The organism is Allobosea sp. 10L422, from assembly GCF_056395345.1.
Genome location: NZ_JBFTJI010000013.1, coordinates 1 through 115343, shown reverse-complemented (window position 1 = coordinate 115343; position 115343 = coordinate 1). Strand labels below are relative to the sequence as shown.

Here is a 115343-nt window from a genome sequence, read left to right as displayed (position 1 = left end):
CACCGGCGTCACGCTGCTCGCCTTCACCGGCGGCCTTCTCGGCCTCGCCGGCGTCGCGCTGATGGCGCTGGCCCAGTTCGCGCCCACCGCGCTGTTCTAAGGCTGCCGCGCCTCAGTAGTGGATCGCGCCGCGGATGCCCCCGCCGCAGGCGAGGGCATCGCCATTGATCGCGACGCTGCGCGGCGAGGCCAGGAAGGCGACGATGTCGGCGATCTCCGACGCGTCGACCAGCCGCCCGATGGTGCTGTTCGCCGCCATATCGGCTTCGACCTGCGCCTCGCTCTTGCCGCGGGCGGCAGCCCGCGCCGCGACGACGGAAGCGGTCCGCTCCGTACGGGTCGTGCCGGGATGGACGACGGTGACGTTGATGCCGCGAGGGCCGAGTTCGTCGGCGAGGTTCTTGGTCAGCGCCGCCACCGCGACATTGCGCATCGAGCCGATGGTCGAGCCGGTCAGACGGACGGCGAGCCCGCTGATGTTGATGATGCGGCCCCAGCCATTGGCCGCCATATGCGGTGCGGCCTCCCGCGCCATGCGCAGATAGCCCATCACCTTAACGTTCACATCGTCCCAGAACAGCGCGTCGGTGATCTCGGCGAGCTTCGGCGGCGGCGCCTGCCCGCCGGGCTTGGCCGCCGCATTGACGAGAATGTCGAGGCCGCCCAGCACCGCCACGGTCTCGGCAACCAGCGCCTTCACGGACGCATCATCGCTGGTGTCGACCGTACGGCCGACCACCTTGCGCCCGGTCTCCGCCGCGAGCGCTGCCGCTGCCTCGTCCAGCTCCGCCTGATTGCGTGCAGCGATGACGACGTCGACGCCCTCCAGCGCGAGCTGCCGCGCGATGGCACGGCCGATGCCCTTGCTGCCGCCGGTCACCAGCGCGCGCTTGCCTTCTAGCTTCAGGTCCATGACGTTTCTCCCTCTCCGCTCTAGTCTCAGGCGGACGGCCAGCGGATCGCCCCGCCGCGCATTTTTTCCCAGGCGCGCGCCATCCTGAGCACGCCGAGATCGTCGAAGCGCCTGCCGGTGATCTGCAGGCCGATCGGCAGGCCACCCGTCGTCAGCCCGGCATGAACCGAGATCGCGGGCTGGTCCGACATGTTCGCCGATACCGTGAAGCAGATATGCTCGAAGGGCTGCGCGGGATCGTTGACGGGCGAGGCCCATTCGGCCGGGAAGCTCGGCACGGGCGAGACCGGCGAGAGGATGAAGTCGTAAGGCGCTATCGCCTTCAGCGCGGCGTCGCGCATCGCCATCATCTGGCTCATGCCGCGATAGACTCGGGCGCCCGGCAGCGCCTTGCCGCCCTCGGCCCACTGGAAAATATAGGGCAGCACCTTGGCCTGCTTCTCCTGCGGCAGCGCGCCGATATCGACCCAGGCGCGCTGGCGCCAGAAGTCGTCGAGCCCGTCGAGCATCTCGCGGGTCAGATAGGGCTCGACCGGCTCGACGATGGCGCCCGCATTGGCGAAGGCCCTCGCTGCCGCATCGATGGCCGCTCTCGTCTCCGGCTCGACGGCGAGCCCGATCCCGGCATCGAGCTGCAGGCCAATGCGCAGCCCCTTCAGATCGATGTCGAGCGCCAGCCAGTCGATCTCCTGCGGTGGCAGGCTCATGCCGTCACGGGCATCGGGCCTCGACAATTCCCGCATCATCAGCGCGGCGTCCTCGACCGTGCGCGTCATCGGCCCGGCGACGCGGCCATAATAGGTCGGGTCGATCGGCACGCGCCCGAAGCTTGGCTTCAGGCCGACGAGCCCGCACCAGCCGGCGGGCAGGCGGATCGAGCCGCCGATATCGGTGCCGACATGCAGCGGCCCATAGCCCGCCGCTCCCGCCGAACCGGCACCGGCCGAGGAGCCGCCGGGGTTCTTGCTGACGTCCCACGGATTGCGCGCGGGCCTGTGGAAGCTCGACAGACCGGAGGAGAGCATGCCGTAATCCGGCATCGTCGTCTTGCCGAGGATGACGAGACCGGCTTCGCGCAGCCGCGCGGCCGGCGGGGCATCATCGGCAGCGGGAGAGAGATCGTTCGCGGCCGTGCCGAGGGGCACCGGAACGCCCTTCGTCCTGATGTTTTCCTTGATCGTGCCGGGCACGCCGTCGAGCGGCAGCGCCTGCCCGTTCCGCCAGCGCGCCTCGGAGGCTTTCGCCTGCGCCCGCGCGCCCTCCGGATCATAGGCGTAGAGCGCATCGAGCTTAGGCTCCCAGGCAGCGATCCGCGCGATCACCGCCTCCGTCACCTCGACAGGCGAAAGCGCGCGGTCGCGATAGGCGGAAAGCAGTTCGGCCGCGCTCAGATCGGCAAGGTCGGTCATCGAAACATCCTCATTCCCCTCAGCCCTCATCCTGAGGAGCAAGCCGACGGCTTGCGTCTCGAAGGATGCTCCATGAGGCTCCAGAACCAACTGGAACATCCTTCGAGACGCCGCTTACGCGGCTCCTCAGGATGAGGGCTGCGAATTGCATCCGTTCTCACCGGCTGCGGCGCAGACGCGGATCGACGGCATCGCGCAAGCCGTCGCCGAGCAGGTTGAACCCCAGCACGGTCAGCGCGATCGCGGCACCTGGAAAGATCGCAAGCCAGGGCTGCGTCGCCATGAAGGTCTGGGCTTCGTTGAGCATACGCCCCCAGGACGGGTTCGGCGGCTGCGTGCCCAGCCCGAGATAGGACAGCCCCGCTTCGGCCAGCACCGCGAGCGCGAACTGGATCGTCGCCTGCACCACCAGGATGCCGGCGATGTTCGGCAGGACATGATGCAGCGTGATCTGCCGGTTGTTGAGCCCGGCCGCCCGCGCCGCCTGGATGAAGTCCTGCGCCCAGACCTGCAGCGCCGCCCCCCGTGCCAGCCGCGCGAAATAGGGCAGATTCAGCACGCCGATGGCGACGACGGCGTTGAGCATGCCGGGCCCGGCGATAGCGGTCATCATGATCGCGGTCAGCACGGCCGGGAAGGCGTGGGTGAAATCGGCCGTGCGCATGATGACGTTGTCGAGAATGCCGTCACGCCGGACCGAGGCGATGAGCCCCAGCGTCGTCCCGAGCACCATGCCGATGCCGACCGCGCCCAGCCCCACCGCAAGTGAATTGCGTGCGCCGACCATGATCATCGAGAAGACGTCGCGGCCGAACTGGTCGGTGCCGAACCAGTTGGCGGCCGAGGGACCCTTGAGCCGATTCAGGATCGCCATCTGGGTCGGCGGATAGGGCGTCCAGACGTAGGAAGTCAGCGCCGCTGCGACGACGAGCACGGCCAGTACCGCCCCGATTGCGAAGGAGGGCGCGAGCCACCAGTGCCGACGGCCGCCCGGCGCCTTGTCCTGAACCGCGCTCATGCCTGCCTCAGGCGCGGATCGATCAGCCCGTAGAGCAGCTCGACCGCGAAATTGATCAGGATCGCCAGCCCGGCGAAGAGCATGACGAGGTCCTTGACCACGATCAGATCGTGCTGGGCGATGGCCTGAAAAACCAGCCGCCCCAGCCCCGGCAGCGCGAAGACATTCTCGATGATGATCGCACCGGCGATCAGCACCGAGAACTGAAGGCCGAGGATCGTCACCACCGGGATCAGCGCGTTGCGCAGCGCGTGCCGGCGCATCGTCACGGCTTCACTGAGGCCCTTGGCGCGGGCGGTGCGGACGAAATCCTCCTGCAATGTGTCGAGCATCGCGGAGCGCGTCACCCGCGCGATGATCGCCGCCTGCGGCAAGGCGAGCGCCAGCGCGGGCATTAGGAGCGCCTTCAGCGCCGTACCAAAGCCCGCCTGCCAGCCCGGAAAGCCGCCGGCCGGCAACCAACCGAGCCCGACCGCGAAGACGAGCACGAGCAGGAGGCCGAACCAGAAATTCGGAATGGCCAGCCCAGCCTGAGCGAAGGCCATCACGCCGGCATCGGCCAGCTGACCGCGGCGCGAGGCGGCGAGCATGCCGAGCGGGATGCCGATTGCCATCGCGAGCCCGATCGCCATCAGCGCGAGCGGCAGCGTCACCGCCATGCGTTCGGCGATGAGTTGCGCCACCGGTACGCGATAGGTGTAGCTCAGGCCGAGATCGCCGGTGACGAGCCCGCCAAGCCAGAGGAGGAAGCGCAGCACCGCCGGCTTGTCGAGCCCCATCTCCGCATGCAGCGCCGCCAGTGCTTCGGGCGAGGCGTTGAGACCAAGCGTCACCGCCGCCGGATCGCCCGGGAGCACCTCCAGCACGATGAAGATGACCAGCGCCGCCGCGAGCAGGGTCAGGGCCAGCGCGACGAACCGGCGCAGGATGTAGCCGATCATGGCGTTCTGCCGCCTGTCGCCGGCCTCACCGCCAGCGCAGCTCCGCCAGCGGCGTCACGGGCAATGGCCAGTCGGTCCACACGCCGTCGAGCGCGGCGTTCGCGACCGTGATCTTCGGCAGGATGAAGAGGAAGCCGTTGACCGCGTCCTGAGCCAGCATCCGCTGCGCCTGCTTGTAGAGCTCGTTGCGGGCCCCCTCGTCCAGCGTCCCGGATATCTTGGCGATCAGCGCCTTGAACTCGGGATTCCGGTACTGGAAGTAATAATCGTCCCGCGCGTAGATATCGATGTCGAGCGGCTCGGTATGGGCGATGATGCTGAGGTCGTAGTCCTTGTTGCGGAAGACGCGCTCCAGCCATTGCGGGAATTCGAGCGGCTCGATCGACGCGTTGATGCCGATCTGCGCCAGCAGCGCCGCGACGATCTCGCCAGAGCGGCGGGCATAGGAGGGCGGCGGCAGTTTCAGCGTGCAGTTGAAGCCGTTCGGGAAGCCAGCCTCCGCCAGCAGCGCCTTGGCCTTGGCGGGGTCATAGGGGTAGGTGCCGGTGAGATCGACATAGGCCGGATGCAGCGGCGAGAAATGGCTGCCGATCAGGCTGACGTCGAAGCCGTAGACGCCGAGCGCGATGGTCTTGCGGTCGAGCGCATGGGCAATGGCCTGTCGCACCCTAGGCTTGTCGAAGGGAGGCTTGGCGTTGTTGGTGGCGAGGATGGTCTCGCCCTCGGTGCGGCCGATCGTGACCTTGAGCTTGGGGTCGGCCCTGAGCTGCGGCACCGCCTCGGGCGCGGAGAGATTGGTGTGGGCGTCGACATCGCCGGCCCTGAGCGCCGCGACCTGCGCCTGCGGATCGGACATGAAACGGAAGATCGCCTTGGCCAGCGCCGGCTTCTCGCCCCAATAGCCGTCGAAGCGGGCGAGTTCGAGCCGGTCGCCACGGTTCCAGCGCACGAACTTGAACGGGCCCGTGCCGACCGGACTGGTCTTGTTGCTGGAAGCCGTCGCCGGCGCGACGATCACGGCATCGCCCCAGCTGAGACCGTAGAGGAAATTCGCGGTGGGCTGCTTGAGCTTGATCACCACCGTCGCCGGATCGGGCGTCGCGATCTCGGCGATCGGCGTGAAGAGCTGGCGCTGGGCGTTGGTGGAATCCGGCGCGACAGCGCGCTCGAAGGAGAACTTCACCTGCTCGGCGGTGAAGGGCGTGCCGTCATGGAAGGTCGCGCCCTGCCGAAGCTTGAAGCGATAGGTGACGTTGTCGTCCGCGATCTCCCAGCTCTCGGCGAGGCAAGGTTGGAGCTTGCCGGTCCGGTCCATCTTCACCAGACCCTCGAAGATGTTCTGCAGGGTCACCTCGCGGATCGCCTGGGCAGCACCAGAGGTCGGATCGAGTGTCGGCGGCTCCAGCGTCTGGGCGATGGTGACGCTGTCCTTCGCCTGCGCCAGCGCGACGACGGGAAGCTGCGCCGCCAGCGCCGCCAGCCCCGCGCCAGCCAGGAGTTCACGCCGCGTCGTCATATCCATCGCTCCGATGCCGTTGCGGCGCGAGGATGGCGCGGGAGGCGCGGCGAGCGCAAGCCTGCTTCCGGCACAATCCCCGCTGGGCAGAAACAAGATCTGGCGCACTAGTATACCAGACGATTGACCCCCGTCGCAGCCGGCTCTAGAGCGGGATATGAAAAAGTGGGAAGCGGTCTTTCACATCGATCCCGCTCCGACATTGCGAAATCGATCACGCGACCGATGGAGACACCCATGTTGCTGCACGACGATCGCCTCTTCCCCGCCGATCCGGTGACGCGCGGCATTGCGCGCCGGCTCTTCGCCACCGTCCGCGACCTGCCGATCATCTCGCCGCACGGCCACACCGATCCGCGCTGGTATGCCGAGGACAACGCCTTCCCCGATCCGGCCACGCTCTTCGTCAAGCCGGACCATTACATCTTCCGCATGCTCTATTCCCAAGGCATCCGGCTGGAGCAGCTCGGCATCGCCCGCAAGGATGGCGGCGAAGTCGAGACCGACCCGCGCAAGATCTGGCGCCTCTTCGCCGATAATTGGCATCTCTTCCGGGGCACGCCGACCCGGCTCTGGTTCGAGCACGCGACCTCGACCGTCTTCGGCATCAACGAGCGCCTGACGCCTGAGAGCGCCGACCGGATCTACGACAAGATCGCCGCCAAGCTGGACGAGCCCGAGCTTCGGCCCCGCGCCCTGTTCGAGCGCTTCAAGATCGAGGCGATCAGCACCACCGAAGGCGCGCTCGACGATCTGAAATGGCACGACATGATCCGCTCGTCCGGTTGGGGCGGCAAGGTCGTCACCGCCTATCGGCCCGACAGCGTGGTCGATCCGGAATTCGAGGGCTTCGCCGACAACCTCGAGAAGTTCGGTGAGCTGACCGGCGAGGATATCGGCAGCTGGACCGGCTATCTCGCCGCCCATCGCAAACGGCGCGCCTATTTCAAGGAACGCGGCGCCACCTCCTCCGACCATGGCCATGCCACGGCCCGTACCGCCAATCTCTCGGATGCCGATGCCGAGAAGCTCTACGCCAAGATCCTGAAGGGCAAGGTTTCGGCCAAGGACGCCGACCTCTTCCGCGGCCAGATGCTGACCGAAATGGCGAAGATGAGCCTGGACGACAGGCTCGTCCTCCAGATCCATCCGGGCTCCCATCGCAACCACAACGCGGCACTGTTCGCGCATTTCGGCCGCGACATGGGCTGCGATATCCCGACCGAGACCAATTACGTTGAAGCGCTGAAGCCCCTGCTCGACGCCGTCGGCAACGAGCGCAATCTCACCGTCATCGCCTTCACGCTGGACGAGACCGCATATTCGCGCGAGCTCGCGCCGCTCGCCGGGCATTACCCGGCGCTGAAGCTCGGACCGGGCTGGTGGTTCCTCGATGCGCCCGAAGCCATGCTGCGCTTCCGCGAGCTGACGACCGAGACGGCCGGTTTCTACAACACCGTCGGCTTCAACGACGACACCCGCGCCTATCTCTCGATCCCGGCCCGGCACGATGTCGCGCGCCGCATCGACTGCGCCTATCTCGCCAAGCTCGTCGCCGAGCACCGGCTGGAAGAGGACGAGGCGGCTGAAGTCGCCCATGATCTCGCCTATCGCCTCGCCAAGGAGGCCTACAAGCTGTGACCCGTCTCTCCGCTTCGACCCTTGCCGGCCTGCCGGCTTCCATCCGCCGCCCCGCCTATGACCGCACGGCCCTCAAGCCCGGCATCGTCCATCTCGGGCTCGGCGCCTTCGCCCGCGGCCATCTTGCCGAGTATACCGAGGATGCGCTCGAGAAGCGCTTCGGCGCGTGGGGCATCATCGGCGCCAGCCTCCAGCGCCCCGACCAGCGCGACCGGCTGAAGCCGCAGGACGGGCTCTATACCCTCCTCAAGCTCGCCCCGACCGGACCGGAGCTGCGCATCATCGGCTCGGTACTCGATGTGCTGGTCGCGCCGGAGAGCCCTTCCGCCCTGATCGCGCGGCTGGCCGCGCCCGAAACCCGCATCGTCTCGCTGACGGTGACGGAGAAGGGCTATTGCCACGACCCGGCGACCGGCCGCCTCAAGGCGGATCATCCCGACATTCTGCACGATCTCGAAAACCCCGACGCGCCGCGCTCCGCCGTCGGCATCCTCGTGGCCGGCCTGCGGGTCCGCCGGGCCGAAGGCCGCGGACCGTTCACCGCGCTCTGCTGCGACAATCTTCCCTCCAACGGCCATGTGCTGCGCGGCCTCGTCCGCGACTTCGCCGCGCTGCAGGATGACGAGCTCGCCGCCTGGATCGAGGCCAACGGCGCCTTCCCGGCAACGATGGTCGACCGTATCGTGCCGGCGACGACGGATGCTGACATCGCCGAGGTCGCCAAGCTGATCGGGCTGGACGATGCCGCCCCGGTCATCGGCGAGCCCTTCCGGCAATGGGCGATCGAGGATGTCTTTGCAGATGGCCGGCCAGATTGGCACGAGGTCGGCGCGCAGATGGTCTCGGAAGTCGCGCCCTTCGAGTTCATGAAGCTCAGGATGCTGAACGGCGCGCATTCCTCGCTCGCCTATCTCGGCTATCTCGCCGGCCACGAGACCGTTGCCGAGGCCAGCGGCGACCCGGTCCTCGCCCGCTTCCTCGAAGGCCTCTGGGCCGAGATCATGCCGACCGTGCCGGCGCCGCAGGGCGTCGTGCTCGCGGATTATGCCAAGGCCCTGCTCGCCCGCTTCCAGAACCCGGCGATCCGCCACCGCACCTGGCAGATCGCCATGGACGGCTCGCAGAAGCTGCCGCAACGCCTGCTCGGCACCATCCGCGAACGCCTGAAGGCCGGCGGCGGAATCGACCATCTCGCGCTCGGGGTGGCCGCCTGGATGCGCTACGTCACCGGCACCGACGAGAAGGGCGGCGCCATCGACGTCCGCGATCCGCTGGCGGCCGAGCTGAAGCGCCGCGCCGAGGCAGCCGGGCGGGATGCCAAGGCGCTGGTCGCGGCGCTCAGCGGCATCGAGGCCATCTTCGGAACCGACCTGCCGAGTGACACGCGGTTTACGAAGCCGGTGACTGCTCACCTCGCCTCGCTCCTCGACAAGGGCGCGAAGGCGACGGCGGCAAGCGTCGGCTAAGGTCGCTCCGTCATTCCCGGGCGAAGCAAAGCTTCGACACGGGGATCGCAGGACGGGAAGGCGCTGGCTTAGGAGCTGCTCGGGTCAAGCCCGAGCATGACGCGGCCTCTCCCCTTGATCCGCCGCCCCATCCGGCGCCAGATGCGCGTGATGCTTCGTGCGCTGACCGCCCTCGCCGTCTCGATCCTGCTGGCCGCGACCGCCATGGCTCAGGAGCCGCCGCGCATCGCGATCCCCAATCTCTGGGACCCGCGCATCCGGCTCGACCGGCCGGAACCCGGCCCGCCGCGCGTGGTGCGCTTCCTCACCGACGACGACTACCCGCCCTTCCATTTCGCCGGGCCGGACGGGGCGCTGACCGGTTTCTCGGTCGAGCTCGCCCGCGCCGTCTGCGACAGGCTCGCCTGGACCTGCACGATCCAGCCGCGCCGTTTCGACACCTTGCCGGATTCGCTGGCCGAGGGACGTGGCGACGTGCTGGCAGCCGCGATGAACCTGACGCCGGCGCTGCGGCAGCGCTTCGCCGCGAGCCATCTCTATTTTCGCGCCCCCGCCCGGTTCGCCACCACGCGCGGCAATGCGCGTTCGACACTCGACAGTGCCGGCCTGCAGGGCCGCCGCGTCGCCGTGGTCGCCAACTCCGCGCACCAGGCCTTCCTCGAAAGGCTGATGCCGTTCGTGCAACGGCGCGAGAGTGCCGATCTCGGCGCGGCCATCGCCGCCTTGCGCAGCGGCGAGGCGGAATATGTCTTCGCCGATGGCGTGGCACTGTCGCTGTCTCTCGCCGGCAGCAGCGGGGAGTTCGCCTTCTCGGGCGGGCCTTATCTGGAGAGCCGCTATTTTGGCGAAGGCGTCGCCTTCCTGCTGCGCAAGGACGATCCCGCCCTGAAGCGCGCGATCGACTACGCGCTGCAGGGCCTGTGGGATGACGGGACCTATGCCCGCCTCTATCTGCGCTTCTTCCCGGTCAGCCCGTACTGAACTCCGATCCCCCAAGCCCTCATCCTGAGGAGCCATTCCCCAGGGAATGGCGTCTCGAAGGATGCTTCTGGAGGTTCCGGAACCATCTGGATCACCCTTCAAGACGCGCGCCTCGGGCGCGCTCCTCAGCATAAGGGCTCAGATGGACGAAACGGCTGTTACGGCGCGTTGCTGGCCAGCGCCTGCTTCGCCACCGCGGCGAGCCAGCCCGAGGTCGCGGGCAGGATCGCGTCGTTGAAGTCGTAACGGTCATTGTGCAGCTCGCCGCCGTCCACGGCAGGGCCGTTGCCGATCCAGACATAGGCGCCGGGCCGATCCTGCAGGAAGTAGCAGAAATCCTCGGAGGTGGTGCTGGCGGAGATGTCGCGGCGGACCTCCAGCCCGGCGGCCTTGCCGGCATTTGCCGCCATGTCCTCCTCATCAGGCGTATTGATCGTCGCCAGCCCGCCGAGCGAGAAATCGACATCGGCCTTCATCTCGAAGGTCGCGGCGATGTTGTTGGCGATGTCGCGGATGCGCTGCACGACGCGCTCGCGCACCGGAACCGTGAAGACGCGATAGGTGCCCTCGATCCAGACATGGGTCGGGATCTGGTTCGAGGCGAGCCCGCCATGGATCTGGCCGATCGTGACGACGGCGTTGTCCATCGGGCTGACATTGCGCGAAACGATGGTCTGCAGCGCCACGATCAGATGGCCCATCGCCGTGATCGGATCATGCGTCAGCTCGGGCTTGGCGGCATGACCGGCGGTGCCAGACAAGGTGATCTTGAACTTGCCGGGCTCGGCCATCACCGGGCCGCGATGCACGGCGACGGTGCCGGCTTCCAGCCCCGGCCAGTTGTGCAGGCCGAAGACGCGCTCCATCGGGAAGCGTTCGAACACGCCGTCCTGGATCATCGCCTTGGCGCCGCCATAGCCTTCCTCGGCCGGCTGGAACAGGAACTGCACCGTGCCGCTCCAGCTCTCGTCGTTCTTGAGCAGCGCCGCCGCGCCGAGCAGCGAGACCGTGTGGCCGTCATGGCCGCAGGCATGCATGACGTTGGTCTTGCCGGATTTGTAGGGGAGGTCGTTCACCTCCTGGATCGGCAGCGCATCCATGTCGGCGCGCAGGCCGACAGAGCGCTCCGAGGAGCCGCGCGACAGCGTCGCGACGACGCCGTGGCCGCCGACATTGGCGGCGAAGGGAATGCCGAGCTCCTTCAGCTTCTCCTGCACGAAGGCGCTGGTCTGCGCCTCCTGCAACGACAACTCCGGATTGGCGTGGAGATGTCGTCGCCACGCGGTCAGCTTTTCGAGCAGGTCGCGGTCCAAGGCGGCATCCTTTCAAGGCATGGTCTAAAGCGAATAAGGCAGGGGCGACCCTATACCGCCGTGGCAAGCCGGCAAGCCGCTTCGGCGAGGGGCCGCACCCTCGTTTGCCGCATTTCAACCGTGTTCGCGCATTGACGGCGCCCTTGGCAATCTGCGAAAGCCCCTCTTTCGCTTTTGCGATATGGCTTTCCCGTTCAGGAGAGGACACCGCCGCTCATGCCCGCCTTCGACGCAGCCCTCGTTGACGCCGCCCAGCGTTCGGCCTCCTGGCCGTTCGAGGAGGCGCGCAAGCTCGTGGCCCGCATCGAGAAATCCGGCAAGAAATCGGTGATCTTCGAGACCGGTTACGGCCCCTCGGGCCTGCCGCATATCGGCACCTTCGGCGAGGTCGCGCGCACCTCGATGGTGCGCCACGCCTTCCGCGTGCTCACCGGCAACACCATCCCGACGCGGCTGATCGCCTTCTCGGACGACATGGACGGCCTGCGCAAGGTGCCGGACAACGTGCCGAACAAGGAGCTGCTCGCCGCCAATCTCGGCAAGCCGCTGACCGAGGTGCCGGACCCGTTCGGCACGCACGACTCGTTCGGCCGCCACAACAATGCGCGGCTGCGCGCCTTCCTCGACAGCTTCGGCTTCGACTACGAGTTCAAGTCCTCGACCGACGCGTACCGTGCCGGCGAGTTCGACGCGACGCTGCTCATGATGCTGGCCCGCTATGATGCGGTGATGAAGATCATGCTGCCGACGCTGCGCGAGGAGCGGGCCGCGACCTATTCGCCCTTCCTGCCGATCCACCCGAAGACGCGCGTCGTCATGCAGGTGCCGATCGACGAGATCGATGTCGAGGCCGGCACCATCGTCTGGGCCGATCCCGAGACGAAGGAGCGCTTCGTCACCCCCGTCACCGGCGGCCATGTGAAGCTGCAGTGGAAGCCGGACTGGGCGATGCGCTGGGTCGCGCTCGGCGTCGACTACGAGATGGCCGGCAAGGACCTGATCGACTCGGTCAAGGTCTCCTCCCAGATCGCCCGCGCGCTCGACGGCACGCCGCCGGAGGGCTTCAACTACGAGCTCTTCCTCGACGATCTCGGCCAGAAGATCTCGAAGTCGAAGGGCAACGGCCTGACCATCGAGGAATGGCTGACCTACGGGCCACCGGAGAGCCTGGCGCTCTACATGTTCCAGCGCCCGCGCGAGGCCAAGAAGCTCCATTTCGACGTCATCCCACGCGCCGTCGACGAATATCTCCAGTTCCTCAACGGCTATGAGCGGCAGGACTGGAAGAACCGTCTCGGCAACCCGGTCTGGCACATCCATGCCGGCGATCCGCCTGCACCGGAGGTGATTGCTGCCGGCGAGGGCGAGAACGCGGTGAGGACGCAGGTCACCTTCGGCCTGCTGATGAACCTCGTCGCCGTCGCGAATTCCGAGGACAAGGCCGTGCTCTGGGGCTTCCTCCAGCGCTATGCGCCGGGCATGTCGCCGCAGACCCATCCGCGCCTCGACGCGCTGGTCGGCTATGCGATCGCCTATTTCCGCGATTTCGTGAAGCCGGCGAAGAGCTACCGCCCGGCCGACGAGGTCGAGCGCGATGCCTTCACGAAGCTCGACGCGGCGATCGCCGCCCTGCCCGCGGACGCTACGCCCGAAATGGTGCAGGACACGGCGCTCGACATCGCCCGCGCCATCCCGCGCTACCAGAACCTCACCGCCAAGAACGCGACGCCGGAGCGTCCCGGTGTTTCCGGCGATTGGTGGAAGGCGATCTACCAGGTGATGTTCGGCGAGGATCAGGGCCCGCGCTTCGGCTCCTTCGCGGCGATCTACGGCCTGTCCAACACCCGCGCCCTGATCGCCAAGGCGCTGGCGGGCGATCTGGTCAAGGAACACGCCGCCTTCCTCGCGGCGCGCAAAGCCGACTGACGAGCCTACGGAGCCTGCCATGACCTTTCCCGACGACGCGCTCGCGGCGCTGGCGGAGGTGGTCGGCCCCAGTGGCCTGCGCAGCAGCGAGGCGATCCCCGCTCGCAATCGCAAGGACGCCTCCGATACGCCGGAGGGCCTGCCGGCCGTGCTCGTCACGCCGCGGACGACAGAGGAGGTCGCCGCGGTGCTGGCGATCTGCTCGCGCTTCTCGCTGCCCGTCGTCGTCCAGGGCGGCATGACCGGGCTCGCCGGCGGCGCCACGCCGCAGGCAGGCGAGGTCGCCCTCTCGCTCGAACGCATGAACGGCGTCGAAGAAGTCGACCCGGTGACGCGGACGATGACCGTGCTCGCCGGCACGCCGCTCGCGGTCGTGCAGGAGAAGGCTGCGGCGGCCGGCTTCCTCTACGGCGTCGATCTCGGCGCGCGCGGGACCTGCACGATCGGCGGCAATGTCGCGACCAATGCTGGCGGCGTGCAGGTGCTGCGCTACGGCATGACCCGGCGCAGCGTGCTCGGCCTCGAAGCGGTGATGGCCGACGGCCGCATCGTGGGCCATCTCAAGAAGGTGGTGAAGAACAATGCCGGCTACGACTGGACGCAGCTTTTCATCGGCAGCGAAGGCACGCTCGGCGTCGTCACCCGTGTGCTGCTGGCGCTCCAGCCAGCGGTGACCGGCACGCAGACGGCGCTTTGCGCCGCCGGCAGCGTCGCCCAAGCTCTCGCGGCGCTCAACCGTCTCGAAGCGCGGCTCGGCGGCGGCCTGCTCGCCTTCGAGGCGATGTGGTCCGAATACATGAAGGCCGCGATCGAAAAGGGCGGCCTGCCCGCTCCCTTCGCCGGGGAGACCGAGGTCACGCTCGTCGTCGAGGCGGCGATGGGCTCGGATAGCACGGGCGAGGAGAGCTTTGCGGAAGCGCTCGCCGAACTGGCGGAAGAAGGCCTGCTGGACGATGTGCTGATCGCCCAGTCGGGCCGGGACCGGCAGCGCTTCTGGGCCTATCGCGAGGCGAATTACGAGTTCTACCGCGACCTGCCGCCCGGCATCCATTTCGACGTCAGCATTCCCCTGGGCGCCATGGCGGATGCGGTCGCCTTGCTGCGCCAGCGAGTCAAGGCGCGTAGCGGCACGGCCTTCCCGATCGTCTTCGGCCATCTCGCCGACAGCAACCTGCATCTCTCGATCCACGACGAGACTGGGGATCTCTCCGGCTTTGCCGACATCGTCTACACACTGGTCCGGGAGAAGCAGGGCAGCATCTCGGCCGAGCATGGCGTCGGCGTGCTGAAGCGGCCCTATCTCGGCATGAGCCGCTCGGATGCCGAACTCGCCCTGATGACATCGCTGAAGCGGACGCTGGACCCCGGCAACATCCTCAACCGCGGGCGCATCCTGCCGGCCTGAGCGACGACTAGCGGTCTCTGGCGCACGGCCGGCGGCTCTGTCACAACGCGGTGGAGCAAGCAGCCCGGAGACGCGGAGCATGATCGCGGCGATGACACCTATCGAAGCCGTCGAGCACGCCATCCGCTCGCGCCGGGCCGTTCGCGCCTTCCTGCCCGATCCGGTCGAGCCCGATCTCGTCCGCCGCCTGATCGATCTGGCGGCACAGGCCCCTTCCGGCACCAACATGCAGCCCTGGAAGCTCAGGGTGATCGGCCCGCAGTCCCGGGCAAGCCTCGAAGCAGCGCTGCTCGCAGCGCTCGAAACCGGCGAGCGCCCCGGCGTCGAGGAGTACCGCTACTATCCCGAACGCTTCCGCGAGCCCTATCTCTCGCGACGCCGCAAGGTCGGCTGGGATCTCTACGGCCTGCTCGGCGTGGCGAAGGGCGATAGCGAAGGCATGAAGCGGCAGACCGCGGCAAACCTGCGCTTCTTCGATGCGCCGGTCGCGCTGATGCTGACGATCGACCGCGATCTCGAAATCGGCTCCTGGCTCGATCTCGGCATGTTCATCCAGAACCTGCTGATCGCCGCGCAGGGCCACGGCCTCGATTCCTGCCCCCAGGCGATCTTCGCGCAGTTCCATCCGATCGTGCGGCGCGAGCTGGCCATCCCCGAGGACGAAGTCGTGGTCTGCGGCATCGCCATCGGCAAGGCCGATGCGGATGCGCCGGCCAACCGCCTCGTGCCGGAGCGCGAGCCGGTCGAGAGTTTCACCAGCTGGCTGGATTGAGGCTGGGTCAACCGCCCGTCATGGTCGGGCTTGTCCCCACCATCCACGCCTTCCTCCGGCGAGGGCGGTGTTCAAGACGTGGATGCTCGCGGCGAGCGCGAGCATGACGGCGAAATCCCGCTACGATTCGCGCCTGGCATCGGGTGCAGGCCTGCCCGCACCCTTTCTGAACAGTTTCAGCACCGGCTCGACGAGCCAATGCATCGCGACGATCGCGATGCCGCCGACGATGAGCCCGAAGACCGCCGACAGCACCACCCCGGCCAGCCACTCCCCGGCACCGGCGACCGCGGTCGGCAAGGCGCGGCCGGCCGCCACGGCAAGGTCATGGACGCCGCGGCCGAGGCCCGAGAGGCCGTAGCCCTCCAGCCCGTGGATGATGATGCCGCCGCCGACCCAGAGCATCGCCGCCGTACCGACTGCGCCGAGCAGGTTGAGGAAAGTGGGCATGCCGCGCACGAGGCCGCGCCCGAGCGGCCGCGTCAGCCAGCGCAGCGCACGGTCGAGCCTGCTCGCTTCACCCGGCTTCGGCCGCCTGAGGCCCAGCAGACTCGTGGCGGGGCGCTGGTTGGCGGCAAGCGCAACACCGACATCATCCGCCTTCACGATCAGCGCGACGACGCCATAGACCGCAACGGTGATGCCGATGCCGACGATGGCGAGCACCGCCGCCTTCATCCAGAACGACTGGTCGGAGACGCCGGCGAGCGTGATCGCCATGATCTCCGCCGAGAGGATGAAGTCGGTCTTGATCGCACCGGCGACCTTCTGCTGTTCGAGGGCCGCGGGGTCTCCCGCCGTCTCGCCCGCCTTCGCGGCGCCATGCGCGCCATGCGGCAGCACCAGCTCCAGCACCTTCTCGGCGCCCTCGAAGCAAAGAAAGGCGCCGCCTGCCATCAAGAGCGGCGTGATCGCCCAGGGCGCGATCAGCGCGAGCAGGAGCGCGCCCGGCAGCAGGAAGATGAGCTTGTTGCGCAGCGAGCCCAGCGCGATCCGCCAGATGATCGGCAATTCGCGCGAGGCGGCGAAGCCCACGGCATAGCGGGGCGTCACCGCCGCATCGTCGATGACGACGCCCGCCGCCTTGACCCCCGCCTTGCCGGCCTGGGCCACGACATCGTCGACCGACGCCGCCGCAACCTTGGCTATGCCGGCGACGTCGTCGAGCAGCGCAAACAATCCCGAAGCCAATCGCCTCTCCTGAGATGACGCAAACGGCCGCGACCCTAGCCCGCTTTCCGCGAGCCGTCATTCTCGGGCGGAGCGCAAGCACAGACCCGAGAATCTCAGGCCGAGGAGGCTCCGGAGCCTCTCGTGAGAGAGATGCTCGGGTCAAGCCCGAGCATGACGAGCCTCAATCCGACTCAGCCCTTCAGGCTCGCGAAACCCTTGCCCTCGGCGGCTAGGCGCTTCAGCAGCGGCGCCGGCTCCAGCGCCTTGTCGCCGGTCTCGGCGGCCTGTGCTTCCAGCCGCTTCGCGATGACGTCGAGCCCCACCGTATCGGCCCAGTACATCGGACCGCCCCGCCAGGCCGGCCAGTTGTAGCCGTTGATCCAGACCACATCGATGTCGCCCGGCCGCGCCGCGATGCCCGCTTCCAGAATGCGCGCCCCCTCGTTCACCATCGGGTCGAGCAGACGCGCCAGGATCTCCTCCTGGGTGAAACTGCGCCGTGTCACGCCCTGCTCGGCCGAGATGCGGGCGATCAGCGCCTCGACCTCGGGGCAGCGCTGGCCGCTGCGCGCCCCCTGCGGATAGAGGTAATACCCGCGCCCGGTCTTCTGGCCGAACCAGCCGGCCTCGCAGATCGCATCCGCGACGGGCGCCTTCAGACCGCGCGCCTTGCGCGAGCGCCAGCCGATGTCATTGCCGGCAAGATCGGCCATGGCGAAGGGCCCCATCTTGAAGCCGAAACCGACCAGTGCGGCATCGACCTCATGCGGCAGGGCGCCCGCGATCAGCAGCCGCTCGGCGGCGCGCGTGCGCTGCTCCAGCATGCGGTTGCCGACGAAGCCGAAACCGTTGCCGACCACGACCGGCACCTTGCCGAGCTTTCGGCCGAGCGCGACGGCGGTGGCGATCGCATCGTCGGCCGCGCCCTTCGGCCGGACGACTTCGAGCAGCTTCATGACGTTGGCCGGGCTGAAGAAATGCATGCCGATCACGTCCTGTGGCCGCTTCGTCGCCGCCGCGATGGTGGGCACGTCGAGATAGGAGGTGTTGCTGGCCAGGATCGCGCCGGGCTTGGCGACCTTGTCGAGCTCGCCGAAGATCTGCTGCTTGACGCCCATCTCTTCGAAAGCGGCCTCGATGACGATATCGGCGCCGGCAGCCGCAGCGAGCCCGACGGCCGGCCTGATCAGTGCCATGCGCCGGGCCTTCGCCTCCGGCGTCAGCGACCCCCGCGAAACCGAGATGTCGTAGATCGCGCCGATACGGTTGATGCCGTTGTCGAGCGCCGCCTGCGCCGTCTCGATCAGCGTCACCGGGATGCCGGCATTGGCGAAGCACATGGCGATGCCGCCGCCCATCGTTCCCGCCCCGATCACGGCGGCGCTGGCGATCTCCCGAGGCTTCACCTCCGGCCCGATGCCCGGCACCTTCGCGACCTCGCGTTCGGCGAAGAAGACATGGCGCAGCGCCTTGGAGCGCTCGTCGGCGATCAGCGACAGGAACAGCTTGCGCTCGACGGCCAGGCCTTCCGCGAAGGGCATGGTGAAGGCGCTGCGGACCGCCTCGACCAGCGCCGGCACGTTCGGCATGCCGTCGGCCTTCTTCAGCGCGTCCTTGGCAAGCGCCTCGAAAGCTTCGCGATCCGCCTCGGTCAGCCTGTCGTCATCCGCGCTCGTGACTGGACGGCGCCCTTCGGCGGCGAGCCCCTCGGCCAGCCTGATCGCCGCCTTGACGACATCGCTGGAGACGACCTCGTCGAGCAGTCCGTATTCGAGCCCCTGCCCTGCCGAGATCGGCTCCCCGGAGAGCATGATCGGGAAGGCCTTCGACGCGCCGATCAGCCGCGGCAGGCGTTGCGTGCCGCCGGCGCCGGGGATGAGGCCGAGCTTGATCTCGGGCATGCCGAGCTTGGCAGCGGGCAGCGCGACGCGGCCATGGCAGGCGAGCGCGACCTCGAGCCCGCCGCCGAGCGCGATGCCCTGGATCGCCGCGACGACCGGCTTGGCCGAGGCCTCGATCGCGTCGAGCAGGTCCGGCAGCAGGGGCGGCGCGGGCGGCTTGCCGAACTCGCTGATGTCGGCACCGGCGATGAAGGCCTTGCCGGCGGAGGCGATCACGATCGCGACCACCGAAGCGTCGGCGTTCGCCTGCTGGATTGCGCTCGCGAGCCCTTCGCGCACCGCGGCGCCAAGCGCATTGACCGGTGGATTGTCGATGGTGGCGAGCGCGACCGGGCCGCACATCTCAAGCTGAACCTTCGTCATCGACGCTCTCCGCAATTCCTGTCCCGCGCCCGACTCGCAAACCAAGGCAGCGAAGGCGTCTGGCGGGCAAGGGAGAATCGGGACCGCGCGATGTCAAGCACAGGGCGACGACGAAAGACGCATCCGGCCTCGCTTGACCCTGTCCGAAGGGCCATGTCATCCGGGCTGGGCAATCAGGAGCGGACCGATGAGCGAAGTGCTGAGCGAAACCGTCGCGGCCGGCGTGGTGCAGGTCACCATGAACCGGCCCGACCGCAAGAATGCGCTGGATCGGGCGAGCTATGCCGGGCTGATCGCGGCGATCGGCGCCGCCGAGGCCGACGCCTCTATCCGCGCCATCCTGCTGACGGGCGCCGGCGGCTGCTTCACCAGCGGCAACGACATCAAGGATTTCGCCATCGCCGCCGCCTCAGGCGAAGGCCCGCGCATCGCCATCGACTTCCTCGAGGTGATCTCGACAGCCCGGAAGCCGATCGTCGCGGCCGTGGAAGGTTTCGCCGTCGGCATCGGCACGACGATGCTGCTGCATTGCGAYCTCGCCTTCGCCGSMCGCWSCGCSASCTTCCGCCTGCCCTTCGTCACGCTCGGSCTCTCCCCCGAGGGCGGATCGAGCTACCTGCTGCCGCTCGTCGCCGGCTCCAAGAAGGCGGCCGAATTGCTGATGCTGGGCGAGGCCTTCAATGCGGAGGCGGCCGCCGAAGCTGGTCTCGTGAATGCCTTGGTCGAGGACGGCACGGCGCTGGAAGCCGGTCTTGCCAAAGCCAAGGCACTGGCGGCTCTGCCGCCGGAATCGCTCGCGCTCACCAAGATGCTGCTGAAGCGCGGCTCGGCGCAGGCCGTGGCCGAGACCATCGCGACGGAGGCCCGCCATTTCGGCGAACGCCTGCGCTCGCCGGAGGCGATGGCGGCCTTCGCCGCGTTCTTGAAGAAGTGAGGGGTCGGCGCCGCTTCAGGGCGCCGCCGTGTCCCCAGCCAGCGCCCCCGCGGGACGGCGCCCGAAGGGCAGTAGCCGCCAGACCATCAAGCCCCAGATGACGAGCGTGCTGACGCCCAGAACGCCGGCGATCGGCCGTTCGAAGAACACCAGGAACGAACCGTCCGACTTGATCATCGAGGTCATGAAGTTCTGCTCGAGCATCTCGCCGAGCACGAGGCCGAGGATCAGCGGCGCGACCGGCACGCCGTGCTCTTCCAGAAGCCAGCCGAAGACCCCCATCACCACCATCAGGACGACGCCGTAGAGCGAATTGGTCATGGCGAAGGAGCCGACCATGCAGAAGATCAGGATGATAGGCAGCAGGATGTTGCGCGGCACCCGGAGGATCTGCTTTGCCGACTTGATCGCCGCCCAGCCAAGCGGGAACATCAGGATGTTGGCGAGGATGAAGATGATGAAGACGGCATAGATCAGTTCCGGCGTCTGCAGAAAGACGCTGGGACCGGGATTCATGCCCTTCATGTAGAGCACGCCGATGACGATAGCGGTGATCGAATCGCCCGGGATGCCGAAGACGAGTGCCGGTATCCAGGCACCGCCGAGCGCGGAATTGTTGGCCGAGGTCGAATCGACGATGCCCTCGATATGGCCGGTGCCGAATTTCTCCGGCTCCTTCGAGAGCTTCTTCGAGACGGCGTAGGAAACCCAGGCCGCGATGTCCGCGCCGGCGCCAGGCAGCGCGCCGATGACGGTACCGAGGATCGAGCCGCGGAAGAAGTTCCTCCAGTATTTCCGCCAGACGGCCCCGACGCCGGCCAGCATGTTGCCGACCTGCTGCTTGACCATCGTCGCGCCGGCCTCCATCGAGACCGCACCGCGCAGGAGCTCGGACACGGCGAACATACCGATCAGCGTCGGAATGAAGTTGATGCCGGAGAGCAGATCGACATTGCCGAAGGTGAAACGCGGCTGGCCGGCCGCAGGGTCGATGCCGATGCAGCCGATGGCGAGGCCGACGAACAGCGACAGAAGCCCCTTCACCGGATCGCCCGTGCCGATGAAGACGGCGCAGGTCAATCCGAGACAGGCCAGCCAGAAATACTCGAAGGACGAGAAGTTGATCGCCACCTCGGCCAGAACCGGCGCCAGCAGGATCAACACGATAACGCCGAAGATGCCGCCAAGGACCGAAAAGACGAGGTTGACGCCCATGCAGAGGTCGAGCTGACCCTTCTTGGTCATCTCGTAGCTTTCATCCGCATAGGCGGCCGAGGCCGGCGTCCCCGGCATGCGCAGCATGGCGGCTGGAATGTCGCCGGCGAAGATCGCCATGGCCGTCGCGGTGACGATGGCGCCGAGCGCCGGCACCGGAGCCATGAAGAATGTGACGGGCACGAGCAGCGCGGTCGCCATCGTCGCCGTCAGGCCCGGCATGGCGCCGACGAACATGCCGAACATCGCGGAAGCGAGGATGACGCCCAGGACCTGGATGTCGAAGACGAGCCCGAAGGCAGTCGTGATCGCTTGCATCGCCAACTCCTCAGAGCACGCTGTCGAGGATGCCGCGCGGCAGGGGCACGAGCATCATGCTGCCGAAGAACCACTGGACGAGCGCCGTCATCGCCGCGGCCACGATCAGCGCCGTCAGCGGGCGGACGCCGAACCACAGGAACAGCACGAGCTGGATCAGGAAGGCGCAGGGAATGAAGCCGAGCGCCTCTGACGCGAGGAGATAGAACAGCATCGCAGCCAGCATCAGCGCGAAGGAAGCGATGTGGCGCGGCTGCCTGACCCAATCGGCGAGGACGAGCCATGGCACCGCCGCAGGCAGACGCCGTTCGCGCAGGATCAGCAGCAGTGAGCACAGGATGATGCCGGTGCCGAGGATGCGCGGGAACAGGCTCGGGCCGTAATTCTGGCCCGGAAATGCCGGGAAGGAAAATGTCAGCGCGATCATGATCGCGGCCAGCACGATGAACGTGGCGCCGACGATGGTGTCGTTGAAACGCATCGGTTCGACCTTGTCCGAGCGGCCTGCCCGCAACGCGGAACGCAGGCCTGAAAGGCATTGCGACGGACGGCCGGGCCGCCCGTCGCGCTTTGGCTGCGTCGGTTCAGCTCGCCTTCTTGGCGAGGCCCGCGGCGGCCATGGCGGTACCCATCGCCTTGTCGCCATCGGCCATGAACTTGGTGAAGCCAGCCTGGTCGGCAAAGGTCATGCCGAAGCCGCGCGCATTCATGAAGTCCTGGAATTCCTTCGATTCATAGGCCTTCTGGAGCTCGGCGATGAGGGTTTTCTGAACGTTCTCGGGCAAGCCCTTCGGCCCGGCGATGCCGCGCCAGGCGCCAACGGAATAGTTGACGCCCAGTGTCTCGTTCAGCGTCGGCACATCCTTGAACTGCGGGTTGCGCTCCTTAGCCATGATCGCCAGCGACTTGGCCTTGCCGGCGTCGAGCATGGCGCGGGCTTCCGGCACGGAGCAGGTGACGATGTCGATGCCGCCGGCAGCGAGATCCTGCATCGCCGGCGCGGCACCGTTCGATGGCGCCCAGGCGACATGGTCAGGCTTCAGTCCCATCGACACCAGCCAGCCGATCAGCGCGAGGTGCCAGATGCCGCCCTGGCCCGTGCCGGAAGCCTTGAGCTTGCCGGGAGGAGCGGCCTTGATCGCCTCAGCCAGCGCCTTGATGTCCTTGTGTGGGCTCGACGCGCTGACCTGCACGCCTGGCGGATCCTCGTTCATCAGGGCGAGCGGCGTATAGCTCGCAGGGGTCAGATCGGTCAGTCCCTGATGGTGCATCATGCTGATCTCGACCGTCAGCATGCCGATGGTGTAGCCGTCGGGGGCGGCGGTCGCGATGGCGGAATGGCCGACCACGCCCGAGCCGCCGGTCCGGTTCACCACGTTGACGGGCTGGCCCAGCCCCCTCTCCAGCATAGCGGCGACGATACGCGCGGTTGCGTCCGTGCCGCCGCCGGCGCCCCAGGGGCAGATCAACGTAATCGGACGGGCCGGCCACTTCGCCTGCGCGATGGCTGGCGCCGCAATCAGGCTGGCAGCGCCCGCCGCGGCCGCGCCCTTGAGCACAGTTCGCCTGTCGATGAAATCACTCATTCCCCATCTCCTCCGCTAAATCGATTTAGTATACGGGCGCTCCTCGTCCGCGACGGGGCTCCCTTGGTACGACGGCTTATCTGAGCCGATCGCGCGGCGGGTGACAACCAGCGATTTAGTCGGATGCTACAGGCCGCAGATGACGGGCAGAACGCTGCCCGAGACGCGTTCGACCACCGCGCCGGTGCTGAGCTCGGTGCCCGCCGCAGCCGGCGATAGCGAAGCGCCGGCTTTGCCGAGCATCGCCTGGATGGCAGCGGCATCGGCCAGCGCGTAGCTGCGCTGCGGCGCGATGCCGGCGATCAGGACCTTGTCGGAGGGGTTGTCGGTGACGATCCCGACCAGACGCCCCTGCCGGTCGAAGGCGGGGGCGCCGGCCTGTCCAGGCTGCAGGGGCGCCCGCAGCGCAGGCTTGCCGCCGGCCGCCAGCACGCTTTGCCCCGGCAGTGCCAGAGCAACCCTTTTGCCGGCATCATTGCCATAGGCGACGAGCACCAGCGCCTCATCGGCACGCGGCGCCTCTGCGCGCAGGCCGGGTGGCTTCGTAGCACCCGTGCCGTCGAGATCGAGCAGGACGAGCCCGCTCGCATCGTCCTTCAGGCGCAGCTTGCCGGCGCGATTACCGACGCGCAGGCTGCGGCAGCCATCGACCGCTGGCGCGACACTCAGGGCCATCCGCTCATTGAGCGCGATCGCGACGCCATAACGTTCGTTGCTGCGCGCGGCCGGCACCGCCTGCGAGGGCAGCCCGGCCTGCGGGCTGGCCGCACCGGCGACCGACGGAGGCGCGGCGGGGACCGCCCCGGTCGGGAAGGGCTCGAAGCTCGCCGCAATCGCGATGACGAGCCTGTCGACCATCGGCGCGACCGCCTTGTCGTAGCCGATCGAGAAGCCGCGCAGCCCCTGCGGCCCGGCCGCGAGCCGGCGATAGAACCGCCCGGTCGGCGTCTCGCCCGTCACAACGAAGAACTCCGGCCGGAGCAGCTTGTAGGTGATCTTGCGGGGACTGTTCGGGTTGACGGCTGTCGCCTTCTCGAAGAGCGCGGCGAGGTCCTCGCCCGGCGGCGAGGCTGAAGTGTCGAGCGTGACCTTCTCGTCGGCGCTCTGCCAGCGGCTGCCGCCGGAAGGCGTCGCGTCACGCCTCGGCAGGAGCTTCGTCGGGATGCCGATCTGAACGCCGGTTTTCTCGTCGACCAGTGTGCGGAAGCCGGCCAGGTCGCGCGCGACCTGCGCGGTCCTCGCCAGGGCGACCCGCTCGGTGGGAAGGAGCATACCGTCGGCCAACCCACGCGCGCCCTTGAAGGTGTTGATCGCGCGGAAGGTCAGGGGACCAAAGGCGCCGCTGACCGCGCCGTTGAACTGACCAGCCCAGATCAAATCGCTCTGGATCGCCTTGCGCTCGGCCTCGGGCAGGGCCTCGAAGCTCGCCTGCGCCGCCGCCATCTGCGGATTCGCAGCCTGGGCCTGCGCGCCGGGCGCCTGCGCCCAAGCGCCTGCATGCGGCGCGGCCACCAGCGCGAGCGCCAGCGCCGCGGCGCGGGCTCGTCCGATTCGCAGGCGGGTCTGGCAGGCGCGCGGCATCATCTCGTCCTCAAGGCGGGGGCAGAGCGGCGGCATTGAGCGTCAGAACGCGCCGCGCCGCAACCATGGCAAAGCAGCTCCGTCGGAAGTTTTGGCGGTTTGCGCCCCGCCGGCGCGACCTGCATTCGCATGACTTGAACGCGCGCCGGGCGGTGATAGCCTGCCGGCCCCGTCTCACGCCGTCATCGGCCTGAAGCCTTTGCCGCTGATCCTGGCGGACCGGCCGACGAAGAGGAACGACGATGACCCTGCTTTCCCGTCTCGCGCTCGCCCTCTGCCTGACCTTCTCGGCCGCACCCGCCTTCGCCCAGAAGGCCTATGTCCGCAACGACCTGCTCTCCGACGGCCAGCGGCTGGAGGAGCGGCTGAAGCGCGAGGTCTCGGCCGGGAACCGCTCCGCCACTGACGCCGTCCGCGCCGGCGAGATCGCGCTCGCCCGCGGCGATGCCCGCTCCGCCCTGCCCCAGGCCAATGCCGCGATCGTCGCGGATTCCGGCAGTTCCGCCGGCTGGCGCCTGATGGCGCGCGCCGCCAACGCCATCGAACCGCGCGACTATCGCGAGCGCTGGGAGCTGCGCGAGCGCGCCATCGCCGCTGCCTATCTCGCCTACAGCCGAGCGACCACCCGCAGCGACGAGGCGGCGTCGCTCGGCGTGCTCGCACAGACCTTCGAGAAGAACGAGCTCTGGCGCCCGGCGCTGACCACCTATCGCCTCAGCCTCGACCTTGCCGCCAACCCTGCGCTGCAGAGTTCCTATGAGAGCCTGCGCGAGAAGCGCGGTTTCCGCCTGATCTCAAACAAGACCGATTCCGACGCCGCCTCCCCGCGCGCCTGCTTCGAGTTCTCGGAAGCGCTGGCACGCGGACGCGTCGACTTCGCGCCCTATGTCGCCATCTCCGGCGGAAAAGGCGATTTCGCCGTCAGCGCCGAGGATCGCCAGATCTGCGTCGACGGCCTCAAGCATGGCGAGCGCTATGGCGTCGTCATCCGCCAGGGCGTGCCCTCGGCCATTCCCGACGAGACCCTTTTGAAATCGGCCGATTACGAGATCTATGTCCGTGACCGTACCCCCTCGGTGCGCTTCACCGGCAAGAACTACGTGCTGCCGCGCACCGGCCAGCAGGGCATCCCGGTCGTCTCGGTCAATTCAGGCAAGCTCGACCTCGAGGTCATGCGGATCGGCGACCGCAACCTGATCAACTCCGTCCATTCCGACGACTTCCTCGGTCAGCTCGGCTCATGGTCGGGAAAGCAGATCTCGGGCGATAAGGGCCAGAGCGTCTGGACCGGCACGATGGACGTGAAGTCCGAATTGAACCAGGACGTGATCACCGCCTTCCCTGTCACGGAAGCTGTCGGCAGTCTCAAGCCCGGCGTCTATGTGATGTTCGCCAAGCCTTCGGGCGGGCCGGCCTCCGCGCCCGTCAGTGACGATAGCGATTCCTATGACGACGGCTCGACCCGCGCGACGCAATGGTTCGTCGTCTCCGATCTCGGCCTGACCTCCTTCACCGGCCCGGACGGCGTGCATGTGCTGGCACGCTCGCTCGCCGATGCGAAGCCCGTGGCCAATGCGGAACTTCGCCTCATCGCGCGCAACAACGAGGTGCTCGGCACGGCGAAGACCGACGCGAACGGCTATGCCCGCTTCGATGCAGGGCTTGCCAAGGGCCAGGGCGGCAATGCGCCCGGCCTCGTCACCGCCTCGCTCGCCGAGGATTACGGCTTCCTCGACCTGAAGCAGACCGCCTTCGACCTCTCCGATCGCGGGGTGAAGGGGCGCGTCGCGCCTGCCGGCCTCGACGCCTATCTCTACACGGAGCGCGGCGTCTACCGTTCGGGCGAGACGGTCTATCTCACCTCCCTGCTGCGCGACGCCAAGGGCGCCGCCGTCACGGGTCTGCCGCTGACCATCGTCGTCAAGCGTCCTGATGGCGTCGAGTATCGCCGCCGTCAGGTGGAGGATCAGGGTGCCGGCGGCCGTGCCCATTCGATCCAGCTCGTCTCCGGCGCCGCGACCGGCACCTGGCGGGTCCTCGCCTATTCCGATCCGAAGGGGCAGGCGATCGGCGAGACCTCCTTCCTCGTCGAGGACTATGTGCCCGAGCGGCTGGAACTGACGCTAACGCCAAAGGCGCCACTGCTTCAGGCCGGCCAGCCGGCCGAGCTCGACGTCGCCGCCCGCTATCTCTACGGCGCGCCTGGCTCCGAGCTCGAGGTCACCGGCTCGATGACCATCCGTGCCGCGGGCGCCAGCGCCATCCCCGGCTTCAAGGACTATCAGGTCGGCCTCACCGACGAGGCCTTCGAGCCCGTCCAGAGCGAGTTCGAGGAGAGCACCACGACCGACGCCGCCGGCAAGGCGGTGATCACCAACCCGGTCCAGCAGCCCGACACCAACCGCCCGCTCGAGGTCGAGATGACCGTGCGCGTCGGCGAACCCGGCGGGCGCGCCATCGCTCGCTCCGTCACCTTGCCGATCGTGCCGAAGGGCGCCGCCATCGGCGTCAAGAAGCTTTTCAGGGACGGCGACCTCGGCAACGGCCAGACCGCCAATTTCGAAGTGATCATGGCGACCGGCGACGGCAAGCGCATCGCCCGGCCCGGCGTCAAATGGGTGCTGTCGAAGGTGCGCCGCAACTATCAGTGGTTCTTCCAGGACGGCCGCTGGAACTATGAGGGCGTGAAGACCACCCGCCGCGTCGCCGATGGCGAGATCGCGGTGGCGGAAGCCGCGGGCGCAAAGATCGCCGCGCCGGTCGAATGGGGCAATTACCGGCTCGACGTGACCTCTGACGGCGTTGAAGCGGCCGAAAGCTCGGTCTCCTTCAGCGTCGGCTATGAGAGCGACAAGACGGCGGATACGCCGGATGTGCTTGACGTCGCGCTGGACAAGGCCGCTTACGCCGATGGCGAGAGCCTGCAGGTTCGCCTCTCGCCGCGCTTCGCCGGCAAGGCGACGCTCGCGGTGATTACCGACAAGGTCGCGGATATCCGCACCATCGACATCGCCGAGGGCGGCACCAGCGCCTCGATCCCGGTGAAGGCGGAATGGGGCGCCAGCGCCTATCTCGTCGTGCTCGCGCACAGGCCCATGGACGCCGCCGCCAAGCGCCTGCCCGGCCGCGCCATCGGCCTTTCCTGGTTCCAGATCGGCAAGGAGCAGCGCACGCTGGCTGTTGATCTCGGCGCGCCGCAGCTGGTGCGCCCGCTCTCGACGCTGTCGCTGCCGGTCAAGGTCACCGGTATGAAACCGGGCGAGGACGCCTACGTCACACTCGCAGCCGTCGATATCGGTATCCTCAACCTGACCCGCTATGAGAGCCCCGATCCCAGCAAATTCTTCTTCGGCCAGCGCCAGCTCGGCCATGAGCTGCGCGATCTCTACGGCTATCTGATCGACGGCATGCAGGGCACGCGCGGCGCGATCCGCACCGGCGGCGACGGGGCTCCCCAGCTTGAAGGCGAGAAGCCGACGCAGGAGCCGCTCGCGCGTTACTCCGGCGTGGTCAAGGTCGGGCCGGACGGCACGGCGAAGATCGATTTCGACATGCCGGCCTTCAACGGCTCGGTGCGCGTCATGGGCGTCGCCTGGTCGGCCGGGCGCACCGGCCAGGCCAGCGCCGATGTGATCGTGCGCGACCAGATCGTCGCGCAGGCGACGCTGCCGCGTTTCCTCGCCATCGGCGACCAGTCGCGCTTCCATCTCCAGGTCGACAATGTCGAGGGGCCGGCCGGCGCCTATACCGTCGATCTCGACGTGAAGGGCCCGGTGCTCGTCGCGGCCGACGCCACCCGCCGCACCATGCAGCTTGGCGCCGGCGCCAAGACTCAGATGACGATCCCCGTCACCGCCGCCGGACTCGGCCGCGCCGAGTTCGACGTGCGCGTTTCCGGACCGAACGGTATCGGCACGGTGCAGAACCTCGCGGTCCGGGTGCAGCCCTCGACTGCTACGATCGCACGCCGGATCGTCCGGGCCATCCCCGGCAATGGCGGAGCGATCACCGTCTCCGCCGATCTGCTGGCCGATCTCGTGCCGAATTCGGGACAGGTCTCGGTGAGCGTCTCGCCCTTCGGCTCGCTCGACGTGCCCGCTCTGCTCAAGGCGCTCGACCGCTACCCCTATGGCTGTACCGAGCAGACCGTCTCGCGCGCGCTGCCGCTGCTCGCCGTCAACCAGCTCGCCTCGCTGGAGCAGCTCGCGCTCGACGACAAGGCCGACGAGCGCGTCGTCAACGCGATCGAGCGCGTACTCGCCCGCCAGGGCGGCAACGGCTCCTTCGGTCTCTGGGGCGTCGGCGGCGACGATCTCTGGCTCGATGCCTTCGTCACCGACTTCCTGACGCGGGCCCGCGAGAAGCAGTTCGCCGTGCCGCAGATCGCCTTCAACCTCGCGCTCGACCGCCTGCGCAACCAGGTCGTCAACACCAGCGAGATCAACAAGGAAGAGGCTGCCGGTATCGCCTATGCGCTCTATGTGCTCGCCCGCAACGGCCGGCCGGTGATGGGCGATCTGCGCTACCTCGCAGACAACAAGCTCGGCGATTTCGCGACGCCACTCGCCCGCGCCCAGATCGGCGCTGCGCTCTCCGCACTGGGTGATCGTGGCCGCGGCCGCGCCGCGTTCGGCAGCGCGCTCGGGCTGCTGCAGCAGGCTGGTGATGACGGCCTGTCGCGGCCCGATTACGGCTCCCGCCTGCGCGACGGCGCCGGCGTGCTCGCCCTGATCGCCGAATCCAACGGCGAGCGCGCCGATATCAGCCGCGCCGTCTCGATCCTCGACGCCACCCGCAACAGCGCCCGCTACAGCTACACGTCGACACAGGAGCAGATGTGGATGGTGCTGGCGGCGCAGGCCATGGCCAAGGACGCCGAGGGCATGACGCTGACGGTCGACGGCACCGCTCGGAAGGGCGCCCTCTACCGCACGATTCCCGCCGAAGCACTGGAGGGGAAGCCCCTGACCATCGCCAATCCCGGCGCGGCCAGTGCGCAGGCGGTCATCACCGTGGCGGGCATCCCGACCGCGCCGGAGCCGGCCCTGAACCAGGGCTTCGGGCTGGAGCGCGTGATCTACACGATGAAGGGCGAGCGCGCCGATCCCGCCCGCCTGCGCCAGAACGAGCGCTATGTGGTGGCGCTGACCGTCTCGGAAGGCGCGCCGCGCTATGGCCGTTTGCTGCTGGTCGATCCGGTCCCAGCGGGCCTTGAGATCGAGAACGCCAACCTGACGGAGGGCGCCTCGGTCGCTGGGCTGGATTGGCTGAAGCAGGAGGTCTCGCCGGTGCATACCGAATCGCGCGACGACCGCTTCGTCGCCGCCTTCGAGCGCTCGGGCGCGAAGAGCGACAAGCTCGCCTACACCGTCGCCTATATCGCGCGGGCGGTCTCGCCCGGCCGCTACGTCTCCCCCGCCGCCGTGATCGAGGACATGTACCGGCCGGATCGCTTCGGCCGTACCGGCTTCGGGACGGTGGAGATCACGGCGGTGCGGTGATGATCGGCCCCGGACCAGAACACCCGTCATTCTCGGGCGCAGCGCAGCGCAGACCCGAGAATCTCGATCAGGAGATGCTCGGGTCAAGCCCGAGCATGACGCCGTGCCCTGGCCGCTTCCGCAAACTGAGGATCGCTGCCGGTGTTCTTGCCGTCGCGATAATCGCGGCAGCCACCGCCCTCACCCTCTACGCCCGCTCGCTCCCCCCGCTCGACCTCTCCGCCGCGGCCGACCGCTCGACTGTGGTACTCGACCGCGAGGGCAAGCTGCTGCGCCCCTTCCTCACCGCGGACGGGCGCTGGAAGCTGCCGGTCACCAACGGCGATGTCGACCCCCGCTACCTCGCCATGCTCAAGGCCTTCGAGGACAGGCGCTTCGACAACCACCACGGCATCGACCCGCTGGGCATGCTGCGCGCCGCCAGCCAGATGCTGGTGAATGGCCGCGTCGTCTCCGGCGGCTCGACTCTCACCATGCAGGTCGCCCGCCTGCTGGAGCCGCGCGAGGAGCGCACGCTCGCCGCCAAGCTCCGGCAGGCAGTACGCGCTGTCGAACTGGAGCGGCGCTTCGACAAGGCCGGCATTCTCGACCTCTATCTCACGCTCGCCCCCTTCGGCGGCAATCTCGAAGGCGTGCGCGCCGCGAGCTTTGCCTATTTCGGCAAGGAGCCGAAGCGGCTCTCGGCCGCCGAAGCCGCCCTGCTCGTCGCGCTCCCGCAATCGCCCGAGACGCGCCGGCCGGACCGCTTCGTCGAGGCCGCCCGCAAGGCGCGCGAGCGCGTGCTGGAGCGGGTCGAGCAGGCCGGGCTCGCGACACAGGACGAGGTCGCAGCCGCCCGCAACGAACCGATCCCGACCACGCGCCGCCCGTTTCCCAATTTGAGCCCGCATGTTGCCGAGCAGGTCGTTGCGGAAGCACCGACATTGCGGGTCCACAAGCTTGCGCTCGACGCAAGGCTGCAAGCCTCGCTCGAAGGCCTCGCCCGCGAGCGCAGCCTGGGGCTAGCCCCGCAAGTCTCGATCGCGATCCTCGCAGTCGACAACGAGACGGGCGAGGTCCGCGCCTCGGTTGGCGGCGTCGACTACTTCGCGGCCGAACGCGCCGGCTCGCTCGACCTGACACGGGCGCTGCGCTCGCCGGGATCGGCGCTGAAGCCATTCATCTACGCGCTCGCCTTCGACAACGGCATCGCCCATCCCGAGACGATGCTGGAGGACCGGCCGGCGCGCTACGGCATCTATATCCCCGAAAATTTCGATATGACCTTCCAGGGCATGGTCAGCGCCCGCAAGGCGTTGCAGCTCTCGCTCAACGTGCCGGCCGTCGAACTGCTCTCGGCGCTGGGCCCGCAGCGCTTCCTCTCGCGGCTGCGCGATGCCGGCGTCGCCATCGCCATGCCCAGGGACAGCGGCGCACCCGGCCTTGCGGTAGGCCTCGGCGGTCTCGGTATCACCCTGCAGGACCTGACCCGCGCCTATGTCGGCCTCGCCCGCGGCGGGGAGATGCTGCCGCTACGCTTCCGCCAGCAGGCGGCCACGTCAGGCCCCGCCCCGCGCCTCGTCGACCCCGTCGCGGCCTGGTATGTCGCCGATACCTTGCTCGGCGCGCCTCCGCCGCTCAATGCGGTGCCCGGGCGCATCGCCTACAAGACCGGCACCTCCTATGGCTATCGCGACGCCTGGGCCGTCGGCTTCGACCGCAAGCACACGATCGGCGTGTGGGTCGGCCGCGCCGATAATGGCGCTGTGCCCGGATTGGTCGGGCGCACGGTTGCGGCGCCGATCCTGTTCGACGCCTTCGCGCGGCTCGGCATCGATCCACGGCCCTTCCCGCAGCCGGCGGACGCGATCGTCGCCAGCACCGGCCATCTGCCGCCGCCGCTCAGGCATCTCCGGCAGGACGTGCCCAAGACCGTGACGGCAATGACGACGCCGACGCTCAAGCTCGCCTTCCCGCCAGACGGCGCGCGCATCGACCTCTCCGCCGCCGCCCTCGACGGCAAGGGCCAGCTCAACCTCAAGGCCGCAGGCGGGTCGCCGCCCTATACCTGGCTGGTCGACGGATCGCCGGTGACCGAGCCGCAGCGCCGGCGCGAGACGCAGTGGCAGCCGCCCGGCAAAGGCTTCATGCGGATTTCGGTGATCGACGGCACCGGCGCGAGCGAGAGCGTCTCGGTGCGGCTGCAGTAGCGAGCCGGCATCACTGCGGCCCCCGCACCGAAAGCCCCGTACAGGACTAGCCTGCGGGGTTTTCGGGCGAGCGTATCCGAGGGATGCGCGGAGCCTTGCGGCGTTCGCAGTCGACGGCTGCGTGCCGATGTCGAGTCGATGTCGATGGGTGTCGAACAGCGACGACCTCGCGCTGCCCGGCTCCGCGCACGGGTATCTGGGGGTCCGCCTCGCTTCGACGCCGGGCGAGGGCGCGGGCCTGCCTGTTTCGGCCCGTGCGAAGTCGGCACCTCCACGCCTGACAGGCCCGCAACGGCCCGGGGCGTGAAGCCCGCAATCCCCTCCGGCCCACGATGCCTCGCGAAGCCCCTCGGTCGGATGGAACGCGCGCAGCATAGGCATGGGTTGGAGGGGCGGGGATAAGTCAGGCGGCAGACGCCGTCATGCTCGGGCTCAACCCGAGCATCTCATGCCGAAAGAGACTCCTGCGCCGTCCCGTCGGAGATTCTCGGGTCTCCGCTACGCTTCGCCCGAGAATGACGCCGGAGCGTTCTACTCCGCCGGATGCAGCTGCGCCCCGTGCGCCTCTTCATCCGCGCCGTGGCGCGAGCCATGGACCTTGCGGGCGAGATAGCTATAGGCGACCGGCACCACATAGAGCGTCAGCAGCGTGCCGAAGGTCATGCCGCCGACGATGACCCAGCCGATCTGCGAGCGGCTTTCCGCTCCGGCGCCATGGGCGATGGCGAGCGGCACGGCGCCGAGCACCATCGCGCCCGTGGTCATCAGGATCGGGCGCAGGCGCAGCTCCGCCGCCTCGACGAGGGCGTCGATCATCTCCTTGCCCTCCTCGCGCAGCTGGTTGGTGAACTCCAGGATCAGGATGCCGTGCTTGGTGATCAGGCCGACGAGCGTGATCAGGCCGATCTGGCTGTACACATTCATCGTCCCGCCCGTGTAGTAGAGCGCTGCGAGCGCGCCGGTGAGCGAGAGCGGCACCGAGACCATGATCACCACGGGATCGACGAAGCTCTCGAACTGCGCCGCCAGCACCAGATAGATGAAGCCGAGCGCCAGCAGGAAGACGAGGAAGATGCTCGCGCCCGACTGCTTGAACTCGCGGCTCTGGCCGGAATAGTCGACCTGGACGGAGGATGGCAGCACGCGTGCGGTCGCGTCCTCCAGCACCTTGAGCGCATCGCCGAGCGAATAGCCGGGCGCAGGCAGCGCCGTGATCGTGGCCGAGCGCAGCTGATTGAAGCGGACCAGCTCCTTGGGCGCGACGGTCTCCTCGATCCTGACCAGGCTCGACAACTGCACGACTGCGCCGCTGCGGCCCATCAGATAGATCGATTGCAGCGCCTGCGGCGTGTTGCGCTCGGAGCCCGCGACCTGCAGCATCACGTCGTACTGCTTGCTGTTCATGTTGAAACGCGTGACCTGTCGCCCGCCGAGCAGCGTCTCCATGGTGCGGCCGATGACATCGACGCCGACGCCGAGGTCGGCGGCGCGCTGCCGGTCGATCGTGACCCGGATCTGCGGCTTGTCGAGAATGAGGTTCGTCTCGACGTTCGAGAGCGCCGGAGAGTCTGCGACCTCCCGCATCAGCTGGTCGACATAGCTCTTGAGCTGGGCGTAGCTCTCCGAGGAGCGCAGCACGAACTCAACAGGCTTGCTGTTGGCGTTGCCCTGGCCGAGCGAGGGCGGGTTGTTGGCGAAGAGGCGGATGCCGGGGATCTGCCCGAGCTCGCGGGTGATGTCGGCGACCAGATCCTGCTGCTTGCGCTCGCGCTCCTCCCAGGGCTTGAGCCGGGCAATGGCGATGGCGCGGGTCACGTCGGGAAAGCCGACGATGACGAGATAGGTATCCACCTCCTGGAGCTTGCTGAAATATTCCTCGACCCGGCGGGCATAGCTCGCCGTGAAGGACATGGTCGCCCCTTCCGGCGCAACGCCGATCACGTTGATCGTGCCACGATCTTCGACCGGCGCCAGCTCCGAGCGCAGATGGGTGAAGAAGTAATAGCCGCCGCCGGCGACGCCAACCGCCAGCAGGACGATGAGCGGACGCACGGTGAGCGCAGCGCGCAGCGAGGCCCTGTAGCCCCGCGACAGCCCCTCGAAGCCACGCTCCAGCACATTGTACAGCCAGCTATGCTTGTCGTGGTGACGCAGGAGCTTGGCGCACATCATCGGCGTCAGCGTCAGCGCGACGAAGCCGGAGACCAGCACCGCGCCGGCGAGCGTGAGCGCGAACTCGATGAAGAGCTTGCCGGTGCGGCCGGTCGAGAACGCCATCGGCGCATAGACCGCCACCAGCGTCAGCGTCATCGCTACCACGGCGAAGGCGATCTCGTTGATGCCGCGGATCGCCGCCTTGTTCGGCTCCATGCCGTCCTCGATATGGCGGTGGACGTTCTCCAGCACCACGATGGCGTCGTCGACGACGAGGCCGATGGCGAGCACCATCGAGAGCAGCGTCAGCGTGTTGACGGTGAAGCCGAACGCATACATCAGCGCGAAGGAGCCGATCAGCGAGACCGGGATCGTCACCAGCGGAATCAGCGTCGCCCTGAGCGAGCGCAGGAAGACGAAGATGATGAGAACGACGAGGACGATCGCCTCGATGATCGTCTGGAACACCGCCTTGATCGAGCGGTCGATGAAGATCGAGCTGTCGTAGGAGACCGCGATAGACATGCCGTCGGGCAGATCCTCGATGATGCCGGGCAGCGCCGCGCGCACGCCGGACGAGACGTCGAGCGGGTTCGCGGTCGCCTGCTTGACGATGCCGACGGTCACCGAGGGCGAGCCCTTGAACCAGGCCGCGTTGCGCTCTTCGAGCGCGCCGAGCTCGACGCGCGCCAGATCCTTCAGCTTGATCGGGAAGCCGGCGGCATCCTTCACCACGATCTCGCGGAACTGCTCCGGCGTGACCAGGCCGGTCTGCGACAGCACGGTGAACTCGCGGTCGCTGCTCTCGATCCGGCCCGATGGAATCTCGATGTTCTGGGCGCGAACCGCCGCCTCGATCTGCTGGACGGTAACGTCATAGGCGGAGAGGCGCGAGCGATCGAGCCAGATGCGCATCGCATATTGGCGCTGGCCGAGAATGCGGACCTCGGCGACGCCGGTGATGTTCTGGACGCGCTCTGCGATGAAGCGATCGGCAAAGTCGGTCAGCTCGAGCGGGCTGTGCCGCGTGCTGGTCAGCGACAGGTAGAGGACCGGCTGCGAATCCGCCTCGACCTTGGCGATGATCGGTTCGTCGATCTCTTCCGGCATGCGCCCGCGCACGCGGCTGACGCGGTCGCGCACGTCGGAGGCCGCAACGTCGGGATCGATGTCGGGGCGGAAGCGCACCGAAATCTGGCTGCGCTCCTGGCGGCTGGCCGAGGAGATGATCTCGATGCCCTCGATGCCGGCGATCGAGTTCTCCAGGATCTGCGTGACCTGGGTCTCGATGATCTCGGCCGAGGCGCCGCGATAGATCGTCTGCACCGAGACGATCGGCTCGTCGATGTTCGGGTATTCGCGGACGGTGAGGCGGCCATAGCAGACGATGCCGATCAGCATCACCAGCAGGCTCAGAACCGTCGAAAGGACGGGCCTGCGGACGAAGAGCTCGAACAGGCTCATCAGAGCTGGCTCGTCTGGACGGGCTTTTCCTTGACGGAGATGGTGCTGCCGTCACGCAGCCGCATCTGACCGGCGGTGATGATCTGCATGCCGGGCTTCAGCCCGCCGACCACCTCGACCTTGCCGGGCAGGCGCTTGCCGAGCTCGACCGCGACGCGGCGCGCCTTGCCGTTCTCGGCGACGTAGATCATCTTGCCGACGCCATCAGGCACCACCGCCATCTCGGGGATGACCATGGCGTTCTCGCGCTGGTCGACCGTGATCGACAGCCGGGCGAACAGGCCGGGCTTCAGGGCGAGATCGCCGTTCGGAACGTTGGCGCGCAGACGGATCGCGCGGCCGTTGACGTCGACGACCGGGTCGATCGCGAAGATCTGGCCCGTGAAAGTCCGGTCCGGAACGGCATCGACGCGCACCTGGACGGGCTGGCCGACCTTGACGCGGCTCAGATAAATCTCCGGCACCCGGAAATCGACCTTGATCGGGTCGATGCTGGTCAGCACGATCAGCGGCTTGCCGACGGAGACATAATCGCCGATGCCGACCGAGCGCAGACCGACGACGCCGCTGAACGGCGCGACGATGGTCGATTGCGCGAGCTTGGCCTTGGCAAGCTGGACGCGCGCCTCGCTGGACGCGAGCCGCGCCGTCGACTCGTCGAGCGCGACCTGCGTGCCCGAGCCGCGCTGCACCAGCGCCCTCAGCCGCTCGTTGGTGTCGCGCGCCAGCCCGAGATCGGCCAGCGCCTGCTTCAGCTCGGCATCGAGGATGGCGGTATCGAGCTTGACCAGATCCTGACCGGCCTTGACCCGCTCGCCCTCCTTGAAGCCGAGAGCGACGACGCGGCCGGCGATTTCGGAAGCGATGATCACGGATTCATCCGCGGCGAGCGTGCCGAGCGCCTCGACCTCCTCGTTGACGGTCATCGTCTCGACGGAAGCCACCTCCACCGGCACGGCTCGCGGCCCGGAAACGGCGCTGGCCTGGGCCTGCTGCGTGCCGGCGCGCTGGTTGCGGTAGGCGTAATAGCCGCCGCCCGCGAGCGCCGCGACCACGACGAGGAGAACAAACCGCTTCATAAGACTGGACGCTCCAATACCGCGCGACTATCTTAGACTGGACAGTCTAGTTTGATAAGAGGCCAAGTGTGCGGGAGCATGGCTGACACCCCCCTCCGTCGACACCGGGCAACCCCTCTCACCGAACCGGCAGGCGGCGAGGCAAGACCCGTGCCGAAACCCCTCCGGCGAAACGGCGCCAAGACACGCCTGCTCGATTCCGACCAGACCGAAACGAACCCGGCCAAATCCCTTTCCGCCGAACGCGCGCGCCCCGACAAGCACGACGCCATCACCCGCGCAGCCGCCGAAACCTTCCTTGCGGAGGGGTTCGAGCGCGCGAGCCTCGACCAGATCGCCCATCGGGCCGGTGTTTCGAAACAGACGATCTACAGCCATTTCGCCGATAAGGAGGCGCTGTTCAAGGCGATTTGTGCCGGCCTCACGGAAACGTTGACTCTGCCGCTCGAGCAGGCGTCGCCCGCCGCCGATCTGCGCAGCGCCCTGACGCAGCTGGGCGAGGACATGCTCAAGCTCATGCTGCGTCCGGCCTCCCTCGATCTGCACCGGCTGGTGGTCAGCGCCTCGCCACGCTTTCCCGAGCTCGGCCGCGCTGCCTATGAGGCCGGCGCCAAGAGAATGAGCGCCGCCATCGTGACGCTGCTCATCGAACGGTCACGCGTCGGCCACGGCGTTGCCCGCCCGCTCGGCCTTGCCGAAGCCGATCTCCTCGCCGAACAGTTCGTCGGCATGCTGCGCGGCCTGCACCAACTGCGCGGCCTTCTCGGGGTGAAGCCGATGCCGGCCACCCAGCGGAAAGCCTATGTTCGCGCCTGCGTCGACGCGCTGCTGAACGCGCTCTGACGAGGCCATCCAAGGTCACCGGATCGCGCTTTCGGCCACTGTCACGCCGCTGTCATCAGCCGCCGCTAGCTCTCGTCGCCATGGAGATGAGTTGCCCCACGGTCAGGGCCGGACGGGGCTGCGCTCATGCCCGCATCGTGCGCGAGAACCCATCACATGCTGCGTATCGAAGGTCTGACCAAGCGCTTTGGCGACAAGAATGCTGTCGACAATGTCTCGCTGTCGATCCCCAAGGGTGAGATGGTCGGCGTGATCGGCAGGTCCGGAGCCGGCAAATCAACTCTGCTGCGCATGCTCAACCGGCTGGCGGAGCCGACATCCGGCCGGATCGCCTGCGAGGAGCAGGAGGTCACCGCGCTGAAGGGGGCTTCGCTGCGGCGCTGGCGCCGCGACACGGCGATGATCTTCCAGCAGTTCAACCTCGTCGGCCGCCTGGACGTGCTGACCAACGTGCTGCTCGGGCGCCTGAACCACCGCTCCGCCGCCCTGACGCTGGTCAAGAGCTTCTCCCAAGACGACAAGATCCGCGCCATTGCGGCGCTCGAACGTCTCGATATGGGGCATCTGCTGGCACAACGCGCCGAGACCCTGTCCGGGGGCCAGCAGCAGCGCGTCGCCATCGCCCGCGCCCTGGTCCAGGAGCCGCGCATCATCCTCGCCGACGAGCCGATCGCCTCGCTCGATCCCCGTAACACGCAAGTCGTCATGGACGCGCTGTTCCGCATCAACCGCGAGGACGGCATCACCGTGATGTGCAACCTGCACGACCTCGATATCGCGGCAAAGTATTGCGACCGGCTGATCGGCATGGCGGCCGGCAAGGTCGTGTTCGACGACGTGCCGCAGGCGCTGACGCGCGAGGTCGCAGCCGAACTCTACGGCATCGAAGCCAAGGATGCCGGCGCCGAGGCGCTGGACGCGCTCGATGCCATCGCCGCCTCCGAGGCGAAGCGCGCCCGCCAGAAGATCGCCTGACAAGCGAAGGATCGCCGGCGCGGCCAAAGGCCGTCGCCGCGAAAAGAGCATCCCGACAGCAACCAGGAGCAGACCCAATGCTGACCCGTCGTCATACCCTCAAGCTCGCCGTCGCCGGCCTCGCCGCCACCGCTGCCCCGGCCTTTGCCCAGGACTGGAAGGCGAAGTATCCGGAGCTCGTCTTCGCGATCATCCCGGCCGAGAACGCCTCGGGCGTGGTCGAGCGCTACACCCCCTTCGTGAACTATCTCGCCAAGGAACTCGGCACCAAGGTGACGCTGCGCATCGCCAATGACTACGCCGCGATCATCGAGGGCCAGCGCGCCGGCAACATCCATATCGGCATGTACGGCCCGGCCTCCTTCGCCCGCGCCCGCATGACCGGCGCCAAGGTCGACGCCTTCGCGATCGAGACCAACCTCGACGGCACGAAGGGCTACCACTCCGTCTTCTACGTGAAGAAGGACTCGCCCTATCAGAAGGTCGAAGACCTCAAGGGCAAGAATCTCGGCCTCGTCGATCCGAACTCCACCTCGGGCAACAACGTGCCGCGCTTCGTCCTCAACCAGATGAAGATCGAGCCGGAAACCTTCTTCTCCAAGGTCGTCTACACCGGCAGCCACGAGAACGCGGTCATCGCCCTGCAGCAGGGCACCGTCGACATCGCCGCCAACTGGTGGAACGACGAGCAGGAGTCGAACCTGCAGCGCATGGCCCGCAAGAACATGGTCAAGGCCGACGACTTCCGGATCATCTACAAGTCCGAGCAGATCGTGAACTCGCCGATGGCCTATCTCACCGACCTGCCTGATGACCTCAAGGCCAAGATCCGCGACGCGGTGCTGAACCTCGCCACCAAGGACAAGGCCGCCTTCGACAAGATCTATGAAGGCAAGCAGGGCCCGCTCGTCGCCGTCGACAACAAGGCTTACGACCCGATCATCGAGCTCAACAAGTTCGTCGACGACCTCCGCAAGAAGAAGTCGTCGTAATCATCAGCACGTCATGCCCGGGCTTGACCCGGGCATCTCCCGACAGAGATTCCCGGGTCTGCGCTTCGCTTCGCCCGGGAATGACGCCCTTGTCCGGGATCGGCACCAGCCGGTCCCGAGACGGAGTGGAAGCGCCCCCGCCATGACCCTCGCGATCGACCGCAACGACCCGGCCATCCTGGCCCATGCCGAGACATATCGGCAGGCGGCCGTGGCCAAGCGCCGCCAGGCGCTCATCGGCGCCGCCGTCTTCATCGTCTGCGTCCTGCTGGCCGCGCGCGGCTCGGAGGTCGATCTCGCCAAGTTCTTCGCGAACATCCACCGCTTCCCGAAATACATCTACGAGACACTGCCGACGCTGCGCCTCGCCAGCCTCGGCTCAGACCTTGCGGAATGGTATTGGGGCCTCAAGAACTGGCTGAAGCTGCTCTGGCAGACCATTCTGATCGCCTATGTCGGCACCGTGCTCGGCGCCGTCGGCGCGTTCCTGTTCTGCTTCGCCGCCGCCGCCAATCTCGGCCGGTCCGCATGGCTGCGCTTCACTGTCCGCCGCTTTCTCGAATTCTGCCGCACCGTTCCGGAAATCGTCTTCGCGCTGATCTTCGTCATCGCCTTTGGTCTCGGCCCGTTGCCGGGCGTGCTTGCCATCGCCATCCATACCATGGGCGCTCTCGGCAAGCTGTTCTCAGAGGTGGTCGAGAACATCGACCTGAAGCCGGTCGACGGCGTCACCGCCTCCGGCGGCAGCTGGTGGCAGATCGTGCGCTTCGCCGTCGTGCCGCAGGTGCTCTCCAATTTCGCCAGCTATGCGCTGCTCCGCTTCGAGATCAATGTCCGCGGCGCCTCGATCATGGGCTTCGTCGGCGCCGGCGGCATCGGCCAGGACCTGATCGAGGCCATCCGCAAATTCTACTTCACCGATGTCAGCGCCATCCTGCTGCTGATCATCGTCACGGTGATGCTGATCGACTACGGCACCGAGCGCCTGCGCCACGCCCTCCTCAGCCTGGAGCACGGTCGATGAGCCTCGCCTTCACCCCGGCCGAGCGTGCCGACATCGTCAACCGCCACCAGGCCGCGATCCGCGGCTCGCTCAAGACGAAGCTCGCCACCATCGGCACCATCACCGTGCTGCTCGGCCTCTTCCTTTACGGGCTGACGACCCTTGAGACCTCGCTCTGGAAGATCCTCGCCGGGCTCGGCAATCTCGGCTCCTTCGTCGGCCTGATGCTGCCTCCCAACCCCGGCTCCTGGGCCCGCGCCCTGATCTTCGTGCAGGCGCTGTTCGAGACGATCGCCATCGCCTTTCTCGGCACCGTTCTGGCGGCGACACTCGCCCTGCCGCTCGGCTTCATCGCGGCGCGCAACGTCGTCGCCAACCGCGTCGTGCATTTCCTGGCCCGCCGCTCGCTCGACACGGTGCGCGGCGTGGACGCGCTGATCTGGGCGCTGATCTGGGTGAACGTCGTGGGCCTCGGCCCCTTCGCCGGCATGCTCGCGATCATGACCAGCGATCTCGGCGCCTTCGGCAAGCTCTATTCGGAAGCGATCGAGGCCGCCGACCGCAAGGCGGTCGAGGGCGTCGCCTCCGTCGGCGGCGGCAAGGCGCATGAGATCCGCTTCGGCCTGCTGCCGCAGGTGCTGCCGGTCATCGCGAGCCAGGTGCTCTATTTCATCGAATCCAACACCCGCTCCTCGACGATCATCGGCATCGTCGGCGCCGGCGGCATCGGCCTCTATCTCGCAGAGACGATCCGCACGCTGGAATGGCAGCAGGTCTCCTTCCTGATCCTGCTCATCCTCGCCGCCGTCTCCGCCATCGACTTCCTCTCCGGCAAGCTGCGCTTCGCCATCATCGGCAAGCGGGCGAACTGACCTCCTGGGCCGTCGTTCTCGGGCGTAGCGAAGCGAAGACCCGGGAAGCTCCCGCGGCAAGAGGCGGCTCTTCGTCCTGAGATGCTCGGGTCACGCCCGAGCATGACACTCCTCAACGATCCCCGAACGGCTCGATCACCATTTCCATGCGTTCGGCAGCGAAGACGCTCGAGACCAGATGCACCGGCGTCAGGTCCGGCAGCGCATCCACCGCCGTCGAAATCATCACGGCAGCCTCGGGCGCGATCTCCAGCAGTTCTGCCTCCCGCTCATCGGCAAGCCGCGCCGTCAACCGTGTCGAGAGGCGCACATAATCCGTGATGCCGTAGACCTTGAAGGCTGCCGTGATAGAACCGGCCGCCTCACGATAGGCCTTGTCGAAATCCGGGAAGCGCTCGACCGAGAGCCAATGCGTGCCCGTGCCCATCGGCACGCCATCGGCGAGGCTTACGCCCCGCACGCACCAGAGCGGCGTCCCGAGCTTCAGGCCCAGCGCCGTGCAGGCCGCCGCCTCGCCGACGACCGTCTCGGCCGACAACATGCGGCTCGTGCCGGTGATGCCGAGCTTGCCCATATTGGTGCGCATGCTGACGCGCCGTCCGATCGGATAAGGCAGGCGCGGCGCTGTCACCTGCGTGCCGCGTCCGCGCGAGACAGTGACCAGCCCCTGCTCGGCCAGATGCCGGAAGGCCTGCCGCACGGTGTGGCGATGCACACCGTAGCGTTCCGCCAGCGCGACCGAGGCCGGCAGCGTGTCGCCGAGCTTGTATTCGCCGCGCCCGATCGCATCAGCCAGTTCATCGGCGATGCGCCGCCAGGCTGTTCCGCCATCCCGTTCCGCGATTGCCGCATCCGTCATCAAAATTTCATCCGAAAAGTATAGACCTTTGCCATCAACTCTTCTAGCATAGTCTAGACATTCGGAACTGACCAGCGAGCCCGCGCCGATGAGCCAGAAAACCGCGAGACAAGGCTGGATGGCGACGCTGGCGCGCGCCTCCCGCATCGAGATCGAGACCCTGTTGGGCGATCCACCCGACCATGAAGTGCTCAAGGCCCCCGAAACCGGAACCGTGATGGTCGAGGGCCGCGCCGGCGGTGCCGGCCGCCGCTTCAATCTGGGCGAGGCCACGGTGACGCGCTGCGTCGTGCGCCTTTCGACCGGACGGATGGGCTTCTCCTATGCGCTCGGCCGCGACGGCCGCAAGGCGCGGCTGGCCGCGTTGCTCGACGCCCGGCTTCAGGACGAGGCCGAAGGCGGCCTGCATGAAGGCGTCGCAGCTCTCGCGGCGCAGCAGGCGGCCGCCCGAGAGCTCGCCTCCCGCAAGGCCGCGGCCACGAAGGTCGATTTCTTCACGCTGGTCAGGGGCTCGTGATGTCATCGCAATCGATGATCGCTCCCGGCTTCTCCGATCCGGTCTTCCAGTCCCAGGCGGCCTTCCGCGCGCTGCTCGCCGCCCTCTCCGAGCCCGGCACGCTGCAGCGTGTCGCAGCCGAGATCGCACCGCCGGAGGGTCTTGCCGCTGCTACGGCGACCGCGCTGCTGTCGCTCGCCGATTACGAGACGCCGGTGTGGCTGCCCGCAGCCCTGCGCGACGGCGCGGCCGGCGCCTGGCTGCGCTTCCACTGCGGTGTCGCGCTGGTCGACGATCCCGCCGAGGCCGCGTTCGCGGTGCTCGACGGCGCGGCAAATGAACCGAAGCTTTCCGCCTTCAATCTCGGCAACGACCAGTTCCCGGATCGCTCGACCACCGTGATCGTGCAGGTCGCAGCGCTGGAGGGCGGCACCGCCTTCACCCTCTCGGGCCCAGGCATTCCCGGCACGCGCACGGTCGCGCCGCAGGGCCTGCGCCCCGGCTTCGTCGAAGAGCTGCGCGAAAACAACGCGCTCTACCCGCTCGGTGTCGATGTCGTGCTCACTCATGGCGACGGCATGACCGGCCTGCCGCGCTCGACGCAAATCGAGGAGGCCCGCTGATGTATGTTGCCGTCAAGGGCGGCGAGGCAGCCATCCTCGCCACGCACGACCTCGTCGCCGAGGCGCGCCGCGGCGACCCCGCCGTTCCGGAAATCAGCGTCGCCCAGATCCGCGAGCAGCAGGCCCTGGCCTGCGCCCGCGTGATGAACGAGGGCTCGCTTTACGATCAGGATCTCGCCGCGCTCGCATTGAAGCAGTCGCAGGGCGACGTCATCGAGGCCGCCTTCCTGATGCGGGCCTATCGCACGACGCTGCCGCGCTTCGGCTCTTCCCAGCCGCTCGATACGGCCGCGATGGCGATCCGCCGCCGCGTGTCGGCGACCTACAAGGATCTGCCGGGCGGGCAGGTGCTCGGCCCGACCTATGACTACACGCATCGGCTGTTCGACTTCGCGCTGATGGATTCTCCCGCAGTCATGGCCGGGCTTGACCCGGCCATCTCGGGACAAGAAAGCACCGGAGCCTCCGTGTCCGGAGATGCTCGGGTCAAGCCCGAGCATGACGGCCTGAAAGCCCCTCTCGACGCGACCATGCCGCGCGTGCCCGACATCCTCGGCGCCGAGGGTTTGATGGAGGCGGAGGAGCCGCCGGAGGGCGATCCGCGCCCCTTCGACCTCACCCGCGATCCCGTCTCCTTCCCGGCCGACCGCGACGTGCGCCTGCAATCCATGGCGCGCGGCGACGAGGGCTTCCTGCTCGGCCTCGGCTATTCCGTGCAGCGCGGCTTTGGCGGCACGCATCCCTTCGTCGGCGAGGTCCGCGTCGGCGAGGTTGCGGTCGAATTCGTGCCGGAGGAACTCGGCTTCGCGGTCGATCTCGGCGACGTCACCCTGACCGAATGCCAGATGGTCAACCAGTTCCAGGGCTCGAAGGAAGTCCCGCCGCAATTCACCCGCGGCTACGGCCTCGTCTTCGGTCATAGCGAGCGGAAGGCGATGTCGATGTCGCTGGTCGACCGGGCCTTGAAGTCCCGCGATTTCGGCGAGGCGACCAACTACCCGGCGCAGCAGGACGAGTTCGTCCTCTACCACGCCGACAATGTCGAAGCGGCCGGCTTCGTCGAGCATCTCAAGCTGCCGCACTATGTCGATTTCCAGGGCGAGCTCGAACTGATCCGCCGCATCCGCCGGGAGCGCGAGGAGCGAATCGCACGCGAGCGGGAAAGCATGCCGGAGGCTGCGGAATGACCCTTCACCAGATTCCGGCGGATGATACGAAGCCGGCTTATAACTACGCTTATCTCGACGAGCAGACCAAGCGGATGATCCGCCGCGCCTTGCTCAAGGCGGTCGCGGTGCCCGGCTATCAGGTGCCGTTCGGCTCGCGCGAGATGCCGCTCGCCCGCGGTTGGGGCACCGGCGGCATCCAGATCACCGCCGCGATCATCGGCCCGGACGATACGCTGAAGGTGATCGATCAGGGCGCCGACGACACCACCAACGCCGTCTCGATCCGCAAGTTCTTCGAACGCACCGCCGATGCCCGCACCTGCGAGGCGACGGAGGAGGCGACGATCATCCAGACCCGCCACCGCATCCCGGAGGCGCCGCTCAAGCCCGGCCAGGTCATGGTCTATCAGGTGCCGATGCCCGAGCCGCTGCGCCGGCTGGAGCCTCGCGAGGCCGAGACCCGCAAGATGCATGCCTGGGCCGAATACGGGCTGATGCAGGTCAAACTCTACGAGGACATCGCCCGCTATGGCGAGATCACCAAGACCTATGACTATCCGGTCATGGTCAACGATCGCTACGTGATGGCGCCCTCGCCGATCCCGAAATTCGACAATCCGAAGATGCACATGTCGCCCGCGCTCCAGCTCTTCGGCGCCGGCCGCGAGAAGCGCATCTACGCGCTGCCGCCCTATACCAGCGTGCGCAGCCTCGATTTCGAGGATCACCCCTTCCGCATCCAGAGCTGGACCCAACCCTGCGGGCTCTGCGGTGCTGCCGACAGCTATCTCGACGAGGTCGTGATCGACGATCGCGGCGGGCGCATGTTCGTCTGTTCCGACAGCCATTACTGCGAGACCCGCCGGGCCGAAGGCCATCGCGGCACCATGCTGGGCGATGCCGCCGCGAGCGGGCTGGTCGAGGAGACGACCCCATGACCCTTCACGTCGCTCCCGCCGAGCTCGATCTCGAACCCGCTCCCCTGCTCTCGGTCGCCAATGTCAGCCGCTTCTATGGCGAGCGCATCGGCTGCGCCGATGTCTCCTTCGATCTCTGGCCGGGCGAGGTGCTCGGCATCGTCGGCGAATCCGGCTCGGGCAAGTCGACGCTGCTGCGCTGCCTTGCCGGCATCGACAAGCCCGACGAGGGCGAGGTGCTGTTTCGCGGCGGGTCTGAACCGCTCGATATCTACTCTGTCTCCGAGCAGGAGCGCCGCCGCCTGATGCGTACGGCCTGGGGCATCGTCCACCAGAACCCGCGCGACGGCCTGCGCATGGACGTCACCGCCGGCGGCAATGTCGGCGAGCGCCTGATGGATCGCGGCGACCGGCATTACGGCCAGATCCGCGAGCGCGCGCTCGACTGGCTGAGCCGCGTCGAGATCGCCGACGCCCGCATCGACGACCGGCCGCGCCAGTTCTCCGGCGGCATGCAGCAGCGCCTGCAGATCGCCCGCGTGCTGGTCTCGGAACCCCGCCTCGTCTTCATGGACGAGCCGACCGGCGGCCTCGACGTCTCCGTGCAGGCCCGCCTGCTCGATCTGCTGCGCGTGCTGGTGCGCGATCTCGGCCTCGCCGCGATCATCGTCACCCATGACCTCGCCGTCGCCCGGCTCCTGACCGACCGGTTGATGGTGATGAAGGACGGCTATGTCGTCGAGCAGGGCCTGACCGATCAGGTGCTGGACGATCCGCATCACGCCTATACGCAGCTTCTCACTTCGGCGGTGCTGAGTGTGTGAGCTGTACCTCTGTCATTCCGGGGCTTCGCGAAGCGAAGAACCCGGAACCCACGACCGGGTGAGACTTGTGCCAATGGCGATCACGGTCGCTCGCCCAGTCGTGGTTTCCGGGTTCGGGCCTGACGGCCCGCCCCGGAATGACAGAAGCCCCCCGTCACATCCTCGTCACCGCGAAGCGGCAAGGCACTGACACCATGACCACGATGATTCAGGTCGAGAACGTCGCCAAGACCTTCACCCTGCACAACCAGGGCGGAGCGCGTTTGCCCGTCTTCGACAACGTCAATTTCCATGTCGAGGCCGGCGAGGCGCTGGTGCTTGCCGGCGCGTCGGGTGCCGGCAAATCGAGCCTGCTGCGCATACTCTATGGCAATTACAAGCCGACGGCGGGCGCGATCCGCATCACCCATGCCGGCCGCCCCGTCGACATCGTCGCCGCCGTGCCGCGCACCGTGCTCGATGTCCGCCGCCGCACGCTCGGCTTCGTCTCGCAATTCCTGCGCGTCATCCCGCGCGTCTCGACGCTCGACATCGTGCGCGACCCGCTGCTGGCGCGCGGCGCTTCGGCGGAGACCGCAACCGCAAAGGCGAAGGCCATGCTCGCCCGCCTCAACCTGCCGGAGCGGCTGTGGAACCTCGCGCCCGCCACCTTCTCGGGCGGCGAGCAGCAGCGCGTCAACATCGCCCGCTCCTTCGTCGATCCCTCCGCGATCATGCTGATCGACGAGCCGACCGCCTCGCTCGACGCCAATAATCGCGACGTCGTAGTAGACCTCATCTCGGAGGCGCGCACCGCCGGCTCCGCCATCGTCGGTATTTTCCACGACGAGGCGGTTCGCGAACGCGTCGCGACGCGCTATCTCGACATCACCGCTTTCCGGAAGGCCTGACGATGCAAACCGTTCTCACCAACGCCAAACTCATTCTCGAGAACGAGGTCATCACCGGCACCATCGCTTTCGACGCGAACGGCATCGTATCGGTCGATCAGGGCGGGTCATCCCTGCCTGGCGCCATCGACGTCGGCGGCGACTATGTCGCGCCCGGCCTCGTCGAGATGCACACCGACAACATGGAAAAACACTTCATGCCGCGCCCCAAGGTCTTCTGGCCGAACGGGCTCGCGGCGGCGCTCGTCCATGACGCGCAGATGGCCGCGGCCGGCGTCACCACCGTCTACGACGCCGTCTGCGCCGGCACGCCCTTCTCGGCCAAGGACTACCGCAAAGACATCTTCGCCGACGTGATGAAGGCGCTCGCCGAAGGCAAGCGCGAGAACGTCTTCCGCATCGACCACCGCATCCACATGCGCTGCGAGCTGACGAGCCCGGACCTGATCAAGGACATCGAGCCCTATCAGGACGACGAACTCGTCCAGCTGGTCTCGCTGATGGACCACACGCCGGGCCAGCGCCAATGGCGCAACATCGAGCATCTGCGGACCTATGCGATGGGCAACGGCAAGACGCAGGAAGAGTTCGAAGAGGACGTGGTGATGCGCCAGCAGGAAGGCGCCACCAACGTCTCGAAGAACTGGTCGGCGGTCGTCGACGTCTTCCGTTCGCGCGGCATCCCGCTCGCGACCCATGACGACACCACGCCCGAGCATGTCGCAGATGGCATCGCGTCGGGCGCCGTGATCTCCGAATTCCCGACCACGATCGAAGCGGCCGGAGCCGCCAAGAAGCATGGCCTCGCGACTGTCGCGGGGGCGCCCAACGTCGTGCGCGGCGGCTCGCATTCCGGCGGCGTCTCGGTCTCCGAACTGGCCGAGAAGGGCCTGCTCGACGGGCTCTCCTCGGACTACGTTCCGGCGAGCCTGCTGCAGGCCGTCGTCAAGCTCAATGCCGGCCACGGCATCGCGCTGCCCGAGGCGATGGGCATGGTGACCTGGAAGGTCGCCGACATCCTCGGCCTCAAGGATCGCGGCCATCTCAAATCCGGCCTGCGCGCCGACCTGCTGCGCTTCAAAGTGCTCGGCGCCACGCCGGTCATCGGCGCCGTCTGGTCGAAAGGCGAGCGCGCGTTTTGAGCAAGCCGCGCTACGCCGTCTATTACGCTCCCGCCGCCGAAAGCCCCCTCTGGCGCTTCGGCAGCGCGACGCTCGGCTATGATGCGCTCACCGGCGAGGATCTGTCCTTCGCCGTTCCACCCGGCTGCGATCCGGCTCAATGGCCGGCCCTCACCGAGGAGCCGCGCCGCTACGGCTTCCACGCCACGCTGAAGGCGCCCTTCGAACTCGCTCATGGGCGCAGCGAAGAGCAGTTGCGCGCCTTCGCCCGGAACTACGCCGCCGGCCGGGAGGGCGTGACGCTGGCGGGCCTGAGCGTCACGGCGCTCGGCTCCTTCGTGGCGCTGACGCCGTCGGAGCCCAGCGAGGAGCTGCAACGCTTCGCCTTCACGCTCGTGCAGGCCTTCGAGCCGTTCCGCGCGCCGCTGGAGGAAGCGGACCGGGCGCGACGCCTCAAGAGCCCGCTCACCCCCGCGCAGCACGCCTATCTCGAAGCCTATGGCTATCCTTATGTGGGCGACGCCTTCCGCTTCCACATGACGCTGACCGGCTCCTTGCCGGGCGAGCACGCGGCACCGGTCAAGCAGGGGCTGGAAGCGGCCTATGCGGAGGCCCTCCCGACCGGATCGGTCAAACTCGACCGTTTCGCCCTGTTCAAGCAGGACGGCCGCGCCGGCCGCTTCCGCCTGCTCGATTCATATCCCTTCGGCTAAAATGCCCCGCGTTGCCGGCGTTCCACCGTCATTCCGGGGCAGGCCGCAGGCCTGAGCCCGGAACCCATGAACACCGGACAGAGATCAGGAAGCGGCTGCACCGACAGCATTCGGATGGTCGAAAGACGCGTTCATGCGTTCCGGGCGCATCGCTGCGCGATGCCCCGGAATGACGGCCAGCCTCGATCGCCGGATCGCCTACCGACCGAGCCCGCGCAAAACGGCGAGCAGCTCTCCGGCGGCCTCGGCAATGCTGCGATCGTTCATGATCGTGACGATCTCGGCGCTTTCAGCCGTCAGCGGAGCCTCGCGCTTCAGGCGCGCCGCGATATCCGCCTCGCTCTCGCGCCCGCGCGCCGCGAGCCGCTGCGCCAGCACCGGCACCGGGGCGGTGATGTTGAGCACCACCACACGCTCGGCCAGCCGCTCGGCCGCCGCGATGACGGCGCGGGAAATATTGACGATCACCACCGCGCCCTCGGCGATGCCGGCGAGCTCGGCCGCGGGGATACCGTAGCTCAGACCATGCGCCCGCCAGCTCAAGGCAAGATCGCCCTTCACTTCGGCCTCGCGGAAGGCGGCCTCGTCGCAGGAATCGTGATCCTCGGCGCCGGCCATGGCAGGGCGGGTGATCAGCCGGCGGGCGAAGCGGAAGCGCGGATCGCCGGCGAGCCCGGCCCGGCCCGCATCCATCAACGTGTCCTTCCCCGCACCGGAAGGCCCGACCACGAGGACAAGCGCGCCCGCTGCTGAAACGGGGGCCGCAAGATCAGGAGACTGTAAGGACATGGCTGCGAAGAAGCTGGGACTCGAAGCGGTGATCGACCCGACCGCTCAGGTGAGGCAGGCGACGCTCGGGCGCTACACCGAGATCGGCGCCCGCACGAGTTTCGTCGAGTCGACGATGGGTGATTACTCCTATGTCGTGAACGACGCGAATGTCATTTACACGACGATCGGAAAATTCTGCTCGATCGCGGCGATGACCCGGATCAATCCCGGCAATCATCCGATGCACCGGGCGAGCCAGTCGCATTTCACCTATCGCGCCTCCGCCTATTTCGACGATGCTGAGGACGATGCCGCCTTCTTCGACTGGCGCCGGGCGCATGCGGTGACGATCGGCCACGACGTCTGGATCGGCCATGGTGCGATCGTGCTCGCCGGACGCAACATCGGCACCGGCGCGGTGATCGCGGGCGGCGCCGTCGTCACCAAGGACGTCGCCCCCTACACCATCGTCGCCGGCAATCCGGCCCGGCCGGTCAGGCGGCGCTTTTCCGAGGAGGTCGCCGAGCGGCTGCAGACGCTTGGCTGGTGGGACTGGGACCATGCGCAACTGCGCACAGGGCTGGACGATTTCCGTCATCTGCCGGTGGAGGCGTTCCTCGACAAATACGAAGCGCTGAAGGGCGAGGCCTGAGGCGGTCGGCCGCAGCAGATCGATCCAGATCGGCCCCCCTCCTCACCGGCCGTTAACCCGTGATCGGCGAGAGAGGGCCGCGGGCTCGAACAGTCACGGGCCCAAAAGGAATTGCCGTCTCATGTCCGCACCGGATCATCTCGCCAAACGCCTAGCCTTCCTCGGCCTCGACACCGCAGCGAACAGCCATATCCGTGACGTCCACGAGACCCTCAGCGCCGCCATTCCGGGCGCGCTCGACGCTTTCTACGATCAGGTGCGCGCCTTTCCGGAAACCCGCGGCTTCTTCGGCAGCGACGAGCATATCGAGGCCGCCAAGCAGCGGCAGGTTCAGCACTGGGGCGGGATCGCGACCGGGAAGTTCGACGAGAACTACGTCAATGCCGTGACCCGCATCGGCAAGGTCCATGCCCGCATCGGACTTGAGCCCCGCTGGTATATCGGCGGCTATGCGCTGATCCTCGAGAAGCTGCTCGGCGCCGTCCTGCAGGCGCGCTGGCCGAAGAACGCGCTCGGCAGGCGCATGTCCGGCGCCGASGAGCGCGCGGCCGAGATCGGCGCCGTCGTCAAGGCCGCCATGCTCGACATGGACTATGCCATCACCGTCTATCTCGAGGCCTCTGAAGCGGCTCGCCTCAAGGTGGAGGCCGAGGCGCACGCCGCCGAGCAGGCCAAGGCCGCCGAGCGCGATCAGGCGATCGCCTGCGTCAGCAAGAGCATGGCCGCACTGGCCGAGGGCGACCTGACCCATCGCATGAGCAACGAGATCCCGGCCGAATACGCTGAAATCCGCGAGCATTTCAACGCGGCGATGGCGCGGCTTCAGGAGATGGCTGCAACGATCAAGACGACTTCGACCGCGATCGCCGCCTCCTCGCAGGAAATAAATAGCGGCGCGCAGGACCTGTCCATGCGCACCGAGCAGCAGGCTTCGGCACTGGAAGAGAGCGCCGCGACGACCGAGCAGCTCGCGGCCTCGGTCAAGACATCCTCGCAGGCCTCGCGCGAATCCGTCGCGCTGGCGGACGAGGCAGCCAATGTCGCCCGCACCGGCGGCAACATCGTCAGGGACGCTGTCGACGCGATGGCCCGGATCGAGGGGGCTTCGAAGCGAATCTCCGAGATCACCGACGTCATCGACGGCATTGCCTTCCAGACCAATCTGCTGGCGCTCAACGCCGCCGTCGAGGCSGCGCGCGCCGGCGAGGCCGGCCGCGGCTTCGCCGTGGTTGCGGCCGAGGTGCGGGCGCTGGCCCAGCGCTCGGCCGACGCCGCCAAGGACATCACCGGCCTGATCGCCTCCTCCGACGTCGAAGTCGCCGAGGGCGTCAAGCTCGTCAGGCAGGCCGGCGAGACGCTCAGCCGGATCGTGGCCGCCTCCGCCAAGGTGTCGAGCACGGTCGAGGAGATCGCGTCGGCCGCCGGCGAGCAGGCCAACGGCATCGACGAGATGAGCCAGACCGTCAGCCACATGGACGAGATCACGCAGCAGAACGCGGCGCTGGCCGAACAGAGCGCGGCTTCGGCGCGTACGCTGCTCGACCAGATCGACCACCTCAACCGGCTCGTCGCCGCCTTCCGGACAGAGCCGACCGCTGAAACCTCGGCCCGCCGCCGCACGGCGTGAACGAGCGGCTTCGGATCAGACTGGCCAGCGACAAAATCCCGCCGTCATCCCGGGCTTGACCCGGGATCCATGCCGGAGCGCTGTCGATTCAGGTCCGGGCGTGGATCGCAGCTCTGCGCTTCGCTGCGGCCGGCCACCGATATGCGTCAACCGGCCAAGCGCCAGACCGAGCTGCGCTTGATCTCGGCGTCCTCCAATGCGCGCGTCACCGGCACCTGGTAGGTCGCGACCGTCTCCAGCCGTCCCTTCGGCAGATAGCTGCGGCCGGGATCGCCGATCAGCACGGTCGCGCCGCGGGCAGATAGGGCGGAGAGCCAGGCGATGACGCGCTCGGCCATGTCGCGCTCGTAGCAGACATCCCCGGCGCAGACGACCTGCCAGCCCTCGTCGCGGCCGATGAGATCGTCGGCCCGCGCCGTCACCGTGACGTCGTTGGCGGCAGCGTTGATGCCGATCGCAGCAACCGCGAAGGCATCGATATCGCAGGCCTCGACCCGCGCGGCGCCCGACTTTGCGGCAGCGATCGCCACCAGCCCGGAGCCGGAGGCGAAATCGAGGACATGCCGGCCCGCCACGATCTGTGGATTGTCCAGCAGATAGCGCGCCAGCGCCTGCCCGCCGGCCCAGGCGAAAGCCCAGAAGGGGGGCGGCAGACCGATGACGGCAAGCTCCTCCTCGGTCTTCTGCCAGAGTTCGGTCGCCTCCTCGGCGACATGCAGGGAAATCTCCGCGGCGTGCGGAACAGGCAGCAACCGCGTATGCGCGCGGATGAAGCCCTCGCGGTCGAGAGCCGACGCCGCCTCGCTCACGCGACCTTCTCCGTCGCAGGCGCGGCCAGCAGCCCCTGATACAGCGCCTTCACAGCGTTCATCACATCGCGCTCGGTATGGCCGTCGAGCAGGCGGGCGCGGGCATTCGCGCCCATCCGCTCCGCGAGACCGGGCGCGCGGGCGAATACGGTGAGCGCTTTGGCCAATGCCGCCGCATCGTCGGCCGGCACGACCATGCCATCCTGTCCCTCGCGGACGAAGCTGCGGCAGCCCGGCACATCGGTCGTCAGGATCGGCCGGCCGCAAGCGGCCGCCTCCAGGATCGTGCGCGGCAGGCCTTCGCCGCCACGCGAGGGCAGGATGCAGAGATGATGCGCCTTCCAGACCGCCTCGACATCCCGGGTCGGGCCGGCCCAGTTGATGCCGGGCCGTGCCGCCCACTCCTTCAATGTCGCCTCGGGGATCGCCTTCGGATTGGACGGGTCGGGCGCACCGTGGATGGTGAGTTCAACCCTGGCCCCCTCGGCACGGGCGAGCCTGACCGCCTCGACCGCAAGGTCGACGCCCTTGGACCAGAGCATGCGCGCGACGAGCGCGGCCTTGAGCGGCGGCGCCGGCGGCATCGGCGACGGCATCAGCATCAGCGGATCGACCCCGGCCCCGCCGACGATCGCGACCTTGGCGGCGTCCTGCGGGTCCAAGCCCAGCGTGACCGGATCATCCGGGTTCTCGAAGAGGAAGCGCACCTGCGGGCCGTCGATCGCCCCGCGCAGCCAGGCGATCGCAGCGAAGCGGGCTGCGGCGGCCAGAGCCCCCTGCCTGGCGCCGAGGAAGCCGAGGCCGGTCAGCGCATAGACCCGCCGGTCGATACCGGCGAGCTTGCCGGCAAGGCCGGCGAGCGCGATCGGCTTCAGCGCAATGCAATGCAGGATATCGGGTTTTTCAGCCGCGATCAGCCGTCTCAGCGCGGCGACCTGCTTGACCAGCGCGCGCGGATCGAGGCTGCGCCGCTCTGCCTCCAACGCGATCAGCCGCGCACCCGTCGCCTCGATGGCGCGCCGATGGTTGCGCTCGCGCGCGATGACGGCAACGTCGAGGCCAAGTTCGCGCGCCGCCCGCGCCATCGGCAGGAAATGCGAGGCGAAGAACCAGTCCTCGGTGGCGACGAAGAGAAGTTTCGGGCGTGGCATCGCGCCATCAGGCCGATGCGGGGGCGCAGGTCAAGAGCGCCGATAGCTCAGAGTCCTTTCGGACACTTCCGAGCCCTCCTCCTGAAGGGCAAGCGAAGCTTGCGTCTCGACGGATGCTCCAGATAGTTCCGGAACCTCCTGACCATCCTTCGAGACGCAGCCTCCGGCTGCTCCTCAGGATGAGGGCTGGAGGATAAGGGAGGCTTCTGCGAAAGAACCGATCAGGGCCGTGCCGTCGCGACCGGCAGAACGCGCGCCAGCGCTGCCGCAGGATCGATCCGCCCGGCGCCGAAGACAGGGTCGCGCCCCTTCGAGCCGAGATCGGTCGCGCTCTCGGCGAGGATGCGGCGGGCGCTGTCGGGATCGAGCTCAGGCTGCTTCTCCAGCAGCAGCGCGACGAGCCCGGAGACATGGGCGGCCGCGATCGAGGTGCCGGAGGTGAACGCGTAGCGCCCTCCCGGCTCAGCCGTCAGCACATCGACGCCCGGCGCGGCGATGGCGACGTAAGCACCGCGGTTGGCATCGATGAAGACCTTGTCGTCGGCATCGGTCGCCGTCACGGCGATGACGCTGGGGTCGGCGCCGGGGTAGAGCGGTGCCGAGCGGATGCCGCCATTGCCGGCGGCCGCCACCGCAATGACGCCGCGCTCCTTTGCGCCGGCCAGCGCCTTTGACAGCAGGCGATCCTGCGGCCCGGCGAAGCTGAGATTGACCACCTTCGCCCGCTGCTGAACCACCCATTCCAGCGCCGTCAGGATCTGGAAGGACTTGCCATTGGCCGAGCTCGCCTGCGGGCCGCCGAAGGCGCGGGCGACGATCAGCCGGGCGGCCGGCGCGATGCCCTGCAATTCGCCATGCGCGACGATGGCCGTCGCCATGGAGGTGCCGTGCGCGTGCGGGGTCGCCAGCCCGTCGACGGCGTCGAGATAGGCGAGGACCGAGCCGCTGATCTCGGGATGCTCCATGTCCACGCCGGAATCGATCATGCCGACGCGAATGCCGCGCCCGAGCGCGAGCTTGCGGGCTTCGCCGAGACGCAGCTTGTCGACGACATATTGCGGCGGCAGCACGCGCCGGACGGCCGCCGTCCCGCGCGCCGCCGTCGCGGGCTCCCCAAGCCGCAGGCTGGGGGCCGGCGGCCCGCTTGCCTCGGAAGACGCCGTCGTCGGCGCAGCCGAAGCGTTCGCGGAGCCCGGCCCGGGCGGCGTGCCCTGCTGCAGATCGAAGAGGAAATTCGGCTGGGCGCCGGCGATGCTGCTGTCGTCACCCATCTGGGTCAGCACGGCCCGCAGGTCGCGGCCGGCCTCCAGCCTGGCGCGGATGATGGTGACGTTGGCCAGTTCGAAGCGCTGGCGGGCGATCAGGGTCGCGCCATAGCGACGCAGCACGATATCGGCCTCGGCGTTTGGCGCCAGCTCGAACAGCACCTCGTCCGGGACGAAACGGGTCTCGTCCGGCGCCGGCACGATGGCGCGCGGCTGGCGCTGCATCCAAGACCCCGGCGGCACGCGCATCGAACGGTTGGCCCCGTTGGCGGCGGGCTGCTGGGGCCCGGCCGCGGGAGCCTGGGCACGAGCGGCGGCAGGAACAAGCGCCGTCGCCCATATGAGCAATGCAGCGCCCGCGAGGCACCGCATCAGCGCGGTCCCGCTTGTGAAGCCGGATCGCAGCATGGCCTGGCCCTCCCGCCGCAGAACATCATGCCATGGCGCCGGCGAGCGGCGCCTCAAAAGGATCGATCAGGGCGCGGGCGCGACGAAGCTGACGATGCCGCTCTCGCTCTTCATCCGCGTCGCGATCGCATCGACCTGGGCTGATGACAGCGAGGCATCGCCGACACGCACCTTGAAGAAGCCGTTCGCGCGCGGCCCGTCAACGACCGAGGCATCGAAGCGCTTGAAGAAAGCGGCGATCTCGCCGGCTTTCGCCTCCGGAGCGAAGCTCAGCAAGACATAGCGCTCCGAAGCCCGCGAGCCGGGGGCCGAAGCCGTCTGGAAGCCGGCGCCCCCGTCCCGCAGCGCGAGCCCGGTGATGGCGACGCCCTGCAGCGCGATCAGCGCGATGGCGGCCGCGCTGGCATAGGCGAGCCGGCGCGGCGGCAGCGACGCGAGCAGGCCGCCGAGCCAACCCAGGAAGCCGCGGCCCATGCTGTCGGTCGCCCGGGTCAACAGCGGCGCCTGATGGGGAGCCGTGTCGATCTCGGCCATCAGCTTTTCGAGGGCACGATGCGACGGGGCGCCGAGGCTCTCGTTGAGCAGAACCGTCTCGGCCATGTCGTCGCGGATGATGTCGAGCCGGGCGGCGAGCTCGGCGTCGCCGGCGAGCGCGGCTTCGACGCGGCGCTTGTCGGCGTCCGAGATGCGGCCATTGGCATAGAAGGGCAGCAGCTCCTCGAGCTCGCGGCGCTTCGGATCGCTTGCGATGCTGTCGGTCATCACGCCACTCCTCCGGCGGCCTGGCCGCGCTTCATAACACGCAACGCCTCAAGGCCAGCCACGGTCGATACCGGCAGCCTTGAGCATCTCGCCCAGCTTCTTGCGGGCATGGAAAAGCCGGGTCTTGACGGTGTTTTCGGGAATGCCGACGATCCGCGCGACCTCCTCGACGGAGGTCTCGTGGTAATAGACGAGGTCGACGACCTCGCGGTGCTCGGCCGAAAGGCGTTCGAGGCAAGCGCGGATCGCAAGGCCCTTGTCCTGCTTCTGGAGCACGATCTCGGGGCCGTCGGATTCATCCTCGATGCTGCCGGCGTAATCCTCGTCCAGCTCGGCGTCGCGGCGCTTGCGCAGGAGCGACCACGCCTTGTTCCGGGCGATGGCGAGCAGCCAGGTCGAGACCGAGGCGCGTGCCTCGAAGCGATCCGCCTGTCGCCAGAGATCCATGAACACGTCACTGATCACATCCTCGGCAAGCGTCTCGTCGCGGACGAGCCGCAGCACGAAACGGTAGACCCGCACCTGATGCCGTGAGAACAGCACCTTCATCGCGAGCCGGTCGCCCGATGCGATCCGTTTGACGAGATCCTCGTCCGATTCCGTATGCATTGCCCCTCGAAGGCCAGGCATCCCGGCTCGCACCCATTCGTCGCGGCGAGCAGGGAAAAGGTTCAACCCAGGCGCACATTAATGTGCACGAGCGGATTTGCCGATAGGTCATCGGGGAGAGAACGAGCTTTTTTGCCCGAAAACCAGCCATTTCAAGACTGTCGAACCGCCGTCGCGGCCAGGCGGACATGAAAAGGGGCGCCCGCGGCGCCCCAGATCGCATTGATGACATGCGCGAATTCTTGGCGCTCGGCTGGCATCAGCCGAGCGGAAAGTGCGCTAGCGGCGCTTGCCGGCCGTGCGCATCTGCATGTACTGGACCGCTTCGAGCAGCACCTTGCGCGGCCGCTCGGCATCACGCTTGGCCTGCTCCGCCTTGCGGGCGGCCTCGCGGGCGATCTCTTCCTGGCGCTTCTCTTCTTCGATCCGCGCGCGCTCGAGCGCCTCGAGGCGCTCCTTCTCGGCCCGGATCTTCGCCTTCTCGGTTTCGCGTTCGGCGCGAGCCTGAGCGATGGCTTCCCGCTCCTCGCGTCGCTGCACCATGACCGGGTCATCGACCTTGGGCCGTGCCTTGAAACGCTCAAGCAGCGCCTGCTTGGCTTTGGCGGAGTTGGCCTGACGGTCGGTGAAGCTGCGGTCGCTCGGATTCTTCAAGGGTGATCTTCTCTCGGGTTGTTACGGGTTGTTTATCGGCCCGCGCGGGCGCCTTAAGCCAGATCGAGCCGAATTGGTATCGAAATCAACGCGCGGCACCCCCGCTTCCAACGCGGAGCGGGCGATTTTTCGGGCGTGGCGCCGCGATCAGACCTTCCTGGCGCGCCTGCTTGAGGGCCGCCTTGCGGGCCCGCCGCACGGCTGTGGCCCTTTCGCGGATGCGGCGCTCCGAGGGTTTCTCATAGGCCGTGTGCCGCTTCACTTCGCGCATGAGGCCTTCGCGCTGAAGTTTCCGCTTCAGCACGCGCAAGGCCTGGTCGATGTTGTTGTCGCGAACAAGAACCTGCATCGCAGCTCCTTTCTGCGTTGATCGATCGCCGCGCCCCGCTCGGAACGTGAACCGGCGATCCATCTCATCGGTGAAGCATCCGGTCCGCCCGAGACGTAAAGTCCACGGCTCGGTCAGACGCTCCGCTGCCTTCCTGCGCGACCGCAAGACGGGTCCTGTCGTGACGCCAGGCACCACGCATATCCCAAAAGGCTCGCGGGGCGGCAGAACGTTGATATGGGTCTGAACGGCCGTTTTTTCAACGGGATCGACTGCAGATGCACGCCGGGCACGCCGGCCCCGATGGTCCCACCGCTTTACAATCGCCGGGTTTTCCCCAACAGGCAGGGGGTCGCTGCAACAGATCGTGTGTCCCGTGAAGACGCCTTCGCTTTCCGATTTCCGCCGCATCGTCGTGAAGGTCGGCTCCAGCCTGCTGGTCGACCGGGCCCGCAGCCGCCTGCGCCATGCCTGGCTGGCCGCCCTCGCCGAGGATCTCGCCGAGCTGCACCAGCGTGGAGCCGACGTGCTCGTCGTCTCCTCCGGCGCGATCGCGCTCGGGCGCACCGTGCTCAACCTGCCTTCGGGCCCGCTGCGGCTGGAAGAGAGCCAGGCCGCCGCCGCCGTCGGACAGATCGCGCTCGCCCGCAACTGGGCCGAGGCGCTGGCCGCCCACGGCCTTACCGCCGGGCAGATCCTGCTGACTCTGGCCGATACCGAACAGCGACGCCGTTATCTTAACGCGCGCGCGACGCTCGGGCGCCTGCTCGACCTGCGCGCCATCCCCGTCATCAACGAGAACGACACCGTCGCCACCACCGAGATCCGCTATGGCGATAACGACCGGCTCGCCGCCCGCGTCGCAACCATGGCCGGCGCCGACCTTCTGGTGCTGTTCTCCGATATCGACGGGCTCTATACGGCCCCGCCGAACAAGGACCCGAGCGCGCGGCATATCCCCGTGGTCGAGCGCATCACGCCGGAGATCGATGCCATGGCCGGCGGCGCGGCCTCCGAGCTGTCACGCGGCGGCATGCGCACCAAGATCGAGGCCGGCAAGATCGCCGCTGCAGGCGGCACCCACATGTTGATCGCCGACGGGCGAGCCAAGAATCCGCTGGCGAGCGTGGCCGCCGGCGGGCGCTGCACCTGGTTCCTCTCCGCCTCGACACCCGCGACGGCGCGCAAGACCTGGATCGCCGGCACGCTGGAGCCGCGCGGCACGCTGCATGTCGATGCCGGCGCGGCACGCGCTCTGCGCGGCGGCGCCAGCCTGCTGCCGGTCGGCGTTGCCCGCATCGAAGGCGAGTTCGCGCGCGGCGACGCCGTGCTGATCCGCGATCCCGACGGACAGCTGCTCGGGCGCGGCCTCGTCGCCTATGATGCGGCCGAGGCCGCGCTCGTGCTCGGCAAGGCCTCGCGGGACATCGAAAGCGCGCTCGGCTACCCCGGACGCGCCGAGATGATCCACCGGGACGACATGGCGCTCGGGCTAGGCTAAGCTTTCTTCCGGGCCGGCTTTTGCCGGCGGGGTTTTTGGGCTGGGTGAGATGACGGGCGACAGCGCATTGCGCATCATCGCGACGAACGAGACCGGCGATGTCCGGCTCGTGATGCAGGAGGTCGGCCGGCGCGCCCGCGCCGCCGCACGCAAGGTCGCGCTCAGCCCCACCGAGCAGCGCAACGCCGCCCTCATCGCCATGGCCGATGCGCTGCGCGCCCGCAGCGCCCGCATCCTCGCTGCGAATGCTCAAGATCTCGCCGACGGCAGAGCGGCGGGTCTCAGCGCCTCTTTCATGGACCGCCTCGCCCTTGACGAGAAGCGCCTCGCCGCCATTGCCGATGCCGTCGCCGAGGTCGCCGACCTGCCCGATCCGCTCGGACGCGTACTGGCGGAATGGACGCGGCCGAACGGACTGCGCTTCGAGCGTGTCGCCACGCCGCTTGGCGTCATCGCCGTGATCTTCGAGAGCCGCCCCAACGTCACAGCCGATGCCGGCGCGCTCTGCCTGAAGAGCGGCAATGCCTCGATCCTGCGCGCGGGCTCGGATTCCTTCCGCTCCTCGACCGAGATCGCAGCCGCGATGCGCGAGGGGCTGGAGGCCGCCGGCCTGCCGGGCGATGCCATACAGCTCGCGCCGACGCGCGACCGCGCTGCGGTCGGTGAAATCCTTACCGGCCTTGACGGGAACGTCGACGTGGTCGTCCCGCGCGGGGGCAAGAGCCTCGTCGCCCGCGTCCAGAGCGAGGCGCGCGTGCCGGTCTTCGCCCATCTCGACGGCAACTGCCATGTCTATGCGGACGCGAAGGCCGATCTCGCCATGGCCCGCGAGATCCTGCTCAACGCCAAACTGCGCCGCACCGGCGTCTGCGGCGCGGCCGAGACGCTGCTCGTCGACCAGGCCTGTGCGGCGACCCATCTCGCCCCGCTCGTCAGAGCCCTGCTCGATGCCGGCTGCGCCGTGCGCGGCGATGCGGCCGTGCGGGCCGTCGACCCGCGCGTGACGCCCGCCAGCGAGGAAGACTGGGCGACCGAATATCTCGACACGATCATCGCGGCGAAGGTCGTGCCGGGGCTCGAAGCCGCAATCGACCATATCGAGCGCTACGGTTCGCATCATACCGACGCGATCGTCACCGCCGACGAAGCCGCCGCCGCCCGCTTCCTGGCAGAGGTCGATTCGGCCATCGTCATCCACAATGCCTCGACCCAGTTCGCCGATGGCGGCGAGTTCGGCTTCGGCGCCGAGATCGGCATCGCCACGGGCCGCATGCATGCGCGCGGCCCCGTCGGCGTCGAGCAGCTCTGCTCATTCAAGTACCGCGTCCATGGCGCGGGCCAGACGCGCCCCTGAGCCGTGCAGCACGGATGACGAGCGAGCATCTGCGCCTGCCGCCCCATGCGCCGGGCCTGTGCATCGGCCTGTTCGGCGGCAGTTTCAACCCTGCCCATGACGGCCACAGGCTGGCGAGCCTGACGGCGCTGCGACGCCTGCAGCTCGACCGCATCTGGTGGCTGGTCACCCCAGGCAACCCGCTGAAGGACAATGCGAAGCTTCCGCCGCTCGGCGAGCGCCTGCGGCAGGCGCGCGATGTCGCCAACCATGCCCGCATCAACGTCACCGGCATCGAGGCGACGCTGCGCACGCGCTACACCGCCGACACGCTGCGCGCGCTGAAGCGACGCTGCCCGGGCGTCAACTTCGTCTGGATCATGGGGTCCGACAATCTCGCCGGCTTCCACCGCTGGGCGGAGTGGCGGACAATCGCCCGCATGATGCCGATTGCGGTGATCGACCGGCCGGGCTCGACCCACAGCGCCATGGCCTCGCCCGCCGCCAACTGGCTGTCGCGCTGGCGCATTTCGGAAAATCAGGCTGCGAGTCTGCCCCGCTCCCGGCCTCCGGCCTGGGTTTTCCTGCACGGCAAGCGCTCGACGTTATCCTCCACCATGCTGCGCCTTCAGGCCGGCCGCGATTGAATTCCGAGGCTACCCGGCTTATTTTGCCTGTGTCGCGCCGAGAGTGCGTCTGGATCGAGAGGATACGTCACTGACCCGTCAAACCCTTGGTGAGGCCGAGCCGAAGCCGCTTCCCCAGGCCGCTATCTCGGAAAATCCCTCTGCCGATAGCATCGCCCTCGCGCAACGTGTCCTCGAGGATATGAAGGCCGAGGACATCACGGTGATCGACCTCGTTGGCAAGACGTCGCTGGCCGACGCGATGATTATCGCGTCCGGCAACGTCAACCGCCATGTCGCCGCCATCTCGGATGCCCTGATCGAAGCCCTCAAGGGCTCCGGACTTCCCACGCCGAACGTCGAAGGCATGCCTGCCTGCGACTGGGTCCTGATCGATACCGGCGACATCATCATCCACGTCTTCCGACCCGAAGTGCGCCAATTCTACAATCTCGAGAAGATGTGGGGCACCGACCGGCCGAACGAACGCCTCGATAGCTGACGTCGTTCGCGGATGCGGCTCGCAGTCATCGCCGTCGGCCGGCTCAAGGATGGGCCGGAACGCGAGCTCTGCGAGCGGTATCGTGAACGCGGGGTCGCGCTCGGGCGCGGCATCGGCCTGAGCGGACTCGACATCGTCGAGATCGCCGAAAGCCGGGGCCGGCGCCCCGAGGAGCGCAAGCGCGAAGAGGCGCAGGCGATCCTCGCCAAGGCGCTGCCCGGCCTCGTGATCGCGCTCGACGAACGCGGCCGCCAGCTCGGCAGCGAAGCCTTCGCCAGCCGGATTGCCGCCGCCCGAGACGCCGGAACCGGCCATGCCAGCCTGATCATCGGCGGCGCCGACGGCTTGAGCGAGGAGATTCGCGACAAGGCCGACATCACGCTCGCCTTCGGCGCGCTGACCATCCCGCACCAGATCGTCCGGGCGCTCGTGCTGGAACAGCTCTATCGGGCGATGACGATCATCGCCGGGCACCCCTATCATCGCGCATGACCTTCGCCGCGCCGCTGATTCGCTCCGGGCTGCGCCTTCTGAGCCTCGCCGCTCTGCTGGCTGCTCCGCTCGTTGCGCCGGCCTTCGCTCAGACGAGCACGCCCGATCCCGAGGCCCTGTCGCGCGAGGCGATGCAGAAGCTCGTCGAGAAACAGGCCCGCGAAGCCGAGCTCAAGGCGATCGAGCAACGCCTCGCCGGAAACGCCGACGCCCGCGCCAGGCTTGAAAAAGAAATCGCCGCGATCCGCGCCGACCGTGCCGCGCTCAACAACGCCCTGCTCGACGCCACCGCGAAGACGCAGGCCGGCGAGGAACGGCTGGGTGCGCTGGAGAAGCGCCTCGCGCTGCTGCAATCCAGCGAGACGGCGATCCGCCGCTCCCTCGAGGGTCGGCGCGGCCTGATCGCAGAAGTGCTCGCCGCCTTGCAGCGCATCGGCCGGGCCCCTCCGCCTGCAGTGCTCGTGCGGCCGGAGGATATCCTCGAAGCCGTGCGCGCCTCGATGCTGCTCGGCGCCGTCGTGCCCGATCTGCGCCAGGAGATCGAAATCCTCGCCACGGATCTCGGCGAGCTGGTGCGGCTGCGCGACAACATCGCCGCAGAGAAGCTCAAGATCGGCACGGAGATGGAGCAGCTCGCAGGCGAACGGCAGCGGCTGGCGTCGCTGATCGATGCCAGGCGCGCGCGCGAAGCCAGCGCCGCCAAGGATGTCGAAGCCCAGCGCGCGCTCGGCAACGAACTCGCCGGCCAGGCCCGCTCGATGCGCGACTTCGTCGAGAAGATCGAGAAGGAGATCTCCGTTGCCAACAGGGCGGCGGAGGCGGCCCGCCAGGCCATCGAGCAGGAGACGCGCGAGCAGCGCGAGCGCATGACGGCGCTCGCCTTCAAGGACCCGGCGCGCCTCGCCCCCAAGATCGCCTTCGCCGACGCCAAGGGACTGCTCTCGCTGCCTGTCGCGGGATCACGATTGCGTGGTTTTGGCGACGCCGACGGCGCCGGCGGCACAATTCGCGGAATTTCACTGGAAACCCGGCCGAACGCCCTAGTTTCGGCGCCTTCTGACGGTTGGGTTGTTTACGCGGGGCCGTTTCGTTCGTTCGGGCAACTCTTGATCCTGAACGCAGGGGGTGGATACTACATTTTGCTTGCCGGCATGCAGCGGATCGATGTCGCGCTCAATCAGTTCGTCCTGGCGGGGGAACCGGTTGCGACGATGGGCGAAACATCGGAAGCTGCCGCGACGACAGTAGGAGTAGGAACCGGGCAGCCGGTCCTCTATATCGAATTCAGAAAAGACGGTGTTTCGGTCGACCCGACTCCGTGGTGGACGAAATYGCAARGCGAAAAGGTTCGCGGATGATGCGCAAGGTYTCCCTCGTTCTCGCCGGCGCCATCATGGGCGCGGGCCTGACCGGACTCGCCACTCAGACCAGGCTGCTCAGCTCGACCAGCGCTGTCGCCGCTTCGGCCGAGGTCTATCGCAGCCTGAACCTCTTTGGTGACATCTTCGAGAAGATCCGCACCGATTACGTCGACAAGCCCGACGAGCAGAAGCTGATCGAGGCCGCCATCAACGGCATGGTCTCCTCGCTCGACCCGCATTCGTCCTATCTCGACGCCAAGGCGTTCCGCGATATGGACACCGACATGCGCGGCCAGTTCGGCGGGCTCGGCATAGAGGTGACGATGGAGGACGGCGTCCTCAAGGTCGCCAAGCCGATCAAGGACACGCCCGCCTCCAAGGCCGGCATCCTCGCCAACGACATCATCCGCCAGATCGACGGCACCGAGGTGAAGGGCCTGTCCCTGACCCAGGCGGTCGAGAAGATGCGCGGGCTGATCAACACCCAGGTCACGCTCAAGATCGAGCGGCCGGGCAAGACCGACCCGCTCGAATTCACCCTGACCCGCTCGACCATCGTCGTGCCCGCGGTCGAGGAGCGGGTCGAAGGCGATATCGGCTATATCCGCATCGGTACTTTCTCCGAGCAGACTTATGACGGCCTGCGCAAGGCCATCGACAAGCTCTCGAACGACATCGGCCAGGACAAGCTCAAGGGCTATGTCATCGACCTCCGCAACAATCGCGGCGGGCGCCTCGACCAGTCCGTGCTGGTCTCTGACGCCTTCCTCGAGCGCGGCAAGATCGTCTCGACCCGTGGCCGCAACGCCGAGGAGACCCAGGTCTTCAACGCCAAGTCGGGGGATCTGACAAAGGGCAAGCCGCTCGTCGTGCTGATCAACGGCTCGTCCGCCTCGGCGGCGGAGATCGTCGCCGGCGCGCTGCAGGACCACAAGCGCGCGGTCGTGATGGGCACGCGCTCCTTCGGCAAGGGCTCGGTGCAGACGGTGATCCCGCTCGGCTCGAATGGCGGCCTGCGTCTGACCACGGCGCGCTACTACACGCCGTCGGGCAACTCGATCCAGGCCAAGGGTATCACGCCGGACATCGAGGTCCAGCAGGACATCCCGCAGGAGATCAAGGACAAGCTCGTCGACAACAAGGGCGAAGCCGCGCTCAAGGGCCATCTCAAGGCCGGCGAGGGCGAGGAGCAGTCCGGCTCCGCTTCCTACGTCCCGAACGATCCGGCGAAGGACACCCAGCTGATCGCCGCCTTCAACCAGCTGCGCGGCATCAAGAAGGACACCGCCCAGATCGTCGAGAAGCCGGCGACCGAGGCCGCCCCGGCCCCGGCGGCGCCGACGGCGCCGACCCCCGCGGCCCCGGAAGCGCCGAAGAACTGAGCCCTGACGGGAGCCTTCGGGCTCGACGCCGGGCCGCTTAGGCGACAAGACTAGCGCGCGGGCCACTGATTCGGGCCCGCGGCGCAACTTTGAGGACGGCTGACTTTGGCCGGAACGCCGCTGACGGAGCTCAATCGGCCGCTCGGCCAGGATCGAGCCGTGCCTTCCGGCAAACCGTGGGGCCGTTGGCTTGCGACTGCTGCGGCCGGCTGTGTCGGCAGCGTGATCCTCGGTCTCGTGCTTGTCGCCGCATTGCGCCGCGACCCCGATGGCGGCGAGCCGGTCGGCTATGCGGCCATCGAAAAGCGGGCCGCGCCCGTTTCCTCCGCCCCGCCGAGCTCCGACGCGGCGCTATCTGCCGCGCGCGGCCCGGCGAGCGCTGCCCAGCTCGAGAACAGCGCCGGCGTGACCGTCGTGCGCGCGGGCGAGGATGCACCGGGCGCGATCATCATCACCGTCCCGGATGAAGCGGGCGCGATCAAGCTCGCGCCGGCCCCCGACAATCGTCTGGTGGAGCGCAGCCGCTACGGCCTGCTACCCAAGCTCGGCCCGGATGGCGCGACTCCGGCCAAGATCTATGCCCGCCCGCTCGGCCCGGAGCCTTCGGTCAAACCGGCCGGACGCATCGCCCTGCTCGTCGGCGGCCTCGGCATCAGCCAGACCGGCACGGCCGACGCCATCGCCAAGCTGCCGGGGCCGGTCTCGCTGGCCTTCGCGCCCTATGGCACCGAGCTCGAGCGCACCGTCCAACGCGCCCGTGGCGAAGGCCACGAGGTCTTCCTGCAGCTGCCGATGGAGCCGTTCGACTATCCGGACAACGATCCCGGTCCGCACACGCTGCTGACCGGCCCGAAGGCCTCGGACAATATCGACAAGCTGCACTGGTCGCTCGGCCGCTTCACCGGCTATGTCGGCATCGTCAACTTCCTCGGCGGGCGCCTCACCTCCGATGAAAATGCCCTGTCTCCGCTCCTGCGCGAGCTCGCCGGCCGTGGCCTCATGGTCATCGATGACGGCTCCTCGGCGCGCAGCCTTCTCGCCAGCTCCGCCACGCGCGCCCAGATCCCCGCCATCAAGATCGATCGGGTCGTCGACGCCGTCACTCGCCCCGATGCCATCGACAAGGAACTCGCGACGCTGGAGGCGCTGGCGCGCGATCAGGGCGTCGTCGTCGCCGCCGCCAGTGCCCTGCCGGTCTCGATCGAGCGGATCAATCGCTGGGCTCAGTCGTTGGAAGCCAAGAAGATCGCGCTCGTGCCGGTCAGCGCAGCCCGCGGCTTCCGCAATCCCAAGACCACCGGATCAGTTTCAACCGGACCACAGCGATGACCGAGAGCGCTCCCGAAGGCTACCGTCCCTGCGTCGGGCTCGCCCTCTTCAACACCGAAGGGCTGGTCTTCGTCGGCCGGCGCGCCAACAAGACCCAGCGTGAGCATGTCGCGCCGGGCCATGCCTGGCAGATGCCGCAGGGCGGCATCGACAAGGGCGAGACGCCGCTGGAGGCGGCCCGCCGCGAGCTGGCGGAGGAAACCAACGTCACATCCGTCGAATTGCTCGCCGAAGCCCCGGGTTGGCTGAGCTACGACCTGCCTGATTATATCGGCAAGGAAGCCTGGAAAGGCCGCTGGCGCGGGCAGGCGCAGAAATGGTTCGCCTTCCGCTTCCTAGGTGCCGATGACGAGATCAACATCCTGACCCCGGCCGGGGGCCACAAGGCCGAATTCGACGCCTGGCGCTGGGCGCGGCTCGACGAGACACCGGAGTTGATCATCCCGTTCAAGCAGGGCGTCTACCGCCAGGTCGTCAGGCATTTCGCGCCCTTCGCACAGGGCTGAGCCGCATCGCCGCGCTTTCCCGAATCGCAGAATCGCTCCAACCGACCGCTACGTCGCAGTTTTCCCACGCGAAGCGGGCGTCCGCCTCGCTCGAAAATGCTCTCGTCGGCAGCGCTCAGCCCATCGTGTAGACGACGCGCCCGAGCCAGTAGAGCTGATAGGCGATGTGTACGGACGCCAGCGCAAGATGGACGGAGCGCCGCGCCGAGATGAAGGCCACGAGGCAAAGCAGCAGCCCGATCGGCACCTGCACGAGATAGTCGGCGCTGAGCTGGCTCCAGCGCTCGGTGCCCTTGATCAGCGTATCGACGATATCGAGCAGGAAGGCTGTCGCCAGCAGGCCGAAGAACCAGCGCCGGCGCTTGATGAAGAAGTCCTCGTAGCCCGCATATTCGGAAATGTTGTCCGGGAAGAGCAGCGCAGCGAGCAGGTAAAGCACGACCGCGTAGCCGATCAGGAAGAGATAGATTCCGAAGCTCCAGGCGGGGATACGCGAGAGCCCGAACTCCCACCACCAGAACAGCACCAGCTCCAGCAGGATCGAGCCGACCCAGAGCAAATGGAGCAGCGACAGGCGATAGCGGTCGGGATGCTGGATGAAGCTGGCGATGCCGGTCAGCATCCGGGTGATGCCGAGACCGATGACCATGCCCATGACGATGCGGACATGGGGGAAGAGCTCATGCGGCGAAATCGTCTCCATGCGATCTGCTTAGAACACCGCGCCGGAAAGGGGAATCCGCCCGCCCAAAACGCGGTTTTCAAGGCTGACAGCTCCCGCCAGGTCCTTTTCATCACGCCAGCTATTCCATGCCTCGCGACGTGCCTGAATGGGGTTGCGATGCAGAGAAATTTTCGCCGGAAAACGCCCTCCGATCTGACAGTTAAAGTGATCAAGAAAATAAATAAAAGAGATCACCCCGGAAAACTAATTGAAGTCCTCTCCAAAATAAAATAGATATATCCTCATCGAGATTGCTTGGACGGCCGTTGTTATTTTCGCGCTTTTGGCGCGGCTCTGATAAACTCCCCCTTTCGAAATCGTTCTGAACTCGTCGAACATTCTGTCGGCGAGCGACAGGTCTTGCCAAAAGGAGGGTTTTTCATGACCACCGGCACAGTGAAATGGTTCAATTCCACCAAGGGTTTCGGCTTCATCCAGCCCGATGACGGCAGCCAGGACGTGTTCGTGCACATCTCCGCCGTCGAGCGCGCTGGCATGCGGGACCTCCAGGAAGGCCAGAAGCTCGGATACGAAGTCGCTCGCGACAACCGTTCCGGCAAGATGGCCGCGGAACAGCTCCAGACTGCGTGATTAGGCAATCGTCGCCGTTGACCACGGATGTACTGGCACCAGCGACTTTAGCCACTCGAAAGGCCGGGCACCTGCTCGGCCTTTTTGCTTTTCAATCCAAACATGAATGGAAATCATGATGTTCGAAATTTCAAAGCAGCGCTTAACCGCCGACAATCAGTTCTTGAAGATCCAGACCCGGGCTCTCTCTCACGCGAGGATCATGTCCGAAACGGAAAAGCTAACCCAGCAGCGCGAAGACAACATGCTCAAACTGCGCGGGCTCCGTTTGGCGAAAGAGGCCAATGTCAAACAGGCCGGGCTCGCAGCACAGATCAACAAGAAGTCGCGGCGGCGTCCGGGCTTCAAATAGCCCTGGATCTCACTCGCGGATATCAGAAATCAAGCGCTCGCCGACCTGCAGGGTTCGCTGAGAGCCCGCGGAATGATTGAGGATCAGAACGGGCTCGCGCTCTGTGATCCGCCCTTCCGCGAAGACGCGGCGATACCCGGCGCGGTTCTCGTCCATCGTCTCGCATAGGACGAGGCAACGCAGCGGGATACGAGGCCTCCGCGCAATTTTCAGTCGATCGAGGCGACGGGCGAGCGCGCTGGTCATGTATCGGCTCTCAATGCTGCGGCGATGGCTGCCTGTCCTGAGCGCCATGCGTCGCCATCTCCGCAAAGGCACGACTGAACGGCGGCCATCGCGTCAGACCACGAAGTCGGACTAGATCAGCGGCAACCGCTGCGTCGCGCGCTTCCCCCTGGAGAAGCTGGTGAAGGACGCTCGCCTAGCTCGCGCTCGGCATCAGCTAGCCTCGGACGGCGTTGGGGCAAATGTTGGATGTCGCGAATCAACCCCAAAATTCACGATATAATTCAATGACGTATGTAGAATCCATGGCGTCCCGGAAGGGATTCGAACCCCTGACCTACGGTTTAGGAAACCGTTGCTCTATCCTGCTGAGCTACCGGGACGCACAAAAACTCGTGTAGCATAATCGCGATGCGGGTGAAGTCCCTTCTTGCAACTGTCATGATCGCAGCGCTGCCGAACATGCCGGCCGCGGCGGCATCGGATTGCGCAGCCGCCCAGCAGATGGAAACCACGGCCGCCCGGCTGGCCGGTCTCAACGCCGCCGGCGACCCGGTCCTGAGCGATGGCAGAACGCTGCGCCTGATCGGGCTGGCGCCGCGTCAGAGCGGTGAGGAGGCTGCGCGCTTTCGCGCCGGGCTGGAACCGTTCCGCGACCGCTCGCTCGATCTCGCCGTCGTCGGCGAGCCCGACCGCTGGGGACGCTGGCCGTCGAAGCTGTTCATCCCCGCAGATCGCCCGGGCGGAGAGCCGCAGGAGCTGGCTCTCGTTCTCCGACGCGATGGTGCAGCCCTTCCGCTCGCCGAGCCGCTGGCGTCGCCCTGCCCGGTCGCGCCCGTTCAGGCAGCGTTAAGTTCCTCGCCCTCACCCTCCCGGCCAATGGCCATCGACGGTCATGATCTCGCCGCTGTAAAAGCGCAGGAAGGACGCTACGTCATGCTGGAAGGCAGGATCGCCTCTGTCGGCGAACGCTCCCAGCGGACCTATCTGAACTTCTCTCGCCGGCCTGGGGAGGCAGCTTCGATCGTCGTCTCGCGGGCCTTGTGGCGAGATTTGAAGGGCACCGGCTGGACCGCGGGCAACCTCGGCGGTAAACGCGTGCGCGCCTATGGCGTCCTGTCGGGACGCGATGGCCTCCTGCTGGAGGCGACATCCCGTGCGGCGCTGGAACTGATCGACTGAGGATATGCTGAAGCTCTGGCGGACATCGCTCTCGCGGCATTCGAAGCGGCTGGCGGCCATTATGCTGCCCGGCCTGCTGCTCGTCGGCTGCCTCGGCGACCAGAGCCCGCTCGCGCCGGCGGGCTCGGGCGACGAGATCGCTCCGCGCATCAACACGGTCCAGCGCGCTGCGGACCAGGAGCATCAGCGCCTACTTTCCGCCTTCGGCGGCGAATATCGCGCGCCCAAGACCCGGGCGGCGCTGGACGAGGTCGTCCAGCGGCTCGCCAAGGCCGGCGAGGGCCAGATCGGCCATTACGAGATCACCATCCTGAACTCGCCGGTGGTCAATGCCTTCGCCCTGCCCAACGGCCGGCTCTATGTCACCCGCGGCCTGCTCGTGCTTGCCAACGACACCTCCGAGATCGCCTCGGTCCTGGCGCATGAAATCGCCCATGTCACCGCGCAGCACGCCGTCGAGCGCGCCGAGAAGGAGGCGGAATCGGCGCTGGTGAGCCAGGTCGTCTCGCAGGTCCTCAAGGACCCCTCCCAGGGCGCAGCGGTGAAGGCCGGCTCGAAGCTCTCGCTGGCCCGGTTCTCGCGCCAGCAGGAACTCACCGCCGACCAGATCAGCGTGCGCAACATCGCGCGGGCCGGCTACGATCCTTATGGCGCCAGCCGCTTCCTGGCGACGCTGGGCCGCAACACCGCCTTCCGCAGCAGCGGCCAGAACCAGAGCGCCGACGACAAGCGACTGGACATCCTCTCCAGCCACCCGCAGACGCCCGAGCGCATCGCCGCCGTGACCAATGCGGCCCGCCAGATCAGCGCTCCGGGCATCGGCGAGCACGATGCCAATCGCTGGCTCAACGCGATCGAGGGCCTGGCCTATGGCGACGATCCGCGCGACGGCGTGGTGCGCGGCCGGCGCTATCTCAACAGCACCCTGCGCATCGGCTTCACGGCGCCGGAAGGCTTCAGCCTGGAAGCGGCGCAGGACATGGTGATCGGCGTCAGCGCCAGCGGCTCCCAGGCGCTGCGCTTCGACTCGGTGACGCTGAAGAGTGGCCAGACCCTGGAATCCTATGTCGCAGCCGGCTGGATCGAGGGCGTCGAGACGACCGGCATCGAGAAGATCGAGATCGGCGGGCAGCCGGCCGTGATCGCCCATGGCAAGGGCACGGACTGGATGTTCCGCCTCGCCGCCGTGCAGGTGGGCGAGCGGGTCTACCGCTTCATCCTCGCCGCGCGCGGCGCGAGCGATCCCGAGCGGGCGATGCGTGCCATCGCCGAAAGCTTCCGCATCCTGACCCCGGCCGAGGCACAGGCTGTGCGGCCCATGGTCATCCGGCTGGTCGCGGCCGAGGCGGGCGACAGCATCGCCAGCATGGCCGAGCGCATGCCGGAGCAGGACCGCCCCGGCGAGCTCTTCCAGCTCCTGAACGGGCTCGACCGCAACACCGCGCTGATGCCGGGCCAGCGCTACAAGATCGTCGCGGAGTAACCGCTCCTCACAAGGCCGCGAGTTTCGGCGCTGGCCTCCTGCAAGCGGCGAATCCGCCGCTATGATCGCCGCCATAACGCCAGAGGGAGCGGATATGGCACTCGATCGCAGGATCGTCGAACTCTACGACGAATACACCCACAAGCCGCTCGACCGGCGCGTCTTCTTCAACCGACTCCTGGCGATTGCCGGCTCCGCCGCCGCGGCGGAAGCGGCGCTGGCCGTGCTCGAGCCGAACTACGCACGGGCCGAACAGGTCTCGGCCGACGATGCCCGCATTACGGCATCGCGCCTCGACACCACCGTCGATGGCGTGACGCTCAAGGGCTATCTCGTCACGCCGAAGGCCCAGGCCAAGCACGGCGGCGTGCTCGTGATCCACGAGAACCGTGGGCTCAACCCTCACATCGAGGACATCACCCGGCGCATGGCGCTGGAAGGCTTTACCGCGCTAGGGCTCGATTTTCTCACCCCTCTCGGCGGGACACCTGTTGATGCCGACGCCGCCCGCGCACTCTTCCCGCAGCTGTCCACGGACGCCGTCATCCAACAGGGCCGCGCGGCCCTGAAATACCTCGCCTCCCGCCCGGACGCGAACGGCAAGGTCGGGGCCGTCGGCTTCTGCTGGGGCGGCGGCGCGGTCAACGATCTCGCCGTCTCCGCGCCGGAGCTTGCCGCCGGTGTCGTCTTCTACGGGCGCTCGCCTGATCTCGCCAAGGTGCCGCTGATCAAGTCCCGCCTCCTGATCCAGCAGGCCGCGCGCGACAAGCGCCTTGTCCAGATGCTGCCCGATTACGAGAAGGCGCTGAAAGCAGCCGGCATTCCGTTCGAGGCGATCGTCTATCCGAATGTCGACCACGCCTTCATGAACGACACCAGCGCCGAGCGCTACGACGCCGCGACAGCCAAGCAGGCCTGGCAGCGGACGGTCGCCTTCCTCAAGGCGGGAACGGGTACGACGTGAGAGGGCCAGCGTCATTCTCGGGCAGAGAGCAGCGCAGACCCCAGAATCTCGTGATGAGAAGCTGCCGGAGCCTTCTCCGGCGAGAGATGCTCGGGCCGAAGCCCGAGCATGACGGGCCGATGACCCCGATCAAGCCAACAAAAAACCCGGCGGTCGCCCGCCGGGTTTCGCATCCTGGAAGGAAAAACGCCGCTCAGGCGGCCTCTTCCTGCAGATCTTCGTTGTCGTTCTCGAGATCCGCATCGGCATCGGCCGCCTCGGCCTTGCCGGCACGGCGCGGCGACTTGGCGAGCTGCCCTTCGATCTTCTTGAGCGCCTCGGTCTCGGTGACATCGTCGACCACCGCGATCTCGCGGGTCATGCGGTCGAGAGCGGCCTCATAGAGCTGACGCTCGGAGTAGGACTGCTCGGGCTGTGCCTCGGAACGGTAGAGATCGCGCACGACCTCGGCGATGGCGACGAGATCGCCCGAATTGATCTTCGCTTCGTACTCCTGCGCGCGGCGCGACCACATGGTGCGCTTGATGCGGGCGCGGCCGGTGAGCGTGGTCAGCGCCTTGCCGACGGATTCGGCGTCGGCGAGCTTGCGCAGGCCGACGCTGGCCGCCTTCGCGGTGGGGACCCGCAACGTCATCTTGTCCTTGGAGAAGCTGACCACGAAGAGTTCAAGCTTGAAGCCTGCGACTTCCTGTTCCTCGATCGCCGTGATCTGGCCGACGCCATGGGACGGGTAGACGACGTACTCGCCCGTCTTGAAACCCTGGCGCACAACAGCTTTCTTCACAGTGGACATGCCGTTACGACTCCTGACCGGCCCGCTCGACGCGAGCACGCGATGATCTGTCTCCGTCCGGCTGGCCGGAGACTTTCCGCCTGACGCGACGCTGAAAAGGCACCGCTTCACGCTCCCTAGTCGACTGTTTCATTCGCCCCGGACAAGAACGACAATTAAAATCCGGCTCTGAGGCCGGTGATCATGTCGTTCCGATCTTTTGGGGGCACCCCATTTGTGGAAATCTCGCAGGGGCATGCGGAACCAATTCGACTGCGGCTAGCTTGTAGCACAAAAAACACGCCGAATCAAAGGTAAACGCCGATGGGCGTTCCCTCGTGAAGGCATGGCAAAGCCGTGGTTAACGCAGCGCAGGGGTCGTGCGAGGGTCTAAATCAGTCGCCTTCGCCCGGCTCCGGGGAGAACATCTCGAGCTTTCCAGCCACGCCGTCGAACGCCTTTGCGTCCGCAGGCGGCTCCTTCTTCTGGGTGATGTTAGGCCAGCTCGACGCATATTTCCCGTTGAGCTGCAGCCAGCTTTCGAGGCCCGGTTCGGTGTCGGGCTTGATCGCCTCGGCCGGGCATTCCGGCTCGCAGACGCCGCAGTCGATGCACTCGTCGGGATGGATGACGAGCATGTTCTCGCCTTCATAGAAGCAGTCGACCGGGCAGACCTCGACGCAATCCATGTACTTGCACTTGATGCAGTTCTCGGTGACCACATAGGTCATGGGTCGGCCCTTCCAACGCTTCTAAACAGCCCCATAAACCCTTGCCCAGCGCAGGTTTCAAGGCTGTTTTCGTGATCTTCGGCAGAACGATTTTTCATTTCGACGGCACCGTGGAGACGATTTTCATCCCCAGCCGGATTCCGGCGCCCACCTATGGCAGGGCGCGGATTTAGTCCTCGCCGTCCGCCTCCGCAAGCGGCGCATCGCCGCTGCCCCCGTCGAGCCGCTCATAGAGCTCCCGCGCCGTCTCGAAGGGGCCGCGCCGCTCGGCAAAGCCCAGGACCCTCACGACCATGGTGGCGTGCGGCAGCGCGAGGGTCAGCACCGCTCCGACCCGAATGCCCTGCGCCGGGTTCTCGGCGCGCCGCCCCTCGATTCGGACATGGCCGTCCTCCACCAGACGCACAGCAGAAGGCCGGGTCCGCGCGAAGCGCGCGAACCAGAGCCATTTGTCGAGGCGTTGGCGGTGCTCCTGCAAGCGGTCAGCGCCTCCCCGGCTCGCTCAGTTCTTGCTGCCTTCGAGCTGTGCCTTGAGGGCGGCCAGCTTGGCGAAAGGCGAATCCGGATCCGGCTCGCGATTGGCCGGGCGCGAACGCTGCGGCTGCTGGAAGCGCTCGTTGTTCCGCTCCTCTCGCCGCGGACCGCTGGGACGGCCCTCGCGCTTGAAGTCCGGCCGCGGGCCACGACCGCCCTCGGGACGCCCCTGCCGCGGCTGCTGATCGTCACGCCGCGGACGCTCATCGTGGCGGGGACGCTCGTCGTGGCGCGGCCGCTCCTGGCGCTGCGGTGCCGCCCCTTCGCCAGCCGCCGCTGCCGCCGGCCGGTTCTCGGGGCGTCCGTCGCGACGCGGACCGCCGGGACGACCTTCGCGCTGCGGGCGGTCGCCGCCGCGGCGCTCGCCCTCGCGGCGCGGGCCGTCATGCCGGCCGCGCTGGCCATGCTCGGGCCGGCGSCCGCCCTGRTGRCGATGCGGCCGCCAGACCTCGATGAGCTCCGGCTCTGCCGACGCGGTCTCAGCGACGGGAACTTCAGCGGCAGCAACCTCGACGGAGGCCGCTTCGACGGCCTCGGCCGCCACCGGCAGGGCAACGAGCGCGTCGGCCGGATCCGGCTCGCGCTCCTGCTCCAGCTCGGTCTCGGCCTCGGTCAGGATCGGCGTGGCAGCCGTCTCGACCGCCGGAGCCTCGGCGGCCTGAGCCTCGACGGCAGGCGCCTCGCCGTCCGCCGGCGCATCGGCGTTCAGCGCCGCAGCCGGCTCGCCCGCACCCTCGGCCTCGGGGGAGACTTCCGCGGCATCGCCCTCGGCAGATGCCGCTTCCGGGGCCGCTTCACCAGCCTCAACCGGCCGTGCCGGCTCGGTCGCGGCCGGAGGCGGCGCCAGCGGCACCGTGATCGCGGGGCCGGGACGCTTCACCGACACATAGCCGAGCGAGCGCAAGATCGAAGCGAAGTCCTCGCCGGCGCAGCCGACGAGCGAAGTCATGGCGCCGGTGGCGACGAAGCCGTCCTGATCGGCAGCGCCGGCGGGCGGGGTGCCCTGCGTGGCGCCGGGGCGGTAGGCGATCGCCGGGCGGATCAGATCGGCGAGGCGTTCCAGAATGTCGACGCGCACGGCCCGCTCGCCGCAGACGCGGTAGCCCGCCGCGCGATACAGCCCCTTCGGCACGGCCTTGTCGACCGGGAAGGAGGTGCGCCCCGACGCCGCCAGATGGGCGATATCGTCGAGCCCGGCCGTCTCCGGCCCGCCATGCTTCAGCGCCCAGAGCTGGGCGGCGAGCGCACGCGGCGCCGGCTTCAGCAGCGCCGGCATGTAGATGTGGAAAGCGCCGAAGCGCATGCCGAGCTGGCGCAGCGCGGCGCGGCCCTCCTGATCGAGCGCCTTCATTTCCTCGCCGACCTTGGAGCGCTCGAGCACGCCGAGCGCCTCGGCCGTCTGATAGGCGATGCCGCGCGCGATGCCGGTGACGCTTTCGGCCGCTTCGAGGATCTGGATCGCGCCGAGCAGGCGGGTGATGTGATTCTTCAGCCAGAGATTGAGGCGCGCCTCGACCTGTTCGCGCGCTCCGCCGGAGAGGTGTTCCTCCACGAGAAGGCGCAGGCGCGGCTCCAGCACCTTCTCGCCGGCGACGAGGCGCGCCACCGGCTCGCCCGTCCAGCGGACCAGCCCGTCATGCGAGAGCACGAAGGCATCATCGCCCGCCAGCACGACGCGCGCCGCCCGCGACTCGATCTCGGCGCCGAGCGCCTTCATCGCCGCCAGGTTCAGCGCCTTGACCTCGGCGCCTCCCGCCTTCGGGTCCGCCGTAAAGCGGAAGCCCTGCAGCATTCCCACATGCTGGCCCTCGACGAGCACGTCGCCCGTCGCGGTGACCTCAGCCTCCAACATCGCATTCTCCCGCAAGCGGCGCATCAGCACGCTGGTGCGCCGATCGACAAATCGGTGGGCCAGACGCTCATGCAGAGCGTCCGACAGTTTGTCCTCTACAAGACGAGCCATGCCCTGCCAATGCTCAGGATCAGGTAACCAGTCAGGACGATTGGCAACATAGGTCCAAGTCCTGACCTGCGCGATCCTGGCGGAGAGCGTGTCGATCTCGCCATCGGTGCGGTCGAGCGAGGCGAGTTGCACCGCATACCAGTCGGCGTCGAGCCGACCATGGCGCATCAGCCTGAGATACAGCGTGGTCGCAAGATCGGCATGCTGCATCGGCGAGATCTTGCGGTAATCGGGCAGGCCGCAGACCTCCCAGAGCCGCTCGACCGCAGCACGCCCATGCGCCAGCGACGCGACATCCGGGTCTCTCGCCAACACCTCGAGCGTCGTCATGTCCTCGGCGATCAGCGCCCGGGTCAGGCCGGGTTCCGAGGGCTGGATATTGAGCGTATCGAGGAGGCCGGCGATCGAGCGCAGGTCGAGGTCGGAATTGCGCCACTGCATCTGGCGCACCGGCTCGAAGCGGTGATTCTCGATCGCCTCGACCAATTCCGCGTCGAAGGGCGGGCAGCGCCCGCTGGTGCCGAAGGTGCCGTCTCGCAAATGCCGCCCCGCGCGGCCGGCGACCTGGCCCAACTCGGCCGGGTTGAGCTTGCGGTAGTGATGCCCGTCGAATTTCCGGTCGGCGGCAAAGGCGATGTGATTGACGTCGAGGTTGAGCCCCATGCCGATCGCATCGGTGGCGACGAGGTAGTCGACATCGCCGGACTGATAGATATCGACCTGCGCGTTGCGGGTGCGCGGCGAGAGCGCGCCGAGCACGACGGCCGCCCCGCCCTTCTGCCGGCGGATCAGCTCGGCGATCGCGTAGACCTCCTCGACCGAGAAGGCGACGATGGCCGAGCGCGGCGGCAGCCGGGTGATCTTGCGGTCACCGGCGAAGGTCAGGCTGGAGAGGCGCGGGCGCGTGACGACGTTGACGCCGGGGATGAGCTGCTCGATCAGCGGGCGCATGGTCGCCGCGCCGATCAGCATGGTTTCGGCCCGGCCGCGGCGGTTGAGCAGCCGATCGGTGAAGACATGGCCGCGGTCGAGGTCGGAAGCGAGCTGGATCTCGTCGATCGCGACGAAATCGACCGCGAGGTCGCGCGGCATCGCCTCGACCGTGCAGACCCAGAAGCGCGGTCGCTCCGGCTTGATCTTCTCCTCGCCGGTGACGAGGGCCACGGCCTCGGGGCCGACCTTGTCGACCACGCGCTGGTAGACCTCGCGCGCGAGCAGGCGCAGCGGCAGGCCGATCATCCCGGTGGGATGAGCGACCATGCGCTCGATGGCCAGATGGGTCTTACCGGTATTGGTGGGGCCTAGGACCGCGGTGACGCCATGGGCGCGGGCGGCGGGCGGCAGCGAACGAAACGGAAGCAAGGCGACGGAGCCGATCATCTCGCCCGCCCATGCGGGCGGGAGCGTGGACGGGAATCAGGAACGGGTCTGGCGAGAACGCCTCTGGAACGAAGCGAGGCCGAATCGCGGACTCCGGCAGAATCGGGATTTGTTCCCCGTTCGGGGCTGCCCTCCCTTCGGCATGGGCCATCCCGGCATAGCGCGCCCTCCCACAGAACCGCCGTGGCGGCGCAAAAGGCCGCTCGGCACGATGCCTATTTAAACCCTTCCGCTCCTGAAACGAGGGGCAATCGACATTTAAGGCCGCTGGCCAGCTTCAATGGCGTGCATGGTCGCACTGCCCGTGGTCGGCCAGCGCCTCGATGATCGCGCAGTCGCAGGCCGCGACGCCGCCCGAACAGGTGGTGGCGATCCGCTCCAGCTCCTTCTCCAGCGAGCGCAATTTCGCAATCTTGTCCCGCACCTCTTCGAGATGCGAGACGGAGATCGCATGCGCCTCGTCGCAGGCGATGCCGGGCGTGTCGGAGAGCCTGAGTAGCGTGCGGATGTTGTCGACGGCAAAGCCGAGATCGCGCGCATGCTTGATGAAGGCGAGCCGCTCGGCATGGCGCCGGCCGTAACGGCGCTGGTTGCCCTCGGACCGCTCCGGCGGCGGCAGCAGGCCGACCTGCTCGTAGTAGCGGATCGTCTCGACCTTGACGCCGGTGCGCTCGGCAAGGGTGCCGATCGGCATTACGCGTTCGAGCTTGTCCAGTGCAGCCATGGCGCTCCCTCTGAAGCTATAGTCTCTACAGCTTCAGATAGGTCGCAGTGTGCCCGTGGCAAGAGCACTTCGCGCGAAACGAACCGCATCGTCATTTGCGGGCGCAGCGAAGCGCAGACCCGAGAATCCTGGACAAGACAAGCTCCGCAGCCTCCGCGTCAGGAGATGCTCGGGTCAAGCCCGAGCATGATGCGCGAAGACTACGCCACGCCCATCGCCAGCAGGTCGTGGACATGTACCAGCCCGACCGGCCTGTCCTGCTCGTCCACCACGATCAACGCGGTGATCCGCATGCGGTTAACCAGCTCCAGCGCCTCGACGGCGAGCGTATCAAGCCCGATGCGCCGGGGGTTTGCCGTCATGATATCGCGGGCGCGCAGCGAGCCGCCGCCGCCCATCGCCGCCTTGCGGCGCAGATCGCCGTCGGTGACGACCCCGGCAAGCCTGCCGTCCAGATCCATCACGACGGCGCAGCCGAAGCTCTTCTCCGAGATCATCGCGATCACGTCCGGCAGGAGCGTGTCGAGCCCGATCAGCGGCAATTCGGCGCCGCGATGCATGATGCTCTCGACGGTCTTGAGCTGCGCGCCGAGCTTGCCGCCGGGGTGATAGACGAAAAAGTCCTGCCGCGAGAAGCCGCGTGCCTCCAGCAGCGCCACGGCGAGAGCATCGCCCAGCGCGATCTGCATGGTCGTCGAGGTCGTCGGCGCAAGCCCGTTCGGGCAGGCTTCCGCGGACTTGGGCAGCACGAGCGCGATATCGGCCTCCTTGCCGAGCGTGCTCTCGGGATTGGCGGTGATGGCGATCAGCCCGACCCGGAAGCGCCGGGTATAGCCGACGAGCGCGGCGAGTTCTGCCGCTTCCCCCGACCAGGACAGAGCGATCACCACATCCTCCGGCTGCACCATGCCAAGGTCGCCATGGCTCGCCTCTGCCGGGTGGACGAAATGCGCGGGCGTGCCGGTGGAGGCCAGCGTCGCGGCGAGCTTGCGGCCGACATGGCCGGACTTGCCCATCCCTGAGACGATCACGCGCCCGCTCGCGGCCCGGATCATCGCGACGGCATCGGCAAAGGGCTGGCCGAGCCCGTCGGCGAGCGCGTCATGGAGCGCGTCGAGGCCGGCGCGCTCGGTGGCAACGGTGCGAAGGGCGGAGGCGCGGATATCGGCGATCATGGCCGGCGCTCTAGCACGGGGAGGCCCGCGATTGCCACCGCCGAGGCTCGGCAGAGATTCGTCGCCAAGCCAAACAACGCTCCCCCGGGGCCGCTCGATTTGTCGCTGATCCCGGGCGGAAACCGTGCGGCCGCTTTCCGGAAGCTGCTCAGCGCGGCCGCTTCGTTGACGGGTCCTTAACCCTGTTCGTTCTAACTCCGTTAACCATGCGCGCCCCTCCAGGGCGCGTGAGCTGTTGCCTGGAGCCTGGCGAACCCCGTGTCCGCTCGCACGACGATCCTGCTTCTATCCGGCACCGCCCTGGCCGGAATTGCGTTCGGCTGGACGACGGCCGCGGCGCAGCAGGCAAACGCGCTCCGGACGGGCACGCCGATCTATATCGCGCAGCAGCCGGCCTCGACGGAGGCGCCCTTCGACCCGAGCTCGACCGAGCCCGGCGCCCGGCGCGATCCGGCCGCTCCAGCCCAGCCTCCCGGCTCGGCCGTCTCGACGCGCCAGCCTTCCCGCGCCAGCCAACCCGTCCAGGCGCCGGCCCTGCGCGGCGTCACGCAACGCCAATTCCGCGCTCCCCCACCCGCGGTGGCGATGCTGCCGCAGCCGGCACCGCCTCTCCCGCCGCCGCCCCCTCGTCGCCGCACCGCCGCGGAGGAGGACCCTTATGCCGCGCTGGGGGTGCGCATCGGCTCGGTGACGCTGCGGCCCGGTTTCACCAACTCGATCGGCTACGACACCAACCCGCAGCGCATTGCCCCGCCCGGCGTGAAGGGCTCGCCCTTCGCCCGCTACGAGGGCGATCTTGACATCCAGTCCGACTGGAACGTGCATCAGCTCAGCGGCCGGCTGCGCGGCGGCTATTTCCAGTATTTCAGGGACAGCCAGGCCTCGCGCCCCGATGCCGAAGGCAATCTCGACCTGCGCCTGGACGCCACGCGCGACACCCGCATCCTGCTCGAAACGCGGTTGCGGCTCGATACGCAGCGTCCCGGCTCCCCCGACCTGACCGCCGCCGTCGAAGGCCGGCCGCTGGTCTGGCAATATGGCGGCTCAGCCGGCGTGACACATGACTTCAACCGGCTGCAACTGACCCTGCGCGGCTCGGTCGATCGCGCCGACTATGAGAACGCGCAGCTCACCAACGGCGCGATCCTCTCCCAGCAGGACCGCAACCAGACGCAGTACGGCCTGCGCCTGCGCGCCGCTTATGAGGTCACACCGGGCCTCAGGCCCTTCATCCAGGGCGAAATCGACCAGCGCGAATACGACGACAAGATCGACGCTGGCGGCTATATGCGTTCGTCGAACGGGGTGGGCGGCCGCATCGGCTCGACCTTCGAGGTCAGCCGGCAGCTCACCGGCGAGATCTCAGGCGGCTACCAGAACCGCAGCTACGAGGACCCGCGCCTGAAGAATCTGCGCGGCTTCGTCGGCGATGCGGCGGTGCTGTGGTCGCCGACCCCGCTCACGACCGTGACGCTGCGCGGCTCAGCCACGCTCGGCGATACCACCGTTGCCGGTTCCTCGGGCACGACGGTGCGCGGGGTGGGGCTCGAAATCGCACACGCTCTGCGCCGCAACCTCACGGTCACCGGCTTCACCGGCTTCGTCCGCACCGACTATGAGGGGCAGAACCTGCGCGAGAACCAGATGAGTGTCGGCGCGCGGATCGAGTACAAGCTGACCCGCACCTTCGCGATCCGCGCCAGCTTCACCCACGAGCGCCTGAACTCGACGCAGCCAGGCAACGACTACACCGCGAACGTCTCGATGGTCGGGCTCAGGATGCAGTTCTGACCGGCGTCGTCATGCTCGGGCCTGATCCGAGCATCTCACGACCAGCGGTGCCAGCGCCGTTCCTGCGGGAGATTCCCGGGTCTGCGCTTCGCTTCGCCCGGGAATGACGTTCCGCCTCACTCCATCCCTTCGAGCTCGATGATCATGCCCTCGATCATCCTCAGGCCGATCTGCCAGAAGCCCGGATCCTTCGCATCCAGCCCGAATGGCGCGAGCAGCTCGCCATAGGGCTTGCTGCCGCCGGCCGAGAGCAGCGCGAAATAGCGCTCCTGGAAGCCTTCCGCGGCGTTCTGGTAGACGCCGTAGAGCGAGTTCACCAGGCAGTCCCCGAAGGCGTAGGCGTAGACGTAGAAGGGCGAATGGATGAAGTGCGGGATGTAGCACCAATACGGCTCGTAGCCCGCCGTCAGCCGGATCGCCGGGCCGAGGCTCTCCGCCTGCACGCTCATCCAGATCTCGCACAGCGCTTCCGGCGTCAGCTCGCCCTCGCGGCGGGCCTGATGGACCTTCCGCTCGAAGGAGTAGAAGGCGATCTGGCGCACGACCGTGTTGATCATGTCCTCGACCTTGGCGGCCAGCATCGCCTTGCGCTGCTGGCGGTCGGTGGTCATGTCGAGCAGCCGGCGGAAGGTCAGCATCTCGCCGAAGACGCTGGCCGTCTCGGCCAGGGTGAGCGGCGTCGGCGCCATCAGCGCCCCGTTCGGCGCCGCCAGCACCTGATGCACGCCATGGCCGAGCTCATGCGCCAGCGTCATCACGTCGCGCGGCTTGCCCTGGTAGTTGAGCAGCACATAGGGATGCGCTGATGGCACCGTAGGGTGCGCGAAGGCGCCAGGCGCCTTGCCGGGGCGCGGCGGGGCGTCGATCCAGCGCTCGTCGAAGAAGCGCCTGGCGATATCCGCCATCTTCGGCGAGAAGGCGCCATAGGCCGAGAGCACGGTGTCGCGCGCTTCGGTCCAGGGGATGGTGCGTTGCTCGACCTGCGGCAGCGGCGCGTTGCGATCCCAGAAATCCAGCGCGTCGCGGCCGAACCATTTGGCCTTCAGGCGATAATAGCGGTGCGACAGGCGCGGATAGGCCTCGCGCACGGCGGAAACGAGAGCATCCACGACCTCGCGCTCGACTCTGTTGGCGAGATGGCGGGAATCCGCGACATCCTCGAACTTGCGCCAGCGGTCGGAGATTTCCTTGTCCTTCGCCAGGGTGTTGGTGATCAGCGCGAAGGTGCGCAGCTCCTTGCGGAAGACAGTGCTCAGCGCCTCCGCCGCCTTGCGGCGGACATCGCCGTCGCTGTCCTGAAGCTTGTTCAGCGTCAGTTCGAGCGTCAGCTCCTCGCCGTCGATATCGAAGCGCAGCGAAGCGATCGTCTCGTCGAAAAGCCGGTTCCAGGCGGCCGCGCCCGTCATCGACTTCTCGTGGAACAGCGCCTCGATCTGGTCGTCGAGCTGATGCGGCTTGTCTTTGGCGAGGTCGTCGAGCCAGGGCTTCCAGTGCGACAGGGGGGCCTCGCCCGCGACCTTCGCCATCACCTCGGGCGCGATGCGGTTGAGCTCGAGCTCGAAGAACAGCAGTTCGGTGATCGCCGCGTTCACCTTGTCCTGCGTGTCGCCATAGAACTTGGCGCGCTGCGGGTCGGTGGTGTCGCCGGAATAGACGAGGCCGGCATAGGCGCCGATGCGCCCGAGCAAATCACTCAAGCCCTCATAGCGCTTGACCGCTTCCGCGAGCTTCTCGCTGCCGTCCGACTGGGCGGCGAGGTCCGCGAGCTTGCCGCGATAATGCTCGGCAAGGGCCTGTGCCTCGGCGAGCGCCCGTTCGAGATCGCTCTTGAGCTCGGGCGAACCGACACCCGGATAGAGGTGGCTCAGATCCCATTCCGGCAGATCGCCGGGCGTGCTCGCCGGCTTGGCCGCGCCCGCCTTGGCACCGGAGCGCCGGACCGTTTGCCAGATCGTCTCTTGGAAGCTCATTCGCTCGACACCTTGCCGCACTGACTTGGGCTTACTCCATAGGCCGGGCTCTGCCCACGGATCAACGCCGGTGCGTGCCGCGGTTTAAATCCCGCTTAACCCTTCTGGCCGACGATGCCCCAGAACGGAACAGGTGATTCCGTCGGCACAAAGCATTTCTTTCATACTGCATCGTCTTTCGAGGTGTCATGACCGCCACCGTCCTCGTCGTCGACGACGATCCCGTCCAACGCCGCCTGCTCGACGCGATGCTGAAGCGCTTCGGCTATGAGGTGATCGTGGCCGAGGACGGCAAGGCGGCTGTCTCCCTCTTCGGCGGGCCGGACGGCGAACGGGTCGATGCCATCGTGCTCGACTTGCAGATGCCGGGCCTCGACGGCATGGGCGTGCTCGCCAATCTGCGCGAGCGCGGCATCGAGACCCCCGTCATCGTCCAGACCGCGAACGGCTCGATCGAGACCGTGGTTGCGGCGATGCGCGCCGGCGCGGCCGATTTCGTGGTGAAGCCGGTTGGCGCCGAGCGTCTGCAGGTCTCGCTCAAGAACGTCCTCAAGCTCGGCGCGCTCGAACACGAGCTGCGCCATATCAAGCACCGCGCCTTGAACACGCTGGGTTTCCGCGATCTCGCGACCAAGAGCCCCGATATGGGGCGCGTCGTCAGGCTCTCCGAGCGCGCGGCGAAGTCCAACATTCCCGTGCTGATCGAAGGCGAATCCGGCGTTGGCAAGGAAGTCCTGGCCCGCGCCATCCAAGGCTCCAGCGACCGCCGGGGCAAGCCCTTCGTCACCGTGAATTGCGGCGCGATCCCGCATAATCTCGTCGAGTCGATCCTGTTCGGCCACGAAAAGGGCGCCTTCACCGGCGCGACCGAGCGCCATCTCGGCAAATTCGTCGAGGCCAATGGCGGCACGCTCTTCCTCGACGAGGTCGGTGAATTGCCGCTCGACGCGCAGGTGAAGCTGCTGCGCGCCATCCAGGAGGGCGAGGTCGATCCGGTCGGCGGCAAGAAATCGGTCCGCGTCGACATCCGGCTGATCTCCGCCACCAACAAGAGCCTGCTGGACCAGGTGAAGCGTGGCGAGTTCCGCGAGGATCTCTATTACCGCCTCAACGTCTTCCCGATCACGCTGCCGCCGCTGCGACAGCGCCGCGAGGACATTGCCGATCTGGCGCGCGGCTTCCTTGCCCGCTTCGCCGCAGAAGAGGGGCGCAAGCTCAGCGGCATCACATCGGAAGCCGTCGCCCTGATCAGCAGCTATGACTGGCCGGGCAATGTCCGGCAGCTCGAAAACGCGGTGTTCCGGGCCGTTGTCCTCGCCGATGGCGACGAGCTCGGAGTCAGCGAGTTCCCACAGATCGCCGCGCAGATGGAAGGCTACGACGTCAGCATTCCGCCGGCGCCGGCCCCTATCGCCCGCGGCGAAGCGCAGGGCGAGCCGCCGCCGCGCATCATCCAGATGCCGGTGCGCGACCCCAACGCCCTCGACCTTGTCGCCGGCTCCGACATGCGCAAGCTCGACGAGCTCGAGCGCGAGATCATCACTTTCGCGCTAGCGCATTACCGCGGGCACATGTCCGAGGTCTCGCGCAAGCTCGGCATCGGCCGCTCGACGCTCTACCGCAAGCTCAAGGAATACGGGCTGATCGAGAACGAGAACGGCGCCGATGAAACCGACGCGGCCTGAGCCGCGCAAGAGCACGCGCCGACCAGATCGCGGAGCAATCCGGCCGGCTTAAGCGTTCTCTTAAGAAAGTTGGAGGCGGATTTACCGCTCAGGCCGGTTCGGCCCGGCGGGCGGGGCCGGCTCCTGCCGAATGCAGCGGCCTGTTGCGCCGCCGCATCTTGTATCAACCAACCGAGTCACGCAGGAATGGCGCGACTTCGACAGCGATCGGGAAAGTGACCATGCGTCCTCGCCATTGGGCGAAACTGACCTCGGCATCCGCCTTGGCCATCATGATGGGATGCCTCCCGCTCCGTGCCGAAACGCCGATCCAGATCGACGCCACGCTCGGCGTTCCGCTGCCCGAGCAGCCGGAGCTGAAGCTGCTCGATTCGGAGCACCCGGCCTCCTCACCTGCCGCGACCGCCCATTCCGGCGCCGCCTCGGAGCCGGAGATCGTCACCGGCACGGTCTCGGCCGGCAGCCGCTTGCGCGATCCGGCCAAGTTCGACGCCACTGCGCCCGCGGACGCGGAGGACGAGCCGGTCACGCTCGACATTCCGGCAATCGAGATGCCGGCGGCCGATCCGGCGCTTGTCCCGGCCTCGAAGGCCGTCGAGCCGGCGCCGCCGCCTGCTCCGCAGACCGGCCCTCTGCAGAGCGTCGAGCCGCTGGTGCCGCCGCCCGAGATGCCGCAGGTCGTGATCACGGTTCCGCCGGGCCTGGAATTCGCGGCGGCCGTGGCCGAGCACCTTCAGGACGCGGTTGCGGTCCCGCGGCTGTCCGAGCGCGAGCGCAACGAGATCATCGCCGCCTATCAGGCCAATGAGAACAAGCCGTTCTGGATCGACGGAAAGGGCTGGAACGAGGCGGGCAAGCGCATCGCCGCGCAGCTCGGCCGCGCCTCCGAGGACGGCCTGCGGCCCACCGACTATCCGCTTCCGGTCTTCGAGGCGAGCGACAAGGCCAAGCTTGCCGAGGCCGATATCCGCCTCTCGGCGCTCGCCGTGCTCTATGCCCGCGATGCGCGCGGCGGCCGCATCGATCCGCGCCGCCTCTCGAAGCTGATCACGCCGACCCTCTACCTGCCCTCGGCCACCGAGGTGCTCTCCGAGCTCGCCGGTGCGACCGACGCCGGCGCGGTGCTCGCCGCCTACAACCCGCCGCATGAGGGCTATCAGCGCCTCAAGGCCAAGCTCGCGGAGATGCGCGAGCATCTCGACGACACGCCGCTGGTGCGCATTCCCGCCGGGCCGCCGCTCAAGCTCGGCATGCGCGACGAGCGCGTCCCGCTGGTGCGGGCTCGCCTCGGCCTCGGGCCGAACGAGGATCAGGTCTTCGACCGCTCGACCTCGCTGGCGCTGGCCGATTTCCAGAAGAAGGCCGGGCTCCCCGCCAACGGCATCCTGAGCGAGCGCACGCTCGCGGCGCTGGGCAAGCCCGCCGCCGCCCGCGGCGAGGAGGATATCGTCGCCCAGATGGAGCGCTGGCGCTGGCTGCCGCCCGATCTCGGCACAGACCACATCATGGTCAACGTGCCGGAGATGCGCGTCCGCGTGATCCGCTCCGGCAAGGTGGTGCACGAGGCCCTCACCATTATCGGCAAGCCGGAATCGGCGACGCCCATCTTCTCGCACAAGATGGACCACGTCATCGTCAACCCGTCCTGGTATGTGCCGCCCTCGATCCTGAAGAAGGAATTCCTGCCGGGCCTCGCCGCCGATCCCGATTATGCGGCCAAGCGCGGCTATGTCGTCACCCGCACCAAGGGCGGCGGCATTTCGGTGCGCCAGCCGCCGGGCGAGCGCAACGCGCTCGGCTGGATCAAGTTCATGTTCCCGAACGAGCACGCCGTCTATCTGCACGACACGCCGAACCGCCGGCTCTTCGCCGGCGAGCGGCGGGCGCTCAGCCATGGCTGCGTGCGCGTCGAGAACCCCTTCGCGCTGGCGGATCAGGTGCTTGGCCCTGAATGGACGCATGAGCGGCTGAAGCGGCTGATCGGCTCGGGTGAGCGGCGAATCAACCTGCCGCAGCCGCTGCCGATCCACCTCGTCTACAACACCATCGTCGTCGGCGCGGACGGCAGGATCACCCGGTTCGACGATGTCTACGGCTTCCACCGGCTCGTTCGCCAGGCGCTCGAACAACGTGGCTGAAATGGGCCCGCCGCAAGGCGGGCACCTTTTTGCCATGATCCGTCTTTAGCCAACTCGTCACAGCAATTTCCGACGCAGTGATTGTCGGCTCGCTAACGAGCCGTTAACGCTTCTCCGCAACTGTTCGTTCACGTTCATCGTACCGCTTCGGCGGGGGCACCGAGACGGGTCAGACAGATTGGGCAGGATCAACGCCAAGCTTGCAGGATGGTTGCCGTCCGGCCTTAAGCCAGCCATGCGGCGCGTCCTGTCCCTCGGCCTGGCCTGCGCCGCTTCGTTCCTGGCCGTCCGCAGCACGCAGGACGCCATCGCCAACGGCGACACCCGCACCATCACCATCCGGCACATGCACACCAAGGAAGAGACGACCATCACCTTCAAGCGTGATGGCCGTTACGATTCCTCGGCGCTGGAGAAGCTGAACTGGGCCCTGCGCGACTGGCGCAGCGACGAGCCGATACGCATGGATCCGCGCCTGTTCGACGTGGTCTGGGAGGTGCAGCGCCAGCTCGGTTCCGACCAGCCCTTCCACGTCGTCTCCGCCTATCGCTCGCCCAACACCAACGCCATGCTGCGGCGGCGCTCGCGCGCGGTGGCCAAGCACAGCCAGCACATGCTCGGCAAGGCGATGGACTTCTACCTGCCCGACGTTCCCACGGCGCGCATCCGCGAGATCGGCATGCGGCTCCAGCGCGGCGGCGTCGGCTTCTACCCCAACGCCCATACCCCCTTCGTCCATCTCGATGYCGGYTCGGTCCGCTCCTGGCCRCGCATGACGCGCGACCAGCTSGTGCGCCTCTTCCCGGACGAGAAGACGGTCCATATCCCGGCCGACGGCCAACCCCTTGCTGGCTACGAACTCGCCAAGGCAGAGGTCCTCTCCAGCGGCGGGTCAGTGGGCGGCTATGCGGTCGCCGATGCCGACGAGGGCGCGGTCGCGGCCTCCGGCGGCAAGAGCCTCTGGGCGTCGCTCTTCGGCGGCGACGATGAGGAGGCCGATGCCCGGCCGGCCCGCGGTGGCCGCCGCGCCGCGCCGCGCCAACAGCCGGCCGTCATCGCTTATGCCAGCCCCGGCTATGCCGACAGCAACTCGGGCGATGGCGGCCGTTTCGCCGTCGCCATGGCACCGGAGCCGACGACGCGGACGCTCGCGCGCGAACGCTCCGAGCGGCTCGCTCCGCAGGCAGCTGCAGCGCCGCCTCCCGCGCCGGCCGCCCCCGCCCCCGCTCCAGCTCCGGAACCAACCATCCTGCCCGCGCCGCAGCAGCGCGCGCCTGAGAGCAGGCCGCAGTTCATGGATGCGCCGCTGCCTCTGGCGCGGCCACGCGGTCTCTCCCTGCCGGGAGACGATCCGGTCCAGGTCGCGGCCCTGCCCGCGACCGGCGGCGCGCTCGCCTTCGCGCCGCAATCGGGCGCCGCGGCCGAGCCGCGTCTCATCCTCGCCTCGCTGCCGCCGCGGCGGCCCGACGAGGTGGTCGCGGCAACCACTTCCGCCCTTGCCGGCAGCCCGGCCGGCAGCCCGATCAACGCGCCATTGCCGCCGATCCGGCCGACGGCGCTGGCCGACTCCGCCATCGCCAGCCTGCGCGGCACCGGCGCCCCGGAACAGGCTTCGGCTGCAGCGCCCGAGGGCCGCCTCGTGACGGCCGCTCTGCCCCCCGTCCGGCCACGTGAAGGCGGCGTCACCTTCGTTCCGGCCAGCCAACGCTCAGTCCCCGTCGCGGCCGAGCCTGAGGAACCCGCGGACATGGACCGCTCCGGCCTGAACTCGCTGTTCGCGACGGTCACGCGCACCAGCGTTTCCGCAGGCAAGCCGGTGAATGTCGCAACCGCGCGCGCCAGGACCACGGGGTCCTCCGCCGCTCCGATCGCCGGCCCGAGCCCCGCCGCCGCGCTCGGCTTCAGCCATGCCGATTCCGGCGCGCCGAAGCCCGGCGCCTTCAGCGGCCCGGCGGTGCGCCCGCTGCCGACGAGCTTCGTGCAGAACTGAGCACTCGCTTGCCCGTGATGCTCGGGCTCGACCCGCGCATCTCGTGCCATGAACCCGAAGCCCCTTTCGGCTCGAGATTCTCGGGTCTCCCTGCGGTCGCCCGAGAATGACGCCTGGCAGTTCGGCTACTCCCGGTCGATCGGCCAGGCCTTGAAGACGTCGAGCGCCTCGCAGGCGCCCGCCTGCTCCGAGAGCGCCGGCCAGCGCTCTTCCGGCACGAATTCCGGGATGACGAAGCGGCAGAAGCCCCAGGCGATCGCAGCGGCGATGTCGCTCGGCAGTAGTTCCGGTCCGGCCGTCAGCTCGCCCTCCTTCGCCGCTTTGTCGAGCAGGTCGAGCGCAACATGCAGTTGGCTGACGATGCGCTCCTGCCAGGGTGCGTAGCGCTGCGCCTCAGGCCGCTTGCGCTCGTATTCGACCGAGACCGCCTTGTCGGCCGCGACGATGCCGATGCCGGTGAGCGCGAGGTCGCGCCGGCGCGCCACGCCTTCGATCGGCCGCAGCGAGCGGCCGGCGACATCCTCGAAATGCTGGATGATCAGCAGGGATTCGCTGATGGCGATGCCGTCGTCGGTGACGAGCGTCGGCGCCTTGATCAGCGGGTTGATCGCCCGGAAAGCGTCCATATGCCGGAACACAGAGACCGAGCGATGCTCGAACGGCACCTCCAGCAGCGTGCCGGTGATCGCCGCGCGGCGGACATAGGGGCTATCGAGCATTCCGACCAGCAGCATCGTTTCCTCCTGACGAGAGCATTTCCGCGCTTCTCGGAATCGCGGAAATGCTCTATGTCTTTGTTTTATCGCATTTTCTTCACGCGAACCGGTGTCCACTTCGCTCGAAAATGCTCTAGGGCCGCGCAACAGTGCCCAGACGCGCGAAAGAAACCACGCGAATTCGCGTGATGCGCCGGATCACGCTGCTTGATGCTCGGGCTTCTTGGCCGGCATGAGCTGATCGCTCAGCGGTTCATCCAGCCTGATCCCGCGCTCATGCGCCTCCATCTGGCAGGGATCCCAATAGGGCGTGCCGCCGAAGCGCTCGACCAAGAGGTCGATCAGCACCCTGACCTTGCCGGGGACATAGGCTCCCGGCGGACGGACCACATAGAGCGCGCGCGTCGGCATGGGATAGTCGAGCAGGATCGGCTCGACCGCACCGGAGCGGATCGCATCGGAGGCGATGAAGGTCGGCAGAACGGCAAGCCCCAGCCCCGCGACAGCCCAGGACAACAGCGTGTCGCCATTGTCGGAGCTCATGCGCCCCGGCGGCCGCACCGTGATCCAGCGCTTGCCGGTGCGGAACACCCAGTCCTGATCGTTGGTGCCGCTATAGAGCAGACAGTCATGGTCATTGAGATCGGCGGGAATGACGGGGCGCCCGCGCCGCGCGAGATAGGCCGGGCTGCCGATCACCGTGGCATGGACCGGCGCAAGCCGCCGGGCGATCAGGCTCGAATCCTTCAGCGAGCCGATGCGGATCGCAGCATCGAAGCGCTCGCCGATCAGATCGACATAGCGGTCGCTCGCCTGCACGTCGATCTCGAGCCGCGTATACCTCTGGGCCAGCTCGCCCAGAAGCGGCGCGACATGCTTGTTGCCGAAGGTCAGCGGCATCGAGAGTCGCAGCCGCCCGGCGACCCCGCCAGCCTGCTGCGCCACCGCCTCGCGCGCCTCGTCGAGCTCGGCCAGGATGCGCTCGCTGCGCGCCTTGAATTCCAGCCCCGCCTCGGTCGCACTCACGCCGCGCGTGGTGCGGCTGAGCAGGCGCGTGCCGAGCTCCTCCTCCAGCCGGCTGACTCGGCGGCTGACGATCGACTTCGCCAAGCCGAGGCTCTGCGCCGCCCGGCCGAAACCACCGGCCTCGACCACGGCGATGAAGCTGCGGATGTCATCGAGCTCCGACATAGGTGTTCCTCAGGCTGCAACAGCTTGGTGCCGATTATGCGAGTTCTGGTGCGATCCGTGAACCACTATCTTGCGGTGATCGAAATCACCCCTCCGAACAGGAAGTTCCATCATGGCTACCGTTCTCGTCCTCAACAGCAGCGCTTCGGGCGCCGATTCGGTCTCCAGGCAGCTGGTTCAGAGCACCGTCTCCCGGCTGCGTGCCCAGAACCCCGGCGTGCATGTCGTCGAGCGCGACCTCGACGCCAACCCCATCCCGCATCTGAATGCCGAGACCACTGCGGCCGTACGCGCCGGCATCACGGAGACCGCGGCGCAGCGCGAGGCGCTCGCCCTCTCCAACGCGCTGGTCGAGGAGCTGAAGGCCGCCGACACCATCGTCATCGGCGCGCCGATGTATAATTTCGGCATTCCGTCGACGCTGAAGAGCTGGTTCGACTACGTGCTGCGCGCCGGCGTCACCTTCCGTTACAGCGAAGCCGGCCCCGAGGGCCTGCTCAAGGGCAAGCGCGCCATCATCGTCGAGAGCCGCGGCGGCCTCTACAGCAGCGGCCCGGCCCAGGCGATGGACTCGCAGGAGCCGCATCTGCGCACCATGCTCGGCTTCGCCGGCATCACCGAGGTCACCTTCATTCGGGCCGAGAAGCTGGGCTATGGCGCCGAGGCGCGCGAGGAGGCGATCCGCAACGCCAACGCCGAACTCGCTCTCGTCGCCTGAGGACGTCGTTCGCAGAAAGCCCCGCATCGGTTGCCCGATGCGGGGCTTTCTGTCGTCTACATCGTCCACTCCAAGCGCCACCGAAGATGGGCTGACGGAAGCGCGGCGGCTCGGCGCAGCAACAGGATCAGTCGCCGCGACGCGCGGCGCGCGCCACGGCGGCGGCGACCCGCTCATGCCCTTGCGCCAAAACCGCCGTCGCCAGCCGGACATGCTCGGTCGGCTGTAGAGAGCACTTGCTGCCGGGCAGGACCGCGATGCCATGAGCAGCGAGCGTCACCAGCGCATATTGCTCGGATTCGACCGGAATCCAGATACACAGCCCATCCGTCTCCGGCATCGCGATGCCGTGTTCCGCCAAATGTCCCAGGAAGGTCCGCCGGCGCTCCGCATAGATCTGGCGCGCATTGGCGACGCTTTGCGTCGTCGCCGCATCGTCGAGCAGCCAGGCGGTGGCGGCCTGCAGCAACCGGCTCGTCCAGCCGGAGGAGAAGCTGCGATAGGACTGGATCTGGCGGATGACCTTGTCCGGGGCCGAAAGCACAGCGATCCGCAGGTCGGGGGCAAGCGATTTCGAGAAGGAGCGGATATGGACGACCCGCTCCGGCATGGTCGCGCCCAGGCTGATCGGCGGGTGGATGGAGACGTCGCCGACACCGTCATCCTCGATCACCAGGGTATCGCTGCCGGCTAGCACCGTCGCCAGTTCCTGCAGGCGTCGCGCACTGACATGCCGCCCAGTGACGGAATGGGTGCGCGGCTGGAACATGAAGGCGGCGGGACGCCGCGACAGCGCGGCCGCGAGCTGGTCGGGCAGCGGCCCCTTCGCATCGCAGCCGATCGGCAGGAGCTCGGCACCGAGATCCTCGATGATATCGAGGAGGCGCATCGCCGTGGGATCCTCGATCGCGACGCACGCGCCCGGCAGCACGGTCGCGTGCAGCACCGAATAGACCGCGTTGTAGCCGCCATTGGTGGCGAGGAAGGCATCGGGGGCATAGGGCCATTGCGGCAGTACGGCCTGCCGCAGCGCCGGCAGGATCGGCGTGCGCTCGTAGCTGTTGAGGTTCTCGGTTTCGGCCGCATGCGCCAGGGCCGCGCGCAGCGGCGGCAGCAGGCTGGCATCCGGGATGGCGAGCGAGAGGTCAAGGACATCGGGACCGAAATGGGCGACGCTGCCCATGCGGGCCGGGCGGGGCGTGGCGCTGTCGCCGCTGACCCAGGCGCCGCCGCGGCCGCGCCCCGAGACGATCTTCTGGCGCTTCAGCTCGCTCCAGGCTTCCGAGATCGTGCCGGGGCTGACGCCGAGGGTGAAGGCGAGGTCGCGCACGGTCGGCATCCTCGTGCCCACGGGCAGTGCGCCCGAGCGGATCAGCGCGCTGACCTCCAGCGCGATCCCGCGTGCGGTGTGTTGCGTCAAGCGGCTCGCCAGCCAGGTCGCGTCGGGTTCGGTGCTCATCGATTCTGAAATTAATGTTCAGGAACGTAATATCGATTGATCAGACCAAGTGAACATTTAATCTGCCGGATATTCAAGGCTTGGAACGAGGTATGCGTTGAAACCTGTCATCCGGCTGGCCCTGCGGGACTGGGACTTCATCACGCCGCTGCTGCTCGGCGACGTCGCCTCCGACCAATTCGAGCTCAAGATCGAGCGGCTTGCGGCGCTGCCGGACGATTTCGCCAGCGATACCCGCTTCGACGCCTCCGAGATTTCGTTCAGCCGCTACACGACCGGGAAAGCGCGGGGCGAGACCGGCGTCTTCGGCATTCCGAACTTCATCATGCGCGGCTTCCGGCATCGCTGCGTCGTCACGGCGGCGAAGAGCCCGCTGACGCGCTTCGAGGATCTGCGCGGCAAGCGCATCGGCATCGCCGGCTGGCAGGATTCCGGCAACACCTGGACGCGCGCTGCGCTGGCCGAGGCCGGGATCGGCATCGAGGATGCGTTCTGGGCCGTCAGCCGCCTCGCGGCGGGCCATCCGGTCACCGATCGCATCGGCCGTTATGCGCGGCCGGGCCGGATCGAGGCGCTGCCCGGCCAGCCGCCGCTGCTCGACCTGCTCGCCGCCGGCGAGATCGACGCCGTGTTGATGCCATTCATGCCCAACGGTTTCTTCGCGCCGGGCTCGGCATTCCGCGCCCTGCTGCCGGATGTCCGGGCGGCTGAGGTCGATTATTTCCGCAAGGTCGGCTTCGTGCCCGGCATGCACATCATCGGGCTCAAGCCGGAGCTTGTGGGGCGCGAGCCCTGGCTGCCGCAGGCCCTCAGCGACCTGCTCGACGAGAGCCTGCGCGTCTGGCTGGAGAAGCGCCGCCGCTATGCCGACACCAGCCCATGGCTGATCGACGAGCTCGTGCGCAGCGGGCATGATCTCCCGGCCGAGTGGAATGCGAGCGGCCTCGGCCCGAACCGGGCGATGGTGACGGCGTTCCTGGAACAGCTGCGGATCCAGGAACTCGCCGAGACCGACCTGACGCCGGAGACGCTGTTCCCGGCCGCCGGCGCTGGGGCCGAACAGGCTGCCTGAGCGCGAACCAATTTGAGAAATAACGAACAGGGGAATGCCGCCATGAAGACGATCGTGAAACTTGCCGGTGCCGTCGCGTTTTCCGTTGCGCTCATGCAGGGCGCGGCGCAGGCGCAGGATCAGTCGATCCAGATCCCGAAGCAGAAGGTCGACGAGGCCCTGCGCGCCAAGCTGCCGGAGACGATCCGCAGCGCCGGCAAGATGATCTCGGTCAACAACGGCTCCTTCCCCCCCTACGAGATCGTCACCGACACCAACAAGATGATCGGCGCCAGCGCCGATCTCTCCGAGGCGCTCGGGGAACTTCTCGGCGTCAAGATCGAGCATGCCACGGTCAACGGCCTCGCCTCGTCATTGAGCGGCATCGCCGCCGGCCGCTTCCAGTTCGCCATGGGCCCGATCGGCGACTTCAAGTCGCGCCAGGAGGCGAACGACTTCGTCGACTATGTCCGCGAATACGTGGTCTTCGCCGTGCAGAAGGGCAATCCGAAGGCCATCAACAGCCTTGAGGACAGCTGCGGCAAGAAGATCGCCGTGATGTCCGCCGGCTCGGCCGAGAAGGTCATCAAGGCACAGGCCGAGAAATGCGCTGCCGATGGCAAGCCGGCGCTGGAGGTGATGTCCTTCACCGATCAGCCGACCTCGATCCTCTCGGTGCGCTCGCGCCGAGCCGATGCGTTCTTCTCGTCGCAGGCGCCGCTCACCTACTTTGTACAGCAGGCGAAGGGCGATCTCGAGCTGGCGGCTATCGGCAAGGCGAACGGCTTCCAGGATCTGTTCCAGGGCGCCGTCGTGCCGAAGGGCTCGCCGCTCGGCGAGGTTCTGGTCGGCGGCATCAAGGCGCTGAAGGCCAACGGCACCTATGCCGCGATCTTCAAGAAATGGGGGATCGAGAACAACATGATCGACGAACCCGGCATCAACCGGTCGGCGAACTGAGCCCGAGCACAGAATGAGCAACGCAACGCAGGCGACGCCCGAGCGCGAACTGGCGCTACGCGACGTCGCCAAGGCGCACCGCCCGGTCGAGTGGGGACGCTGGCTGCTCTGGGCCTTCGTGCTCGCCGTCGCAGCCAACTTCGCCTGGATCGTCGCCTGGAATCCTAATTTCGGCTGGCCGGTGGTGGCGCAATGGTTCACCGCGGAGTCGATCCTGCGCGGGCTCTCGGTGACGCTCGGGCTGACGGTCGTCGCCATGGTGATCGGCGTCGCCATCGGGCTGGCGCTGGCCATCGCCCGGTTGTCGGAGGACCGCTTGTTCAGCGGCGTCGCCGGTCTCTACATCTGGTTCTTCCGCGGTACGCCTCTGCTGGTGCAGCTCATCTTCTGGTACAACCTCTCGACGCTGTTCCCCGAGATCTCGATCGCCATCCCCTTCGGGCCGACGCTCGTCAGCTGGCACACCAATGACCTGATCACGCCGATGACGGCGGCGATCGCCGGGCTTTCGCTGAACGAGGCCGCCTATATGGCCGAAATCATCCGAGGCGGCCTGATCTCCGTCGACAAGGGACAGGTCGAGGCGACCGACGCCTTCGGCATGACGCGGGGGCGGGCGCTGCGCCGCGTCATCATCCCGCAGGCGATGCGCTCGATCGTGCCGCCCACCGGCAACCAGCTCATCAGCATGATCAAGGCGACCTCGCTGGTCAGCGTCATCGCCATGGCCGATCTGCTCTATTCCGTGCAGGCGGTCTACAACCGCACCTTCGAGGTCATCCCCATGCTGATGGTGGCGGTGATCTGGTATCTCGCGATTACCTCGGTGCTGAATATCGGCCAGGGCTTCATCGAGCGCTACTACGCCCGCGGCGAGCGCGGCGCGACGCAGGCCAAACCCGTCATCGCGGAGCCGACGCCATGAGCCGCGACGCTATCAAGGCCGGGGCCGCGCCGCTGGTCAGCGCCCGCAACGTCCACAAATCCTTCGGCGCCAACGAGGTGCTGAAGGGCATCGACCTCGATGTCGCGCCCGGAGAGGTCGTGGTGATCCTCGGACCGTCAGGCTCGGGCAAGTCGACCTTCCTGCGCTGCATCAACCATCTCGAGGCGATCGATCGCGGCTCGATCATGGTCACCGGCGAGCAGATCGGCTACCGGCTCTCCGGCGAGCGCCTGATCAAGCTGTCGAACCGGGCGATCGCGGCGCAGCGCCGCCAGATCGGCATGGTCTTCCAGCAGTTCAACCTCTACCCGCATATGACGGCGCTGGAGAACATCATCGAGGCGCCCGTCGGCGTCCACGGTCACAGCCGCAAGGAGGCGACCGACTACGCCATGGAGCTGCTCGGCCGCATCGGCCTGACCGAGAAGGCGCATGCCTATCCGCGCCAGCTCTCGGGCGGCCAGCAGCAGCGCGTCGCCATCGCGCGGGCGCTCGCCATCCGTCCGAAGCTGATGCTGTTCGACGAGCCGACTTCCGCGCTCGACCCCGAGCTCGTCGGCGAAGTGCTGGCGACGATGCGCGATCTCGCCAGACAGGGGCTGACGATGATCGTCGTCACCCATGAGATCGGCTTCGCGCGCGAGGCGGCCGACCGTGTCGTCTTCATGGATGGCGGTGTCGTCGTCGAACAGGGGCCGCCGGGCGAGGTGCTCGCCTCTCCCAAGCATAGCCGCACGCGCTTGTTCCTGAGCCGCTTCATTCGCGAAGCGGTTTGAGGCGTGACGCCGCAGGAGCGCTGACGACAGCGCCAACGCCGGAAAAGCTCGCCGACAAAACGCCCTCAGAGACCGTTTGAGAATCCCCCGAGCCCTCATCCTTCGAGACGCTGCTCACGCGGCTCCTCGGGATGAGGGCCGGAGTTTCCAGACGGTCTCTCAGGCGATTTGGAGCGATCAAGTATTGGCAGTATAAACATACCGCGAATGCGGCGCGGTCGACGGGTCTGACGGAAGGATCACCTCTGTTTCTTGAGGAGTGTGTCCGATGGCATGCAGGGCCGTGATAGCATTGTCGATACTGGCCGTATGGCCTCATTCAGCCATGGCGGCCGGCGACACCGCCGCAGGCGAGAAGATCTTCCTGAGATGCCGGGCCTGTCACCAGATCGGCGAGACCGCGAGGAACGCCGTCGGGCCAAAGCTGAATGGCCTTTTCGGCCGCCACTCGGGCTCGATCGAGGGCTACAGCTATTCCCCCGCCAACAAGAACTCCGGCATCGTCTGGGACGAGCCGACATTCCGGGATTACATCAAGGCACCGCAGGCCAAGATCCCAGGCACCAAGATGACGTTCCCGGGCCTCAAGTCCGACCAGGAAATCGACGACGTCGTCGCGTTCCTCAAGCAATTCGATGCTGACGGAAAGAAAAAATAGCCGGTTCCCCTCCCGGTTTCGGCTGCGACCAAGCTGTTCTGCGGTGCAGTGTCGATTGACAACTCCCGCACGCAGGGCGACAACATGATGATGACTTTTGGCCGGAGACTTGACTGCCCCGTGACCCGGTCCGAAGTGTATGCCCCCGCTGGCGGCGCGTGATTGCCGAGGCGGGCCGAGGGTTCGGCGATGGCGAGCAGGAAGCACAAGGCTGAGCCTTCCACTCCGCTCGGCGGCGTTCGCGCCCGGCAGATGCCTTGCTCCACCCCCGATCGTATCGGCCTCGTTCGTTTCGAGCAGAGGATCCGGCCGGCCGCGGGCTGCAGCGTTGTTTCGATGTCGAAGATGAGTTCGTCTGCCTAGCGCTGCGGCGCATTTTCCTGCGCCGCAGCGTTGCCTTGCTCCTGTTCATCGCCGCCCTCGGCAAGGATGAAAAGGGATGGGTATCGCGGTCGTCCTGGCTCTGGTCGTGATCGGCTCGGTGGTCTTCCACTTCCTGAGTCCGTGGTGGTGGACGCCGATCGCCTCCAACTGGCGCTATATCGACGACACCATGATCATCACGTTCTGGATCACCGGCGCGGTCTTCACCGCGGTCGTGCTGTTCATGGCCTATTGCGTCTTCCGGTTCCGCCATCGCGAAGGCCGCCGCGCCGCCTACGAGCCGGAGAACAAGCGACTGGAATGGTGGCTCGCGATCGGCACGGGAATTGGCGTCGCAGCGATGCTGGCGCCCGGCCTCGTCGTCTGGCACCGGTTCGTCACGGTGCCGAAGGACGCTTCCGTCGTCGAGGTCGTCGGCCAGCAATGGCAATGGGCCTATCGGCTCCCGGGCGCGGACGGCCAGCTCGGCGCCACCGACATCGCCCAAGTCACGCCCGAGAACCCGCTCGGCATCGATCCGAAAGACCCGCGCGGGCAGGACGACATCGTCATTCAGGGCGATCAGCTCCACCTGCAGCTCGACAAGCCGGTCAAGCTGCTGCTGCGCTCGCTCGACGTGGTGCATGATTTCTACGTCCCGGAATTCCGGGCCAAGATGGACATGATCCCGGGCACAGTGACCTATTACTGGCTCACGCCGACACGCGCGGGCACCTTCGAGGCGCTGTGCTCCGAGCTGTGCAGCACCGGCCACACCTTCATGCGCGGCGGCGTCGTGGTCGAGCCCGAGAGCCAGTACCGCGACTGGTTGCAGCAGCAGAAAACCTTCGCCCAACTCCAGAGCTCAACGAGGACGCAGGCGAAAAACTAGGGATGAGCGAGGGGGCGAGCTCCGAACGGGGATTTCGTCCTGCGAGGCGTGGGAGATGGCCCGATGGTCGACGTGATGCACGGCGTCCCCGAACCGCTACCGGCGGCCGAGATCGACGATGTCGAGCTCTATCATCCGAGGAGCTGGATCACGAAATACGTCTTCTCCCAGGATGCCAAGGTCATCGCCATCCAGTATTCGAGCGTGGCGCTGGCGATCGGGCTGGTCGCGCTGGTCCTGTCCTGGCTGATGCGGCTGCAGCTCGGCTTCCCCGGCGCGCTGCCCTTCATCGACCCCGATCGCTACTACCAGCTCATCACCATGCACGGGATGATCATGGTGATCTATCTGCTGACCGCCCTCTTCCTCGGCGGCTTCGGCAACTATCTCATCCCGCTGATGCTCGGCGCGCGGGACATGGTGTTCCCCTATGTGAACATGCTGAGTTTCTGGATCTATTTCCTCGCCGTGCTCGTGCTCCTCGGCGGCTTCTTCCTGCCGGGCGGCCCGACCGGAGCCGGATGGACCCTCTACCCGCCGCAGGCGATCCTCGCCAACACGCCCGGCCAGCAATGGGGCATCATCGTGATGCTGTCATCGCTGATCCTCTTCATTATCGGTTTCACCATGGGTGGGCTGAACTACGTCGTGACGGTGCTGCAAGGGCGCGCCCGGGGCATGACGCTGATGCGCATGCCATTGACGATCTGGGGCATCTTCACGGCGACCGTCATGGCGCTGCTCGCCTTTCCCGCGCTCTTCGTCGGCGCCGTGATGATGCTGCTCGACCGGCTGATCGGCACCAGCTTCTTCATGCCGGCCATCATCGCGATGGGCGAGCCGCTGGCCTACAAGGGCGGCAGCCCACTGCTATTCCAGCACCTGTTCTGGTTCTTCGGGCACCCGGAGGTCTACATCGTGGCGCTGCCGGCCTTCGGCATCGTCTCCGACCTGATCAGCACCCATGCGCGCAAGAACATCTTCGGCTATCGCATGATGGTCTGGGCGYTGRTCGCGATCGGCGCGCTCAGCTTCGTCGTCTGGGCGCACCAYATGTATGTCAGCGGCATGTATCCCRCCTTCGGGTTCTTCTTCGCSACCACGACGCTGATCATCGCGATCCCCACCGCGATCAAGGTCTACAACTGGGTGCTGACCCTCTGGCAGGGCGATATACACTTCACCGTCCCGATGCTGTTCGCGCTCGGCTTCATCGTCACCTTCGTGAATGGCGGGCTCACCGGCCTGTTCCTCGGCAATGTCGTCGTCGACGTGCCGCTCTCCGACACGATGTTCGTCGTGGCCCATTTCCATATGGTGATGGGCGTCGCGCCGATCCTGGTGATCTTCGGAGCGATCTACCATTGGTATCCGAAGGTTACCGGGCGCATGCTCGACGATCGGCTCGGAAAGCTCCATTTCTGGGTCACCTTCCTCGGGGCCTATCTGATCTTCTTCCCGATGCACTATATCGGATTGATGGGCGTGCCGCGGCGCTATCACGAGATCGGCGGGATAGCCCTCGTTCCGTCGTCGGCGGCAACGCTGAACGAATTCATCACGGTCGTCGCGCTGATCGTCGGCGCCACCCAGCTCGTCTTCCTGTTCAATCTCATCTGGAGCCTCCGGCACGGCCGGCCCGCCGGCGGCAACCCCTGGCGCGCGACCACGCTGGAATGGCAGACGCCGCAGACGCCGCCCGCCCATGGCAACTGGGGCAAGACCCTGCCCGTGGTCTACCGCTGGCCCTATGACTACAGCGTGCCCGGTGCGGCGGAGGATTTCCTGCCGCAGAACCAGCCGCCGGATCCGCGGGCCGCGTGAGGAGATGTCGCCATGGGCGTGGTCCTCAGCTTCATCGTCGTCGTGGCAGCCTTCGCCGGCTGGTGGCTCTCGCGTCAACGCCTGACGGCAAAGCCCTGGCTCGAGGTCGGCGTGATCGGCGACGCGGCCGAGCCGACCTCGCCCATGACGGCGAAGCTCGGCCTCGGCACCTTCCTCGTCGTCGCCAGCTCGCTCTTCGCGCTTCTCATCAGCGCCTATTCGATGCGCATGAGCATGGCGGATTGGCGCGCGCTGCCGATGCCGACCGTGCTCTGGTTCAGCACCGGGCTGCTGATCCTGGCGAGCATCGCCCTGCACATGGCGGTGGTCGCCGCGCGTTGCGACGAGCCGGGCCCGCTCCGCTCCAGCCTTCTCGCCGCGGGCGTCTGCTCGCTCGCCTTCCTCTCGACGCAGGCACTGGCATGGCGTGAGCTTGTCGTCTCCGGCTATTTCGCCGCGACCAACCCCGCCAGCGCCTTCTTCTATCTGGTCACAGCCATTCACGGAGCGCATGTGCTCGGCGGGCTCGTCGCGCTTGGCCGAACCTCCGTCAGCGCCTTCGCTACGCCGAAGGACCTTGCACCGAAGATTCCGCGTGAGCTGACCCTCAGCGTCGAGCTCTGCGCCATCTATTGGCATTTCCTGCTGCTGGTCTGGCTCGTCCTGTTCAGCCTGCTGATGCGCTGGACCGACGACCTCATCGAGATCTGCCGGGGATTGCTGACCTAGAGCCTGGCCTCATGAGCTCCCATCGAGGAGGGGCCGATGAATGAGATTGCGCCGACTGCCGTAAACACGGACATCGCCCGCCCCACCGGCTGGCGCGGTATCGCGGCCGATTGGTCGTCCGATCAGCGGGCCTTCAAGAACGTCTCCTGGGGGAAGGCCATGATGTGGATCTTCCTCCTCAGCGACACGTTCATCTTCGGCACCTTCCTCATCTCCTACATGACGGTCCGAATATCGACGGTGGTGCCCTGGCCCAATCCGAGCGAGGTCTTCGCGCTCGAGATCGGCGGCCACCACCTTCCGCTGATCCTGATCGCGATCATGACCTTCGTCCTGATCAGCAGCAGCGGCACGATGGCGATGGCGGTCAATTTCGGCTATCGCCGCGACCGCAGGAAGACGGCGATCCTGATGCTCGCGACCGCTCTGCTCGGCGCGACCTTCGTCGGCATGCAGGCCTTCGAATGGACGAAGCTTATCCGGGAAGGCGTGCGCCCATGGGGGAACCCCTGGGGCGCCGACCAGTTCGGCTCCAGCTTCTTCATGATCACCGGCTTCCACGGCACTCATGTCACGATCGGCGTGATCTTCCTCCTCATCATCGCCCGCAAGGTCTGGCGCGGCGATTTCGACCAGGGTCGGCACGGCTTCTTCACRAGCCGGAAGGGYCGYTACGARATCGTCGAGATCACCGGCCTSTACTGGCACTTCGTCGATCTCGTCTGGGTTTTCATCTTCGCGCTGTTCTATCTCTGGTGAGGTGGCGACATGGCACAGCCTGCAGCTCACAACGACGCGCAACAGCACCCGATCAGGCTCTACCTCGTGGTCTGGGTCTGGCTGTTCATCCTCAGCACCTGCTCCTACCTGGTCGATTATTTCGGCCTCGTCGGCTACCTGCGCTGGTCGCTGATCCTTCTCTTCATGATGTTGAAAGCCGGCCTGATCGTCGCGGTCTTCATGCATATGGCCTGGGAGCGGCTGGCGCTGACCTATGCGATCCTCACCCCGCCGCTGGCGCTCATCATCTTCGTCGGCATCATGATGTTCGAGTCGCACTACACGCTCTTCAGCCGGCTGACCTTCTTCGCGGCTGGCTCGTGACGCGAAGTTCCCGAACCCGGCCTGGATGTCTCTACCGCTGAAACACCTCCGGATAGGCAAAGAGACCGGGCGCACCGCCCGTGTGCCAGAAAACGACGGTCTCGTCAGGGCGGATGGCGCCGGTTCTGACAAGTGAAAGAAGTCCAGCCATCGCCTTTCCGGTATAGACCGGATCGAGGAGAATGCCTTCGGTGCGGGCAACCAGCTGGACGGCCTCGATCATCTCGGCGGTGGGCTGGCCATATCCCGGCCCCACCCGGGAATCATCGATCTCAAGAGCGGACATCGCGTCCCTCCGGCGATCCTCCAGACCGTAGATCTCCTGAACCAGCCCGGAGACGATGGCCCGCGCCTGCTCGGATGAGCGGGAGACGCTGATGCCGTGCACGCGCCAGGGCAAGCCGGCCTGCTCCACGCCGGCGAGAATGCCGGCATGGGTGCCGCCGCTTCCCGTCGGCAGAAGGATGCGGTCGATGCGGCAGCCTTCATCCTTCGCCTGGGCAGCCAACTCCAGAAGTGCGTCGCGATAGGCCAGGCTTCCAAGCGCATTCGAACCGCCGACCGGGATGAAATACGGCCTCCGTCCTTGCGCCGCCAGCCCTGCCATCGCCTCCTCAGCGGTCGCGGCACCGTCCTCGCTCGCGGCGAGGAGGCGAATTTCCGCGCCAAAGATCCCGTCGAGCAACCAATTCCCGTTGGTTCGATAGGCTTCGCCGCGATTTGCGACCGAGTCGGTCAACAGCAGCAGGCAGCCGAGGCCCTGCCGTGCCGCCGCCGCCGCGGTCTGGCGGGCGTGATTCGACTGGATGGCGCCCATGGTCACCAACATGTCGGCGCCGTGTTTCAGAGCATCGGCCACCAGATATTCAAGCTTGCGGGCCTTGTTTCCGCCGCCGGCAAAGCCGGTGCAGTCGTCACGCTTGATCCAGATCGACGGAGCCCGGCGATTGCCGCCGAGCGCGCTCGCAAGGCGCGGCAATCGCTCGAAGGGCGTCGGCAGCATCGCGAGCCGGATCGTGTCGTGGCGGTTCATTCGAGCAAGCTCCCGGTATCTGGACGGCATAGGCGATACCATACTGCCGGAATGGAGATTGGCTGGGTCCGCCGCCGCATGCCGGATGCGCGCCTTCGACGCAGCGGCATGCCCATGGCGACACCTCAAACATCTGCGTGCGTCGCCATGCCTCCCCTTGATCGTCTTCTACCCCACCAGCGATCGCGCGATATACCGGCATCACCGGTAAACAAGGGTGCCGGAGGCGGGATATCCATCGCAGGGGTCGATGGGCAAATATCGACCACGAACAATGAGCAGCCGCGGCACGCCGACGCGATGCGAATGAATGACCTTGCCGCCTCGGTCTCCGCCCTCCTGCAAAATCCTGCATTGCCGAAGCGGCGGGGATCGGCTATCCAGCGTTCACGGTTAGCGCCCGTAGCTCAGCTGGATAGAGCGTTGCCCTCCGAAGGCAAAGGTCACACGTTCGAATCGTGTCGGGCGCGCCATTTCGGTTCAAAACTGCGAACCGCATTTCCTACCGAGGCGCCGTGCGTCACTGCCTGTTCGAGGGTGGCTTTGTCGCCGATGATACGGATGACGTGGTCATCGACTTCGATCCGATCCACCAGCGAGCGGATGTAGGCTTTCCGGAACGGGACCTCGCCGTTCGTGACGTTGTCGCGCATGATACGGCTGAACGAATCGATCAAAGCGGGATCAAGGGTTCGCGGTCCGGATTGGCTACGCATGATTCGCTCAAGCGCAGCTTTCGCCTTGTCACGGCCCAGCTTCAGATCGGCGATTCGCTCCTTGAGGATATCATCGAGTTCAGTAAGGCCGTCCTCGACCATCCGGTAGAGCCGTTTTAGCTTCTCCTCGGCCTCCGACACATCTGCCTGAAGGGATGTGATGCGTTGATCGACCTCTGTGGCCTGCCGGACCCGGCGTTCCAGGATCGAGGACAGGAGCGCAGTCAAGCGGTCAGGCTGTAGCAAGCGCTCGGTGATTTGATCGGTTACGAGAGTGTCGAGTTTGTCCATAGCAATGGAGCGCCCCTTACAAGCGCTCTTGCCCATCCGCGCGCAGGTCGAGCAGGTATAGTAGCGATGGACCTTCCCCGAGCTTGAGGTACCGGTCCGCAGCGTCATGGCACCGCTGCAGCTTGCGCAGGTAGCAAGTCCGGTCAGCAAAATCGGCCCGGTCACGATACGGGGCGCGGTAACCTTTGGATTGCGCGCCCGCAGATTGTCCTGCACTCGATCGAACAGCTTGCGATCGATGATCGCTGGAACATCGATCTTCACCTGCTCGCTTTCCGGCTTCTGCCGCAATGTTTTTGAGCTGCGCCGATTGAACAGGGCCTCGCCGATGTAAGTTCGATTGGTCAGGATAGTGTGCACGGCATCGACACCGAAGCGGCCACCTCGCTTCGTCCGGTAGCCACGTTCATTAAGCCAAACAGCCAGCTGCTTGACGCCGATCGGGCCGGCTCGGCCATCACCCTCAGTGTAGAGCTTGAATACGAGTCGAACCATTTCAGCCTCGACAGCATCGACCACAAGCTTTTTCTTCAGGCGGGCGCCCCGCTTCTCGATCTCCTGGGTGGTGTAGCCCAGCGGCACCGGGGAGCCGTTGTAGAATCCCTGGCGGGCGTTTTCTTTCATCGCCCTCAGCACGTGCTTGCCGTTTTCGCGAGACTGGTACTCGTCAAAGAGCGCAATAACCTGGCGCATCATCACCTGCGCCGGGTCCTCGCCGAGTTCCTGCGTGATCGAGACCAGCCTGACGCCAGCCTTGGCCAGCTTGCGGATATACATCTCCAGGCCGAACGCATCGCGGAAAAAGCGCGAGTAGGAGTGCACGACGATGACGTCAAACGGACGGTCGTCGTCGCAGGCTCGCTCGATCATCCGTTGGAACTCGGGCCGATTGTCGTCCGTTGCCGAGGCACCGGCTTCGACATAGCCCGATGCCAATTCCCAGCCGCGCGCAAGACAGAACGCTTCGATCTGCCGGGTTTGGTCCGGAATCGACAAATCTCCCTCCGCCTGGCGACCTGTGCTCACGCGATAATACCCGCAGCAGCGCAAGCCAGCGCCTTCGGTAACGAAGCCAGATGAGATCGCAGAAGCGCGGAACATCGGTGTCATGATCGGTCTCGGAAAACGTCGGCGTTGAGTCTGCCAGCTGGAGCTATGCTGCGGTAGAGTCGGGATGAACAACAGCGTTCGGATCCACTGAGGAGCGCACGACATGGTAAACGCCATGTGCTCGCAGCAATTCGTCGAGGACACGACCGAGATAGATTTCGACCGTCTCGACCTCTCGCGTGGTGATCGGGACGGTCTGGCCCCAGTTATCCGTCACCGTCGTGGCGGCGTCTTCGAGAGCCATCTTGGCGCGACGCTGCTGCTTGCGAGTCGCGGTCGTCATCGCGAGAGGTCCGGCATCCGGCTCCTCTCTGGAGCATGCCCTTCCAACTTGCGGCGGATCTCCGGCTGCAATCCCAGATCCTGCGGCGGCGGGCTGACCTGATAGTCGAGTGTCGAACGCTTCAGACCAGAACGCGAAAGGGCTGCTGCGAGAACGCCGAGCCGTTCCTCGCGCGTCACCGAGCGTTTGCGATCGTTCAAGAACCGCGCCGCTCTCGCTCGTGCATCGAGGTTGCTGCGATCAGCAAAAAGCTGCGTGCGGCCCCGGGCGCGACTTGCTGCAACAAAGATGTCATGGCGATCCATCGCTGGATCAAGCAGAACGAAAGCTTCTTCCGTGGTCAGTCCCTGCGAACCGTAGCAGGTCGTCGCATAGGCATGAGCTATTTGAACGCGCCCCTGATCGTCCTGCAGGTCGCTGTGAGTGAACCGAATAACGCGGCTGCCGATATGAGCTGTGAGCGATATCGCGCCATTCTGCGCACGACCCACTTGCGTCAGGACCGCGCTCGTACCGTTGATCACCCCTAGTCCGTCGTGCCGGGCGAGGAAGCGGATCTGATCACCGCGAGTCAGAGGCAATTCGTAGCTCTCGCCTGAAGGCGTGACAGCCAGCACAATCGCCGCGTCGATAGCGGCGATCTGCCCTGCCTGCCGCAGGCACTCGCGCGCAGCCTCGTTCAGCATCGCGACCTGTCGATTGCTCTTGGCAATGAGCAGCCTGTCGTGATTGGGAGTCCTGCGGCGGGCTTGATCCCACGCATCGACGACGGCTTCGATCGTCGCCTTGGCGTTGGCGCCCTCCGAAAACGCCCCATGCTTATCGAGCAGTGCGAACGCCTGATCAGCGTCGCCCTTGCCGAAGGCCGTGACGGTCTCTCGCGCCCAGGCCTCGCGTTGCCGGACGATCGTATCGACGCGCTGCGTGCCGATCGCATCCGTGACGATGTTCAGGCCTGGTCCGCCGATGGGCTGGAGCTGCCTGCGATCTCCGACCATGCGCACGGCGACCTGTTTGCCAGACTGACGAGCAGCTGCGACGGCCGACAACAACCGATGAAACTGCCTGCTGCTGAGCAATCCCGATTCATCGACCAGCAGGACGGTTCTGTCCGCAAGGAAGTCTTGCCCGTGTTCTGCAAGGGCAAGCCAGCTATCGAGGGCGCGGGCCTGGATCTGAAGCTCGTCGCGCAATTGATGAGCGATCTTCCAGGCATTCGCCGCGCCGATCACCGTCCAGCCGGCCTGTGTCCAGGCTTCGGCGACCGGGCGCAGCAGCGTCGTCTTCCCAACGCCAGGGCCGCCTTCGATCAGGCCGAGGAGGTTTGGACCGCAAGCTGCCCTGGCCGCTGCGGCCTGTTCAGGATTGAGCGAGGCAGCAACGATCAGTCTGTCGGCGATATCGATCTGCGGCGAAGCAACTTTGTCCGTACCCAGGTCAGCTGCAATCTGATGCAGCTCCTGTTCAAGTGCGACGATCTCAGGCGTGGAGTAGATCGCATGACCCCAGAGATCGCGAGCGAGGGGTACCACCTTCTGGCCCTGCTCCAGTCCCTCCAGAATGGCCGCCAGGTCGTGCTCGCCCTCGACCTCCATCAATGCGGACGCTACGGCGGCCACCAACTGGCGTCGCTCAAATGTGCTACCGCGTTCGGTCAACCCCGCCAGAGCACACGCCAGCTGCTCCTCGCAGGACTGAGCGCGCGAACTTTCCATCGCTGATGCGACCAGCGCCTGTTCGGCAACACGCTCAGGGACGAAACCGAGTTCAGCAGCACGCGCCCGCCACAAGTCGTGCCGATCTTGATCGTCCGCTTCTAGCTTGCTCGCCCGCGTGGCGCGCGCCTTTGCGGCGGCCAGGGCAGGAACGTCAGCACTGTCGAGGCCGAGTTCAGCGAGTTCTGAGACGATCTCTTCCCGGCGTGCGGAGAAGTAGCGGCAAAGCTCGCCGTCAACTCCGGCGATCTCGAAGATGCCGTTCTTACCGGTGACCTCGGCCAGCAGGCCAATGCGCTCCAGGCCCTGCGCCAGGCTTCGATGATAGACTGCGCCTGCTGCCATCTTCCAGGAATGCAGCGGACGGCCGTCAAGGCAACCGAACGAACCGTCGCCGCGCTCGGCGAGGTTCATAACCACGGCATGATGATGCAGCGCCGGGTCTGCGAAGGTGCGTCCATCCGCATGTTCCGCCGGTCGCGCCTCGCCATGCTGGAAAACGGCAGCGGTCAACGAGACGCGCTCCAGCACCGCCCCGCCGCGCCCACGACGACAGAAGGCAGCCTCGGCCTCAATCAGTCCTAAAGCAGACCGGACCGCTTCCTGCTGGGCATTCTCAATTGCGTGGCGCAGCTCATCACTGGCTAGCGCCCACAGCACCGATACAGATTTTGGGGCGGAGAATGTGACGTCGTAGCCGCCGACTGCGGCAGTTCGGTTGCCGTCATTCGACAACAGCGAACGGCCAGCCGGATGTCGCGCACCATGTAGGTTCTCGAAGGCCTCGCGTTCGACCCGCTGCCCCGCCGCAACGCCAAGCCCGGGGCCAACAACGAGCCAAACGCCCTGCGGCTCGCGACCGCCAAGATAATACTCGACCTGCGCCAGATAATATCGCGCTGAGGTACCGGCTGCGATCGTCGCGACCATGACTGCCTCCAGAAAGGAGGCTCTTCAATAGCCACGCGCAAAATCGCCATTTTTGAATTCTTATTCCCAAAACACCGTCGGCAGACACAGCAGGAGATCGGGCGAACCGTTCAAATTGGCCGAAACTGGCCCCTTCGTGACGTTCGGCGCGTCCGGTTTCGGGTGGTGCAGGTCAGCCGTTTGCGACGCAGCCAGAGTTGTCCCACTGCCGACGCATGCGATCTTCGCCTTCCTGCGGCTTGCGCTGGAGCGAAGCGATGGTAGACGTTCCTACAACGGGGTCTTCCTTCGCATACGGGCTGTGCAACTGCGGCCTAAGAGCGAATGTCTGTCCATACCATCCGCGCCGATTGCTTCGGGGCACTGGCGAGATTGGAAGGGAGACCCCGTGCCTTCACCTGCGCGCTTATTCGGCAAGCATAAGTCGATTCCAATTCCGCCCGAATTCAGTGATGAAGCCATCCTGCTGGGCTTTCTGGGCTTGGGCCCCAAAGAACTCAAAAAGATTTGGTGGTACCGTTACCAAATGTACACCCGATTTCAAATTGCCAAAGGCAAGGGTAAATCTCGCATCATCACGGCGCCGGATAAGCGGCTCAAAATCTTGCAGAGCAAGCTGGCCCCGCTGCTGGATCAGATCTATCGAATACGAAATCCGGTGCATGGATTCGTGATAGACCGTTCCGTGAAAACCAATGCCGAGGCCCATGGGCGAAGGCGGCACATCATTAATTTGGACCTTCACGACTTCTTCCCGACGATCACAGAAAACCGCATTCGCGGATTGCTACGATCGCTAGGGATCGGAGAACGGGTCGCGCACATTGTGGCCCGCATATGCTGCTGCAATGGCCAATTGCCGCAAGGTGCGCCGACAAGCCCAGTGTTATCCAACATGATCTGCTATCGTCTCGATAGCGAACTGCTGAGGATCGCGAAAAGTGCTCGGGCGATCTATACGCGATACGCCGACGACATCACGTTTTCGGCCTTTCAGCCGCCCAGCCCGCTTTTTCAGGGCCCACTTCCGGCGGCAGGACGGTTCTCGCCCGAAGTCCTCGTGCCGGCAGTCACGTCCGCATTCAAAGGAAACGGGTTCACGATCCATCCTGACAAGGCCCACTACGCCGATCGGAATTCCCGCCGCATAGTTACCGGCGTGAAGATCAATGCAGGCCTTAACGTTGACCGACGGTACGTCCGCAACATCCGGGCGATCATGCATTCGATCCAAACCATCGGCTTACCAGCCGCGCAAAAGAAGCATGACGACGGAGGCGGCAAGGGCAACCTTGAAGCGCATTTGCGTGGCAAGATCTCCTACATCGCCCATCTAAAAGGCCAACCTGATCCTGTCGTCCGTTCGCTGGCGTTTCGTTACAACAAGTGCTTTCCAGCGAAGCCGATCAAGCTGACGCCGACAGTTGGCGAGCGTCGCGATCGGTCAGTTTGGGTCATAGAGACCGACACCCATCATGGCACGGCATTCTTTCTCAAGGACATCGGTCTGGTTACCGCTGAACACTGCGTAAAGGGAGCGGAAGCGGTCGAAATCTTACATCCAACGAAACACGCTACGAAATTCGCCGTAAAGGTTTTGAAGCGCCACGAGCATCGAGACCTCGCGATCCTGGATCACTCGGGAATACCCGAAACGGAATATTTCGCGCTCGAGCCGGCGATGGATGGAATCTCGGTAGGCACTCCGGTTACGGCTTATGGCTATCCAAGTTGGGCACCTGGCGATCGTTTGAATGAACGGCCTGGCTATGTCAGTTTGCTTACCCCGAAGGCTGGCGTTCAAAAGGTCGAGGTCACACAACAGCTTGCTCAGGGCATGTCGGGTGGTCCCATCCTGGATGCTCACGGCAAAGTCGTCGGCGTCATTCACAAGGGCGGTCCCGACGAAGGCCGTCAATTGGCGATCAATCTCAGCGTACTACGGGACTGGCTCGCGGAATGACGAAGCAATAGGGGGGCTCAAGCCGTTGCCGCTTTAGGCTGCACCTGCCTGATGGTGTTCTCGACAAGGGCGGGTCACCAGCTTTTGCAGCTCGCGTTCGATCCTGCGCCGTTCGCCCCGATCCCTGGGAGACCTCCGCGAGGGCCTCCCGCCTCGTCCGATTGCGTCGGCCCGTTGGCCTAGTGTTGCTTGTCCCGAGTCTACCCGGAATTTGTCCGTCACGAAGCCGGTCGCAACCATGATGGCGGCACGAGCTTTATGTTATCGCGCCAGCGCTGCGCGATGGAGTCGCGGAACCAGTCCTGCAGCAGTTCGACGTGATCCATCACAATGATCTGCATCCCGGGATTATGGGCGTCGCAGTAGTCGAAGAGAAGCCGGTAGAGGCGGGCCACAGCCGCCTGGTCCTCGTCGCTTTTCCCATCGATTTCCCCGACGTCCCGGTCGGCCGGGTAGTGAACCTGCGAGGGCTGGTCCAGCATCAGGAACGCCGGCACCGGCCGGTTACGCGCGCGGAAGAGGCCATGCAGCGCAAGGTGGGCCGCCACATGGTAACCTACCCAATTCTCACCGCTGCCGATCTGAGGGAGAGCTAAGGGTCCATCAATCGTATCGGCGACCACGGTCAGGTTCTTGCGATCCAAGCGCAACGTATTCTCGCCATGCTCCAGGTCGAGATCTCGGGCGTACTTGGTAAGATCTCGGCTGACGAGGCTTAGCGCCGTCGTGAGGCGTTCCTCCATCGCCTCCTGGTCGAGCAGTTGCTCCAGTTCAGCGACCTCGGCCCGGGCCCTGGCGATGGCGAGGCGAATCCCGTCGTCTGAAGCGACCGACTGAGCGTTCTCAAGATAGTACCCGATACGTCCAGCCATCCGGGCTTGCTCGGTAAACTGGTCCTGCTCGATCCGGAGCCGCTCGTTCTCGGAGATTCGTGCGATAATGTCCGCCTGCACGATCCGCATTCGATCGTCGACGGAATTGCGTCGGGCCTCAAGTTCCGCTTGGCGGGCCTGCAATCGAGGGTTGTCCCGCTTCACCGACTGGAGCTGTCCATCGAGTGCGCTCAAGGTCCGCCTGACTTCGGTAACCGATGGGATCGGCGTCGGGAGGTGACTATCGCAAAGGGGACAGGTTTCGGCGTCGCCGCTGTCGTCGGACAAGAGGCCGATTGAGGCTAAGCGCGCCTTCTGTTCGCTGGCCTCGATCTGAAACTCTGAAGCTTCCCGCTCAAGACGCTGGACTTCGGCGATCTCGTCTCGAATGTCCTGCATTTCTCCGCGCAGGCGGCGCCGTCGGTTCTCAAGGTCAGTGAGGTCCGTCGCCGGATCGTCGTTGCGGGCGTAGGCAAGCTCGCGCGGCGCTGCCGCCGTCGCGAGCAGCGCCCGAATATCGGCCGGGGTCTCGCCAAAGGCCCCTGGCGGAAGCAGGCCAACCCTCTTGGCGTCTTGCATCAGCGATTGGGCGGTCCCTGTCACTTCGTTAGCCAGCGCGCGGGCATCGGCATATTGACGTTCAAGCTTGCGAAGCCGCCCTCGGGCTTCCTCATAGCGCATCCGCTGCAGGTAGTGATCTTCGCCCATCGCCCCCACGAAATAGGGAAGGGAGTCCTTGATATGCTGCGGGATGAACTGCTCCCCTTGGCGGTGGAAGAGCAGGCGGCGGTTGGCGATCTCATCCTGGGCCTGAAGGCAGAAGAAGATGGCTTGGCTGGCCGACGCCTCCAATGGGATGCGGGTAGCTCCTGGCTCCGGCACGAACCTGTTCTCAGCGATGCCGAGAACTACTGACAGGTGATTGCGCAACCCATCGCCCGTCACGTTCTTCGCGAACCCTTCAGGGCTGTCGGGGAGGCCCTCCACACCGCGCTCGAAGAAAATCTCGTCGCTGGCTTTACCGGCGGGGCCAGGGTTGCGTCGCGCAACGAGGATGCCCTCGCCGTCCCTATCCAGCAGGATGGCGAACCAGGATACGTTGCGCCGAATCTCGCCCTCCGGCACCGTGCATTCACCACGCCCCCAGCAGTAGTCTACGATGTCGAGGAGCGCCGATTTCCCGGTCTTCGAGGCCCCCGTAACGACGTTGAGGCGACCGAGGGCGAACTCGACCTCGCGGCGTTCGCCCGTGTGGGAATAGATCGCTATGGATCGGAGCTGCAGGGTCATGGCGTTACGCCCATGGTCTGGAGGATTTGGACGGGCGCGCCCTGGCTGCCGAACCAGCGACCGAGGAGGGCGGCCGCCCTGCGGATATCATCAACGGCGGGAGTGCTGACGGGCGTCTTGGCCGAGAGCTTCATCGGCTTTTCGCCCGTCCGCAGGCCATCGGGTCCAACCGTGAGCGCCCGATGTTGGGTCAGAAAAAGCAAGGCTTCGCGGCTAATGGGCCGCAGCCGCAGCGTGCGTTCCGGAAGCTCCGCCAAGATGGCTTCGTTGTCCGCCGACCAGGTCGCGAAGGTCGTGTCCGCCCGGCCGGGCAGAGCGGCGAGGGTAGCCGGATGGAGGACAAGCGGCAGCACAACGAACGCGAGGGGTAACGGAAAGGGTGAGGCTCGGAGGCGCTCATAATCCTTGGTCGCGCGAGCGATCAGCTCCCCGCAAAAAGCCGGATTCAGGAGGGCCGCCTCCTCTGTCGGGCGATCTCGCCAGTTCAAGCTCCAGCGCGAGGCCATAGGTCAGGCGTCCTCTGTGGCGCACGCTGTCACGTAGTCCGGATGCCAGCCGACCCGCATATCGTTGGCTAGCATGTGGTAGGAGCCGACAGTCAAGAAGCGGTGAGTGATGGATCGGAACGGGAAGCGCGCTTCGGCCTCAACCCAGCTGTATATATCTTGGCCGCCGGCGCGCTGCGAGGCTGGCGACGGCTCTCCGGCGGCGAGCTTGTCCTGCATCTGCTGGAACCGGGGCTGCCACTCTTCGATGAGTGTGACCTCGTACTTCGCGATTTCACCGTCGAATACGAGGTGCTCGCGTACCCATTTCGATCGTTGGGTGAACGCTCGATAGTAGTCACGCTTGGCGTACTCTACTCGGTTACCGCCGACGCCGACGGCCTTGAGTTGCCGTACGAACAGCCGTCCCTCATAGTCCGCGATCTCCTCGGCTGGCGGATCTACGTGCTCTTGATCGGCGACCAACGCGCCGCGCTTCAGCCCGTCGCGGATGTCGTCAAGCTTCGCCTCAACCTCCAGTATCGATATCGCCTCGCTGGGTTTGTGCATAAGGGCTTTGCATACACGTGGCCACCACCACCCCTCGAGCCGCTCGCGGGCCAAGGCGGCCTTTCCGCGCGGAGCGATGAGGCGAAGGTCACTTTCAATGACCTCGCCAAGGTCCATCAAGAGCGGCTGGTTGTCCAAGACCTCGATCGAGCTCAGCAACGATGCACGCATCCTGGGGTTCAGCGCCAGGAACGCCGCATGCGCAGCCTTGAGGTCCTGATTGCCGCCGGCCTCGGCGATCGGCGTCAGCAAGGCTGCTGCGCGCTTTGGGTCGCGCTCTCCGCCAACGGTATAGGCGCCAGCGGGACGGAGCATGGACGCGGCGCTATCCTGAGGCGCGGAGCCCGTAGTGACGAGCGCGAAGCGGGTCCGCGCCGGCATGGTCGGATCAGCGGCTGCGGCCTCGCTCCAGATCCGCAACGTCTTCCAGAGGTCCGCGCTCCTATCCGACAGGCTGGCGACCCGGTCTATGTGATGCTTGGCCTGCAGGAGCTCCAGCGCAGTCCCGTTGGTCTCGAACGAGACATCGTCAAGTCGCTCGATTCCAATCTCGATGCCGGCGCTGGCGTTCACGTGCTTCAAACACAACGCCAGCGCTAACCTGGCCTGATAAAGGTAGCCGGCGGCTGACGGTGCTGCACTGAAGCTTGTGGAACCAGTAGCCAAGTGAAAATTACCCCCGGTCGGAACCTCCAACATTTGCGAGTTTGTGGCAACCTTCAGGTTGCAACTGGAAGCTTCCCCATCCGCAGGGTACTGCTTTTCGGACAACGGCATACGAAGCACAGACCGCTAGGTGCGGCGCCTGTGGGGAACATCCACTTACCCCTGCGCCGTCCGCTGCTGGAGACTCCGCAGATGTCTGCTTAACGGCAACCCGCCAACGTCCGCAGGTGGCGCTCGGCCGCCGATGTCGTTCGATGATGCGCTCCGGAGTGGCCTAAGGTTGTCCGCAACTTTGGCTCAAGGCCTCAGTCTGCTCACTGCCGCCTCCCAGCCATCTAATCCGCCCGCTCGACCCGCATCGAGATAGAGCCGGGTCGGTCGAAGATCTGATCCGCCCCCGCCGGCTGGTCCAAGGTGATTGTTAGTGGACGGTTGGTCTCGACACCAGCGCGGGCGGCGTAGCTGGTCCGGGTTGCGCAGCCGCCCTCGCGGTCATGGCGGGGATGAAGACCTCTGGCGCGGGAGGCTTGTATC

97 protein-coding genes and 2 tRNA genes (1 of these 99 running past the window's edge) are annotated in these 115343 nt (G+C 66.9%); 56 read left to right on the top strand and 43 right to left on the bottom strand.

The genetic code is table 11. The features are described 5' to 3' along the window. Window positions 1-100: the 3' portion of a DUF4337 domain-containing protein gene (locus tag AC1DEZ_RS22220; RefSeq protein WP_476780698.1), read on the top strand. It extends 461 nt beyond the left edge of the window; 100 of the gene's 561 nt are visible here — the last part of the coding sequence; its start codon lies beyond the left edge, outside the window; it ends in the stop codon at window positions 98-100. Window positions 101-112: 12 nt separating this feature from the next. Here the strand turns inward: AC1DEZ_RS22220 and AC1DEZ_RS22215 are convergent, their stop codons facing one another. From AC1DEZ_RS22215 to AC1DEZ_RS22195, 5 genes are all read right to left on the bottom strand, one after another. Further along, window positions 113-913: an SDR family NAD(P)-dependent oxidoreductase gene (locus AC1DEZ_RS22215; RefSeq protein WP_476780697.1), complete on the bottom strand. Its 801-nt coding sequence runs from the start codon at window positions 911-913 to the stop codon at window positions 113-115. Window positions 914-939: 26 nt separating this feature from the next. Next, window positions 940-2322 carry an amidase gene (locus AC1DEZ_RS22210; RefSeq protein ID WP_476780696.1) on the bottom strand — a complete coding sequence of 461 codons (1383 nt, stop codon included), beginning with the start codon at window positions 2320-2322 and terminating at the stop codon, window positions 940-942. 157 nt (window positions 2323-2479) lie between these two features. Further along, entirely contained in the window at window positions 2480-3340 is an 861-nt protein-coding gene (locus AC1DEZ_RS22205) for an ABC transporter permease (protein WP_476780695.1), read from the bottom strand. Next, window positions 3337-4281 carry an ABC transporter permease gene (locus tag AC1DEZ_RS22200; protein ID WP_476780694.1) on the bottom strand — a complete coding sequence of 315 codons (945 nt, stop codon included), beginning with the start codon at window positions 4279-4281 and terminating at the stop codon, window positions 3337-3339. The genes AC1DEZ_RS22205 and AC1DEZ_RS22200 overlap by 4 nt, the downstream gene beginning before the upstream one ends. Before the next feature lie 25 nt (window positions 4282-4306). Continuing rightward, a complete protein-coding gene (locus AC1DEZ_RS22195; protein ID WP_476780693.1) occupies window positions 4307-5797 on the bottom strand; it encodes an ABC transporter substrate-binding protein in 1491 nt (496 codons plus the stop codon). 237 nt (window positions 5798-6034) lie between these two features. Here AC1DEZ_RS22195 and uxaC point away from each other — a divergent pair, with 237 nt between their 5' ends. The 3 genes from uxaC (at window position 6035) to AC1DEZ_RS22180 (ending at window position 9885) form a co-directional block, all read left to right on the top strand. Continuing rightward, on the top strand, window positions 6035-7438 hold the full coding sequence (gene uxaC / locus AC1DEZ_RS22190) for a glucuronate isomerase (RefSeq protein ID WP_476780692.1): 1404 nt from the start codon (window positions 6035-6037) through the stop codon (window positions 7436-7438). Next, window positions 7435-8904, top strand: a complete 1470-nt coding sequence (locus AC1DEZ_RS22185; RefSeq protein ID WP_476780691.1) for a mannitol dehydrogenase family protein — start codon at window positions 7435-7437, stop codon at window positions 8902-8904. Before uxaC ends, AC1DEZ_RS22185 begins: the two co-directional genes overlap by 4 nt. Window positions 8905-9000: 96 nt before the next feature. Further along, window positions 9001-9885, top strand: coding sequence for a transporter substrate-binding domain-containing protein (locus tag AC1DEZ_RS22180; RefSeq protein ID WP_476780690.1), 885 nt, complete (start codon window positions 9001-9003; stop codon window positions 9883-9885). Window positions 9886-10043: 158 nt separating this feature from the next. Here the strand turns inward: AC1DEZ_RS22180 and AC1DEZ_RS22175 are convergent, their stop codons facing one another. Continuing rightward, window positions 10044-11198 carry an amidohydrolase gene (locus AC1DEZ_RS22175; protein WP_476780689.1) on the bottom strand — a complete coding sequence of 385 codons (1155 nt, stop codon included), beginning with the start codon at window positions 11196-11198 and terminating at the stop codon, window positions 10044-10046. A 216-nt stretch (window positions 11199-11414) separates the two neighbouring features. Between AC1DEZ_RS22175 and AC1DEZ_RS22170 the strand changes: the two genes are divergently transcribed. The 3 genes from AC1DEZ_RS22170 (at window position 11415) to AC1DEZ_RS22160 (ending at window position 15301) form a co-directional block, all read left to right on the top strand. Further along, window positions 11415-13124 (top strand): lysine--tRNA ligase, encoded by a 1710-nt coding sequence (locus AC1DEZ_RS22170; RefSeq protein ID WP_476780688.1) that lies wholly within the window; start codon window positions 11415-11417, stop codon window positions 13122-13124. Window positions 13125-13143: 19 nt separating this feature from the next. Then, complete coding sequence (locus AC1DEZ_RS22165) at window positions 13144-14529, top strand: FAD-binding oxidoreductase (protein WP_476780687.1); 1386 nt, start codon at window positions 13144-13146, stop codon at window positions 14527-14529. Window positions 14530-14608: 79 nt separating this feature from the next. Beyond that, window positions 14609-15301 (top strand): nitroreductase, encoded by a 693-nt coding sequence (locus AC1DEZ_RS22160; protein WP_476780686.1) that lies wholly within the window; start codon window positions 14609-14611, stop codon window positions 15299-15301. A gap of 120 nt (window positions 15302-15421) precedes the next feature. Here the strand turns inward: AC1DEZ_RS22160 and AC1DEZ_RS22155 are convergent, their stop codons facing one another. Then, entirely contained in the window at window positions 15422-16492 is a 1071-nt protein-coding gene (locus tag AC1DEZ_RS22155; RefSeq protein ID WP_476780685.1) for a DUF808 domain-containing protein, read from the bottom strand. A gap of 173 nt (window positions 16493-16665) precedes the next feature. Next, window positions 16666-18738 carry a 3-hydroxyacyl-CoA dehydrogenase NAD-binding domain-containing protein gene (locus AC1DEZ_RS22150; RefSeq protein ID WP_476780684.1) on the bottom strand — a complete coding sequence of 691 codons (2073 nt, stop codon included), beginning with the start codon at window positions 18736-18738 and terminating at the stop codon, window positions 16666-16668. A 187-nt stretch (window positions 18739-18925) separates the two neighbouring features. On the opposite strand from AC1DEZ_RS22150, the gene AC1DEZ_RS22145 reads away from it, so the two are divergent. Further along, the gene (locus tag AC1DEZ_RS22145) at window positions 18926-19672 is read left to right on the top strand and encodes an enoyl-CoA hydratase-related protein (RefSeq protein WP_476780683.1); all 747 of its coding nucleotides are present in this window, start codon (window positions 18926-18928) and stop codon (window positions 19670-19672) included. 15 nt (window positions 19673-19687) lie between these two features. Here the strand turns inward: AC1DEZ_RS22145 and AC1DEZ_RS22140 are convergent, their stop codons facing one another. The 4 genes from AC1DEZ_RS22140 to AC1DEZ_RS22125 all read right to left on the bottom strand — a co-directional run bounded on the left by AC1DEZ_RS22140 (window position 19688) and on the right by AC1DEZ_RS22125 (window position 24375). Then, window positions 19688-21205, bottom strand: coding sequence for a tripartite tricarboxylate transporter permease (locus AC1DEZ_RS22140; RefSeq protein ID WP_476780682.1), 1518 nt, complete (start codon window positions 21203-21205; stop codon window positions 19688-19690). A gap of 10 nt (window positions 21206-21215) precedes the next feature. Further along, window positions 21216-21686, bottom strand: a complete 471-nt coding sequence (locus AC1DEZ_RS22135) for a tripartite tricarboxylate transporter TctB family protein (RefSeq protein ID WP_441509619.1) — start codon at window positions 21684-21686, stop codon at window positions 21216-21218. 103 nt (window positions 21687-21789) lie between these two features. Continuing rightward, window positions 21790-22791 carry a tripartite tricarboxylate transporter substrate binding protein gene (locus tag AC1DEZ_RS22130; RefSeq protein ID WP_476780681.1) on the bottom strand — a complete coding sequence of 334 codons (1002 nt, stop codon included), beginning with the start codon at window positions 22789-22791 and terminating at the stop codon, window positions 21790-21792. 126 nt (window positions 22792-22917) lie between these two features. Next, complete coding sequence (locus tag AC1DEZ_RS22125) at window positions 22918-24375, bottom strand: peptidoglycan-binding protein (RefSeq protein WP_476780680.1); 1458 nt, start codon at window positions 24373-24375, stop codon at window positions 22918-22920. A gap of 239 nt (window positions 24376-24614) precedes the next feature. Here AC1DEZ_RS22125 and AC1DEZ_RS22120 point away from each other — a divergent pair, with 239 nt between their 5' ends. Both AC1DEZ_RS22120 and pbpC read left to right on the top strand, forming a co-directional pair. Continuing rightward, on the top strand, window positions 24615-29873 hold the full coding sequence (locus AC1DEZ_RS22120; protein ID WP_476780679.1) for an alpha-2-macroglobulin family protein: 5259 nt from the start codon (window positions 24615-24617) through the stop codon (window positions 29871-29873). A gap of 95 nt (window positions 29874-29968) precedes the next feature. Next, window positions 29969-32062 carry a penicillin-binding protein 1C gene (pbpC, locus tag AC1DEZ_RS22115; protein ID WP_476780678.1) on the top strand — a complete coding sequence of 698 codons (2094 nt, stop codon included), beginning with the start codon at window positions 29969-29971 and terminating at the stop codon, window positions 32060-32062. 531 nt (window positions 32063-32593) lie between these two features. On the opposite strand, the gene AC1DEZ_RS22110 is transcribed toward pbpC, so the two are convergent. Both AC1DEZ_RS22110 and AC1DEZ_RS22105 read right to left on the bottom strand, forming a co-directional pair. Beyond that, the gene (locus AC1DEZ_RS22110) at window positions 32594-35680 is read right to left on the bottom strand and encodes an efflux RND transporter permease subunit (RefSeq protein WP_476780677.1); all 3087 of its coding nucleotides are present in this window, start codon (window positions 35678-35680) and stop codon (window positions 32594-32596) included. Then, window positions 35680-36759, bottom strand: a complete 1080-nt coding sequence (locus AC1DEZ_RS22105) for an efflux RND transporter periplasmic adaptor subunit (protein ID WP_476780676.1) — start codon at window positions 36757-36759, stop codon at window positions 35680-35682. The genes AC1DEZ_RS22110 and AC1DEZ_RS22105 overlap by 1 nt, the downstream gene beginning before the upstream one ends. A 150-nt stretch (window positions 36760-36909) precedes the next feature. Here AC1DEZ_RS22105 and AC1DEZ_RS22100 point away from each other — a divergent pair, with 150 nt between their 5' ends. From AC1DEZ_RS22100 to phnE (AC1DEZ_RS22080), 5 genes are all read left to right on the top strand, one after another. Beyond that, window positions 36910-37602 (top strand): TetR/AcrR family transcriptional regulator, encoded by a 693-nt coding sequence (locus AC1DEZ_RS22100; protein WP_476780675.1) that lies wholly within the window; start codon window positions 36910-36912, stop codon window positions 37600-37602. Window positions 37603-37758: 156 nt separating this feature from the next. Next, on the top strand, window positions 37759-38577 hold the full coding sequence (gene phnC, locus AC1DEZ_RS22095; RefSeq protein ID WP_441509627.1) for a phosphonate ABC transporter ATP-binding protein: 819 nt from the start codon (window positions 37759-37761) through the stop codon (window positions 38575-38577). Window positions 38578-38654: 77 nt separating this feature from the next. Then, window positions 38655-39569: a phosphonate ABC transporter substrate-binding protein gene (phnD, locus tag AC1DEZ_RS22090; protein WP_441509628.1), complete on the top strand. Its 915-nt coding sequence runs from the start codon at window positions 38655-38657 to the stop codon at window positions 39567-39569. A gap of 142 nt (window positions 39570-39711) precedes the next feature. Continuing rightward, window positions 39712-40593: a phosphonate ABC transporter, permease protein PhnE gene (phnE, locus tag AC1DEZ_RS22085; protein ID WP_441509629.1), complete on the top strand. Its 882-nt coding sequence runs from the start codon at window positions 39712-39714 to the stop codon at window positions 40591-40593. Further along, on the top strand, window positions 40590-41444 hold the full coding sequence (gene phnE / locus AC1DEZ_RS22080) for a phosphonate ABC transporter, permease protein PhnE (protein WP_476780674.1): 855 nt from the start codon (window positions 40590-40592) through the stop codon (window positions 41442-41444). Before phnE (AC1DEZ_RS22085) ends, phnE (AC1DEZ_RS22080) begins: the two co-directional genes overlap by 4 nt. A 112-nt stretch (window positions 41445-41556) precedes the next feature. On the opposite strand, the gene phnF is transcribed toward phnE (AC1DEZ_RS22080), so the two are convergent. Beyond that, window positions 41557-42303, bottom strand: a complete 747-nt coding sequence (gene phnF / locus AC1DEZ_RS22075) for a phosphonate metabolism transcriptional regulator PhnF (RefSeq protein ID WP_476780673.1) — start codon at window positions 42301-42303, stop codon at window positions 41557-41559. Between the two features lie 88 nt (window positions 42304-42391). On the opposite strand from phnF, the gene phnG reads away from it, so the two are divergent. The 8 genes from phnG to AC1DEZ_RS22035 all read left to right on the top strand — a co-directional run bounded on the left by phnG (window position 42392) and on the right by AC1DEZ_RS22035 (window position 49056). Then, window positions 42392-42820: a phosphonate C-P lyase system protein PhnG gene (phnG, locus tag AC1DEZ_RS22070; RefSeq protein ID WP_476780672.1), complete on the top strand. Its 429-nt coding sequence runs from the start codon at window positions 42392-42394 to the stop codon at window positions 42818-42820. Beyond that, window positions 42820-43422 (top strand): phosphonate C-P lyase system protein PhnH, encoded by a 603-nt coding sequence (phnH, locus tag AC1DEZ_RS22065; RefSeq protein WP_476780671.1) that lies wholly within the window; start codon window positions 42820-42822, stop codon window positions 43420-43422. Before phnG ends, phnH begins: the two co-directional genes overlap by 1 nt. Continuing rightward, entirely contained in the window at window positions 43422-44609 is a 1188-nt protein-coding gene (locus AC1DEZ_RS22060; RefSeq protein ID WP_476780670.1) for a carbon-phosphorus lyase complex subunit, read from the top strand. Before phnH ends, AC1DEZ_RS22060 begins: the two co-directional genes overlap by 1 nt. Then, the gene (locus AC1DEZ_RS22055) at window positions 44606-45529 is read left to right on the top strand and encodes an alpha-D-ribose 1-methylphosphonate 5-phosphate C-P-lyase PhnJ (protein ID WP_476780669.1); all 924 of its coding nucleotides are present in this window, start codon (window positions 44606-44608) and stop codon (window positions 45527-45529) included. The genes AC1DEZ_RS22060 and AC1DEZ_RS22055 overlap by 4 nt, the downstream gene beginning before the upstream one ends. Continuing rightward, on the top strand, window positions 45526-46332 hold the full coding sequence (phnK, locus tag AC1DEZ_RS22050) for a phosphonate C-P lyase system protein PhnK (RefSeq protein ID WP_476780668.1): 807 nt from the start codon (window positions 45526-45528) through the stop codon (window positions 46330-46332). Before AC1DEZ_RS22055 ends, phnK begins: the two co-directional genes overlap by 4 nt. 194 nt (window positions 46333-46526) lie before the next feature. Continuing rightward, window positions 46527-47222, top strand: coding sequence for a phosphonate C-P lyase system protein PhnL (gene phnL / locus AC1DEZ_RS22045; protein ID WP_476780667.1), 696 nt, complete (start codon window positions 46527-46529; stop codon window positions 47220-47222). A 2-nt stretch (window positions 47223-47224) separates the two neighbouring features. Continuing rightward, window positions 47225-48364, top strand: a complete 1140-nt coding sequence (locus AC1DEZ_RS22040; protein ID WP_476780666.1) for an alpha-D-ribose 1-methylphosphonate 5-triphosphate diphosphatase — start codon at window positions 47225-47227, stop codon at window positions 48362-48364. Beyond that, a complete protein-coding gene (locus tag AC1DEZ_RS22035; RefSeq protein ID WP_441509639.1) occupies window positions 48361-49056 on the top strand; it encodes a DUF1045 domain-containing protein in 696 nt (231 codons plus the stop codon). Before AC1DEZ_RS22040 ends, AC1DEZ_RS22035 begins: the two co-directional genes overlap by 4 nt. Window positions 49057-49254: 198 nt before the next feature. On the opposite strand, the gene phnN is transcribed toward AC1DEZ_RS22035, so the two are convergent. Beyond that, window positions 49255-49845: a phosphonate metabolism protein/1,5-bisphosphokinase (PRPP-forming) PhnN gene (phnN, locus tag AC1DEZ_RS22030; RefSeq protein WP_476780665.1), complete on the bottom strand. Its 591-nt coding sequence runs from the start codon at window positions 49843-49845 to the stop codon at window positions 49255-49257. On the opposite strand from phnN, the gene AC1DEZ_RS22025 reads away from it, so the two are divergent. Together AC1DEZ_RS22025 and AC1DEZ_RS22020 are read left to right on the top strand one after the other, a co-directional pair. After that, window positions 49844-50479 (top strand): LbetaH domain-containing protein, encoded by a 636-nt coding sequence (locus AC1DEZ_RS22025; RefSeq protein ID WP_476780664.1) that lies wholly within the window; start codon window positions 49844-49846, stop codon window positions 50477-50479. The genes phnN and AC1DEZ_RS22025 overlap by 2 nt on opposite strands. Before the next feature lie 121 nt (window positions 50480-50600). Continuing rightward, window positions 50601-52106, top strand: a complete 1506-nt coding sequence (locus tag AC1DEZ_RS22020; protein ID WP_476780663.1) for a methyl-accepting chemotaxis protein — start codon at window positions 50601-50603, stop codon at window positions 52104-52106. 146 nt (window positions 52107-52252) lie between these two features. On the opposite strand, the gene AC1DEZ_RS22015 is transcribed toward AC1DEZ_RS22020, so the two are convergent. The 7 genes from AC1DEZ_RS22015 to rpsU form a co-directional block, all read right to left on the bottom strand. Next, window positions 52253-52915, bottom strand: a complete 663-nt coding sequence (locus tag AC1DEZ_RS22015) for a class I SAM-dependent methyltransferase (RefSeq protein ID WP_476780662.1) — start codon at window positions 52913-52915, stop codon at window positions 52253-52255. After that, window positions 52912-54066: a glycosyltransferase gene (locus tag AC1DEZ_RS22010; protein WP_476780661.1), complete on the bottom strand. Its 1155-nt coding sequence runs from the start codon at window positions 54064-54066 to the stop codon at window positions 52912-52914. Before AC1DEZ_RS22010 ends, AC1DEZ_RS22015 begins: the two co-directional genes overlap by 4 nt. A gap of 221 nt (window positions 54067-54287) precedes the next feature. Then, on the bottom strand, window positions 54288-55556 hold the full coding sequence (locus AC1DEZ_RS22005; protein ID WP_476780660.1) for a S8 family serine peptidase: 1269 nt from the start codon (window positions 55554-55556) through the stop codon (window positions 54288-54290). Window positions 55557-55805: 249 nt separating this feature from the next. Then, entirely contained in the window at window positions 55806-56501 is a 696-nt protein-coding gene (locus AC1DEZ_RS22000; protein ID WP_476780659.1) for an anti-sigma factor family protein, read from the bottom strand. 48 nt (window positions 56502-56549) lie between these two features. Beyond that, complete coding sequence (locus AC1DEZ_RS21995; RefSeq protein WP_476780658.1) at window positions 56550-57110, bottom strand: sigma-70 family RNA polymerase sigma factor; 561 nt, start codon at window positions 57108-57110, stop codon at window positions 56550-56552. Window positions 57111-57389: 279 nt separating this feature from the next. Then, window positions 57390-57764, bottom strand: coding sequence for a DUF6481 family protein (locus tag AC1DEZ_RS21990; RefSeq protein ID WP_441509648.1), 375 nt, complete (start codon window positions 57762-57764; stop codon window positions 57390-57392). A gap of 85 nt (window positions 57765-57849) precedes the next feature. Continuing rightward, complete coding sequence (rpsU, locus tag AC1DEZ_RS21985; protein WP_441510105.1) at window positions 57850-58113, bottom strand: 30S ribosomal protein S21; 264 nt, start codon at window positions 58111-58113, stop codon at window positions 57850-57852. Between the two features lie 355 nt (window positions 58114-58468). Here rpsU and proB point away from each other — a divergent pair, with 355 nt between their 5' ends. From proB to AC1DEZ_RS21940, 9 genes are all read left to right on the top strand, one after another. Next, window positions 58469-59593, top strand: coding sequence for a glutamate 5-kinase (proB, locus tag AC1DEZ_RS21980; protein ID WP_441509649.1), 1125 nt, complete (start codon window positions 58469-58471; stop codon window positions 59591-59593). 112 nt (window positions 59594-59705) lie between these two features. Beyond that, window positions 59706-60947: a glutamate-5-semialdehyde dehydrogenase gene (locus AC1DEZ_RS21975; protein ID WP_476780745.1), complete on the top strand. Its 1242-nt coding sequence runs from the start codon at window positions 59706-59708 to the stop codon at window positions 60945-60947. Window positions 60948-60961: 14 nt separating this feature from the next. Continuing rightward, window positions 60962-61573: a nicotinate-nucleotide adenylyltransferase gene (locus AC1DEZ_RS21970; protein ID WP_476780657.1), complete on the top strand. Its 612-nt coding sequence runs from the start codon at window positions 60962-60964 to the stop codon at window positions 61571-61573. A gap of 124 nt (window positions 61574-61697) precedes the next feature. Continuing rightward, window positions 61698-62054 (top strand): ribosome silencing factor, encoded by a 357-nt coding sequence (rsfS, locus tag AC1DEZ_RS21965; protein ID WP_441510107.1) that lies wholly within the window; start codon window positions 61698-61700, stop codon window positions 62052-62054. Between the two features lie 12 nt (window positions 62055-62066). Next, window positions 62067-62546 (top strand): 23S rRNA (pseudouridine(1915)-N(3))-methyltransferase RlmH, encoded by a 480-nt coding sequence (rlmH, locus tag AC1DEZ_RS21960; RefSeq protein ID WP_476780656.1) that lies wholly within the window; start codon window positions 62067-62069, stop codon window positions 62544-62546. Continuing rightward, window positions 62543-63904: a murein hydrolase activator EnvC family protein gene (locus tag AC1DEZ_RS21955; protein WP_476780655.1), complete on the top strand. Its 1362-nt coding sequence runs from the start codon at window positions 62543-62545 to the stop codon at window positions 63902-63904. The genes rlmH and AC1DEZ_RS21955 overlap by 4 nt, the downstream gene beginning before the upstream one ends. Then, complete coding sequence (locus AC1DEZ_RS21950) at window positions 63904-65289, top strand: S41 family peptidase (protein WP_476780744.1); 1386 nt, start codon at window positions 63904-63906, stop codon at window positions 65287-65289. The genes AC1DEZ_RS21955 and AC1DEZ_RS21950 overlap by 1 nt, the downstream gene beginning before the upstream one ends. 159 nt (window positions 65290-65448) lie before the next feature. Further along, the gene (locus AC1DEZ_RS21945; RefSeq protein WP_476780654.1) at window positions 65449-66618 is read left to right on the top strand and encodes a divergent polysaccharide deacetylase family protein; all 1170 of its coding nucleotides are present in this window, start codon (window positions 65449-65451) and stop codon (window positions 66616-66618) included. Beyond that, complete coding sequence (locus AC1DEZ_RS21940) at window positions 66615-67124, top strand: RNA pyrophosphohydrolase (protein WP_476780653.1); 510 nt, start codon at window positions 66615-66617, stop codon at window positions 67122-67124. The genes AC1DEZ_RS21945 and AC1DEZ_RS21940 overlap by 4 nt, the downstream gene beginning before the upstream one ends. 115 nt (window positions 67125-67239) lie before the next feature. Here AC1DEZ_RS21940 and AC1DEZ_RS21935 read toward each other — a convergent pair whose 3' ends face one another. After that, on the bottom strand, window positions 67240-67827 hold the full coding sequence (locus AC1DEZ_RS21935) for a hypothetical protein (protein WP_476780652.1): 588 nt from the start codon (window positions 67825-67827) through the stop codon (window positions 67240-67242). 402 nt (window positions 67828-68229) lie between these two features. Here AC1DEZ_RS21935 and AC1DEZ_RS21930 point away from each other — a divergent pair, with 402 nt between their 5' ends. Together AC1DEZ_RS21930 and AC1DEZ_RS21925 are read left to right on the top strand one after the other, a co-directional pair. Beyond that, on the top strand, window positions 68230-68439 hold the full coding sequence (locus tag AC1DEZ_RS21930; RefSeq protein ID WP_038358045.1) for a cold-shock protein: 210 nt from the start codon (window positions 68230-68232) through the stop codon (window positions 68437-68439). A 115-nt stretch (window positions 68440-68554) separates the two neighbouring features. Next, complete coding sequence (locus AC1DEZ_RS21925; RefSeq protein WP_441509657.1) at window positions 68555-68791, top strand: hypothetical protein; 237 nt, start codon at window positions 68555-68557, stop codon at window positions 68789-68791. Between the two features lie 9 nt (window positions 68792-68800). Here the strand turns inward: AC1DEZ_RS21925 and AC1DEZ_RS21920 are convergent, their stop codons facing one another. Together AC1DEZ_RS21920 and AC1DEZ_RS21915 are read right to left on the bottom strand one after the other, a co-directional pair. After that, window positions 68801-69037, bottom strand: coding sequence for a hypothetical protein (locus AC1DEZ_RS21920; protein WP_476780651.1), 237 nt, complete (start codon window positions 69035-69037; stop codon window positions 68801-68803). A gap of 285 nt (window positions 69038-69322) precedes the next feature. Then, window positions 69323-69399 (bottom strand) — tRNA-Arg (locus AC1DEZ_RS21915). A 58-nt stretch (window positions 69400-69457) separates the two neighbouring features. Between AC1DEZ_RS21915 and AC1DEZ_RS21910 the strand changes: the two genes are divergently transcribed. The 3 genes from AC1DEZ_RS21910 to AC1DEZ_RS21900 all read left to right on the top strand — a co-directional run bounded on the left by AC1DEZ_RS21910 (window position 69458) and on the right by AC1DEZ_RS21900 (window position 72645). Then, complete coding sequence (locus tag AC1DEZ_RS21910) at window positions 69458-70198, top strand: hypothetical protein (RefSeq protein WP_476780650.1); 741 nt, start codon at window positions 69458-69460, stop codon at window positions 70196-70198. A 4-nt stretch (window positions 70199-70202) separates the two neighbouring features. Then, the gene (locus tag AC1DEZ_RS21905) at window positions 70203-71681 is read left to right on the top strand and encodes a M48 family metalloprotease (protein ID WP_476780649.1); all 1479 of its coding nucleotides are present in this window, start codon (window positions 70203-70205) and stop codon (window positions 71679-71681) included. Window positions 71682-71775: 94 nt separating this feature from the next. Beyond that, on the top strand, window positions 71776-72645 hold the full coding sequence (locus AC1DEZ_RS21900) for a dienelactone hydrolase family protein (protein ID WP_476780648.1): 870 nt from the start codon (window positions 71776-71778) through the stop codon (window positions 72643-72645). A gap of 193 nt (window positions 72646-72838) precedes the next feature. Here the strand turns inward: AC1DEZ_RS21900 and AC1DEZ_RS21895 are convergent, their stop codons facing one another. From AC1DEZ_RS21895 to AC1DEZ_RS21870, 6 genes are all read right to left on the bottom strand, one after another. Next, a complete protein-coding gene (locus tag AC1DEZ_RS21895; RefSeq protein ID WP_441509662.1) occupies window positions 72839-73438 on the bottom strand; it encodes a CarD family transcriptional regulator in 600 nt (199 codons plus the stop codon). A gap of 374 nt (window positions 73439-73812) precedes the next feature. Further along, window positions 73813-74148 (bottom strand): ferredoxin FdxA, encoded by a 336-nt coding sequence (gene fdxA / locus AC1DEZ_RS21890; RefSeq protein ID WP_441509663.1) that lies wholly within the window; start codon window positions 74146-74148, stop codon window positions 73813-73815. Between the two features lie 169 nt (window positions 74149-74317). Next, window positions 74318-74626: an RNA-binding S4 domain-containing protein gene (locus tag AC1DEZ_RS21885; RefSeq protein ID WP_441509664.1), complete on the bottom strand. Its 309-nt coding sequence runs from the start codon at window positions 74624-74626 to the stop codon at window positions 74318-74320. Between the two features lie 24 nt (window positions 74627-74650). After that, entirely contained in the window at window positions 74651-78025 is a 3375-nt protein-coding gene (locus AC1DEZ_RS21880; protein WP_476780647.1) for a helicase-related protein, read from the bottom strand. A gap of 277 nt (window positions 78026-78302) precedes the next feature. After that, window positions 78303-78749, bottom strand: a complete 447-nt coding sequence (locus AC1DEZ_RS21875; protein WP_441509666.1) for a MerR family transcriptional regulator — start codon at window positions 78747-78749, stop codon at window positions 78303-78305. A gap of 200 nt (window positions 78750-78949) precedes the next feature. After that, on the bottom strand, window positions 78950-79924 hold the full coding sequence (locus AC1DEZ_RS21870) for a KpsF/GutQ family sugar-phosphate isomerase (RefSeq protein WP_476780646.1): 975 nt from the start codon (window positions 79922-79924) through the stop codon (window positions 78950-78952). Window positions 79925-80182: 258 nt separating this feature from the next. Here AC1DEZ_RS21870 and AC1DEZ_RS21865 point away from each other — a divergent pair, with 258 nt between their 5' ends. Beyond that, window positions 80183-81715, top strand: a complete 1533-nt coding sequence (locus AC1DEZ_RS21865; protein ID WP_476780645.1) for an outer membrane beta-barrel protein — start codon at window positions 80183-80185, stop codon at window positions 81713-81715. Window positions 81716-81831: 116 nt separating this feature from the next. Here AC1DEZ_RS21865 and AC1DEZ_RS21860 read toward each other — a convergent pair whose 3' ends face one another. Beyond that, on the bottom strand, window positions 81832-83685 hold the full coding sequence (locus AC1DEZ_RS21860) for a M3 family oligoendopeptidase (protein ID WP_476780644.1): 1854 nt from the start codon (window positions 83683-83685) through the stop codon (window positions 81832-81834). A gap of 188 nt (window positions 83686-83873) precedes the next feature. On the opposite strand from AC1DEZ_RS21860, the gene AC1DEZ_RS21855 reads away from it, so the two are divergent. The 3 genes from AC1DEZ_RS21855 (at window position 83874) to AC1DEZ_RS21845 (ending at window position 89498) form a co-directional block, all read left to right on the top strand. Next, window positions 83874-85370, top strand: coding sequence for a sigma-54-dependent transcriptional regulator (locus AC1DEZ_RS21855; protein ID WP_441509670.1), 1497 nt, complete (start codon window positions 83874-83876; stop codon window positions 85368-85370). A gap of 221 nt (window positions 85371-85591) precedes the next feature. Next, window positions 85592-87508: a L,D-transpeptidase family protein gene (locus AC1DEZ_RS21850; RefSeq protein ID WP_476780643.1), complete on the top strand. Its 1917-nt coding sequence runs from the start codon at window positions 85592-85594 to the stop codon at window positions 87506-87508. Window positions 87509-87743: 235 nt separating this feature from the next. Continuing rightward, window positions 87744-89498, top strand: coding sequence for a peptidoglycan L,D-endopeptidase MepK (locus tag AC1DEZ_RS21845; RefSeq protein WP_476780642.1), 1755 nt, complete (start codon window positions 87744-87746; stop codon window positions 89496-89498). 125 nt (window positions 89499-89623) lie between these two features. Here the strand turns inward: AC1DEZ_RS21845 and AC1DEZ_RS21840 are convergent, their stop codons facing one another. Both AC1DEZ_RS21840 and AC1DEZ_RS21835 read right to left on the bottom strand, forming a co-directional pair. After that, a complete protein-coding gene (locus AC1DEZ_RS21840) occupies window positions 89624-90232 on the bottom strand; it encodes a glutathione S-transferase family protein (protein ID WP_476780641.1) in 609 nt (202 codons plus the stop codon). Between the two features lie 180 nt (window positions 90233-90412). Next, complete coding sequence (locus AC1DEZ_RS21835) at window positions 90413-91405, bottom strand: LysR family transcriptional regulator (RefSeq protein ID WP_476780640.1); 993 nt, start codon at window positions 91403-91405, stop codon at window positions 90413-90415. Window positions 91406-91517: 112 nt separating this feature from the next. Here AC1DEZ_RS21835 and AC1DEZ_RS21830 point away from each other — a divergent pair, with 112 nt between their 5' ends. Further along, window positions 91518-92123 carry an FMN-dependent NADH-azoreductase gene (locus AC1DEZ_RS21830; protein WP_476780639.1) on the top strand — a complete coding sequence of 202 codons (606 nt, stop codon included), beginning with the start codon at window positions 91518-91520 and terminating at the stop codon, window positions 92121-92123. 127 nt (window positions 92124-92250) lie between these two features. On the opposite strand, the gene AC1DEZ_RS21825 is transcribed toward AC1DEZ_RS21830, so the two are convergent. Then, a complete protein-coding gene (locus AC1DEZ_RS21825) occupies window positions 92251-93582 on the bottom strand; it encodes an aminotransferase-like domain-containing protein (RefSeq protein WP_476780638.1) in 1332 nt (443 codons plus the stop codon). 97 nt (window positions 93583-93679) lie between these two features. Here AC1DEZ_RS21825 and AC1DEZ_RS21820 point away from each other — a divergent pair, with 97 nt between their 5' ends. The 10 genes from AC1DEZ_RS21820 to AC1DEZ_RS21775 all read left to right on the top strand — a co-directional run bounded on the left by AC1DEZ_RS21820 (window position 93680) and on the right by AC1DEZ_RS21775 (window position 102885). Further along, entirely contained in the window at window positions 93680-94654 is a 975-nt protein-coding gene (locus tag AC1DEZ_RS21820; RefSeq protein ID WP_476780637.1) for a substrate-binding domain-containing protein, read from the top strand. Window positions 94655-94747: 93 nt separating this feature from the next. Next, window positions 94748-95593, top strand: a complete 846-nt coding sequence (locus tag AC1DEZ_RS21815; protein WP_476780743.1) for an ABC transporter substrate-binding protein — start codon at window positions 94748-94750, stop codon at window positions 95591-95593. Window positions 95594-95606: 13 nt separating this feature from the next. Beyond that, window positions 95607-96518 carry an amino acid ABC transporter permease gene (locus AC1DEZ_RS21810; RefSeq protein WP_476780636.1) on the top strand — a complete coding sequence of 304 codons (912 nt, stop codon included), beginning with the start codon at window positions 95607-95609 and terminating at the stop codon, window positions 96516-96518. Beyond that, a complete protein-coding gene (locus tag AC1DEZ_RS21805) occupies window positions 96515-97315 on the top strand; it encodes an amino acid ABC transporter ATP-binding protein (RefSeq protein WP_441509679.1) in 801 nt (266 codons plus the stop codon). Before AC1DEZ_RS21810 ends, AC1DEZ_RS21805 begins: the two co-directional genes overlap by 4 nt. 325 nt (window positions 97316-97640) lie before the next feature. Beyond that, entirely contained in the window at window positions 97641-97973 is a 333-nt protein-coding gene (locus AC1DEZ_RS21800) for a c-type cytochrome (protein ID WP_476780635.1), read from the top strand. A 439-nt stretch (window positions 97974-98412) separates the two neighbouring features. Further along, complete coding sequence (locus AC1DEZ_RS21795; RefSeq protein ID WP_476780634.1) at window positions 98413-99228, top strand: cytochrome c oxidase subunit II; 816 nt, start codon at window positions 98413-98415, stop codon at window positions 99226-99228. 63 nt (window positions 99229-99291) lie between these two features. Next, entirely contained in the window at window positions 99292-101052 is a 1761-nt protein-coding gene (locus tag AC1DEZ_RS21790; RefSeq protein ID WP_476780633.1) for a cbb3-type cytochrome c oxidase subunit I, read from the top strand. Window positions 101053-101064: 12 nt separating this feature from the next. Beyond that, the gene (locus AC1DEZ_RS21785) at window positions 101065-101781 is read left to right on the top strand and encodes a cytochrome c oxidase subunit 3 (protein WP_476780632.1); all 717 of its coding nucleotides are present in this window, start codon (window positions 101065-101067) and stop codon (window positions 101779-101781) included. A 36-nt stretch (window positions 101782-101817) separates the two neighbouring features. After that, complete coding sequence (locus tag AC1DEZ_RS21780; protein ID WP_476780631.1) at window positions 101818-102540, top strand: heme-copper oxidase subunit III family protein; 723 nt, start codon at window positions 101818-101820, stop codon at window positions 102538-102540. Window positions 102541-102549: 9 nt separating this feature from the next. Continuing rightward, a complete protein-coding gene (locus AC1DEZ_RS21775) occupies window positions 102550-102885 on the top strand; it encodes a cytochrome C oxidase subunit IV family protein (protein WP_476780630.1) in 336 nt (111 codons plus the stop codon). A gap of 31 nt (window positions 102886-102916) precedes the next feature. Here the strand turns inward: AC1DEZ_RS21775 and AC1DEZ_RS21770 are convergent, their stop codons facing one another. Then, the gene (locus tag AC1DEZ_RS21770; RefSeq protein WP_476780742.1) at window positions 102917-103888 is read right to left on the bottom strand and encodes a D-cysteine desulfhydrase family protein; all 972 of its coding nucleotides are present in this window, start codon (window positions 103886-103888) and stop codon (window positions 102917-102919) included. 426 nt (window positions 103889-104314) lie between these two features. Between AC1DEZ_RS21770 and AC1DEZ_RS21765 the strand changes: the two genes are divergently transcribed. Next, window positions 104315-104391: transfer RNA gene (locus tag AC1DEZ_RS21765), tRNA-Arg, on the top strand. Here AC1DEZ_RS21765 and AC1DEZ_RS21760 read toward each other — a convergent pair. Genes AC1DEZ_RS21760 through mobF form a run of 3 tightly spaced genes read right to left on the bottom strand, consistent with a single transcriptional unit; the run spans window position 104362 to window position 108963 of the window. Continuing rightward, a complete protein-coding gene (locus tag AC1DEZ_RS21760) occupies window positions 104362-106035 on the bottom strand; it encodes a recombinase family protein (RefSeq protein ID WP_476780629.1) in 1674 nt (557 codons plus the stop codon). The genes AC1DEZ_RS21765 and AC1DEZ_RS21760 overlap by 30 nt on opposite strands. Before the next feature lie 43 nt (window positions 106036-106078). Continuing rightward, a complete protein-coding gene (locus tag AC1DEZ_RS21755) occupies window positions 106079-106318 on the bottom strand; it encodes a hypothetical protein (RefSeq protein WP_476780628.1) in 240 nt (79 codons plus the stop codon). Further along, window positions 106315-108963: a MobF family relaxase gene (mobF, locus tag AC1DEZ_RS21750; protein ID WP_476780627.1), complete on the bottom strand. Its 2649-nt coding sequence runs from the start codon at window positions 108961-108963 to the stop codon at window positions 106315-106317. Before mobF ends, AC1DEZ_RS21755 begins: the two co-directional genes overlap by 4 nt. A 388-nt stretch (window positions 108964-109351) precedes the next feature. Here mobF and AC1DEZ_RS21745 point away from each other — a divergent pair, with 388 nt between their 5' ends. Beyond that, window positions 109352-110926 carry a trypsin-like peptidase domain-containing protein gene (locus tag AC1DEZ_RS21745; protein ID WP_476780626.1) on the top strand — a complete coding sequence of 525 codons (1575 nt, stop codon included), beginning with the start codon at window positions 109352-109354 and terminating at the stop codon, window positions 110924-110926. 218 nt (window positions 110927-111144) lie between these two features. On the opposite strand, the gene AC1DEZ_RS21740 is transcribed toward AC1DEZ_RS21745, so the two are convergent. The 3 genes from AC1DEZ_RS21740 to AC1DEZ_RS21730 are packed head-to-tail and all read right to left on the bottom strand — an operon-like array spanning window position 111145 to window position 114716. Continuing rightward, entirely contained in the window at window positions 111145-113088 is a 1944-nt protein-coding gene (locus AC1DEZ_RS21740; RefSeq protein WP_476780625.1) for a DUF3732 domain-containing protein, read from the bottom strand. Then, entirely contained in the window at window positions 113085-113594 is a 510-nt protein-coding gene (locus AC1DEZ_RS21735; RefSeq protein ID WP_476780624.1) for a three component ABC system middle component, read from the bottom strand. Before AC1DEZ_RS21735 ends, AC1DEZ_RS21740 begins: the two co-directional genes overlap by 4 nt. 3 nt (window positions 113595-113597) lie before the next feature. Further along, window positions 113598-114716: an ABC-three component system protein gene (locus AC1DEZ_RS21730; RefSeq protein ID WP_476780741.1), complete on the bottom strand. Its 1119-nt coding sequence runs from the start codon at window positions 114714-114716 to the stop codon at window positions 113598-113600. Window positions 114717-115343 lie beyond the last annotated feature (627 nt).

Coding starts and splice junctions, on each gene's coding strand:
- AC1DEZ_RS21870 (WP_476780646.1), bottom strand. CDS start 79,924: ATGATCGCCGATATCCGCGCCTCCGCCCTTCGCACCGTTGCCACCGAG.
- AC1DEZ_RS21770 (WP_476780742.1), bottom strand. CDS start 103,888: ATGCTGCCGACGCCCTTCGAGCGATTGCCGCGCCTTGCGAGCGCGCTC.
- AC1DEZ_RS21840 (WP_476780641.1), bottom strand. CDS start 90,232: ATGCTGCTGGTCGGAATGCTCGATAGCCCCTATGTCCGCCGCGCGGCG.
- AC1DEZ_RS22140 (WP_476780682.1), bottom strand. CDS start 21,205: ATGCAAGCGATCACGACTGCCTTCGGGCTCGTCTTCGACATCCAGGTC.
- uxaC (WP_476780692.1), top strand. CDS start 6,035: ATGTTGCTGCACGACGATCGCCTCTTCCCCGCCGATCCGGTGACGCGC.
- AC1DEZ_RS21900 (WP_476780648.1), top strand. CDS start 71,776: ATGGCACTCGATCGCAGGATCGTCGAACTCTACGACGAATACACCCAC.
- phnH (WP_476780671.1), top strand. CDS start 42,820: ATGTCATCGCAATCGATGATCGCTCCCGGCTTCTCCGATCCGGTCTTC.
- AC1DEZ_RS21995 (WP_476780658.1), bottom strand. CDS start 57,110: ATGCATACGGAATCGGACGAGGATCTCGTCAAACGGATCGCATCGGGC.
- AC1DEZ_RS21810 (WP_476780636.1), top strand. CDS start 95,607: ATGAGCAACGCAACGCAGGCGACGCCCGAGCGCGAACTGGCGCTACGC.
- AC1DEZ_RS21850 (WP_476780643.1), top strand. CDS start 85,592: ATGCGTCCTCGCCATTGGGCGAAACTGACCTCGGCATCCGCCTTGGCC.
- AC1DEZ_RS21970 (WP_476780657.1), top strand. CDS start 60,962: ATGACGAGCGAGCATCTGCGCCTGCCGCCCCATGCGCCGGGCCTGTGC.
- AC1DEZ_RS21895 (WP_441509662.1), bottom strand. CDS start 73,438: ATGTCCACTGTGAAGAAAGCTGTTGTGCGCCAGGGTTTCAAGACGGGC.
- AC1DEZ_RS22200 (WP_476780694.1), bottom strand. CDS start 4,281: ATGATCGGCTACATCCTGCGCCGGTTCGTCGCGCTGGCCCTGACCCTG.
- AC1DEZ_RS21905 (WP_476780649.1), top strand. CDS start 70,203: ATGCTGAAGCTCTGGCGGACATCGCTCTCGCGGCATTCGAAGCGGCTG.
- AC1DEZ_RS22125 (WP_476780680.1), bottom strand. CDS start 24,375: ATGATGCCGCGCGCCTGCCAGACCCGCCTGCGAATCGGACGAGCCCGC.
- AC1DEZ_RS22165 (WP_476780687.1), top strand. CDS start 13,144: ATGACCTTTCCCGACGACGCGCTCGCGGCGCTGGCGGAGGTGGTCGGC.
- AC1DEZ_RS22160 (WP_476780686.1), top strand. CDS start 14,609: ATGATCGCGGCGATGACACCTATCGAAGCCGTCGAGCACGCCATCCGC.
- AC1DEZ_RS22025 (WP_476780664.1), top strand. CDS start 49,844: ATGGCTGCGAAGAAGCTGGGACTCGAAGCGGTGATCGACCCGACCGCT.
- AC1DEZ_RS21740 (WP_476780625.1), bottom strand. CDS start 113,088: ATGACCCTGCAGCTCCGATCCATAGCGATCTATTCCCACACGGGCGAA.
- fdxA (WP_441509663.1), bottom strand. CDS start 74,148: ATGACCTATGTGGTCACCGAGAACTGCATCAAGTGCAAGTACATGGAT.
- AC1DEZ_RS22110 (WP_476780677.1), bottom strand. CDS start 35,680: ATGAGCCTGTTCGAGCTCTTCGTCCGCAGGCCCGTCCTTTCGACGGTT.
- AC1DEZ_RS21930 (WP_038358045.1), top strand. CDS start 68,230: ATGACCACCGGCACAGTGAAATGGTTCAATTCCACCAAGGGTTTCGGC.
- mobF (WP_476780627.1), bottom strand. CDS start 108,963: ATGGTCGCGACGATCGCAGCCGGTACCTCAGCGCGATATTATCTGGCG.
- AC1DEZ_RS21815 (WP_476780743.1), top strand. CDS start 94,748: ATGCAGGGCGCGGCGCAGGCGCAGGATCAGTCGATCCAGATCCCGAAG.
- phnE (WP_441509629.1), top strand. CDS start 39,712: ATGACCCTCGCGATCGACCGCAACGACCCGGCCATCCTGGCCCATGCC.
- AC1DEZ_RS21975 (WP_476780745.1), top strand. CDS start 59,706: ATGCAGGAGGTCGGCCGGCGCGCCCGCGCCGCCGCACGCAAGGTCGCG.
- AC1DEZ_RS21925 (WP_441509657.1), top strand. CDS start 68,555: ATGATGTTCGAAATTTCAAAGCAGCGCTTAACCGCCGACAATCAGTTC.
- pbpC (WP_476780678.1), top strand. CDS start 29,969: ATGACGCCGTGCCCTGGCCGCTTCCGCAAACTGAGGATCGCTGCCGGT.
- phnF (WP_476780673.1), bottom strand. CDS start 42,303: ATGACGGATGCGGCAATCGCGGAACGGGATGGCGGAACAGCCTGGCGG.
- AC1DEZ_RS21800 (WP_476780635.1), top strand. CDS start 97,641: ATGGCGGCCGGCGACACCGCCGCAGGCGAGAAGATCTTCCTGAGATGC.
- AC1DEZ_RS22000 (WP_476780659.1), bottom strand. CDS start 56,501: ATGACCGACAGCATCGCAAGCGATCCGAAGCGCCGCGAGCTCGAGGAG.
- rpsU (WP_441510105.1), bottom strand. CDS start 58,113: ATGCAGGTTCTTGTTCGCGACAACAACATCGACCAGGCCTTGCGCGTG.
- phnK (WP_476780668.1), top strand. CDS start 45,526: ATGACCCTTCACGTCGCTCCCGCCGAGCTCGATCTCGAACCCGCTCCC.
- AC1DEZ_RS22040 (WP_476780666.1), top strand. CDS start 47,225: ATGCAAACCGTTCTCACCAACGCCAAACTCATTCTCGAGAACGAGGTC.
- phnL (WP_476780667.1), top strand. CDS start 46,527: ATGACCACGATGATTCAGGTCGAGAACGTCGCCAAGACCTTCACCCTG.
- AC1DEZ_RS22005 (WP_476780660.1), bottom strand. CDS start 55,556: ATGCAGCGCCAGCCGCGCGCCATCGTGCCGGCGCCGGACGAGACCCGT.
- AC1DEZ_RS22055 (WP_476780669.1), top strand. CDS start 44,606: ATGACCCTTCACCAGATTCCGGCGGATGATACGAAGCCGGCTTATAAC.
- AC1DEZ_RS22060 (WP_476780670.1), top strand. CDS start 43,422: ATGTATGTTGCCGTCAAGGGCGGCGAGGCAGCCATCCTCGCCACGCAC.
- rlmH (WP_476780656.1), top strand. CDS start 62,067: ATGCGGCTCGCAGTCATCGCCGTCGGCCGGCTCAAGGATGGGCCGGAA.
- AC1DEZ_RS21775 (WP_476780630.1), top strand. CDS start 102,550: ATGGCACAGCCTGCAGCTCACAACGACGCGCAACAGCACCCGATCAGG.
- phnN (WP_476780665.1), bottom strand. CDS start 49,845: ATGTCCTTACAGTCTCCTGATCTTGCGGCCCCCGTTTCAGCAGCGGGC.
- AC1DEZ_RS22195 (WP_476780693.1), bottom strand. CDS start 5,797: ATGACGACGCGGCGTGAACTCCTGGCTGGCGCGGGGCTGGCGGCGCTG.
- phnC (WP_441509627.1), top strand. CDS start 37,759: ATGCTGCGTATCGAAGGTCTGACCAAGCGCTTTGGCGACAAGAATGCT.
- AC1DEZ_RS22180 (WP_476780690.1), top strand. CDS start 9,001: ATGACGCGGCCTCTCCCCTTGATCCGCCGCCCCATCCGGCGCCAGATG.
- phnE (WP_476780674.1), top strand. CDS start 40,590: ATGAGCCTCGCCTTCACCCCGGCCGAGCGTGCCGACATCGTCAACCGC.
- AC1DEZ_RS21785 (WP_476780632.1), top strand. CDS start 101,065: ATGGGCGTGGTCCTCAGCTTCATCGTCGTCGTGGCAGCCTTCGCCGGC.
- AC1DEZ_RS22135 (WP_441509619.1), bottom strand. CDS start 21,686: ATGCGTTTCAACGACACCATCGTCGGCGCCACGTTCATCGTGCTGGCC.
- AC1DEZ_RS21835 (WP_476780640.1), bottom strand. CDS start 91,405: ATGTCGGAGCTCGATGACATCCGCAGCTTCATCGCCGTGGTCGAGGCC.
- phnD (WP_441509628.1), top strand. CDS start 38,655: ATGCTGACCCGTCGTCATACCCTCAAGCTCGCCGTCGCCGGCCTCGCC.
- AC1DEZ_RS21935 (WP_476780652.1), bottom strand. CDS start 67,827: ATGGAGACGATTTCGCCGCATGAGCTCTTCCCCCATGTCCGCATCGTC.
- AC1DEZ_RS22130 (WP_476780681.1), bottom strand. CDS start 22,791: ATGAGTGATTTCATCGACAGGCGAACTGTGCTCAAGGGCGCGGCCGCG.
- AC1DEZ_RS21735 (WP_476780624.1), bottom strand. CDS start 113,594: ATGGCCTCGCGCTGGAGCTTGAACTGGCGAGATCGCCCGACAGAGGAG.
- AC1DEZ_RS22105 (WP_476780676.1), bottom strand. CDS start 36,759: ATGAAGCGGTTTGTTCTCCTCGTCGTGGTCGCGGCGCTCGCGGGCGGC.
- AC1DEZ_RS21830 (WP_476780639.1), top strand. CDS start 91,518: ATGGCTACCGTTCTCGTCCTCAACAGCAGCGCTTCGGGCGCCGATTCG.
- AC1DEZ_RS22010 (WP_476780661.1), bottom strand. CDS start 54,066: ATGCCACGCCCGAAACTTCTCTTCGTCGCCACCGAGGACTGGTTCTTC.
- AC1DEZ_RS22150 (WP_476780684.1), bottom strand. CDS start 18,738: ATGACGAAGGTTCAGCTTGAGATGTGCGGCCCGGTCGCGCTCGCCACC.
- AC1DEZ_RS22205 (WP_476780695.1), bottom strand. CDS start 3,340: ATGAGCGCGGTTCAGGACAAGGCGCCGGGCGGCCGTCGGCACTGGTGG.
- AC1DEZ_RS21755 (WP_476780628.1), bottom strand. CDS start 106,318: ATGACGACCGCGACTCGCAAGCAGCAGCGTCGCGCCAAGATGGCTCTC.
- phnG (WP_476780672.1), top strand. CDS start 42,392: ATGAGCCAGAAAACCGCGAGACAAGGCTGGATGGCGACGCTGGCGCGC.
- AC1DEZ_RS21860 (WP_476780644.1), bottom strand. CDS start 83,685: ATGAGCTTCCAAGAGACGATCTGGCAAACGGTCCGGCGCTCCGGTGCC.
- AC1DEZ_RS21760 (WP_476780629.1), bottom strand. CDS start 106,035: ATGACACCGATGTTCCGCGCTTCTGCGATCTCATCTGGCTTCGTTACC.
- AC1DEZ_RS21795 (WP_476780634.1), top strand. CDS start 98,413: ATGGGTATCGCGGTCGTCCTGGCTCTGGTCGTGATCGGCTCGGTGGTC.
- AC1DEZ_RS21805 (WP_441509679.1), top strand. CDS start 96,515: ATGAGCCGCGACGCTATCAAGGCCGGGGCCGCGCCGCTGGTCAGCGCC.
- AC1DEZ_RS22170 (WP_476780688.1), top strand. CDS start 11,415: ATGCCCGCCTTCGACGCAGCCCTCGTTGACGCCGCCCAGCGTTCGGCC.
- AC1DEZ_RS22215 (WP_476780697.1), bottom strand. CDS start 913: ATGGACCTGAAGCTAGAAGGCAAGCGCGCGCTGGTGACCGGCGGCAGC.
- AC1DEZ_RS22210 (WP_476780696.1), bottom strand. CDS start 2,322: ATGACCGACCTTGCCGATCTGAGCGCGGCCGAACTGCTTTCCGCCTAT.
- AC1DEZ_RS21825 (WP_476780638.1), bottom strand. CDS start 93,582: ATGAGCACCGAACCCGACGCGACCTGGCTGGCGAGCCGCTTGACGCAA.
- AC1DEZ_RS21910 (WP_476780650.1), top strand. CDS start 69,458: ATGATCGCAGCGCTGCCGAACATGCCGGCCGCGGCGGCATCGGATTGC.
- AC1DEZ_RS21920 (WP_476780651.1), bottom strand. CDS start 69,037: ATGACCAGCGCGCTCGCCCGTCGCCTCGATCGACTGAAAATTGCGCGG.
- AC1DEZ_RS21875 (WP_441509666.1), bottom strand. CDS start 78,749: ATGGCTGCACTGGACAAGCTCGAACGCGTAATGCCGATCGGCACCCTT.
- AC1DEZ_RS21940 (WP_476780653.1), top strand. CDS start 66,615: ATGACCGAGAGCGCTCCCGAAGGCTACCGTCCCTGCGTCGGGCTCGCC.
- AC1DEZ_RS22120 (WP_476780679.1), top strand. CDS start 24,615: ATGACCCTGCTTTCCCGTCTCGCGCTCGCCCTCTGCCTGACCTTCTCG.
- AC1DEZ_RS21855 (WP_441509670.1), top strand. CDS start 83,874: ATGACCGCCACCGTCCTCGTCGTCGACGACGATCCCGTCCAACGCCGC.